This window comes from Staphylococcus sp. EG-SA-15 (assembly GCF_017151895.1).
Taxonomy (GTDB): Bacteria; Bacillota; Bacilli; order Staphylococcales; family Staphylococcaceae; genus Staphylococcus; species Staphylococcus aureus.
This window is the reverse complement of the sequence record NZ_JACVZN010000004.1, coordinates 1-115343: the sequence shown is the minus strand read 5'-3', so window position 1 is coordinate 115343 and position 115343 is coordinate 1. Positions and strand designations below refer to the sequence as shown.

Genomic DNA, 115343 nt, shown 5'->3' with positions numbered 1-115343 from the left:
TGCCGGTCTAACAATTAGCGGGTATCCCACTTGCTCTTTGAATTTAAAGGCTTGCTCTACTGTATTTACAATGTCACTCTCTGGTACAGGAACGTTTAAATCATTCATTAATGTTCTAAACATTTCACGGTCTTCTGCTTGTTGAATTGATGTTAGCTCAGTTCCTAATAATTGGACGTTATTATCTTGAAGCACACCACTTTCGTGTAGTTGAATCGCCATGTTTAAACCTGTTTGACCACCTAAAGTTGGGAGTAAAGCGTCAGGTTGCTCTTTACGTATAATTCGCGCTATAAAATCATGAGTTAACGGTTCGATATATACTTTATCCGCAATTTCCTTATCAGTCATGATTGTCGCTGGATTTGAATTTACAAGAATAACTCGGTATCCCTCTTCTTTTAAAGCTAGACATGCTTGTGTTCCAGCATAATCAAATTCAGCTGCTTGACCTATGATAATTGGCCCAGACCCTATTACTAAAATTGTTTTGATATCATTACGTTTAGGCATTGATATGACGCTCCTTTTCCTTAAAATTAGTCATCATTGCTACAAAATCATCAAATAGATAGTTTGAATCTGACGGTCCTGGATTTGCTTCAGGATGGTATTGAACAGAAAATGCTGGTAATGTTTTATGTTTTAAACCTTCTACAGTACCATCATTTAATGCAAGATGAGTAACTTCTAAATCAGTACTTTTTAACGAATCTATATCTATTGCATATCCATGGTTTTGACTCGTAATATCAACTTTTCCAGTCTCTAAATTTTTAACTGGATGGTTCGCACCACGATGACCAAACTTCATTTTAAATGAGCTTGCTCCTTGAGATAATGCAAAAAGTTGATGTCCTAGACAGATACCAAAGAACGGAATTTTCCCTAAAATTCCTTGAATCATTGGAATCGCACATTCTACAACTTCAGGATTACCTGGTCCGTTTGATAGCATAACGCCATCTGGAGCCATTGCTAAAATTTCTTCGGCAGTAGTTGTATATGGTACAACTGTGACGTTACAACCTCTGACGTTTAATTCTCGAACAATATTTTGCTTCTTACCAAAGTCTACAAGTACAACACTTAGATCCTTACCTGTCGAAACATACGGTGTTTTTGTCGAAACGATTTCTACTTCGTTTTTAGGTAATTCTACTTGTTGTAAATGTTTGACAAGTTGATCAATATCTTCTTTTCGATCAGTAAAACCAGCTTTTAACACACCGTGTTGTCGAATTTTACGCGTAATACTTCTTGTATCAACACCTGCAATCCCTGGAATTTGATGCAATTCTAAAACGTCATGAAGTGTCTTTTGCTGTCTAAAATTACTTGGATGCGCACTCGCTTCTTTCACAACAATACCGTTTAATGTAGGTACTAATGATTCAAAATCGTCTCTATTGATACCATAATTACCGATTAATGGATACGTAAAAGTAATGATCTGACCTGTATATGATGGATCTGAAATAGTTTCTTGATAACCTGTCATCGCTGTATTAAATACAATTTCTCCTACAGTTAAGTTATCAGATCCTAAACGGTAGCCTTCGTAAAAAGAACCGTCTTCTAACACTAGATAACGTTTGCTTTGCATATTATTTATCCCCCTCAAATTTAACTTCGCCTTCAACCATTGTTAAGATCGGATTTCCATAAACTTTATAGCCGATAAATGGTGTATTATCTGCTTTTGATAAGAAATCTTCTCCTTTAATTTCTTGTTCACTATCTAAATCAATGATTGTTAAATCTGCATAACCATTTTCTTTTAATGTGCCGTATTCTAAATTAAATGTCTCACATGGTTTAATTGTTAAGTAATCTACTAATTGTTGTAATGTCCAATCACCATTTTTTACAAAATGCGTATATAATAATGGGAATGCTGTTTCACTACCAACAATTCCGAATGGTGCTTTTTCCATTGGTTGCGCTTTTTCATCACGTGCATGTGGTGCATGGTCTGTTGCGATACAGTCAATTGTACCGTCTAGTAACCCTTCTAACAAAGCCTCTCTATCTTCAGTACTTCTCAATGGTGGATTCATTTTATAAATGGCATTATTACCAGGAATATCATCTTCTGTTAACAATAAATGATGTGGTGTAACTTCAGCTGTAACATGAATGCCTGCGCGTTTAGCATCACGAATGACTCTAACACTTTCTTTAGTAGAAACATGACATACATGATAATGACAACCTGCTGCTTCAGCTAATAGTACATCTCTTGCGATTTGAACAGATTCACAAATGTTTGGAATACCTGGTATACCTAACTCTTTACTGCGTTTCCCTTCATGCATTGCACCACCATAGATTAATGAATTATCTTCACAGTGTGCTACGATGGCTTTGTTTACTTTTGCAGCTTCAATCATACCTTCATACATCATGCTTGCAGTTTGTACTCCTACACCGTCATCTGTAAACGCAAAGGCACCTTCTTTTACTAGTGCTGGGAAATCAACCAATTCTTTACCTAATTGACGTGTTGTAATTGAAGCATAAGGTAATACACGTACTTGAGCATTGTCATCGATTAATTTTTGTAAAGCTTCAAAATGTTCTACAGAATCTGGTACCGGTCTTGTGTTAGGCATTGGACATACAGTTGTAAATCCGCCTCTAGCAGCAGCTTTAGTACCAGTTTCAATTGTCTCTTTATATTCACCACCAGGTTCACGTAAATGAACATGAACATCGACAAATCCAGGTGACACAAAGTGACCTTTCGCATCTATGATGTCAACACCATTGCTTGGTTCAATTGCAGGTGCAATTTGTTTAATTACCTTACCATCAATTAAAATATCTGCTTGTTGTAATTCGCCATTTTGTAATACTTTACCGTTTTTAATTAATTTCATCATTTTCGTCCCCTTACCTATTTTAATAATTCATCAATGACTGCCATTCTTAAGTAAACGCCATTTTCCATTTGCTTAAAAATTCTTGATTTTGAAGCTTCTACTAAATCGCTTTGTATTTCTACTCCTCTATTCACAGGTGCCGGATGCATAACAATAGCATGTTCTTGTAATTTGTTATAGCGCACTTTATTTAAGCCATGCTTTTGATGATAATCATCTGCTGCAAATCTAGTTTCTTCTGCAAGCCCATGTCTTTCATGTTGAATTCTTAATAACATAACTATATCTACTGTTTCTATAACATCATCTATATTTACATAAGGTGCTTCTAAAGAATCATCAATCCAAGCATTTGGGCTATTAAACATTACGTTTGCACCTAATGCTTTTAAACTATGGTAATTACTACGTGCGACACGTGAATTTTTAATGTCTCCACAAATCAATACATTCAAGCCTTCAAAATATCCATATTCTTCATATATCGTCATTAAATCAAGTAAACTTTGTGTTGGATGTTGTCCACTACCATCACCAGCATTCGCAATTGGGATGTTAATATTCGCTAATTTTTCATAGTAGTTATTAAACGGATGTCTAATGACTAATAAATCACAGCCAATACTTTCTAAAGTTTTACATGTGTCATATAAAGATTCACCTTTTGAAACAGATGATGTTGATGTTTCAAAGCTAATCGTTTTTAACCCTAGCTTAAGTTCTGCCATTTCAAAACTACATTTTGTTCGAGTAGAATTTTCAAAGAATAAATTTGCGACATATTTCCCTTCAAAGTTTGGTAGTTGACGTTCACCAGATTTAAATTGACTTGCCTTTTGGATAAGTTTGTATATTTGATCTGTAGATAAATGTTCCATTGATAATAAATGATTCATAAAAGCGCCCTCCTTAATTTGTAAATCTTAATTGTTTTGTTTTTTCTCTTTAGGTAAGATTAAGTTCAAAATAATTCCTGAAAGTGCAGCTAATGCCATCCCCTCAATTTGAAGGTTGATACCAATTTCTTTTAAGTTAAATACTAAATTACCGATACCTACAACTAAAATTACTGAAGCTATAACTAAATTTCGATTGTTCGCAAAATCTACTTTGCTTTCAACTAGCATTCTTAAGCCACTTGCTGCAATAATACCGAAAAGTAATATAGATACTCCTCCCATAACTGGTGTAGGTATAGAAGAAATTAATGCAGTGAACTTACCAATGAATGCTAAAACAATTGCTATAACTGCTGCACCACCAATGACGTAAATACTGTATATTCTGGTAATCGCTAATACACCGATATTTTCACCGTATGTTGTACTTGGTGGTCCACCAATAATACTGGCAAACATTGTAGAAACACCATCACCAATGATTGATTTATCAAGTCCTGGCTTTTCAAAGAAGTTTCTACCTACGATTTTATTCAATACCATTTGGTGCCCAATATGTTCACTTACTGTTACAAACACAATCGGAATCATTACCAGTACAAGTCCTAAGTGAAATGAAGGTACATAATCTTTAAATGGCAGATAAATATGAGGGAAATCTATCCATTTTGCTGACATAATTGCATCAAATTTCACAATCCCCATAAAAATCGCTACCACATAACCTACGATAATACCTACAAGTACTGGAATTAAAGATAGGAATCCTTTAAAAAATCCTTGAACGACTATTGTTACAAGCAAGGTTATCATTGCAACAATTAAGAAACTGATATTGTAACCTTTCATATCTCCAGGATTTTCATACATTGCCATATTGACTGCAGTAGGCGCTAAGCTTAAACCAATTACCATGATGACTGGTCCAACAACAACTGGTGGTAATAATTTCATTAACCATGCTGTCCCACTTAATTTGATTAGAATCCCGATGATGACGTACATAACACCACTCATGAATAATGCTACAAGCATGTCTCCTAAGCTATGCGTACTTAATCCCGTGATAATTGGCGTGATAAATGCAAAGCTAGATCCCAAGTATGCTGGTATTTGCGCCTTCGTTATTAAGATATAAAGTAATGTACCGATTCCCGAAGCTAGTAACGCTGCGGATATTGGTAATCCTGTTAAGAATGGTACTAGTACTGTTGCGCCAAACATCGCAAATAAATGTTGTAAGCTTAAAAATGCCCATTGCGCTGGTTGTGGTTTTTCATTTACATCTAGTACAGGTTTTACTGTTCGTTCAAACATTTCATCATTTTGCATAATATTCATTTCCTCCGATAATAAAAAAATCTCTTTACATCAGTATATGTAAAGAGACAAAAAGTGTGACAAGTTGCTACAAGTCATTTTCGTCCATAGAAATTGACTTATAGTTGTCGAACATGAGGGTATTATTAGATAAACAAGCATATGAAAACTTATTTATCATTCAACTCCCCCACCTTTTTCAGTCTCTCGTACTGAATTAAAAGGGGTATTATTTAATTATAACTGCATTTCTTTGATCCATTTCTTCTAAATAGACACTTACCGTTTCCTCTTTAGAAGTAGGTATATTTTTACCAACAAAATCTGCTCGAATTGGTAACTCACGATGTCCTCGATCAACCAAAGCAGCTAAACCAATTTTAATAGGTCTAGCATTTAGCAAAATAGCATCAAGTGAAGCACGAACCGTTCGACCAGTATACAGCACATCGTCAATAATGATGACTACTTTATCTGTAATATCTGTGTCGATGTCTATTGCGTCTTTTGTCGTAAGTGATGACATGTGCTCTATATCATCTCTAAAGTATGTAATATCAATTGTTCCAGTAGGTATACGTTGTTGCTCAATTTGATGAATTTTATCTTGTATACGATTCGCTAAATATTCACCTCTTGTTTTGATACCTAAAAGAATTAAATTATCAGTACCTTTGTTATACTCCAAAATTTCATGAGCGATTCTCGTCACTGTACGTTGTATTGCGGCATCATCCATTATGATACGTTCAGACATATTCTCACCCTTTCAAAATTTAGAAACAAAAAACCTCATGTCTTTAATATCGACATGAGGTTTAGTATATACAATCAGCCTATTTACATAGAAGAATCGTAGTATTACTACTTATTCTTGCATATGTGAAAGTGTTATGATCATTTTAGTATATATCTATATTTTCATGTCTTTGACGTCTCTCTGGACGCTCAATTAAAGACTCTTTATGTTGTACTTAAACTGTTATAAGGATAATACTAATCAGGCGCTTTGTCAATCTATATTGAAAAATTAACCGATCTCAGTAAAAATGTTAACCTTAATCTATTTTATAATGTGTTTTCATTTTAAAAAAACGAAAACGATAAATACTTATAGTTTACATAATAATGTTATCGTAATTATAGCACGACACAATTATGCATCTCTTTTTCGAATTGTATCTAATAAATCTTCAAAGTCTTGTGGTAATTCAGCATGTCTTTCAATATATTCACCTGTTACTGGATGTTCGAATCCAATAAGTCCAGCATGTAGAGCTTGACCACCAATATCCAATGTCTTTTTCGGTCCATACTTTGGATCACCAACTAATGGGAAGCCAATATATTTCATGTGCACACGGATTTGATGCGTACGTCCTGTTTCAAGTTGACATTCAACAAGCGTATAATCTTTAAAATGTTCTAGTACGTTAAAATGTGTCACTGCTTCCTTACCATCATCAACAACAGCCATAGATTGACGATCATTTTTGTTTCTACCAATTGGCGCATCGATTGTACCGTAATCATGAGGAATATTCCCGTGAACTAAAGCGATATATTTTCTTTTAACAGATTTATCCATTAATTGTTCTACAAGCCCACGATGAGCAATATCATTTTTAGCAACCATTAATAAACCAGAAGTATCCATATCTATACGGTGAACAATACCTGGACGAATTTCTCCATTAATACCTGACAAATTTTTAATTTGATACATTAAACCATTAACTAATGTATTGGTATAATGCCCTGGTGATGGATGAACTACCATGCCTTTCGGTTTATATACAACTGCAACATCGTCATCTTCATAATAAATATCTAAATTTAAATTTTCAGGTAGAATATCAGCTTCAACCACTTCTTTTTCAGTGACAACTATATGATCATTAAGTTTCACTTTATAATTAGATTTAACAACTTTATCGTTTGCAACGACTAAACCTGCTTTAATCCAATCTTGTATCTGGTTACGAGACCAATCACTATTTAATTCAGGCAGCAACTTATCTACACGCATACCTGTTTGTTTTTTATCTGTAATGTTAAATTCATAAGTCTCCATTACTTAACCTCCTTCTCCTTTTTATTGGAAGTATCCTTTAATAAGGCAATAATAATTAATATTACACCAATTGTTAAACTTGAATCTGCGATATTAAATATTGGAAAATCATAACCAAAAATATTTGTATCAATAAAGTCAACAACTTCTCCTGTTAAAATTCTATCAATAAAGTTTCCAAGTGCACCTGCAAAAAGTAAACTAATAGCAACTTGCATAAACAAATTATATTGAGCATCTTTAATAAAGAAATATACTAAGGCTATTAATATAATAATGGTAATAATAAAGAAAAATGTCATTTTTCCACTCAATATTCCCCATGCAGCACCATTATTTCGATGTGATGTTATGTTTAAAAAGTGCGGTATCACTTCAAATGAATCTCCAATTTTCATTGTAGTAGCTATAATATATTTAGTAACTTGGTCAAATATAACGACAAATACTGCTATTAAAATGGAAGTGCCAATAAAATATTTTTTGTGCATTTTCGTTCCTCCAATCAATCGTCCATAAGACAACTCTTTATATTATAGCTTACACCTGCTAATAAAAAAAGTAAGCATATTACATTAAATCTAATGTTACTAACTCAATACTTGATAAACTACTATGTTTTGACATTAAATATGAACTTAATTATTCATTTATCATATTTAAGATGACATTAAAAATTAGGAAAGAGGCTGGGACATTAAGTTCTTAGGCAATTTAAAAAAGCTGTTTTCTATTAATTATTTGATAGAAATCAGCTTTTTTGATATGTATTTTATAATGTACAGCTCGTTGAGCTGCTATTTTCCTTATATTAAGTACCATTAATACAAAACCTAGCTCTCGTTTAACTTTATTTATTCCTCGAACTGACATTCTAGTGAAACCCAAAATAGCCTTCACAAATCCAAAAACAGGCTCTACATCAATTTTTCTTTGACTATTGATTTTTTTCGTTTCTGGTTCAGAAAGCTTTTGATTAATTTGGGCTTTAAAGTATTTCAAAGTAAAATTACATGTTAATACGTAGTATTAATGGCGAGACTCCTGAGGGAGCAGTGCCAGTCGAAGACAGGGGCCCCAACACAGAAGCTGACATATAGTCAGCTTACAACAATGTGCCGGTTGGGGTGGCTGAGACGGCACCCTAGGAAGGGACCCATCATCAAAAATTCTATTTATAGAATTTTACAGTAATGTGCCAGATGGGCATAGCGAAGCCATTCAATACGAAGTATTGTATAAATAGAGAACAGCAGTAAGATATTTTCTAATTGAAAATTATCTTACTGCTGTTTTTTAGGGATTTATGTCCCAGCCTCCTTCATAACTTGTATAAAAAGATCATTAAAAACGATTCATTATATGGTTCGTCCATTCAAAGTATATACTAATCTTCAACTTCGATATGATTAAAGCGATAATAGATACCATCCGGACCTTGTAAATTTAAATGTGTTGTTTCAGGATAATGAAAGTCAACAATTGCTAATCCATACGTATCAAAATTTTCTACACGTTTCGTTGCTGATACCCAATCATTCATGGCCAAATGTTGATAATAGCCATTCGATGCTAAAAATATTGAATAATCATCCATATATGCCGATTGCTCTAATCCAAAATAATCGAGGTAGTACTCTTTTACCTCTGATAAATGAATTGTCTTAATATGCAATGCACCTATAATAGCGTCATCTGGAATACCTAACCATAACAATTTTGTTGCATGACTCACTAATCTCGGTACATTTAATGGTCTAATATCAATTTTTACTAAATCATTTTGCCTCGTCCATTGCGCTTCGTCTTTATCAACATAAAATTTAAAACCGTTTCCTTCTGGGTCTTCAAAAAATAATGATAACGAAGCAGGCTGTATACCTCCGTTAACTGGAATATCATATTCGCTTAAATGAATTAGTAAATTAGCTAAATCACTAATTTGAGGTAGTTTAATTGCGATATGAAACAGTCCCGCTTCGGACATTAAAGGTTCACGTCCATTTTGTAATTCAACAAGTGTAATGACATGATTATTTTGACCTACTTCATATTGTATCGATGTTAATGTCTCATTTATAATATTTAATCCTAATATGTCCTCATAAAATGGCTTTAATTCATTCTTATCTCTCACATTTAAAGTGATACCATTGACAAAGTTTGCGTTACTGTTATGATACATTCAATTAACTCCTATCAAATTCAATATCTGTGCTTACTTTTACTTAAAATTATCGCGAACATAATTGAGAATAGCAACTATAACGCATTTATATGCCTCAGAGAATTTGTACCATTCCTGAATAATTTTTATTTTAGTAAATCGCACATTTTTTACATATATGACCGGTAACTTGGTCATTTTTTTATTCACAAAAAAACTCTCTTCATCATGTCAACAAAAACTACAACATGATTATGAAGAGAGCTTTAATTTATATCATCTGTATGAGTACTTTATACAATTTCAATTATACAAGTGATTTTACAACTTGTTGGCATCGTGGACATAGATGCGTCAATTCATCAACAGCACCAAGATCCTCTGAATAGTTCCAACATCTTTCACATTTTTCACCATCTGCATGTTCGATGACAATATCACCATGTTCATAAGCTGTTGCCTGATCGTCTAACTTATCTACAACTTTAACTTGTGACACGATAAATAATTGATGTAATGCATCAAATGAAGTTAAGAATTCAGATGCATTAAATTTATCGTTACTAGCAATCGTAACTTTAGCTTCTAATGATTTACCAATAACTTTTTCATTACGAGCAGTTTCTAATGCACGGTTCACATCATCACGTAAATTCATAAATGTACGCCATTTATCCAATAAAGCTTGATCTACTTCTACAACTTTAGGCATGTCTGCTAAGTGAACACTTTCTTCTTTAACATGTGGTGTATGAGACCAAACTTCTTCAGCTGTATGCACTAAGATTGGTGCTAACAACTTCGTCATATCAACTAAAATTTGATATAACACTGTTTGCATACTACGACGGATATGAGAATCACGTTGTTCAATATATAAAATATCTTTACCGTAATCCAAATAGAAATTACTTAACTCAACATTGATAAAGTTTTGAACTTCTTGATAAATATTTAAGTAGTCAAAGTTTTCATAGTTGTTAATCGTACTTGCAGTAAATTCACGTAAACGATTTAGCAAGTAACGATCCACTTCTAATAACTCTGATTCAGGAATGCTATCTGTGTCAGGATTGAAATCGTTAATGTTACCTAACATAAATCTTAATGTATTTCTGATTTTACGATAAACATCAGATGTTTGTTTTAAAATTTCATCAGAAATTCTAACATCAGCTAAATAGTCCGTACTACTTACCCAAAGTCTCGCAATATCAGCACCTTTTTGTTTAACCACTTGGTCAGGTACAATCACATTACCTAAAGATTTACTCATTTTCTTACCTTCACCGTCCATAACAAAACCATGAGAAAGTAAGAATTTATAAGGTGATACTCCTCTTGTAGCAACTGAAGTTGTGATAGAAGAGTTGAACCAACCACGATATTGGTCACTACCTTCTAAATACATATCCGCTGGGAAACTTAATTCCGGTCTTGTTTCCAACACGCCACGGTGTGATGAACCAGAATCAAACCAAACGTCCATAATGTCTGTTTCTTTAGTAAATGTACCGTTAGGGCTGCCTGGATGTGTAAATCCTTCTGGTAGTAAGTCTTTCGCTTCTCTTTCAAACCAAATATTTGAACCGTGTTCTGCAAATAAATCAGCAACATGATTCACTGTTTCTTTCGTCATGATAATTTCGCCATTTTCAGCATAAAATACTGGTAACGGTACACCCCACACACGTTGACGAGAAATAACCCATTCGCCACGGTCACGAACCATATTGTAAATACGTGTTTTACCCCAATTTACTTTGAAGTTTGTATTTTCGATTGCATCTAAAATATCTTGTCTTACTTTACTGATTGAGGCAAACCATTGTGGTGTAGCACGGAAGATTACAGGTTTTTTTGTTCTCCAGTCGTGTGGATAGCTATGTGTAATAAAGTCTAATTTTAATAGTGCACCTTTTTCTGTTAATAAATCAGTAACGGCTTTATTAGCTTTATCATAGAACATCCCTTCAAATTGGCCGCCTTCTTCAGTAAATACACCTTTATCATCGATTGGACTAATTACTGGCAATTCATATTTTTGACCAACAATATAGTCATCTTCCCCGTGACCTGGTGCTGTATGTACACAACCTGTACCAGCATCTGTAGTAACATGATCGCCATTAATCACTAACGATTCTCTGTCTAAGAATGGATGTTGTGCTACAACATACTCTAATTCTTTACCTGTGTATTCTTTTTCTAATTTGATTGATGCTTTATCCCAATCCAGTGCTTCTGCTACAGCGTCAGATAAGGCTTCTGCAATAATATATTTTTCGCCACCTACATTGTATTGACCATATTTTAATTCAGGATGAACGGTAATCGCAACATTTGATGGAATTGTCCATGGCGTTGTTGTCCAGATAATAAATTTAGCATCTGCATCTACGACACCTTTGTCATCTTTAACGTCAAATGCAACGTAAATTGATGCTGAACGTTTATCGTGATATTCAATTTCTGCTTCTGCTAATGAAGACTCACTTGAAGGAGACCAATAAACTGGCTTTTTACCTTTATAAATTAAACCTTTATCTGCCATTTCTCCAAAAATACGAATTTGTGCAGCTTCGTATTCAGGTTTTAATGTAATATATGGATCATTAAAGTCACCACGAACACCTAAACGTCTAAAATCTTTTTTCTGTAATTCAATTTGTTCTAAAGCAAATTCTTTACATTTCTCACGGAATTCAGCTGTTGACATTTTCTTTCGGTCAACACCTTTTTTCGTTAATGCTTGTTCAATTGGTAAACCATGTGTATCCCAACCTGGTACGTATGGTGCATAGAACCCTTGCATAGTTTTATAACGTACAATAAAGTCTTTTAAAATTTTGTTCAAGGCATGTCCCATATGTAAGTTACCATTCGCGTATGGTGGGCCATCATGTAAAATGAATGTTTCGTTACCTTTATTTTTTTCTAACGCTTTATGGTATTGATCTTCTGCATCCCATTTTTCTTGAATTTGCGGCTCCTTGTTTGGTAAACCACCTCGCATCGGGAAATCTGTTTTAGGCATTAATAACGTTTCTTTGTAATCCATTTTTTTCACTCCTTAAAAATTTAAAAAACTCTAAGTTAAATTAAAAGGGACGATTGCTCGCGGTACCACCCTTATTAACTCAACTTAGAGTTCTCTCATTACATTATTTAAATATTAAAAAGCCAGTGATATAACATACATGCTTTTACTAGGCTCTCACCATTACCTAATTCGCTGTGAAAAGTTAAATGTATATTACGCGTCTGTCTTTATTTAATTCCTACTTCTTAGTTGTTTCTGAATCATTGGATTGTTGATTATTGTCTGATGTATTTGATGCATTATTTTGTGCATTTGCTGCAACTTCATCTGGCTTTAAATCATTTTCATGCAAATGATGAATATTTTCAAGCGTCACTTGTTCAGCGTCTAAATCATAATTCAACAAGTAATCCCAATCTTCGTTTTTTAATAAGTCTAATTGCGCTTCAACTAACATACGGAAACGCGATCTAAATACTTTTGATTGACGTTTCATATCTTCAGTCTGGAATGCTAAACGGCGTGCTTTTTCTACCGCGTCACCAACCATTTGATTAGCTTGCGCTTCTGCCTTAGCTATAATCGCTTCAGCTTGTTTTTCTGCAGCTTGCTTAGTTTCTTCACCAGCTTTTTGAGCTTGTATCAAAGCATCACTTACAGATTGATGCACGTCTTGATAAGACTTAATATTAGTATCTCTCTCTTCGATTACTTTTTCAAGTTGTTTTTTATCTTCTTTAAGACGTTCAATTTCAGTGCTTAGTTGCTCCAAAAAATTAGCAACTTCAGTAGGTTCTAAACCATTCTTTACACGTGAAAACTCTTTATTCTTAATTTCATTTGGTGTAAAAGGCATTTGTTATCCTCCTTAAATCATTACTATTTGAATAATGTTCTATAGGTAATGTGCGTTTTATCTTTTTTAGTTTTACCACCTAAGTCAGTAATGTGTGCTCTACCAAAACCTTGGATGGATATTAAATCATTTGCTTGTAATTGAAAATCTGCTGAATCAACAATAGTGTGATTCACTTTAACACGTTTTTTTTCGATTAGTTGTTTCGCAATCGTACGTGATTTACGTATCATTTCTTTAATAACAACATCTAACCTTAAAGAACTAACTGTTGCACTTTCATTTTTCCAATTCTCATTAGATTGTATCATATCTGTTACTGGAATAGTATAAAGTTTAACTGATGCGCCTTTAATACGTTGTAATTCTAACATAATAAATGATTCCAATCTACTTGTCAAAACAAATTGAATTCGTTCATTCACAATTATATCTCCAACTTGTTCGCGTTCGATACCTAAAGACATTAATGTCCCTAAAATATGTTGATGTTTTAAAGTGACGAATTTTTCAGGATAATCTATTTCCATTAAAGTTAATTCAAAGTCGCTTTCTTTAGGTTCATAATAGTTCGGCGAAATGATTGCTCTTTTTCTTTCAGCATTAGGTCCACCATAAAAAGATACGTTTAAATCTTCATAACTGCCACAAATCACTTCCAATATATATTGCCCTCTTGGATCTAAAAAATGCGTTAATACTGGTGCATAATGCTGTTCCGCTTGATCACATTTATCCGTTAGCTGATCAATTAATTCGTATTCTTCCTGTCTAAAGTGTTGATAAATATCTATGTTAATCACTACCTTAAAAAAATTATAAAATACCATCTATTGCCCTTATATTCAGAAAAATACATATCAAAAACGAGGCTAAAGTATCATGTACCCTTGCCTCGTTATGTCACTTAATTTATTGTAATTGAATTAAAATCCAATTAAAGATTTGGAGTAACCCTTTTTGGAATAATACTAAAACGAAAATTGCAGCGATTGATGATATGTCGATAATTCCAATAGGTGGAATTACTTTTCTAAATGGTTGTAAGAAAGGTTCATATATTTTCGCTAAAAAATAACCTATCTTAGTTTCTCTAATACTTGGTACCCAAGATGTAAAGAAATATATAATCATGCCGAAATAATAAATTTCAACAACAAAAAGGATAAATTTAAATATTGTAGCTAGCACATTTATATCCATATGTTAACTCCTTAGTCGAATGAATGTTCCATATTTTCAATATGGTCTGTAATGCTTCCAGCTACTTCCACATTATCAGGCGTACATAAGAAAATATCAGTACCTACACGTTGGATATCTCCACCGATTGCATAAACAGTACCGCTTAAAAAATCAATAATTCTTTTCGCTGATACTTTATCAATACGTTGTAAATTGACAAGTGTCGCACGGCGGTTTTTAAGCTCATCAGCAATATCTTGTGTATCTGAAAAAACACGTGGTTCGAATAAACACATTTTTGAACTTTCTTGTGATGCATTGTTTGGTGTAGCATTGTTCATAGTTACAACATTACGTGAATTATTTTTTGAATAATTAGACATACGGTTATTCCTTTCTTCTGACGTTGTTGTATATCTTGATGCAGATTTCTGAGGGACTGATTTGATTGCGTTTTGTTTTGTTGTTTGTTGTGACTGCTCTTTTGCTGGCGCTTCATTTACCTGTTGTTGTTTGTCAGGTACTTCTACTTCCTCTTCATCATCTATTACAAAAAATCCACTAAATAAATCTTTTAAAGCCAAGTGGCTCACTCCTCTTCTCCTACAAGTTTAGTCCCAATTCTAACAAACGTCGCACCTTCTTCAACTGCAATAAGATAGTCATTACTCATTCCCATTGATAATTCATCACAAGGCGCATATTCTAAATTGAGTCGTTGTATTTCTTCTTTTTTCAAACGTAACTGTTTAAATAACGATCTAATATATGCTTCATCATCTGTCAATGGTGCCATCGTCATTAAACCTACAATTTCGATTTTGTCATATTTTTTAAGATCATCTATAAACTGATCAACATCTTCTAAAGCAATACCATGTTTAGAAGCTTCTCCCGAAACGTTCACTTGCAAGAAACATTTAATTTTATGTTCTGCACGTTTGTTAATTTCTTTGGCTAAGCTCAATCGATCTAAAGCATGGAAATAATCTACGTCGTTTATAACGCCCTTAACTTTTCGAGATTGTAATGATCCTATAAAATGGATCACCGCATCTGATGGTAATGCTTCTTTCTTTTGAAAAAAGCCTTCCAATCTATTCTCACCAAAATGTCTTATTCCAGCCTCATACGCTTCTTTAGCTCGCTCTATTGTAACATATTTTGTAACTGCAATCACGTTTGGTTTTGTTGAAAAATTATTTTTTTCACTTTTGTCATTAATTTGTGTTGAGATTTGTTGTAAATTATCTTTCACACGCAAGCATATCTCCTCCTTGTTTACTGTTGACCAATGAATGCTAACATGCGTCCTGTTTGACCTTTTTCTAATCGATAAGAGAAAAATAATTCTAAATGTTCAGATGTAGCATACGCTGTCGTATAAATATTTTCTTTAGGAACACCATAATAATTTAATAATGCAGCATTGGCTTTTTTCAAATCAATACCATGACGATCTCGTCCTCTAGTTTCAATATAGTTTGCACTATCAATTGGCAATGTTTCAAATTTACTTTTAATATCATCATTAATTTCATAACTTGATGATGTAGATGGTCCAATAACGACATGTAAGTCTTTCAAATCAAAGTTCACATGTTTGAGCACTTCTTTTACAATTTCAGTATAGGTACCACGCCAACCTGCATGCGCCAATGCAATAAAATGATGTTTTGTACTATAAAAATATACTGGTACACAGTCTGCATAACACATCGTTAATAAGACATTACTATCATATGTGTACATCGCATCAATACCATGAAGCGCATCAGTTAAAGTGTCTATATTTGTGCCTATATCATCCTTTGTAATACAAGCGACTTTATTTTCATGTGTTTGGATGGGAAACACCCAATTTTTTCTATCAAACGCAATTTCTTCAGCTAATTGCAATTGATGTTGAGTAATATTATATGGGCGATCATCAATATATCTCGCCATATTAAAAGCATTTTTAGGATAGTCACTTAAACCATCGCCTCTAGTTGTAATACCTAGAGTAATACCTTGTTGTAATAATTCTTCATATATTAAATGATGCGGTTGCTTTTTAAAATTATCATTCACTCGATCGTCACCATCATTTCATTTAAATTATCTTCGTCTAACTGTACAAAGTTAATAATTATATAATATAACATTTATGTTTAAAGTTAAAATGTTGCGCAAATAATTTTTGATTTAATTTTGACACGATACTTAAACACTTTTATTAACTTCGAAAAACTTAAATGTCCTTCTACATGTTCTAAAAATTAGTAAAAAAATCATCAGATATGTTATCTGATGATTTGTGTTGAATTATTTGTGTATATATTAACCGATTAACGTCTTGTTCTTCTTGAACGTCTTTCTTCTCTATTTCTAATGAAGCTTGGAATATCATCTTCTTTAGTTGTATGCGTTCTTTCACTTACACTATCAGTTGCTTGTGCATTTGATGAATTTGAAGTGAATGATTCATCTTTAGAAGTTGCATTGCTAGAAGTATTTACGCTTGTTCCGAATCCAGTGCTACCAGATTTACGACCATGCGATGTTGGTTTGTCATCAAAACCAGTTGCAATAACTGTTACAACAATCTCATCTTGTAATTCAGGATTAATAACTGTACCGAAAATCATATTAACGTCTTCATCTGCAGCATCTTGGACAATATCAGCAGCCTCTTGTGCTTCAAATAATGACAATGACTCGCCACCAGTAATATTCATAAGCACACCTTGTGCACCAACGATAGATGTTTCAAGTAATGGAGAAGAGATTGCTTTTTTAGCAGCTTCTACCGCTCTATTTTCACCAGAAGAAACACCAATACCCATTAATGCAGAACCTTGGTTAGACATAATTGTCTTAACGTCTGCAAAGTCTAAGTTTACTTCACCAGAAACAGCGATTAAGTCTGAGATACCTTGTACACCTTGGCGTAACACGTTGTCAGCTTCTTTAAATGCTTCCATCATTGGCGTAGATTTGTCAACGATATCTAATAAACGGTCATTTGGTATAACGATTAATGTATCTACTGCAGCTTTCATAGCTTCTACTCCAGCAGCAGCTTGAGTTTGACGTTTACGTCCTTCAAAACTAAATGGACGAGTTACAACACCAACAGTTAATGCGCCCATTTCTTTTGCAATTTTAGCAACGACTGGTGCTGCACCAGTACCAGTTCCGCCACCCATACCAGAAGTAACAAATACCATGTCTGCACCTTGGATTGCATCTTCAATTTGTTCACGAGATTCCTCTGCAGCTTTTTTACCGATTTCAGGGTTAGCTCCTGCTCCTAAACCACGTGTTAATTTTTCACCGATTTGGATTTTAGATTCAGCTTTAGATAAGTTTAAAGCTTGACCGTCTGTGTTGATAGCGATAAATTCAACATTATTCATTCCGTGGTCAATCATTCGGTTTACGGCGTTGTTACCGCCACCACCTACACCAATGACCTTTAAAGTCGCTAAATGATTAAATCCTTGTTCAAATTCTAACATTTAAATTTCCTCCTAGTTTTATTGGCCAATAATCATTCAAATAGAGATTTCATTAGTTTTTTGAATTTACTTTCTTCTTTATCTTTGTCTTGAACATGTTCATGATTCTGTTTATGTTCCTGATGATTATCTTCTGATTGATAAATTTCTTCATCTGTTGACTCTACTTCATTTTCATGAGTATCTTTTTTGTTTGTTTTACGTTTAAACCAATCAAATCCGCCTAATTTAGATTCGTTATCTTTGTCTTTCACATCAATAACATCTTCTTCAGTTTCTTCATTATCATGATAATTAATTGTAACATAATCTAATAACTCATCAAAAGCGATACTACTAGAAATTGTAGAAATTGCTGAAGAAAATTCAGGTTTTCTAATTCCCATTTGTGATGGCGTGTGAATTCTAACTTTTTCACTTACCATATCTGATAATAATTCTTTTACGCCAAGTAAGTTTGCAGATCCACCAGTTACAATAAACCCACCATTTACTTTTGTTAATCCTAAATCTTGTAAAACATCAAATACTTCGAAGAATATTTCTTCTACACGCGCTTCAATAAAGTCACTCAAATCTTTTTGAGTATACTGTACTGTTTCATCACTATCAACCTGTTCAACAGTGAAGATATCTTGATCTGAAGCAGAATCATAGAATGCATGACCATATTGGTGTTTAACTTTTTCAGCAGTTTCATAAGAAGTGTTTAATCCTTGTGCAATATCGTCTGTAATATCACGCCCTGCCATTTCGATAGAATCAGCATCTACTAATTCACCGCGTTCATAAAAAGCAACTTGCGTAACGTCTTCACCAATATCAATGACACATGCACCTAACTCTTTTTCAGTAGCTGTTAGGATTGAACCATAGTTATATGCATCAGAGTAAACATCTAATACATCAACACCACATGCTTCTACGCATTTAATCATATTAATTAAAATCGATTTTTGAATAGCAATTACGCCTGCTTCAACCTTTAATGAATGTCTGGCAATTAATTCTTTAGGGTCTGAAACCTCATTTTCTTTATCGACTATAAAACGAATCGGGAACACATTAATTACTTCTGTTTCTTGCACATCATTTTTTTCTCTAATACCTTCTAATACTTTTTCGATATGTGAACCGTTGATTTCTGTATCCTCATAAAAGTCGATTTCATTTGATTCATCATAAACTTCCGTTCCAATGATAGGTAATTTCAGGAAAACTTCTTTAATATCAACACCCGAAGCGATTGATGCCTTTTTAATTGTGTCTTTGATTGCTTGTCGCGCAATATCAAAATCATCAATTAAACCATTTTTTATACCGCTCGTGTAGGTTTGTCCTGTACCTATCACATTTATACCATTGTGAAATTTCTCGCCTACTATTGTTTTTACGCTTGATGATCCAATATCAATACTTACGTAGTAATGTTCTTCCATAGATAGGCACCTCCTGACAAATTACTATTAAAAAAATACACTATCCTTAGTTTACAATACGTTGAATGGCTTGTGAACTATAAACATAGACAATATCAAAATTTTTTAATTATTCTTACTTGATTGTTTGTTAATTTTGTTTAAAACGCTTTGTAATTCTTCTTTTGCTTGATTTTCCTCTTGAGATGATTTAGTCACATTTTTATCGCTTTCTGATTGACTAGACGTGTTTCCACGGTATGGGATAAATGAAGCACCGACTGATAAATCAATATAGCCTCGTGTTTTTAGTTTACCCGAACTATCCCTTGATAATGATTGTGACATCTGCGGATAATATTTCATTTTCTTAGATATCGTCGAAATATCACCGATTACTTGAAGTCCATCTGTCGTAAACAATTCAATTCTGCTTTGTTTGTTTTTACTTGGGGCGTATGTCACTTCGGCAATATATCGTCTAACTTCAGGTGTCATTTCAGATAACGCCTTAATCATATCATCTTCTTTTGTACCTTTGAAACCATCCATGACAGGTGCATCATTAATTTTGACATCATTTGAACCTTTAAGCAATTTACCATTTTCTAATAAAGGTAAATATTTACCTTTATATTTCACTAAAGCAATAATTTCATTTTCTGTGATATCTACGTTTAATGTGTTTGGTAATTGCTTGTGTATCTCAACACTTTTGATTAATGGATCCTCTTCGAGATCATTAATAGCATTTTTTTTACTAAACGTATACATCCTTGAATCATTTTTAACACCTAAAACTTTGTTTATCTTTGAAGTACTAACGTGATTATTTCCATTTATATTTACATGCGCAATTTTACTAAGTGGTGAAAACATGTAAATTAATATAACAGCAATCAACAATACCAATATTGTAATAACACTGTATTGGATTCGCTTTTGTCGCTTACGTCTTAACTTCCGCTTTTCTTCAAGTGTTAATGGCTTTAATTGTGTTACTTTACTTTTTCGTTCTTTTTTCGTTACTGTTTCCTCATCAATCGAGTCGCTATTTTGTTCTTTAGGAGCTGATTGAGGTTGTTCGTTGTCGACTGAAATTACATTCGATTCATTTTGGTCGTCAATTTCTTGATTATATCTATAATCCTCATTTTCAATATTAGAGTCTGTAGAATCATCGATATTATTATCATTCGCATGACTAGAAGCAGAATCATTATTTTTATCATTGCTTTCTTCTTTTTTGAAGTCTTTATTTATCAAGTAAATTTCTTCATCAAAATCAGCTTGTTGAGATGTATCATCTTTATTTTGATTAGAAAAATGTGTAGCCTTTGATCTTTTTCTTTGCCGTCTTTTCTTAGATGTATTCCTCGTAAATAATTCTAATTCATCTTTATCTTCATTTGATTCTTGTTGATCGTTCTTCGTTTTATCATCCATCAATACTCACACCCTTTAATAAGATGGTAAATGGGCACGGAATCTTTCAATAAATTTCTCTCCACGCTCTTCAAAAGTACTATATTGATCCCAACTCGCACAAGCAGGTGACAATAATACAACATCATTTGGTTCTATAATATCTTGTACTTTATCAACAGCGTCTTCGACATTGTTCGCTTCAATGACCGATTTCCCTTGACTATTACCTAGTTTAGCAAACTTAGCTTTCGTTTGTCCGAATACAACCATCGCGCGAACATTTTCCATATAAGGAATGAGTTCGTCAAATTCATTCCCTCGATCCAAACCACCACATAACCAAATGATTGGTTGATTAAATGAATTTAAGGCAAACTGTGTTGCTAGCGTGTTTGTTGCTTTGGAATCATTATAATATTTATTAGTTCTATTAGTACCAACATATTGCAATCTATGCTCTATTCCTGAAAATGTAGTTAAACTATCAATAATTGCTTTAATAGGTACACCAGCTAAAATACAAGCAAGCACAGCTGCTAATATATTTTCTAAATTATGTTCACCAGGCAATACTAAATCTTCAGTGTTAATAATACGAACACCTTTATAAACGATAAAACCATCTTTAATATAAATACCATCAACTTCTTGTTGAGTTGAGAAATACAATGTCTTAGCTTTTAATTCTTCCGACTCTATCACTTGTCTTTGATGATAATTACAAATCAAATAATCTTCTTCCGTTTGATTTTTATATATTTGCTTTTTAGCATTTTGATAGTTTTCTAAATTTTCATGGTAATCTAGATGCGCCGAATAAATGTTAGTAATTATAGCAATGTGTGGTTTATACTTTTCGATTCCAAGTAACTGGAATGACGACAACTCTGTAACTAAATAATCTGTAGGCTTTACTTCTTGTGCTACTTTAGATGCAACATAACCAATATTGCCGGATAATCTTCCAGTTAAGCGACTTTTTTTAAACATATCTCCAATTAGAGAAGTAACTGTCGTTTTACCATTTGTACCCGTTACAGCTATGATTGGTGCTTCAGAGATTAGATAACTTAACTCAACTTCTGTTAAAATTTTCAAACCTCGTTTCACTGCTTCATCAATAATAGATACTGTATAAGGTATTCCAGGATTTTTAACAATTATTGGATTATTATCAAGCAACGTTAATGGATGACTTCCACTTACAACAGAAATGCCCATAGATTCTAAATCTTTTGCATGAGCATCTTGTGATAAGTCTTTTCCATCATTGACAGTTACATTCGCACCTAATTTACTTAATAATTTAGCTGCTTCATAACCACTTTTTGCCAATCCGACAACTAATACATTTTTATTTTCTAACCCTGTATAATTAAGCATCTTAATGCACTCCAATCCATAAACCGATTAAACCTGAAATCAGACCAACAGCCCAAAATACTGTAACTACTTTCCATTCGCTCCATCCTATCAATTCAAAATGATGATGAATCGGACTCATTTTAAATATACGCTTTCCAGTCAATTTAAAGCTAGCGACTTGTAACATAACAGATAATGTTTCAATTACGAATACTAAACCTATAAAAATTAATGATAATTCCTGATTAAGCATGATTGAAATGGTAGCAAATATACCACCTAAAGCTAAGCTACCTGTATCTCCCATAAACACTTTAGCAGGGTTAATGTTATATGGTAAAAATCCTAAAAGTGCAAACAACATAATGATACAGAAAATACCAATTGCCGTTTCTCCTAACACAAAGCTCATGATGGCATACATTGTAAATCCGATAATTGACAGTCCAGTTGCTAATCCATCTAAACCATCTGTTAAATTTACCGCATTAGAAAAACCTACTTGCCAAAAAACAATGAAAATAACATATGCAAATGATAGTGGGATTGCTACATTCGTAAATGGAATATGTATGCTCGTAGAAAAATTCACCAAATGAAACACATTACTTAAAACAAAGAATATAATCGCAATACCAATTTGCGCCAAAAACTTCTGTTTACTTGTTAAACCTTGGTTATTCTTTTTAACAACAATAATATAATCATCTATAAAACCAATTAACCCAAAACCAATCGTCACAAATAATAACAGTATGATTGGATTAGCTTGATCTACAAATATAATAGCCACCAAAGACGTTATCACAATACTTAATAGAAATGTTAGTCCACCCATCGTTGGTGTACCAGTCTTCTTCATATGGCTTTGTGGACCTTCTTCTCGAATACTTTGACCAAATTTCATCCTTTTTAATGTAGGTATTAAAACAGGTACCAAAACAAATGTAATCACTAGCGCTAATAACGCATATACAAAAATCATAACTATCTCCTCTTCTTAATCCAGACTTTTTTAACCACTAATATATTATCAATTTTTCAATTAAATAAACAAAGTTGTAATCAAAATTTATAATTTTTCTTTTTTACGGCATAAGAGGCCAGTATAAAAAGTTTGCCTATAACAAACAAGTTAATCTGACCTCGTCTACCTTAAAATTCTCTATCAACACTTATTTATAAAGATTAAATGAAGATGTTGTTTTCTATCACAGCATTACTTTAGTAAAAACAAATAGTGACAATACACCCTTATTTAATGTAGCCATTCTTGTTAGTCCGACTTATCCTTGTCAGTTTTACTGTCAGATTTCTTCTTATCATCTGAATTTGAATCAGAATTATTCGTCGAATTGCTGTCTACATTCTCTGATGAAAATTCTACGTCTATTTTATCTTTTTCAGTAAGTTTTTGTCCCTTACTAATTGATTGGTGGGACACAAAACCGCTACCTTTTAAATTTACTTTAATATTTGTTAGGTTTTCAAAAGCAATGACATCTTCTTTCGTCCATCCTGACATGTCAGGCATAGTTATGTCTCCGTCTGTTAATAACAGTACTTTACTATGAGGTAAGACTTTATTCCCTGCTTTTATAGATTGTGCTTTTATTTGTGTGCCAGAACCGATAGTAACTGGTTCTAATGATTTTGCACTCATATTATCAATAGCTTTTTGTTTGTCTTGACCTTCAACATCTGGCACTTTACTATACTCTGCATTAGATGTGTCATCTTTTGATTTACCTACATTTAAATATTTCAAAGTATTTTCCATTATTGGTTTAAACGCTTTACTAACACCTAATTCATAAGCTTCTTGGTCATTTTTTTGTGCCAAGCTCATACCAGCGTATACAATAACTTTAGGATTTTTTTTCGGCGCGTCACCCATAAAACTTACAAAATATGGGTTTGGACCTTTAACGTATCCACCACCATTAGGTGCAGCGACTTGTGCTGTACCAGTCTTACCTTCGACCTCATAACCATCAATACGATAGTTTGCAGCGTGACTCTTCTTACTATTCACAACTAAATCCAATTGCTTTTCAACTTTTTCAGCAGTATCTTTTGTTATTGGCTTGCCTGCGATTTGTTTTTGCCCTTTATAAAATTGTCTTTTACTAACAGGATTTTCAACGCTATTCACAAACCATGGTTTTAACATATTACCATCATTAAAGAACGCTGATTGCGCCTGTAACATTTGAACAGGTGTTACAGTTGTCGATTGACCAAATGATGACGTTTTTTGTTGTAACTCATTACTCCATCCAATTTGACCAGGTGCTTCTCCATCAAACATACCTTTAGTTGATTTTCCAAATCCAAATCGTTCATACCAAGATTTCATTTTGTCTGCACCAACTAAATCTTGTAAATGCATCATCAATGTATTAGATGAATAAGTAAATCCGAGTGACATTGGGATTTCACCCCAACCGACTCTATTCCAGTCTGAAATACGTGAACCCATAATATCTCTATGTCCAGATTTATATTTCTTATCAGGATCAAAAACACCTTCTTGAATAGCAGCTGCTAACCCATATGATTTAAATGTTGATCCAGGCTCGTATGTGTTTTGATAAAGGTCATTTGCCCACTTTTTACCAAAGTCTTTACCAGTTTCAGGATTAAATGTTGGTCGCTGACTGTATGCTAAAATTTCTCCAGTTTTAGCATCCATGACAACCGCAAATAAATCTTTCGGCTGGTATCTTTCAACCATGCCATCTAAAGCTTCTTCAACAAATACTTGAATATTTGAATCGATTGTTAAATGGACATCATCACCACGTTTAGGCTGCTTCTCTTTTTTAGTATTTGGTGCAATATATCCCCAAATATCATGAATATATCTCAATGATCCTTTAGATCCACTTAAATAACTATCAAAAATCTTTTCAACTCCAAGCGCACCTTTAAGTTCACCAGTATCCGGATTTTTCTGAGCTCTACCAATTAAGTGTGATGCAAAATTGCCATTTGGATAAAAGCGTTCTGTTTCAGGCAATAAAGAAATACCAGGCAAATTCATTTTCTCTATTTTCAATTTATCCTGATACGTTAAATTTGTTCCTTTGCGTCCAAATTCAATTTGGAAAGCTTTCTTTTGACTAAGTCTCTTTTCAATTTCCTCTGGCTTCATATCAATGACTGTAGATAATTTCTTTGCAGTCTCTTTTTTATCAACTACATGCCTAGGCTTTTTAGAATTGGCACTCGCCTTTTTATCTATTACTGCAACAAGTTTATATCTTTCTACATCTTCTGCTAGCACTTTACCATTACGATCATATATCTTTCCTCGTTCTGGTTGTTGTGCATTCTTAACTAAATACTTTTCATTTGCCTTCATGACTAAATCTTGACCATTAGAATGTCCAGTAATCATGATATATGAAATTCTTAAAACCAATATAAAAAAGAGCAGTCCGAATAAACCAACAAGTAGGACTGCCCCTATTTTATTTTTTTTAATTTTAATTTTTTGCTTCGCCATTACTACGCACTACCTTTACATTATCGTTCTCAAGGCTCATCCCCTGTTTCTTAGCCTTTTCGTATATGCGTTCATAAGAAGAATTCTTTTTGATTTCAGATTGTAAAGCACTGTTTTCACTTGATTGTTTATCTATTTTATAATCTAAATCTGCAATCTTTCCTCGCGTATCATACGCATCCATTTTTAAAGATAGCATATAAATACTTAACATAGCAATTACAGTAATCAAAGTTATGTATAAAACTTTTTCAAATTTAGTTAATTGTACAACCACTTTTCTCGAAACAGTCTTCTTTTCGGGCTTAGTTTGTGGTTGTTGCTTCGGTATACTATTATAAACTTGTTCGTCATATGGTTGGTACACTTTTTCTACAGCCATTATAAATTGCTCCTTATTTAAGTATTTCAGCTACACGTAATTTCGCGCTTCGTGCTCTGTTATTGTCATCTAAATCTTCTTCTGTAGCGGTAATCGGTTTACGATTAACACGTTTTAACTTAGGTGTATATGCTTCTGGTATAACTGGTAATCCTCTTGGTACCTCTGGACCTTTTTCATATTCTTGGAACACCTGTTTACATAAACGATCTTCTAAAGAATGGAAAGTGATTACCGAAATCCTGCCGTCTACTTTCACTAATTCAATCGCTTGTTCTATTGAATCTTCAAAAGCTGACAATTCATCGTTTACTGCAATTCGTAGTGCTTGAAATACTCGTTTTGCAGGATGTCCGCCTTTTCTTCTTGCTTTCGCAGGAATACCTTCTTTTATAATGTCAACTAATTCTAATGTTGTTGTTATTGGTTGTTGTTCGCGATGTGCTTCGATTCTTCGAGCTATCTGTTTTGAAAATTTCTCCTCGCCATAGCGATAAAAAATCTTCACTAACGCTTCATATGACCAATTGTTAACAATTTCATATGCTGTTAGTTCTTGTGTTTGGTCCATACGCATGTCTAATGTTGCGTCATGGTGATAACTGAATCCTCGTTCTGGAATGTCGAGTTGTGGGCTTGAAACACCCAAGTCGTAATAAATTCCATCTACTTTTTCAATGTTTAAGTCTTTTAATATTTGAGTTAATTCACGGAAGTTGCTATGAACAAAAGTCACCTTATGCAAATGATCCTTTAATACCTCTTTAGCATTATCAATTGCAGTTTGGTCTTGATCGATTGCTATTAATCTTCCGTCGTCATTTAATTGATTTAGTAAATAAAGGGCATGTCCCGCTCCACCTAGCGTACAGTCAATGTACACACCATTTTCTTTTACATTTAAATAATCAATGGTTTCGTTTAACATAACGCTGATATGATGAAACACTTCAATTCCTCCATTTTAAAAATCAAAATCTATTAAATCTTCAGCAATATCTTCGAAACTTTCTTCAGATTCTTCATAGAAATCATTCCAAGTTTCTCTATCCCAAATCTCAATACGATTTGAAACACCGATTACTGTACATTCTTTAGTTAAATTAGCGTATTTCCTCAAGTTTTGAGGGATGTTAATACGCCCTTGCTTATCAAGTTCTACTTCAACAGCACCAGAGAAGAACATACGCATAAACTTACGTGCGTCTTTTTTTGTCATAGGTAAGGTTTTCATTTTCTCTTCAATCTGTTGCCATTCGTCTAGAGTGTAACCGAATAAACATTTATCAAGGCCTCTTGTGATAATAAAACGCTCATTTAAGTCATAACGAAACTTGGACGGTATAATCATACGTCCTTTTGTATCTAATTGATGATCGTATTCTCCCATGAACATTTTTTATCACCTCACCTTATATATAATTTACCACATCTCCCCACTATCCACCACTATTTATACAAAATTTGTGAAATTTATTTTAAAAAACAAAAAAATGCCCGATTTATCATTAAGATAAATCGGGCTAAACCCTTGGTATATTAAGGTTTTATAATAATATGATCAAAAGTGTAAGAAAGTGGTGGATAGGTGGAGGGCTTGAACACATCTGTCCCAAAATCATTCAAAATTTGAAGTGGATTCCATATTCTTTCTTGTAATCCTCCCATTGGATGGAGTGTTTCTTGAATTTCTCTAAATTGCTTCATACTGATGTCGTTTTCTCTTTCAATGTTTAAAAGATAACGTTTTAACAAATAATCATACTGTTGTATATGAATTTCATTATTTTTATTCACAAGGTTAATATTATTTTGATTCCCCGCCACTTCATCTAATAAGTCTTGGTTTAGACGACGCTGTTGTTCAATCATACCTTCTACCTTTTCAATAAATTGATGTGATGCTTGTTCTCTAATAAACTTACTTCTTTCTCCTTCAACACCATCGACTAACACTTTTTCTAATGGAATATTGTATTTCGAAAGTAATTTTTCAATACGGTCATTTAAATAAGTAATTCTAAGCCTTGGCATCACGATAGGCATTTCAACATCAAATAGTTCAAATACATCTTTTAGTTCAGCCCAGTACTTAATTTCACTCGGTCCTCCAACAAATGCCACCGTGTTAAATAACCATTCTTCCATTAATGGTCTTGTCACTACATTATTAGAAAATAATTCAGGTTGATTTTCCGCAATATTTATAATTTCTTCCTTTATATATGTCTTATCTGTTTTATTTAATTTAAAATGTTTACCATCATACGAAACTAATTGACGCATATTTTCATCATGTAAGAATAAATGAACATTTGTATCTGTTTGTATCATCGCATTCAAGCCTTGATTTTGAGTACGTTGTTGTGTTGCTCTAAAAGCATCATCAAGCAACTGATGTTTTTTCAAAATCTTTTTAAACATAGGCGCTTCCATTTTTCTTAACGGCTCAAACTGCGCATCTATAAATAGAACGCCATATGCTTTAAATGTTTCATGCAGTAGTGCTTTAAACATATCAGTCCACGAGTCATATTGGTCAATAATTCTGTCACAAATCTCCAGTAGACCTTGTGTATGAACAGTTTCTTTCATATGAATGAACATCGTTTTTAAAGTTTGTTTCAATTCAGCCTTATCAGGATAATATCTAGAGACAGTCGTCTCTGGCATCTCCATTGTATGATATTTAACCTTATGCAGCGACCCATGATTTTCGTTATAAACAAATGTATGATTCACTTCATCGAAATCATGATCTTCTCCTGCAATCCAAAAAACTGGTACTACTTGTTGCTTATGTGTATCCGTTAATTCCTTAGATAAAGTAATGATTGAAAATATTTTATGGAATGTATACAATGGTCCCCCGAAAAGCCCTGCTTGTTGTCCACCAATCACAACTTTTGAACCATTAGCTAAATGTTGTATGTTTAATTCTTGTTCACTTGAAAGCTTTAAATCACTCATATATTCACGAATAACATTCGCTAATGCCGCTTCTCTTCCATTATTTTCTTTAGACATCCTTTTTTCAAAACTAGTTTGTTGAGCTGCATCATATTGAAATAATCCTGTTATTACAGGGTCACTGCTCTTTATTTTTGGTATAAACTGATCTTTTTCATTTAAACTAACTACTTTACAGTCCATGTTTTTTCTCCTTAAGTACGCGATTACAAACTATAGTATAAAGTCTATACCGGTGATTGACAATTTTACGGCTTGAAAATCAATTTAATCATGGAAAATTTATAATATTCATTGTTTTACATTTTCAAATCAATGAAAAACACAAGTGGTTTAATGTATAATAATAGTAGTAAACAAATAAGGGGTAGATAAATATGAGTGAAATCAAACGTCTTGAAATTAATTACAAAACTGACGAATTATTCGAAAACTTTAGAGCGTTTGGCAACAAAGACTTATACATGGTCAATGAGTTAAACGGTCAAATGATTGATGCAAGTTCAGATTCACCATTTTATGGCATATTTGTCGGAGATCAATTAGGAGCTAGAATGGCATTACTAAAAAAAGGTGATGTCGAAGAAATCTACTTCCCAGATTTTGAAGATTATATATTATTATGGAAGTTAGAAGTATTACCAAAATATCAAAACAGAGGGTACGCTTCAGAATTGATTGATTTTGCAAAGAGTTTCAACATGCCAATTAAAGCCATTGGCAGAAATGATTCTAAGGATTTCTTTTTACATCATGGATTTACAGATGTGGAAGCTAAAAATATAGAGGGACATGATGTCTTATTGTGGAAACCATAAGACAATAATATTCGACACTACGAGCATGAAAATGCATCTTTTCGTAGTGTCTTTTTTACAATTACTTTCTTAAGCTAATATAAGTAAATCTTTTTCAAATTATTTGTCTTAACGTACAATATCATTTAGTTGTTTCCATGAATTAATTTCATAATCAGGTATAATTCCTGGATTATGATCAAACCCTCTAAAATTAAACCAGCAAGTAGCTATACCCGCATTGATTCCACCTAGAATGTCAGATGTTAAAGAATCTCCAACTATAATCGAGTGCTGTCTTTCATCCTCACCAATATCATTAAAAACATAATTAAAAAATTCCGGATTAGGTTTTTGATATCCTGTTTCCTCAGATATAAATATCTTTTTAATATATTTATGTAACGGCGTCTGATTTAACCTTCTCTTTTGCGTTTCGGTTACACCATTAGTAACAATATATAAATCATGTCTTTTCGATAATTCGACAATTGTTTCTAATGTTTGATCAAAGTATTTAACTTTAGCTTCTGCTAATCCATTTCTAAATAACACATCTGCACGATGCCCATCAACTTCCATTTGATGATGTTTGAAGTAATTCACAAATCGTTCTGATAATACTTCAGACTTCGTTAATTTATTTTGTTGAAAAGCTTCCCAATGTTGGTGATTGATTTTTTTAAATGTTAAAAAATCATCCTTTGTTGCTTTATGATTAAAAACATTCGCCATATAGTAAAACGCCCATTCTTCTGCATCATAAAAATCAACAATTGTATCATCAAAGTCTATCAAAATATTTTTATATCCCAATTTCCCCATCTCCTATATTGTCTATGTATCTAAATCTTAACAGAGGCTCAAATTTCTGCAAATAAAATAAACTGAGTGCATAACATTAAAGTATGCTCACCCAGTTTATTTTAAAGAATATTAGTTATTATATTAGAATCCAAATAATTTACCTAGTAAACCCACACCGTTAGCAACGATGTCTACGATACTTGTGCCTAATTTCACACTATCATGTTGTTGTGCAGCTTGCACAGTATTTGCGATTGCTTCTGCTAGTCCAGTCATTTAAATCTCTCCCTCACCTTTGAAATAATCCTGATTACTTACATAACATATTGATATTAGAATCCGAATAATTTACCTAATAAACCTACGCCATTTTCAACGATGCTCACAATGCTTGTGCCTAATTTTGCGCCATCATTATTAATTGCTGCAGTTACGGTATCTTTAATTGCGTTAAATAAACCTTCCATTGAAAACACTCCTTAAAATTTAAATTTGAAGATAACAAAAACGTGCGTAGCTTTTAAATCACCGAAATGTTATTCGCTTAACGTTTTGTTGTTGTTATTTTAAAATAAATTTGATGCAATTAGTTTGTTTATCCGCACAACATCTTATAATGTACTTAACTGTATTTTAAAGAGAAAAGAAATACAGTTAGGCATTCAAAACTGTATTTAACACAATTAAGTTGCCTGAATTCGTATTTAAGTCTTATTGAACCTTTTTAGATAAATAGCTCTATAATAGTGAAAAATATAAACATTTTTTATTTACAAGGTATTGCTAATTTAAGTTCATTTAGATATAATAATTCTTGTGTTGTTAAACGTGTCCTGGTAGCTCAGCTGGATAGAGCAATGGCCTTCTAAGCCATCGGTCGGGGGTTCGAATCCCTCCCAGGACGTTTATAGGTATTTTTATACGCATTACCAAACAAAAGAGTTCCGTGATTACGGGGCTCTTTTTGTTTTGAATTTCAGTAATATAGTATGATGCGTCACCAAAACGTCCCCCGCATAAGCCCCGAAAATACAGTAATTAAAACAAGCATGCTTATTCGTTATAGAATTTTTTGACACACAATTGACACGCGTCTGACACTTGTTTATACATTTTTAATTAAGTAATTTTGTGCTCAAATTTCATCTATACTGCACCTGAACTACACCAACACTACACCAAGATTTTTAACACTCACCATTTGCATGCGTAGAGATTTTTATTATTATATTATTCCTATAGATTTTGATACTATTCAAAATTTTAGGGACTTTTCAGGGGCCCGAAATCCTATAATTATATACATCTAAAAAAAATAACCACGTCCATCGAGACGTGGTTTTTTAATTATTTAACTCACTAATTATTCTTCTTAATTTTCATTGCTAAATATACTATTGGCAAATTTATAAAGTAGTTCAGCGTTTTTCAATGACATATTGTCTAATGATCTTTCATTTTTTCTCATTCTGTGTATTGTGCTTTGTGGAACTCCTGTTTGTTTCGATATATGTAAACTGCTCAAATCACTGTCTAATAGTTTTTGAATTTGATTTCTCATTTTGTACACCCCCTTGTAAATCTTCAATCATCATTTAAATTAAATAATTACTTTTCCACATATTCCAATATTTAGGTTGCAAAGCATACCTCAAATATCATTAATTTTGAGATTTAAATGTCAATTATGTGTCTATCAATCCAATATACATACTCTAATAACGTAATAGTACACACTCTTCTTATTAATTGGCCATAGCTATCATGATATAATTAGTGAAGAAAATCACATAAGAAAGGTTGTAAATCATGAGACTTCAAAAAGCACCTCTAGTAACGTCAGGACTAGTCTTAGGATTATTAGGCCTGGGTAATCTATTAAAAGACTTATCTCTTACTTTAAACGCTGTTTGCGGAATCTTTGCTTTCTTGATTTGGATTCACCTTTTATGTACTATGATCAAATATTTTAATAATGTGAAAGAACAATTAAACAGTCCTCTAGTTTCATCAGTGTTCACAACATTTTTCATGTCTGGCTTTTTAGGTACTACTTATTTAAATACATTTTTTAGTAACATAACTTTTATCAATAGCTTAATAACGCCTATTTGGATTTTATGCCTTGTGGGAATTATGACGCATATGATTATTTTTTCAATAAAATATTTAAAAGATTTTTCACTTGAAAATGTTTATCCTTCGTGGACTGTACTTTTTATTGGTATTGCTATCGCAGGATTGACGGCACCCGTTAGCGGATATTTTTTCATAGGTCAATTAACAGTAATATATGGCTTTGTAGCTACTTGTATTGTCTTACCTATAGTTTTCAAGCGATTAAAAGCATTTCCTTTGCAGACGTCAATCAAACCGAACACATCGACAATTTGTGCACCATTTTCTTTAGTCGCTGCAGCATATGTTATAGCCTTTCCTAAGGCGAATGCTTTTATCGTAATTATATTTTTAATATTAGCTCAAATATTTTATTTTTATATCATTATACAATTGCCTAAATTACTAAAAGAACCTTTTTCGCCCGTATTTTCAGCTTTCACATTCCCTTTAGTAATCTCAGCAACTGCTTTAAAGAACAGTTTGCCTGTACTTATGTTTCCAGACATTTGGAAAGGTCTTTTGTTTATCGAAGTGTTATTAGCCACTGTAATAGTACTTAGAGTCTTTATAGGATATCTTCACTTCTTTTTAAAAAAGGAAAATCAAGATAAATTTCTTCGTAATGCGTCTCAGTAACACTATTACCAAGAATTAACACGTATATTTAATAACTAAAAAGAGGCAGGTAATCTTGCCTCTTTTTAGTGTATATCAATGCCTCTTTGATTTAATATGATCTTATCAATGATACCTTCTGACTAAAGCTGTAGTAACTATACTAGAACGTCTAGTTCATAAACACGTTTCACTCTAACCTTTATTTAAATAATATATAAGCAGCAAACGCCAAGGCTAATATACCAATAAAATAATTAATAAAGATTTTTATTTTAGTCTTTGTAATAGTTGACAAATTTTATCACCTCTAAATATCGATAAATTAAACACCGTTATTTTTCCTTTGCCTATCTTTTATCATTTCAGAAGGTACTCCGAAAATAAACATCAGAATAAATAATATAATTGGCAAATGTGGTATGTTTTCTAGCAAATACCATCTTAAATTCCAATCAAACACCATATTTGCATACGCCACAAAATATTTACTAAATAATAATACTACGCATATTCCAGTTAGTGTATCTAAAACCTTTGTCAAATGTGTCATTTATAGCCATCCTTTATATATGCTATTTTCACAACCATATGTGTCATGTGTTACAAAAACTGTTTACAGCAAATACATATTTACCACGATAAATATAATATACCATAGATCTAACATTACATTAAAAACAAATTTTAAAAATATCATTATTAAATAGAGCATTGTATCAATTACTTACTAGTGTTATCATTACCGTCATTATTTTCTTAATCAAAAATAATAATGCACCTCGCTTAGTTTAGTATTTCTACAAACCTACGAGATGCATAAAACCCAATTAGTATTTTTATAATATATCATTTCAAATTATGAATAAATTAGTACTTGCGTAATTAGTACTCCGCCACCGAAAATCAATACAAAAGCAACTACCGGCCATACAAATCGGAACCAATGTGAATATCGCATGTTTAACATTTGTAGTGTGGCCATAACAAGTCCAGTCGGCGCTAAGAATAACATCGCATATTGACCAAATTGATATGTCGTAACGATGACGAATCTTGGTATACCTACTGTATCAGCTAGTGGTGCAAAGATAGGCATTGATAATACCGCTAATCCAGAAGATGATGGCACGATAAAACCTAAACAGAAGAAAATAAATAGTAATACGATGATAAATAATGGTCCACTCATATGTTGAACTAAAGATGATGAAAAGTGTAAGATTGTATCTGAAATCATACCTTCATTCAACACTAAATTAATACCTCGAGCTAAGCCAATAATTAAAGATACACCTACTAAACTTGATGCGCCATTGACAAATGCATCTACAGTTCCTTTTTCTCCCAATCCAGATTTACCTGTCCCAGCAATAAACATTATTATAATTGTAAATATTAAAAATGCTGAAGCCATAACTGGGAACCACCAACCTTGCGTCATAACTCCCCATACCATAATTGGAAATGGTAGTACAAATAATGTAAGGATTATCTTCTTACGCAAAGTAAAATGGGCACTATCGTCATCTTTTAATACAGACCATTGCTGTTCAAAAGCATCTTTGTCTTCATAAGAATATGACGCTTTAGGATCGTTTTTAATTTTTTTACAGTACCAATATAAATAACTAATAACAAAAATCGCACCGACAATACAAGCACCTATTCTCCAATACAAGCCATCCGTAAAAGTTGTACCAGCGGCATTAGAGGCAATTACAACCGAGAACGGGTTAATAGTTGAAAATGTACTACCGACAGAGCTGGCAAGGAATATGGCACCAACTGAAACGATAGAATCGTATCCTAACGCTATAAATATAGGGACTAAAATCGGATAGAATGCTACAGCTTCTTCTTCAATACCACATAACGTCCCGCCGATAATCATTAGTATTGATACAAACACAATTAGCATAAATTCATGCCCTTTTGTTTTCTTCGTTAAAGCTAACAATCCCGATTCAAAAGAACCACTGGCTTGAACTACGCCAATAAGTCCCCCTAGTACAAGAATGAATACCATGATATCGACCGCTTCTATCGTACCTTCAACCATGCTACTTGTTATTTGTTCTGGTCCAGCTGGATGTTGCTTTAATCTTTCATAAGTATTCGGAATTGATACTGGCTTATTAATTGCACCTGATTTAAATTGTTCAATCTTAATTTTAACCCCCATTTTGTCTAGTTCCTGTTGCGTACCCGGAACCTTTTTCACTTGGTTATGAGGGTTAACTATCTTTAGTTCTTGGGATGAAGGTTCGTAAGAAAGTTTAGAATATGCACCAGCAGGAATAACCCATGTTGCTATAACTGCAACAACCGTTAAAATGAATAAAATCATAAATGCACCTGGCATTTTTAATTTAAATCGTTTTTTCTTTTCACTTTCATTAATTGTATTTTCCACGGTTTCATCTCCTTCGACATTTAACCTAGCATTTCTACCTTAAAGATTTTATAAATATAAATTAAGAAAGTGCACCCCGCATCAAAATAGAGGCATTATTTTCAGGGGGTGCACATAAATAATAAAAATCATGCATTTGACATATAGTAATTGAAAAGCGTTTCAATTCAATTACTTTTTAATCACAGTACCTACTTTACCCTCTAAGGCAGCATCTAATTCATTTAATGATGTTATAAGCACACTTCCTTTTGGATTGTTTTCAATAAATGATATGGCTGCTTCAATTTTTGGTAACATACTTCCTTTTGCAAATTGATTTTCGTCTATATATCGTTTTAATTCATCAACATTTGTTGTTTTCAAAGGCTGTTGGTTTTCAGTGTTAAAATTAATATATACATAATCAATTGCTGTTAAAATAATCAATTGATCGCATTGAATATTAGCACCCAACAATGCACTTGTTTTATCTTTGTCTATAACTGCATCAATACCTTTAAAACCATCATGTTGCTCTCTAATTACTGGTATACCTCCACCGCCAGCAGCAATAACGAGTGTATCATTTTTAATAAGTGTTTTAATACTCTCTAATTCAATAATAGAGATGGGTTGTGGTGAAGGAACAACACGTCTATATCCTCTTCCAGCATCTTCAACAAATATAAATCCTTTTTCTTTTTGAATTTGTTTAGCTTCTTCTTTGTTGTAAAATAACCCAATTGGTTTTGAAGGATTGTTAAATGCCGGATCATTTTCATCAACTTCAACTTGTGTCACTAGTGTTACCACTTGTTTATCTATTCCAATAGAATGCAATTCATTTTGTAAGCTTTCTTGTAATTGATAGCCGATGTAAGCTTGACTCATTGCGCCACATTCAGCAAATGGAAATGCCGGACCTTGGTTATGTTCTGCAGCATAGTTAAGTCCCAAATTAATGCTTCCAACCTGTGGTCCATTACCATGACTAATAACAATCTCATGTCCTTTTGTTATTAATCCTACTAATGATTTCGCAGTATTTTTAACAAGCTCGAGTTGTTCTTGAGGTGATTTTCCTAAAGCATTACCACCTAATGCTACTACTATTTTCGCCATCATATTCACTTCCTTATATCATTTAAAATTCACCCAATGTAGCAACCATCACTGCTTTGATTGTATGCATTCTGTTCTCAGCTTCTTGGAATACAACTGAAGCTTTACTTTCGAATACTTCATCTGTAACTTCCATTTCTCGAATTCCATATTTTTCAAAAATTTGTTGACCAATTTTCGTATCAGCATTATGGAAAGATGGTAAGCAATGCTCAAAAATAACATTTGGATTACCAGTTTTATCCATCATTTCTTTATTTACTTGATATGGTTTCAATAATTCAAGTCGTTCTTTCCATACTTCATCAGGTTCACCCATTGATACCCAAACATCAGTGTAAATTACATCCGAACCTTTTACACCTTGGTCAATATCATCTGTGATTAATATGTTGCCACCATTTTCAGCGGCAATATTTTTACAGCGATTTAATAATTCATCTGTTGGATTTAATTCTTTTGGACAAACTAAATGGAAGTTCATACCCATAATGGCAGCACCTTGCATTAATGCATTTGCAACGTTATTACGACCATCTCCAACATATGTAAAGTTAATATCTGCATAATCTTTTTTTAAGACTTCTTTTGCTGTTAAGAAATCAGCAAGAACTTGAGTAGGATGATCTTCATCAGTTAAACCATTCCACACCGGTACGCCTGAATATTCAGCTAAAGTTTCTACTGTTCTTTGTGAAAAACCACGGTATTCAATGCCATCATACATTCCACCAAGCACACGTGCAGTATCTTTAGTTGTTTCTTTTTTACCCATTTGTGATCCAGTTGGGCCTAAATAAGTTACATTTGCACCTTGATCATGCGCTGCAACTTCAAATGCACATCGTGTTCTTGTAGAATCTTTTTCAAATAACAGTGCAATATTTTTATTTTTTAACATAGGCTTTTCAGTGCCAATATATTTAGCACGTTTTAAATCCTCGGAGAGTGTTAATAAGAATTCTACCTCTTGTCGTGAAAAGTCTAATAAAGTTAAAAAACTTCTGTTTCGTAAATTTTTCATTAATAACAACTCCTTTTATTTTAGTTACACCTAAATTGTAAGCGCATACAGAATAAACACAACCTACTATTAAAATTTGTAATATTTTATCAATAATTAAATGAACATTTTATTAATATTAAATTTAAGTAGTAGGAAATAATTAAAATAAGTACTACATTTAAAGTATAACTATTTTTCAAGTAGTTAGAAAATTCAATTATCAAACAATTTAATGCAATTGATTAGAGAATAATTCTAACGTGTCGTTTTTAATATATACTCCAGCCTACTTTATTAGGTACTGTTTCTGTCCAAAACTTAAAAATGATAAGTTTTGCTTAAATAACACTACTAACTGTTTAAGTTTATTTAACATAGTTTTAGCTTTTATTTAATTCCGAATCGGTGTAATAGCTTATATACTTTGGGTAATTCACGCAAAGGAGATTTTCATATGAAAAAGAACATCATGAATAAATTAGTTTTATCAACAGCATTGTTACTTTTAGGAACCACATCTACACAACTTCCTAAAACACCAATCAGTTTTTCATCTGAAGCAAAAGCCTATAATATCAGTGAAAAAGAGACTAATATCAATGAGTTAATAAAGTATTATACACAGCCTCATTTATCACTATCAAATAAATGGTTATGGCAAAAGCCCAATGGTAGCATTCATGCAACATTGCAAACGTGGGTTTGGTATAGTCATATTCAAGTGTTTGGATCCGAGAGTTGGGGAAACATTAATCAGTTAAGAAATAAATACGTTGATATATTTGGAACTAAAGATGAGGACACAGTTGAAGGTTACTGGACTTATGATGAAACATTTACTGGTGGTGTTACGCCAGCAGCTACTTCATCTGATAAACCTTATAGACTATTTTTAAAATATAGTGATAAACAACAAACTATCATCGGTGGACATGAATTTTACAAAGGAAATAAACCAGTATTAACTCTAAAAGAATTAGACTTCCGTATTCGTCAAACATTAATAAAGAATAAAAAGTTATATAACGGAGAATTTAATAAAGGTCAAATTAAGATAACTGCTGATGGAAATAATTACACGATTGATTTAAGTAAAAAGTTAAAATTAACTGACACAAACCGTTATGTTAAAAATCCTAAAAATGCACAAATTGAAGTCATACTCGAAAAATCTAACTAACCTATTACCTTTTGTAAATGCGGATAATTTCAATTATCTAATTAACCCCTTTTTATAATTAAACATTCCAACAATACTCAAAGGAGAAATTCGAATGAACAATAACATCACGAAAAAAATTATTTTATCAACAACATTGTTACTATTAGGTACAGCATCTACACAATTTCCTAATACACCTATCAATTCTTCATCTGAAGCGAAAGCTTATTATATAAATCAAAACGAAACTAACGTAAATGAGTTAACTAAATATTACTCGCAAAAATATTTAACCTTCTCAAACAGTACGTTATGGCAAAAAGATAACGGTACGATTCATGCAACGTTGTTACAGTTTTCTTGGTATAGTCATATTCAAGTTTATGGACCTGAAAGTTGGGGCAATATCAACCAATTAAGAAATAAAAGCGTTGATATTTTTGGCATAAAAGACCAAGAAACCATTGATTCTTTTGCATTATCTCAAGAAACGTTTACTGGTGGTGTTACTCCTGCAGCAACATCTAACGATAAACACTATAAACTGAATGTAACATATAAAGATAAAGCAGAAACGTTTACTGGCGGATTTCCAGTTTATGAAGGCAATAAGCCTGTTTTAACTTTAAAAGAATTAGATTTTCGTATTCGTCAAACATTAATTAAAAGTAAAAAATTATATAATAATTCTTATAATAAAGGACAAATTAAAATAACAGGTGCAGACAATAACTACACAATAGATTTAAGTAAAAGGTTGCCATCAACTGATGCAAATAGATATGTTAAAAAACCTCAAAATGCAAAAATTGAAGTTATCCTCGAAAAATCAAACTAACAATAATAATGGAGTTAATAAAAATAATCGCAAATACTATATTGACTTCGCTCACATTTAAATTTCTTATTCCTCGTATCATGATTCCTCTGAAAGGAGATGTTCTAATGAGTAAGAACATCACGAAAAATATAATTTTAACGACAACATTATTACTATTAGGTACTGTATTACCTCAAAATCAAAAACCAGTATTTAGTTTTTACTCTGAAGCTAAAGCTTATAGTATTGGTCAAGATGAAACTAACATCAATGAATTAATTAAATATTACACACAGCCTCATTTTTCATTTTCAAATAAATGGCTATATCAATATGATAATGGAAACATTTATGTTGAACTTAAGAGATATTCATGGTCAGCACATATATCTTTATGGGGCGCTGAAAGTTGGGGAAATATTAATCAGTTAAAAGATCGTTACGTAGATGTGTTTGGACTAAAAGACAAAGATACTGATCAGTTATGGTGGTCTTATAGAGAGACATTTACAGGTGGCGTTACACCAGCCGCAAAACCTTCTGATAAAACTTATAATCTTTTTGTGCAATACAAAGATAAACTACAAACGATTATTGGTGCGCATAAAATATACCAAGGCAATAAACCAGTATTAACATTGAAAGAAATCGATTTCCGTGCACGAGAAGCGTTAATAAAAAATAAAATATTATATAACGAAAATCGTAATAAAGGTAAGCTTAAGATCACCGGTGGCGGTAATAACTACACTATTGATTTAAGCAAAAGATTACATTCAGATCTAGCAAATGTTTATGTTAAAAATCCTAATAAAATAACTGTTGACGTCCTCTTTGATTAGTATATGAAGGTGACTTATACTTCATGCACTTTAATTCCAAATCAGATTATTTAAATGATAATTTTTAAAGTGTATGATGTATATAATAGGTAAAATTTTCTATAAATTTAAATGGAATTGGGAGTAGGAATGTGATAGAAATGGTATTTTATAAAATTTATTTCGTTGTCACTCCCCAACTTGCACATTATTGTAAGCTGACTTTCCGCCAGCTTCTATGTTGGGGCCCCGCCAACTTGCATTGTCTGTAGAATTTCTTTTTGAATTTCTCTGTGTTGGGGCCCATCCCCAACTTGCACATTATTGTAAGCTGACTTTTCGTCAGCTTATGTGTTGGGGCCCCATCCCAACTTGCATTGTCTGTAGAATTTCTTTTTGAATTTCTCTATGTTGGGGCCCCGCCTATAATTGAAAAATGCTTGTTACATGGGCATTTTCATTCGGTCAACTACTACCAATATAATATTGTAGAGCCTAAGACATTGATTTATTATGTCTTAGGCTCTATTCCTTCATTTAATGATTCAATTATTATAGCAATACTTTATTGTCCCATGATTAATGTTCTTTTAATGAGACATAGTAACTATAAAGTTTAATAATCGTTCTAAATCTAGCATCTTCTAGTTTGGTTTTCCCATTTCTTAAATCTTGTACTGTTTGATATGGAACTCCTGAATTTTTCGAAATTTTATAGCCTGATTCAGACTCAAACAAAGATTGAAGAGAGTTTATAATATTATTCAACTCTGTCATTTTTAATCCCCTTTCTTGAATTAACAATATACAATGTTGTTATTAAAACAGTCAGTGTATGGATGATTTCATTTCCTAAAAATATATTCAGCCATATAATAATAAGAAATACGATATAAAATAGTTTCATTTTAATCCCCTATCATATTTTTATTAATCAAATTTCAATAAGATTCATAATTAAAAGCTAACCTATACTCAAAATTTTCTTATAATGCCTCTAACTAAAAACCTACATTTTATTTTACATATAATATTTTACACTATATTAAAAATACATACGATACTTTTTCGTTATCTATTAGATATTTCTATGTAATGGCAAAATTTATTCCCGACGAAATTCCAAACATAATTAATACCCTTTTTCTCTATTTCTATTTATTAATTTACAGTAGTTAATATATAGTTAATTTTTATTTAATAGTTAATTAATTGATTTAATTCTAAGATATTTGTATTTTTATATTGTAATCGATTACATTTTTAAATCAAACAAATAATTAGTTTTAAAGAAATTAATTAATAAAATTAGCTATGTCTTTTCCTTGTTTCATAAAGAATTTATTCAACTTTGACTAACCCTCGAAATTGAAATGCTTCCTTTCAAATTTTAAATAAAAGTTAAAAACATATTCTTAAAATAATCACTCATCATCACTCAGTAATTTATCAGTTGCTATATTAAATATACTAATATAAACGATTATAAATATTTGATATGTCTCAACTGCAATATTCTAAATTGACATATTGATTATTGTTTCCTCAAATCGTTTAAAAAAATAGAAGGATGATGAAAATGAAAACACGTATAGTCAGCTCAGTAACAACAACACTATTGCTAGGTTCCATATTAATGAATCCTGTCGCTAATGCCGCAGATTCTGATATTAATATTAAAACCGGTACTACAGATATTGGAAGCAATACTACAGTAAAAACAGGTGATTTAGTCACTTATGATAAAGAAAATGGCATGCACAAAAAAGTATTTTATAGTTTTATCGATGATAAAAATCACAATAAAAAACTGCTAGTTATTAGAACGAAAGGTACCATTGCTGGTCAATATAGAGTTTATAGCGAAGAAGGTGCTAACAAAAGTGGTTTAGCCTGGCCTTCAGCCTTTAAGGTACAGTTGCAACTACCTGATAATGAAGTAGCTCAAATATCTGATTACTATCCAAGAAATTCGATTGATACAAAAGAGTATATGAGTACTTTAACTTATGGATTCAACGGTAATGTTACTGGTGATGATACAGGAAAAATTGGCGGCCTTATTGGTGCAAATGTTTCGATTGGTCATACACTGAAATATGTTCAACCTGATTTCAAAACAATTTTAGAGAGCCCAACTGATAAAAAAGTAGGCTGGAAAGTGATATTTAACAATATGGTGAATCAAAATTGGGGACCATATGATAGAGATTCTTGGAACCCGGTATATGGCAATCAACTTTTCATGAAAACTAGAAATGGTTCTATGAAAGCAGCAGAGAACTTCCTTGATCCTAACAAAGCAAGTTCTCTATTATCTTCAGGGTTTTCACCAGACTTCGCTACAGTTATTACTATGGATAGAAAAGCATCCAAACAACAAACAAATATAGATGTAATATACGAACGAGTTCGTGATGACTACCAATTGCATTGGACTTCAACAAATTGGAAAGGTACCAATACTAAAGATAAATGGACAGATCGTTCTTCAGAAAGATATAAAATCGATTGGGAAAAAGAAGAAATGACAAATTAATGTAAATTATTTGTTCATGTACAAATAAATATAATTTATAACTTTAGCCGATAACTTCAGAAATGATGTTTTTCGGCTAATTTTTATACTTAATTTAGTTTAATTAACTTATGATATTTTTAATTTAAACTATGTACTTGATTTGCTTTCCTGACTTAAAAATTAGACTAAACATGACACTATATGAGGTGATTTTTAAAATAAGAAATTTGAATTCCATGTTGTCAAACCCTTTATATAAAAGTTTTGAAATTGTTCAAAACTTTTTGAACACATTATGTGTTAATATATTTGCAGAATTATTTTAAAATCGTTTTAAAACTATACTGAAATAAGAAGTTTAAAAGTATAATTAGTACATATAATTGAAAAAGATTTCTAGAAATACAATTAATGTTCATCTAGATATTGTACGAAGTTGTATGAATAAGTTAAACTTAAGTTGAATCAATTTAAATGTTCAAGGAGGCTAACAAATGGTTTTTAATGATTGGGAAATTAACGTTGTATACTCAGGAGAGCATGAGGTTGTAACAAACGAAAAGAGTTTATTTGTCATTGACGAATTTTACGATGTTGCAATCGCAATCTATTATTTAGATGGAAAATTAAAAGTAGCTCATGTCAACTATGGTTCTGATTTTACAATTGACGTAGCTAATAAAGTTTTTGAATTGAATATTCAAAATCCAAATGTTGATGAGCATTAAATATTAAAAAGCATTTAGAATCATAAAGAGCATACTATATATAGCCTTTTACATGTAAAGCAAATGAAAATTAGATAATCTAATTATTTCAACATTAAACAATATATCATTATAAAGAAGTTTTTAAAATAGAAGTATAAGGTGGTGAACAAAAATTAACATTGTGTATAACATTATAGTATATATAGCATGCATGATTAATTTCGGATTAATTATAGTCCCATTATTAACAACAAATGATGCGGATTTTGTATGGACTTCTTCATCATTAATATATATGATTCTTCTTACGTCGATTATCCTAATAGTTTATATTAAAACTAAAGATAGCTTACAGTTAACGATATTTATACTTAATATAGCCTTAATTATTCTATACTGTGCACCATTACTATTCATTTATGTATTCTAGTGCTTCATTAATATTTTAATGCATCAGTTTAAGTAAATTCCATTTGGAAAATAAAAAGCAAATATCATCATCAAATTAACATATTTAACGTTATACTTTCATAAAATTTGAAACAATTGAACATCCTTACTTTAGCTTTATATCTTTATTTCAAGTCATGTTTTCAACTATTTTAATGAATTAAACATATATTATAAGGAGTCAACATCATGAATAAACATATAAATAAAAAAGCGACAAAACTACTTGAAGATTATAAAAAGGTTCAACAAAGAAAATCGGAAGAAACTGATAGAGGTTGTTTGAAAAGTGTCATCATGCTTATCGTCTTATTTTTCTTAATTATTTTTGGTATTGTGGCATGTTCTACAAACGTAAACTTTTTCTTCCAGTAAAAGAGTGAGATAGAAATGATAAAGAACCACTAATGATTTATTATGTAGTGGTTCTTTATCATTAGCTGTAGCTAATGTCTACTTAAAAAATGAATACATGAGTAAAACTCATGCATAAGAAATACTAATTTCTAAAGAAAAAGTATTTTTTTATCGATGTCCTACCCCAACTTGCATTGTCTGTAGAAATTGGGGTTCCAATTTCTCTATGTTGGGGCCCCGCCAACTTGCATTGTTTGTTGGAATTGGTGATCCTATTTCTCTCTGTTGTGGCCCCGCCAACTTGCACATTTTTGTATGCTGACTTTTCGCCAGCTTCTGTGTTGGGCCCCACCCCAACTTGCATTGTCTGTTGAAATTGGTGATCCAATTTCTCTATGTTGGGGCCCCGCCAACTTGCATTGTCTGTTGGAATTGGTGATCCAATTTCTCTCTGTTGTGGCCCCACGAGTATTGAAAAAACTTGTTACAAGCGTATTTTCATTTAGTCAACTACTACCAATATAGCACTAGAACTGGAAATGATAATTTAATATTGTACACTTTTGATTGTTTAAACATGTACATATTTTAAAAAATAGAAGAGCAAAGTAAATAATTGATATAGTTATTTTGAGAGTAATCCTAGGAACTATTGTATTTATATTTGTCTCCCCTACTTTTAAATGTCATTCATTATACATAAGCATTTTGATATAGAATTTATCACATATGCAAATTGAAAACAGGTTAAGACCATTTTTTGTCTCAACCTGTTTTATTTATTATCTATTTATAATTTCATCAATTTCTTTGTATATTTTTTCTAATGCAACTTTAGCATCAGCCATTGATACGAAATCATTTTTCTTAAGTGCCGCTTTAGCTCTATATTCATTCATCATAATCGTACGTTTATAATATGGATTTAAGCTTCCTGCAGCTAATGCATATACATTCGATTTGTTAAGTAAAGTTCTTAATTCTTCTGCTATGCGTTTATCATGAAACTGACTTTCAGTTAAATATTTGTCCAGACTACTTGCATCTGCTTTATTCCCTTCTATAGTTGCTATCCCAGTTGATGATAAAAGTAATGCTAATGTTCCTGTTAATATATATTTTTTAAATTTCATTATAAGCTCTCCTTAAAATTGATACTTACTGAGTATATAGTCAATTTCAGGACAATTACATTAACCTGTCATTAAATAGATTACTTTTTTCATTAACAAAAATTAACATAACATTTAATTAATTATTTCCAGATATCAGCAACGATTGAAGTTTTATTTAACTAATCCTTGTTTTAATACATTATCAATTCGCTCTTGTAAGACCATTTTCTTAACTTTGTATTCAAACGAAACTAAGTTGACTGCCTTTTGTGCTTTTCTGTGTGCACTGACAGTATGTGTTTTTTCAAATTCTCTCACAAGATTTTGAGCTTGAATCAATTTTTGTTCTTTTTTAATATTTGCATCAGTTTTCGCTGCTGGTTTATTAAATTGTGGACGCGCACCATATTCGAATGTACCATCGTTAAATTCTAAAATATTATAGTCATGTTTGAATTTAATATATTTAGGTGTTGAGTTAAATTTTGGTCTAGATTGATATTTAAAAGTACCATCATTGTACTCTACGATATTGTGATTAATACTCACTGGTTTCTTTTCTCTTGGACCGTATCCTTCGCTCGCATCTGCTGTTGACGCAATTGTAGTTGTAGTAATACCTATTGCCGCTAATGTTAATAAAGGTTTTGCTATCAATTTATTTTTCATGTTAATTATCCTCCAAATTATTATCTTACATTTATTAAGTTATCCTATTTATACAACTTTTGAAATTAACTAATTATTAATTAACTATAAACACTTTATAATATAGACAAAATATAGCTATCTATCTTGTGACTCATCAGCACTTATACACTAGTCAAAAAATTCATGCCTCTACTTTTTCGAATTTCAAAAATAAAACCACACAACAAAAAAGACACCATTTGAATGTTGGTGTCTGAAGGTATAATCTCATAGATTTTATTTGTAACTTCTCATTCTATAGTTAAATATTGTGACCCAGCTAATGATTAACGTTGGTAGAATTACTAAATTCAAATTAGACACGTCAAAAAAGACAGATTGAAAATTGTCGATATTAATATCATTAATGTCCATTTTTTCATTTACTGCTTGATAGATCGCAAAGTAAACTAAGAACCATTGAATTAAATGTTCTAAAACGACAACCTCTGTCAAATCGACATTCTTTTTTCTAAAAAGTAATCTAACTATAAATAATTGGAATATACTTGAAATCAAGATTAATATAATACCCATTAAGAAAAAACTACCAAAATCAATTGTGATAAATTGAATAATGCCATAAATAATTACGGCAGATATTGCCAGTGAAATATATCCTATAAAGATAAATACCACACCCATAAAGAGTGTTTTTAAGAACAGAAAAGGCTTCTTTCTATTTGTAACCAAATAGCTCAATATACAAAGTAGTAATAGAATTGTTAAAATTTTAATTATCATCGTTTGACCTCAATATATTTATTTATATCTTTATTATTGACCACGAAAAAATAACAATCACTTAAGTGATTGCCAATAATACTCAATGCCTACTCTATAGTAATCTTGGCACGTGATTTTACACTATTTTATCTATTTAAAAATGTAAGTGTTGAATTATGTTTACTTAGAAAATGCATAATACAACTAAATAGTATAATTTTTAACTTATATATTAATCATAACATATCAACCATAATTAGAATATATCTCTTATTTCTTTATAAGTAAAATTATACATATTAATTACTTCTCTACTATGAATCATTTCTTTGTTTTATAAAAAATATATATCAAAACAGCTATATGTATAACAATTTGGAGTGTTTGTCTATCCATCATAGCAAACAAAATACAAAGAAATATATATCGTTTTAACAATAAAAATTATCCAATCATAGTTGAGTAACGTTTACTACTATTATTATACTATCAACAAATCCAATAATACCTCAAATGAAAATAATAACATCAAATTCATATTTATTCTTTTTCGATTGCATTAAACCTTATTAATTTGCACTTAATTTTAATTAATGAAGTGTTAACTGGTAAATGCATGAAACCGTTTGTAAAATAACAGTGTACTCGCATTAGTAAGTACAAATCTATTTTACAGGGAGAACTTATTATGAAAAAAAATATCACAAAAACTATTATCGCATCTACAGTAATCGCTGCAGGTCTTTCAACTCAAACTAATGATGCTAAAGCTTTCTTTAGTTATGAATGGAAAGGTTTAGAAATCGCAAAAAATTTAGCAGATCAAGCTAAAAAGGACGATGAACGTATTGATAAGTTAATGAAAGAGTCTGATAAAAATCTAACTCCTTACAAAGCTGAAACTGTTAATGATCTGTACCTTATTGTTAAAAAATTAAGCCAAGGTGATGTGAAGAAAGCAGTTGTCAGAATTAAAGATGGTGGTCCTAGAGATTACTATACTTTTGACTTAACTCGTCCTTTAGAAGAGAACAGAAAAAATATTAAAGTTGTTAAAAACGGTGAAATTGACTCGATTTATTGGGATTAATTAACATACTGAATTAAATAGTTGTACGCCAAACGTTAGAAAACAATGCTAACGTTTTGGCGTGCTTTTTTTATTTTAAGTAACTTCTAATTTATTTAGCATCTTTACGACTGTTTAATAAAGCACGTATGATTAACACGGTTGCCACTATATCCGTTACAATTTTTATGATTGTTAATACATTCGATTTCCTTTTCACAATAGCCACCTCGCTTGTTCAAAACATAAACAACTATTGCATTCACTTTTAAGTAATTATTTATATTATTTATTCTAATAATCTCACCATTCAAATGAACACAATATTATAAACTAATTATACCTTTGAATATAGCAAAAAGCCACACTCTATAGCATGGCTTCTATCAATTATTTTAAAGTATTATATTTTAAAACTAGATCGATTTGTCTTTGTAATTTTTTCTTTTCATAGCTGTGTTGGAAATGAATTAAATTAACAGCTCTTTGTGCTTTACGGTGTGTTGCAACAGTTCTTGTACGTTTGAACAAGTTTACAGCTTTTTGTGCGTCCATAACTTTTTTATTTACTTGTTTTTTAAAGTTTGTTTGATACTCGTTATATTTTTCAACCTTAGTTTGTGCATGAGATTCACCGGCAAACGTTGATACCGTTAAACTAATAGCAGCTATGCTTAAAATTGATTTCCCAATAAAATTCTTTTTCATAATTAATAACACCTATCCTCAAATATTTATTTTGTATATATTTATAATAATAGACAGATACAAAAAACTACATTAACTATTTATTAACTAAACATTAATATTTGTGTCACTACATTTCTGAATTCCAAGAATTTTGCTACTCCATATTTTAACCATCAAATTATTGATATAATTTATGACTTTAGAAATCCTTTTAAATATGTATACGAATCATGATTTTAACTAAAATTTCAAATTTCCTGACTTCTTGGAATCTTAATTTTATACTTTTTAATAATACACTTTTAACCAAATAATCAACATGATTCAACCATATAGGGTCATCAACAATCACATTCTCTAAAATTACAATTCTTTTCATAACATAAATGTGTTATTCATTCCAATTATCTTATAAAATTGTCAGAAATACTTTTAAACAAACATTCATGACACGACCTCCTAGTTAAATCAGTCTATAAACTAAAAAAAGCCATAGCTACTTCTATTTAAAAAGTAGTATGACTGATTGTTTCGTGATGTCGATTTTTGAAATTGATGGTGCCATGTAAAGTTTGATCATCAATAATAACTTCAGCATATGTTTCTTCCATTGAACTTCTAGATTGAGATATACTTCCAGGGTTAATAACATGAACACCATTAATATACTCATATTTTGCCACATGTGTATGTCCATAAAATGCAAACATACAACCTAATTCAAGTCCTTTTTCAGCTAATAAATCTCTTGTTCGATTGACTTGATATAAATGTCCATGAGTATAAAATGCTTTCACGTCATTATATTTTGCGACCGCTTCATTTTCAAATTCTGGGTAAAAATCACAATTGCCTTTTACTCTATTAAATAAGCTAAGTTCCGTATCATCATACGCGAATTCTGAATCTCCTAAATGTAAATATACATCTGCATCTGGGTGCATTTCATAAATTTGATATAAAACGCCTGATTCTGTATGGTTATCACTCACAATGATCCATTTAGACATTTTTATCACCTTCAAGAAAAGCTTGAAGTAAATTAATCGCATTTCGTCTATGACTAATTTGCCCTTTTTGTTCTTTTGAAAGTTGAGCCATGGTTTTATCTAATTTCGGTACATAAAATATCGGATCATATCCGAAACCATTTTCGCCATATTTTCCATCTGCAATTTCACCTGAAACAGTACCTTTAAATACTTTTGTTTCCATATCAGGGCCACTCATACTTATGACACAAACAAATTGCGCACGACGATCAGTTGTATTACCAAGCTTATTTAATAATTTTTCAATATTTGCTTCATCGCTTTTATTTTCACCAGCATAACGTGCAGAGTATATACCTGGCTCACCATTTAATGCAAAAACTTCTAGTCCACTGTCATCAGCTATGACCGTTTTATTCAATGCTTTTGCAGCAGCTTCTGATTTTAATATAGCATTTTCTTCAAATGTTGATCCTGTTTCTTCCACATCAAAATCTGGTATTAGTTCTGAAATACCTATTACGTGGTAATCTGGAAATATTACTTTAAAGTCATTTATTTTCCCTTGATTATTCGATGCAATAACAATCTCTTTCATTAAAAATCCTCCTAGTCATTCACTGATATACGTTCCACATTGACAGATAAATTTAACCACTCTTTGATAATGTTAGTAATGTGAATAGGATCACCTGTTGCAAAAAATCGATGATCTGGATTTTCAGTATAACTTGCATGTTCATTACTAAATGTTAGCAATGCACTAACTTCACGAGCCGTTTCTAATCCAGACGAAATCACTGTCTTTTTACCACCAAAATAATCATAGATAGGTTTATAGAGCAATGGATAGTGGGTACATCCTAAAATGACAGTATCAGACTCACTATTACGCCAACGTTTCAGTGTTTGATGAATGACAATGCTTGTAATTGTTGGATCACTATATCTCATTTGTTCTACAAGTGGCACAAAACCTGGACAGGCAACGCCATGTACCTCTACATGTGGATTGATACGTTTAATATGCGTACGATATGCTTCAGATTTAATTGTGCCTTCCGTTCCTAGTACTAATACATTTTGATTTCTAGTAGTCATTATTGCTGTTCTAGCACCTGGTTCAATTACGCCAATCACTGGGATTGATAAGGTCTTTTGTAAATATTCTAAAGCTACAGCAGTTGCTGTATTACAAGCAATCACGAGCATTTTTATATCAAATTCCATTAATTTACGAGCGATTTCAACTGTATATTGTTTTACTTGTTCTCCTGGTCTTGGCCCATATGGGCATCGCCCAATATCACCTAAGTAATAAATCGTCTCATTTGGCAACTGACGCATAATTTCTTTAGCTACTGTCAAACCTCCGACACCAGAGTCTATTACACCTATTGGTTTATTCATATTCGGTCATCCTTACTTTTAATTTAATTTTTAGTTTATCATAACTAAGCATTGGATTTTAGTATTATGCACTGTGTTTACCATTTTTGTCATTATAATATAATATTTATTTTAAATCAGCCCACTATCATATTGTCATGTAATCTGCTTATTAAAAAAATCCCTTCCAAGTTATTGTGTATCTCCATTCAATTTAATTTTGAAAGGAACATAACATTTTAACTCAAAAGGGATTAATTTTTATTCTACTTCATGGTCTGAACCAAAGAATGATTTAAACATGTGGAATGTTGTTTCTCTGTTCATTGCTGCAATGGATGTTGTTAATGGAATACCTTTAGGGCAAGCATTAACACAGTTTTGTGAATTTCCACACTGCTGTAAGCCACCAGTACCCATTAATGCATTTAAACGTTCATCTTTAGTCATAGATCCTGTTGGGTGCAAATTAAACAAACGAACTTGCGAGATTGCTTGCGCACCAACGAATTTATTATTTTCAGTAACATTAGGACAAACCTCTAAACATACACCACATGTCATACATTTAGATAATTCATAAGCTGTTTGACGTTTTTTCTCTGGCATACGTGGTCCCGGACCTAAATCATACGTTCCATCAATTGGGATCCATGCTTTCATACGTTTTAAGTTATCGAACATTCTAGAACGATCAACTTGTAAGTCACGGATAACTGGGAAAGTATTCATTGGCTCTAAACGAATAGGTTGTTCTAATTGATCAACAATCGCAGAACAAGATTGTCTTGCACGACCATTGATAACCATAGAACATGCTCCACATACTTCTTCTAAGCAGTTCATATCCCAGACAACAGGTGTTGTTTTTTCACCTTTAATATTAACTGGGTTACGTCTAATTTCCATTAAACAAGCAATGACGTTTAAATTTTCACGATATGGAATTTCAAATGTTTCTTCATAAGGCTTAGAATCACTTGTATCTTGTCGTTTAATAATTAATTTTACTGTTTTTTGTTTCGGTTTAGATTGTGTTTCATGTTGTGGAGTGTTTTTCACTGATTGTTCAGTCATTATTTTTTACCCCCTTTAGACTTACTTGTGTAATCACGTTTACGAGGTGGTATTAAACTCACATCGACGTCATCATAAGTAAACTGTGGTTTTTCAAATGCGCCTTGGAATGAGGCCATTGTCGTTTTTAACCACTCTTCATCATTACGCTCTGGGAATTCTGGTTTATAATGGGCACCGCGTGATTCGTTACGGTTATATGCACCAATCGTAATAACACGTGCAAGTACTAACATGTTCCATAATTGACGAGTAAAGAATACCGCTTGGTTACTCCAAGTTTGAGTATCTTCCATATCAATATCTTCATAACGTTTCATCAATTCAACAATCTTTTTATCTGTTTCTAACAGTTTTTCATTTTCACGAACAACAGTTACATTTGCTGTCATAATTTCACCAAGTTCACGGTGTAATTTATAGGCATTTTCTGTACCGCGCATAGCTAATAATTTATCAAAACGTTCTTGCTCTTCAGCTTTACGCTTTTCAAAAATACTTTCGTCCATATCAGTATATGATCGATCAATATTTGAAATATAATCAATCGCGTTTGGACCTGCTACTGTACCACCATAAATCGCTGATAACAATGAATTGGCACCTAAGCGGTTACCACCATGTTGAGAGAAGTCACATTCTCCAGCTGCAAATAACCCTTTAATATTTGTCATTTGATCATAATCTACATATAGACCACCCATTGAATAGTGAACAGCTGGGAAAATCTTCATTGGTACTTTGCGTGGGTCATCACCAGTGAATTTTTCATAAATCTCAATGATACCACCTAGTTTTACATCTAACTCATGTGGATCTTTATGTGACAAATCAAGATATACCATGTTTTCGCCATTTATACCTAATTTTTGGTTAATACATACATCGAAAATTTCACGCGTTGCGATATCACGAGGTACTAAGTTACCATAATCAGGATATTTCTCTTCTAAGAAGTACCAAGGCTTACCATCTTTATATGTCCAAATTCGTCCACCTTCACCACGTGCTGATTCACTCATTAGTCGCAGTTTATCATCACCAGGGATTGCAGTAGGATGAATTTGAATGAACTCACCATTAGCATAAATAGCGCCTTGTTGGTAAACAATGGAAGCCGCTGATCCTGTATTAATCATTGAGTTTGTTGTTTTACCGAAAATAATACCAGGGCCACCCGTTGCCATAATAACTGCATCTGAACCAAATGTTTCAATCTCAGCAGTTGTCATATTTTGTGCAACGATACCTCTTGCACTATCATCGTCACCTTTAACTATGCCAAGGAATTCCCATCCTTCATACTTCGTAACTAATCCATCTACTTCATATGCACGAACCTGTTCATCCAATGCATATAATAATTGTTGTCCAGTTGTTGCCCCTGCATATGCTGTTCTGTGGTGTAATGTACCACCGAAACGTCTAAAATCTAATAGACCTTCATTTGTTCTATTGAACATTACGCCCATACGGTCTAATAAATGAATAATTTTAGGTGCTGCCTCTGTCATCGCTTTAACAGGTGGTTGGTTTGCAAGGAAGTCGCCACCATACACTGTATCATCAAAGTGAATCCAAGGAGAATCGCCTTCCCCTTTAGTATTGACCGCACCATTAATGCCACCTTGGGCACAAACAGAGTGCGAACGCTTTACTGGTACAACTGAGAACAAATCTACATGTGCACCTTTTTCTGCCGCTTTAATTGTTGACATTAAGCCCGCTAGGCCACCTCCGACAACAATAAGATGTTTCTCTGCCATAAAAATTTCACTCCCCTAAATTTTCAATCTATATTTGTTAAATGCGATGTATTACATAAAGGCAATAATTGCAGTAACACCAATATACGAAATAACTAAAAATACGATTAATGAAACCCATGTAAATACTCGTTGTGATTTTGGAGATTGAAGTCCACCCCAAGTAACTAAGAATGACCATAAGCCATTTGCAAAGTGGAACACAACAGCAATAATACAAATAATATAAAATATTGCCCATCCAGGATGTTGCAATGTTTCGTGCATTAAATCGTAATTCACTTCTTTGCCGTAAAATGCTTTTTGTAAACGTGTTTGCCATAAATGGATACCAATAAAGATAAATGTTAAGATACCACTCACTCTTTGGAAGAAGAACATCCAGTTTCTAAAAATCGAGTAATGTCCAACATTTTCTTTTGCTGTAAATGCAATGTGTATACCAAACAAACCGTGATATAACAACGGAATGTATATAAATAAAAATTCTACAATAATTAGAAATGGTAATGATTCCATAAAGTTAGATGCCTTATTAAACGCTTCAGCACCTTGTGTTGCTTGGTGATTCACTAATAAATGAACGACCAAAAATGCACCTATTGGGATAATACCTAATAACGAGTGAATACGTCTTAGATAAAATTCATTTTTTGATTGAGCCAAAAGGAGTCCCCCCTGTGAACGAATATTTAATTTATTGAGCTATTTATATTAAACGTACGCTTAACCCCCTAAAGTGATATCGTTTCTAGCGTTGTCATTATCATTAAGCGAAACATTTTAAAGACAAATACACACTGTACGATCACCAAACTGCATGTCGAACAATGTAACATTTGGATTCGATATTTAAAATTGCTTGTGATGATAAACTTTCTCATTTAGAAAACGCTTCCACGTACATTCAAAAAAATAACTTTGTTAACCATATTGTAACATTATTTCATATATTTTGGGGCATGAGAATGATTCTCACGCCCAGTAATTTATTTATGCAATTGTTCATGTAGGTTCTTTGCGACGTTTTCAGGAATACCTATATTTTTAAAATCTTCAAGTGTAGCTTCCTTCATTTTCTTGATTGAACCGAATGAACGCAATAATAATGTTTTACGTTTGTTACCGATACCATCTATATCATCAAGTATTGATTTCAAGCCTGTCTTTTGACGTGTTTGTCTATGAAATGTGATTGCGAATCTGTGAACCTCATCTTGGATACGATGCAACAAATAAAATGCCTGGCTATTTTTCTTCAGTGGTACAATTTCTGCACTAGCGCCATATAATAATTCAGATGTTTGGTGTTTATCATTTTTCTGCAAACCTGCAACAGGGATATCAAGACCTAATTCGTTTTGTAGCACATCAATAACCCCGTTCATATGTCCTTTACCACCATCGACTATTATTAAATCAGGTAATGGTAATCCTTCGTTTAAAACGCGAGAATATCGTCGTCTTACTACTTCTCTCATTGATTTGTAATCATCTGGACCTTTAACCGTTTTGATTTTATACTTTCTATAATTTTTCTTATCTGGTTTACCGTCGACAAATGTAACCATTGCTGACACTGGATCCACACCTTGAATATTAGAATTATCGAATGCTTCAATTCTAATTGGTGTTTGAATTCCCATTTGTGTTCCAAGTTCTTCAATAGCTTTAATCGTTCTTGACTCATCACGTGATATTAATTCAAATTTATTATTTAAGGATACTTTAGCGTTATGTGCAGCTAGGTCAACCATATCTTTTTTGGGACCTCGCGCGGGTTGAACGATTTTAGTGTCCACAACAGATTGAATCATTTCTTTATCCAAATTACGTGGTACATGAACTTCCTTAGGTAAAATATGTTGGTTTAAGCTATAAAATTGTCCAATAAATGTATAAAATTCTTCTTCTTCTGTTTGCTGTAATGGAATCATCGTTGTATCTCGCTTTATCATATTACCTTGTCGTATAAAGAAAACTTGGATACACATCCATCCTTTATCAACACAATAACCAAAGACATCACGAATCGTTTTATCTGATGACATAATTTTTTGTTTGTTTGTCAGATTTTGAATATGTTGAATTAAATCTCTATATTCTTTAGCCCGTTCAAAATCAAGTGATTCACTTGCAGTTAACATTCGCTCTTCTAAACTTTTTAAAATTGTTTTGTCTTCCCCATTCAGAAAATCAGTAATTTCCTTCGTCATTTGTGCGTATTTACTCAAATCAACGTCATATACACATGGTCCTAAACATTGTCCAATATGGTAATAAAGACATAATTTATCTGGCATCTTATCACATTTGCGATATGGATATATTCTGTCTAATAACTTTTTAGTTTCTTGAGCAGAATATGCATTCGGATACGGTCCGAAATATTTGCCAGTACCTTGTTTTACAGTTCTCGTCACTAGTAGTCTAGGATATTTCTCCTTCGTAATTTTAATAAATGGATAACTTTTATCATCCTTTAATAATATATTATATCTTGGTTGATATTGTTTTATCAGATTCAATTCCAGTAAAAGTGACTCTGTTTCACTTGACGTGACAATAAACTCAAAACGACGTATTTCACCAACCAGTCTCGTTGTTTTAGCATCATGAGCACCCGTAAAATATGATCTCAATCGATTTCTTAGCTTTTTAGCTTTGCCAACATATATCACTTGATCATTACGATCTTTCATTAAATAGCAGCCTGGTTCCATAGGTACGACATTTAATTTATTTTTAATTCGTTGCTTATAGTCTTCCAAAAATATCCCCCCTTCTAATTTTAAAATGAATGATGCTACAAAAGTGCTTCAAATTTATCACCACTAATTCTAGTTAATAATCAACATCTTCGAGTATGACTTTTCATGCACATCATGTAATATTGAACATGGTTTTATCAAACCAACTGCTACAAATCTATCAGCATGCTAGATTATCATTTAACGTTCATAGATTTATTAATCCCACCATTCTCAAGTCGTAAACAATATGATGACTTATCATTCAACTTTTTATATTAAAAACACAAACAAAAACTGGAGCAATTCATTAAAGAAATGCCCCAGTCGTCATTGGTTGTAACTTATAAATGTTTATCTAAAACTTCAGCTAAGTTTTCTTTTGGTTGGAAGCCAACAACTTTATCAACTGGTTGACCGTCTTTAAAGACGATTAATGTTGGAATACTCATCACTTCATATTTAGCTGCAGTTGATGGATTTTCATCAACATCTAATTTTAAAATGTCAGCTTTACCTTCATAGTCAGCTGCTAATTCTTCTAATACCGGAGCGATCATTTTACATGGACCACACCATGTTGCCCAAAAATCTACTAGTTGTACACCAGATTCTACTTTTGAATCAAAATCTGCATCTGTTACTTTTACGATTGCCATAAATGCCAATCCTCCTTAATTATTATTATGATGTTCAAATTATATCAGATAACATGCTTCATGTATTTCTATTTGCTCAATTTTTATGCTTATTTCAAATAACATGTTTGAAATGTATTCTTGTTGCTTTACATTATTTTAACTGCAGCTATTTAATTTATCAAATTATAATTTATTTTAGTGTTGCAACGGTAACGCCAAATCCACCTTCGCTTGGCATACCACCTCTAAAGTCACTAACACTTTTATGCTTTTTCAAATGTTGTTGTACACCTTTTTGAAGTGCACCTGTACCTTTACCATGAATGATATAAACTTGTTCGTAATTACTTAAAACGGCTTGATCTAAATATTGATCTAGTTCAATTAAAGCATCCTCATAACGATAGCCTCGTAAGTCAAGTTCAGTTTTAATTGTTTGACGATTTTGACGTGTAACCATTTTCGTTGGCTTAACTTTTTCTTTTTGTTTTTTCTCTAAATCTTCAATAGGTAACTTCATTTTAATAATTCCCATTTGAACAATTGCTTCTTCATCATTGACAATTTCTAAAACTTCACCCTTTTGACCGTAAGATAATACTTTTACTTCATCACCAGCAACAATTTTATCGTATTTTTGCTTTTGTACATTTTGCTTTATAGATTTCGCTTCATAATGATCATCTAATCGTTTCTTCTTATCAATCAATTCATGTTCTTTAACATCTGCACCTTTTTGTTCACGCAATTGTCTTAAGTCTTTAATAATATCGTCAGCTTCTTTTGTTGCAGCCTTAATCTTCTGATTTGCTTTTTCTTTCGCTTCCTCTATTAGAGACTTTTCATAATTTTGGAATTGTTGATACTGCTTAGATAAATCATCATGCACTTGCTCCGCTTCTTTTACAAGACGGTCCAGTTCTAACCTCTGTGTCTCTACACGTTTGTAATTACGCTCTAATGATTCAATCATTTCATTTATTTCTTTTTCATCAGTACCAATCATCGTCTTAGCCTTATTAATAATATTCAAACTAAGACCTAACTTTTTAGAAATGTCAAAAGCATTTGAACGACCCGGCACACCCATTAATAACTTATACGTTGGACTCAAAGTATCTACATCAAATTCTACACTCGCATTCATAACGCCTTCTCGATTATAACTATATGCTTTAAGTTCAGGATAGTGCGTCGTTGCCATTACTAGAGAACCAATTTTTCTAACATGATCTAAAATGCTCATTGCTAATGCAGCACCTTCACTCGGATCTGTACCTGCACCTAATTCATCAAATAAAACTAAACTATGTTTGTCTGCATGCTTTAAAATTTCAACTATATTCGTCATATGAGATGAAAAAGTTGATAATGATTGTTCTATTGATTGTTCATCTCCGATATCGCAATATACATTTTTAAATACACTTAACTGACTACCATCAAGTGTGGGAATCAACAATCCTGATTGAGCCATAACAATAATTAAACCTAATGTTTTTAATGTTACAGTTTTACCACCTGTATTCGGTCCTGTAATAATTACCGTTTCAATATCTTCCATAAATTCGATGGTATTAGCTACAACAGTCTCACGATTTAATAATGGATGGTATGCTTTAGGTAAATATACAGTACGGTCCTCTTTAAATATCGGCTTTGTTCCTTTAATACTTCTACTATATCTCGCTTTTGCGATTAAAAAATCTAACTGACCCATGACTTGTTCTGCCACAAGTAGTGCATCTTTGTCCGCAGCCACATAACCAGTTAGTTGCGTTAAAATGCGTTCTTTTTCAATTGCTTCGTCATGACGTAATCGACTAATTTGATTATTCATTTCAACAACTGATGATGGCTCAATATACAATGTTTGTCCTGAAGCAGATTGATCATGTACAATCCCATTAAAATCTTGTCGATATTCAGCTTTGACAGGTATAACGTTTCTTTCATTCCTAACTGTTACAATAGCATCTGATAATTTTTTCTGATTTGCTTGGCTTTTAACAATACGGTCCAAATTTTGTCTAATACGTTGATTCGTGCTAGAAATTTTACTTCTAATCCCTTGCAATTCATAACTCGCATTATCATATAAATCATACGTATCGCATGTTTCATTTATTTGTTGAAAAAGATCAGTTAACACAGGTAATTGATTCATCTTGTCATCTAATATTGGGTATTTAACACCTTCATCTTCTTCAACCAATTGATTATAAAATGTCTTGAATTGATTTTGTACTTGAATTAATCTTTTTATCAAGTTAAGCTCTGATACATTTAAAACGCCGCCAATATCAGCGCGATGAATGAATGCTGATACTTTAGATAAGCCACTCAAGCTTGGTAAACGATGCTTATTATAGATTTGAGCAATCTCATCCGTTTCTTCCATTTGAAAAACAACCGTTTCAAAATTAGTAGCTGGCATCATTTGATTGACCTTTTCCAAGCCTAAGTCACTAATAGTTTCATTGGCAACGAGTGATTTTATTTTTTCGAATTCTAAGACGTCTAATGTTTTTTGTCTCATAAAATCCCTCTATTTCTTAAGTTTTATATTATTTTCAATAAAGTCTTTAAAAGCTTCACGCGATAATGCGTTAATCACTCTATCTTTTGTTACAAATCCTTTTTGCGCAGTTGCTACGCCATAATTCATAAAATCTAAATGATTTGTATGATGCGCATCAGTGTTAATAGTTAATTTCACATTTGGATATTTACGAACGATATCAGCGTTCAGATCCAGTCGATGTGGATTGGCATTAATTTCTAATACTGTATTCGTTTCTTCAGCTAATGCCATTAATTGTTCAATATTCGGTTTATAACCATCTCTTCTACCTATAATACGCCCTGTTGGATGCGCTATATGTCGCACGTATGGATTGCGACATGCATTAGCTAATCGTTCCATAATTTGTTCTTCTGATTGGTTAAAGCTTTGATGAATAGCTCCAATTACATAATCAAGTTGTGCTAAAATTTCATCATCATAATCCAGCGAGCCATCAGGTAATATATCCATTTCTGTACCTGAATAAATATCAATTTCACTATATTCTTTATCTAAAACCTTAATTTCTTCATTTTGTCTTAAAAGTCTTTCCACTTGTAAGCCATTAGCAACACGTAAACTTTGTGAATGATCAGTAATTACCATGAATTTATAACCTTTTGCGATATTTGCTTCTACCATGTCTCGAATAGAAAACGCACCATCACTATACGTTGTATGCATATGAATATCACCATTAATATCATCTAATGTAATGATATTACTTAGATCTTTATCAAATTCGCTACCATCTTCTCGCATAGCAGGTGGTATAAAATTCACATTAAAATGTTCATATATCTTGGCTTCACTATCATATTGAATTAATGTACCATCAGCTTGTTCAATTCCATATTCACTTACTTTTTCATCACGTGCTTTAGCAAGTTGTCGAATTCTTATATTATGTTCTTTTGACCCAGTAAAATGCTGCAATGTATGATAAAAAGCACTTGGTTCAATTAATCGAAAATCGACACCAATCGTTTCATCATCATACGCTAATTCTAATGAAACTTTTGTGTTCCCCACTGCAACTTCTTTTACTTTATTGGGAATATTTAATAATTGCTGCTGCACTGCTTTTGGGTTATCGGTACTTATTATGAAATCTAAATCTTTGCTCATTTCTTTAAAACGACGGAAGCTTCCTGCAGATGAATATTGATCGATATAATTTAATGTATCTATATAATCAATGATTTCTTGATTAAGTCTTCTCATTTGATCAATTGGATATCTATCTTTCTTAGCACTAAGTTGTTTCACAGCTTCTAATATGTTTTGTTCCGTTTTCTTAGCAAATCCGCTTAATTCACTAACTTTTCCATTTTCACAAGCAACTTGAAGTGACGCTTTATCAACAATATTCAACTCTTTATATAGCTTAGCAATTTTCTTACTTCCAAGTCCTTGAATTTTCAAAAGTGGAATAAGACCTTCCGGAACTTCTTCCTGTAATTGCTGTAAATACTGAGATTCACCGGTCTCACGGTAATCATTGATTACTTCTGCAACACCTTTACCAATGCCTTTTAACTCCGTTACATCAGATATTTCATCTAATGGTCGTTCATCTAATTCAAGACTTTGAGCTGCTTTTCGATACGCTGATATTTTAAAAGTATTTTCCCCTTTTAATTCCATATAAGTAGCAATTTGTTCTAATAGTTTGATAACATCTTTTTTTGTCATAATAACACTCCATAAAAAGAAGACCAGGACGTATCATTAATATATACCTTTGTCCTGACCTCTTATGATAATTTATAAATTAATGGTGAAAGCCGATAAATATGGGATGTGAAAAATCAATGAATGACTCACAATAGATATTTTAAGCTGATGTTGTAATGCTTCGTTAGGATATAATGCCAATAGATATAACGTAAAGTGTAAGACAATTATCGTCATAAACACACCAACTATCATTCCCATTGCACGACTGAAAATATGAATGTTTTGATACGCTATTATTTTATCAAAAGTTACGATAATTAGATATAAAATGAACTTACAAAACAATGTAATCATTAAAAAAGCTACAATCGCTTCAAATCGATTTTGTAGATGATTAAAATGAAACGCAAAAGTTGTATTAAATGCTGTTGTTTTAGGATATGGAATAAATACAATTAATCTTTCTACAATAGATTTGTAAAATTGACTGGCAATCCACAATGATACAATCGTTGCACTCAAATGTATCATAGATAACCAAAAACCTCGTCTGAATCCAACGATGACAAAATACACAAAGAAAATGATTATGATAAAATCAATGACCATTTATTGCTCACGCTGCTGCAATTTGTGAATTTGTTGTTTCAAACGTCGATTTTCTTCTTCTAGTAGTACTTTTTCATGCATAATATTCACAGCAGTTAGTATTGCTTTTCTTGAAGTATCTAAACCTGCTGCTTTATACCCTAATTCTTTTATTTTATCATCAACTAAATGTGCTACATATCGTATGTGCTCTGGGTTATCTTCCCCAACAATTGTAAAAAGCTGATCATTAATTGATACATTTACCTTGTTTTTAAACTGTGCCATTTATAATTTCTCCTGATCCTTTTTTTAAAATCTAAATTCACGTTATAAAATATGACTGGATAGTTTGTCTGAATTTGATACTAATATTGTTATATTGCAATTATGATAAAACAACAACACAATCTCTATAGATGACTTAATGTACTTTTTATAATGAAATGAAATAATGTAAAGAATTTTCTATTCAATACTTTATCATGTTTAAATTGTGTCACTATAACATTTTCATAAACATTATACATGACCACTATGTATTTTGTAAGTATCCGCAATTAATTCTTTACAACATATATAAATGTTTCTGACGTTATTATCATTTATGATATGATTATTTTTGCTAATGATAATGAAATTATATGAAAGGATTTACACAAATGGCGAATATCGTTTTTAAATTGTCGGATAAAGACATAACGACATTAATGTCACGCATTTCTTTTGATACTGAGAATTTACCTCAAGGTATGAAAGCACGTGCAAAGTATCAAAATACAACTGTAAATATTTACCAATCAGGTAAAGTCATGTTTCAGGGTAATCATGCAGAAGCTGTGTCTGAAGAACTTCTACCGCAGCATTCTCAATTGAATACTAATAAAACTAAAAAGAAAAATATGGCTAATTCTTTTCTTGAACAAACTTTAATGTATGATCAATTTAACTGTATTGGTAGTGATGAAGCTGGAAGTGGCGATTACTTTGGTCCGTTGACTGTGTGTGCTGCTTTCGTTACCAAAGAGCATGTCCCTATTTTAAAAACTTTGGGTGTAGATGACTCAAAAAAATTAACCGATACCAAAATTGTAGAACTTGCTGAGCAATTGGTTACTTTCATCCCACATTCACTATTAACACTACACAATGAAAAATATAATATTCAGCAAGCAAAAGGCTGGACTCAAGTAAAAATGAAAGCTGTTCTTCATAATGAAGCCATCAAAAATGTACTTGAAAAAATTGATTCGTCTCAATTAGACTATATCGTCATTGATCAGTTCGCAAAACGCGAAGTGTATAACCATTACGCATTATCCGATATACCACTTCCAAAGAAAACAAAATTTGAAACAAAAGGAGAATCGAAGTCATTAGCCATTGCAGTGGCAAGCATAATTTCTCGATACGCATTTGTTACATATATGGATCAAATATCAAAAAATATTAATATGACGATTCCTAAAGGTGCCGGTGCTAAAGTCGATGTAATCGCCGCCAAAATTATAAAAAAATACGGTCTTTCACGTTTAGATACCATTTCAAAAAAGCATTTTAAAAATCGTGAAAAAGCCCAAAAAATTTTAAAGCCTCTTTGATTTTTAATCATTATAAATTGGATCCTAATAGGAAATCCTATTAGGTAAGTCATACTAATTTGCTTTGCTCATAAGTATGACTTTATATGCAGTTGTGCGAAGCATCATCTGTATTCCGCTGTTCCTCTTTGACTTTTTAAATGAATTGGAACCTAATAGGTGAATCCAAAAATAAAACCCCATGTTAAGGATATCAATCTACTTCAGATATCCTTATACATGGGGTTTAAATCATTATCTAATAACAGCACCTTGTTCAATTAATGCTACTTCAATTTCCGCTTGTACTTTTGAAACGCGCTCATCTGTCAATGTTTCTTCTGTGTCTAAATAATTTAAACGTATTGCAATTGATTTTTTACCTTTTTCTAAATGTTCGCCCTGATATACATCAAAGACAAGTGTATCTTTTAATATATTGCCACCGTGTGCATGAATCGTTGATAATAAATCAGCTGCTGGAATATTTTGATCTACTTCTAATGCAATGTCACGAGACATGCCTGGGAATCTCGGAATTGGCTGGTAATTAATGTAACCTACCGACACAGCCATTAATGCATCAAAATTCAACTCAAAAACATACGTACGTTTTAAATCATTATCAGCTGCTAATGTTGGATGTAATTCACCAATAAAACCAACAACTTTATTCTCTAATAAGATTTCAGCAGTACGACCTGGATGTAATCGATCAATATCAGCACGACGATAACTAAATTCAAGGTTTAACTTTTCAGATACTCGATCCACGACACCTTTTGCTAAATAGAAATCAACCGTTTCTTTCTTACCTTGCCATTGATTGACTACATAATCTCCAGTTAAAATACCACTTAAATATTCAACTTGATCTGGTAGTTCACCTTCTCCATTAGCAAAGAAGACATTGCCGATTTCAAATAATTTTACATCTTTATTTTTGCGTGCCACATTATATGATGCCGCTTCGATTAAATGTGGTAATAAACTTTGACGTAATGACGCATGCGCTTCACTCATTGGCATCAATAAATCAATTGTTTGACGCTGTTGCATCGAAAATGCAGTAGCATCCTCTTTAGAAACTAACGAATACGTAATAGCTTGATCTAATCCAGCACCTTCTAACACTTCTTTAACCATTCTAGTTTTATATTGGCGATCAGTTAGCTGACCACTAGTAACTTTTTCGAAGACAGGTAACGTTGATGGAATATCGTCGTAACCATATATACGTGCAACTTCTTCAATTAAATCTTCTTTAATTGTAATATCTTTACGACGTGATGGTACTTGCACTGTAATATCATCATCATTTATTTCTGTATCAAACCCTAGTTGATTAAAAATAGTAACAATATCATTTTGTGACAAATCAAATCCAATAGTGCGATTAATTTTATCAGCAGTGATGTCGATTGGTGTAATAAATGCACCAAGCTCTCCTGAAGACACTCTATCTTTTAGCACTTTTCCGTTTGCATAAGTTTGTAATAAATAACATGCACGGTCGACTGCTTCATCTACAAATTCAGTAGCTATTCCTTTTTCAAAACGACTAGATGATTCACTGCGTAAATTTAAACGTCTTGATGTATGACGAATTGAAACTGGATCAAAAATAGCACCTTCAATCACTATATTTGATGTTTGTTCTTTAACTTCTGAAAAATCGCCACCCATAACACCAGCTAATGCAATTGGAGTTTGTCCATTAGTAATGACAATATCGCTCGTTAATAATTCACGTTCTGTATCATCTAATGTTGTCATTTTTTCACCTTCATTAGCTTGACGAACAACAATTTGTTGTGAACCAATCGCATCTTGATCAAACATGTGCAATGGTTGACCGTATTCTAATAACACATAATTTGAAATGTCAACAACATTATTAATAGGACGTATACCCGCTTTTATTAAGCGTGCTTGCATCCAAATTGGCGAGGGTTCAATTGTCACGTCGTGAACAACACGTGCACTATAATATGGTACTTTATCTTCATTTTCAATTGTCACAGTCAATTCATCATTTGCAGATAACTCAAGCTCATTTGATGTTGTCTCTGGCTTAGTCATTTTTGTATTATATAATGCTGCAACTTCATAAGCAGTACCTATCATACTTAAAGCATCTGCACGATTCGGCGTTAAATCAAATTCCATTACTTGATCATCTAAATATAAAGCTTGTAAGGCATCTGTTCCTGGAACTTGGGATTCACTATAAACATAAATGCCTGATTCAAAACTTTTCGGTACATAATTACTTGAAATACCAATTTCTTGTAACGAACAAATCATACCTTCTGAACGTTCACCGCGTAATTTGGCACGCTTAATTTTAATACCACCAGGCAATCTGCCACCTACTTTAGCAACAATGACATATTGTCCTGCATCAACGTTCGGTGCACCACAAACGATTTGTACAGGTTCGTCTTCTCCGATATCAACTTGGCAAACATTTAATTTATCAGCATCAGGATGTTTCTCTTTTGACTTAACGAAGCCGACAACTAAATTTTTGATATCTTTTGTGTAGTCAATTAAATCATCCACTTCAATACCTGTGCGCGTAATACGTTCTGCCAAATTACTTACAGAATCATCGATTGTTACATATTCTTTCAACCATTCATTTGATATCAACATTACATGTCACCTCTATCTTCTACCGCTTTAAATTGATCTAAAAATCTCACATCATTAGTATAGAAATGACGAATATCTTCTATACCATATTTCAACATTGCAATACGGTCTGGTCCCATACCAAATGCAAATCCAGAGTACTCTGAAGAATCAAAACCAGCCATTTCTAATACATTAGGATGTACCATTCCAGCACCTAAAATTTCAATCCATCCTGTGTGTTTACACACATTACAACCTTTTCCTTTACATTTAAAACATGACACATCAACTTCTACAGAAGGTTCAGTGAATGGGAAGTAACTTGGACGTAAACGAATTTCACGATCAGCACCAAATAATTTCTTAGCTAACAATTCTAAAGTGCCTTTCAAATCACTCATTTTAACGTTTTTATCAACAACTAATCCTTCGATTTGTGTAAATTGATGACTATGTGTCGCATCATCAGAGTCACGACGATACACTTTACCAGGGCAAATAATTTTAACTGGACCTTGACCATGACGTGATTCCATCGTACGTGCCTGCACTGGTGATGTATGCGTACGTAATAAAATTTCATCCGTAATATAGAAACTATCTTGCATATCACGTGCAGGGTGTGATTTAGGTAAATTCAGCATTTCGAAGTTATAATGATCTTGTTCAACTTCATATCCATTCACAATTTCATAACCTAAACCTAAGAATAAGTCTTCAATTTCTTCTATTGTACGTGTTAATGGATGCTTTGAACCGATTTCAATATGACGACCTGGTAATGATACATCAATTGTTTCTTCAGCCAATTGCTTATTTAATTTTTCTTTAACTAACATCTGTTGTCTTTCATCTAATTCATTTTGAATTGTTTGACGCAATTCATTCACTTTTTGACCAAACGCAGGTTTCTCTTCATTCGGCAAATCCTTCATCAATTTCATTAGTCCGCTAACTGACCCTTTTTTACCTAAGTATTTCACTTTAACTTCTTGCAGTGCACGTTCATCATTTGCTTCATTAATATCTACAAGCGCTTGTTGTTTTAACTCTGACATTGTTTGTTGTTCAGACATATGTCACTGACCTCCCTATTCGAACTATTCATTTTATATTTATCATATTTGTTGTTTAACTAAAAAAAGACTTTCATCCTCTTAAAAAATAAGGGACGAAAGTCATTTCCGTGGTACCACCCAAATTTATGCCTAAGCATACACTTGTTTAATATTGATAACGGATTGTCTTTCCGACTTAAATCTCTTTAAGTAACCAAAAAGGTGAAAAGACTTTAAATAATTGGAATAACTTGCAGTCACGATTATTCTCCCTAAAACAATTATTTATATAAATGTCCATGCCTTTTTATTGGTTTATATTCAATTGTGTATGCAATCACGTAGAAATGTTCTGTTAAACAATTAATTATAATTATATCGGAAAACTTTCAACACGGTCAACCTTTCAAATGATAAAGTAAAATACTACCTGCAATCGCTACATTTAAACTTTCAGCTTTACCATAAATAGGTATGATTAAATTTTGTGTAGTATGTGCTAATAATTCAGGATTAACACCTTCTCCCTCATTACCTAATAGTAATGCAAAAGAATCACTTGAAGTAACTTCTTTGTATGCCACTGCGTTTTCAAGTGCTGTACCATAAACAGGACCATTAAATTGAGTAATAAACGTATCGAGATCTTGTGTCATAACTGGCAAATGGAAAACACTACCTTGACTCGCTCGCAACACTTTATCTTGATAAGGATCTGTCGTACCCTTCTCCATTATTACAGCATCCATTCCAGCTGCATCCGCAGTTCTAATTAATGTGCCTAAATTTCCAGGATCTTGAACACGATCGATGAGCAATACTTGTTGTGCTTTAGAAATATCATAATGCGGCTTCTCAATGATTGCGAAAAACCCTTGTGGTGTCACTGTACCTGATAAAGATTCAGCAACTTTCATGTTTATTTCAAAAACTTCTTGCGCGTATGCGATAATTTGCTGATCTAATCTTACCGGTTCAATTGCAAATAATTGTGTAATTACAATTCCACTTTGATAAGCTTCTTCAATTAAATGCACACCTTCAATTAAAGCTAATCCAGTTTTATCCCTCTCACGTTTCTTTTTTAGCTTGTTCGCTTGTTTAATTCTATTATTTTGTGCAGAAGTAATTTGTTCCATTGATAGCTCCTCGCTTTATTTTTAAAAATAAAAATATTAATCATTAATAAGATGAAAACATTTGATTGTATAGTTAATATTAATTAATCGCTTTTATCACTCATAATATTTCAAATTGCATAAATTTCTTTTATCGATACTACTACTATAAATCATACGCCCCAAAATATCATTATTAATTCTTTTCTTCTTCAAAATAAATCAAAATGATATAATTGATGATTATTTTCAAAGCACATTCAAATCAAACTATGTTTTAGCAATTTGTTGTTAGCATGTTTGTGTTCATTAAAAAAACGACCATCATCGGTATCATGTATGGTCGTTACAAAAGCTAACAATACCAATTGTCATAACAAGTACTGCAACCTCTTTAAATTCAATTATTTCATGTAACTATAGCCTATATCATATGTAATTACTTTGTTATTGATAATCGGGCTACTTTCATCTTCATTTTTACTTCTAACATGTTTATGCGCTGCTTTAAAGACATCAGATTTTAACCAATCCGTAAAAGCTTGCTTTGATTTCCAAACTGTTAAAATTTTCACTTCATCAAAATCTTCTTGTTCTAAAGTTTGTGTAACAAACATGCCATCAAAGCCTTCTAATGTTTCAATCCCATGTCTCGTATAAAATCGTTCTATAATATCTTTTGCTGTTCCTTTTGTTAACGTCAGCCTATTTTCTGCCATAAATTTCATAATTATCCTCTTTTCTGTTTAACTTACCTTAATTATTTTTGCGACAACAACAATTCTTTTCGTTGTTTCACTATATGCATCTTCGCAGGTTGATAAAGTCATTATTTTATCTTTTACCGTTACATTAACATCTGAATTAATTACAGATTTACGTTTTGTCTCATATAAAAATTGTTGATAATCTTGATCATTTTCAAAATCTGTACGTATGTAATTATCTTTAGTAGTAGTTTTATATGCACTAAATACTTGCAATTGATATTTACCATATTTATTGTCAAATTCAATTATCTTGTGTTTTTCATAAAACGATTGCTTTAAATAATCTTCTAACACATCAAACATCGTATTATCACCGACATGGTGCCCGTATAAAATAGTATTATGATTTAAATTCTTCAATTCATTTCTAAAATCCATAAAAATACTACCTTTACGTCGATGTTCTCGCTCAAAATCCAAATTTAAATAATCGTGATTTGTCTTACCTTGTAGTACTGGATAATTTAATGATGTTTCTGATAATTTTATCCATCCAACAATGTCTTTATTTATTTTTTCAAGTGATTCAAATTGTGGTCTCACATGTGCTTGATGTTTGCTCATCAGCATTTGAAATTTTTGTTGTAATTTCTCATAATTTGCGCGTTCTTGCTTGTCTTCAATATATGTTTGAACAATTTTGTAACCAAAAATGATAATAATTACAACCAATAAAATTTGTACAATAGTTAAAAATCGCTTCATTCTCATAAAAATCCTCTTTTATTAACGACGTTTCTTCAGTCATCACTAAACCAGTTGTTGTACCGTTTTAGATTCGATTTCGTTGACTTTGACAAATTAAGTAAATTAGCATTGGACCACCGACAATCATTAAAATAGCATTGGCTGGAATTTCTAAAGGAGGCTGTATCACTCGTCCTAATAAATCAGCCACTAACAATAGCCATGCACCAATAACTGTAGAAAACGGAATAAGTACTCTGTAATTGCCCCCAACTAGCTTTCTAACCACATGTGGCACAATAATACCTAAAAAGGCTAGTTGTCCAACAATCGCAACAGTTGCACTTGCTAAAAATACTGCTAATAAACCTGTTAACCATCTGTAACGATCAATATTAAAACCGATACTTCGCGCTTGTATGTCGTCTAAATTTAGTAAATTCAATTTAGGGGACAATAGTAATGTTAATATTAATCCCAATAATGCTGATACTGCTAATATGTATACGTCGCTCCATATTTTCATTGTTAAGCCTTGAGGAATTTTCATTAAAGGGTTTTGAGTTAAAATTTCTAAAACACCATTTAATAATACGAATAACGCAACACCTACTAATATCATACTTACAGCATTGAATCTAAATTTAGAATGCAACAATATAATTATTAAAAATGGTATTAAACCTCCAATAAAACTTAATAATGGTAAGTAAAAGTACAATTGTGGAATAAACAACATACAAAGTGCTCTCATTATAAGTGCACCTGAAGAAACGCCAATGATATTCGCCTCTGCCAAAGGATTTTGTAGTGCTGCTTGTAATAATGCTCCAGAAACTGCTAACATTGCGCCAACCATTAATGCAATTAATATACGTGGCAATCGCAAATCAATGATTGAATCCACTGCTTCATTGCTACCAGTTGTAAATTTTGTAATTAGGTCATTAAATGACAATTTAATTGTACCGGTTACAAACGAAATATAAGCAGTTGCGATTAAAATGACTAACAAACATAAAAATAGTAGTTTCTTTTTATTTTTTATCATCATATCAGCTCACTATTTTTTATCCTTATAAAATAAATCATATAATTGAGTCATTGCCTTATCAGCATCAACATTTGCTGTAATACCGAATGGCACTTCCTCTAAGTCATAAACATGATTATTTTTCACAGCTTTAAAATGTTTCCAAATATCATTCTGTTTAAATTCTTTTTGAAACATTTTCTTAACTTCTTCAGGCATTCCGTGTGGTAATCTTAAAATAATATCTGGATTGATATTCAACAAATTTTCAGTATTAGACGAAATATATTGACGATCTTTCACTTTAATAACATTTTCTCCACCTGCTATTTTAACTAAATCACCAATATATGATTTATCAGTTGCTACTAAATAGCTACCCGGTACACCCATTAATATTAATACTTTGGGATGTTTCTTTTGTTTAGCTGCTTTATTTTCAATTTTTTGCTTTACAGAATTTAAATGGTCATTTAATTCTTTTGCTTGTGCTTTACGATTAAATTGATCACCTAATTGTGTAATCGACTTTTGCATCCCTTTTAAACTATCAAAATCATAAAAGTAGCCTTTCATATTTAATTGTTTGTAAAATGGTTGCATTTCATCTTTAATCGTTGACACACTCAAAACATGTGTTGGTTTTAACTTTTTAACAGCTTCAACATTCGGCTCCATTGGTTGACCAATTTCCGGTACATCTTTATAACGATTAGGCAATGTCTTATATGACGTGGGTTTGCCGACAATTGGTAAATCCAATTTGTCCAATGTCATTGTCAATGCAACAGTTGTTGGTACGATTCTGAATTCGCCGGATTTAGTTGATTCTTGAGAACTGGAAGATTGACAGCTGGTTAAGATAACGACGCTTATCACTAAAATGGTTAAATACTTTATGATTCTCAAACTTGGTTACCTCTCTTTCTGCTGTATAAATGTGCCGAAATAAGTAAAATAGTTGCTAACACAATGCCAGCTGCAAATAAAATATATTGCTTTTTATGATTTGGTTCATCAAGTTCTTTAATATCACTAGATAATTGACTATTATTCTTGCTATCATCATCTCTATTAAAAGCTGGTAACGCTTTTTCTTTTTCAACTACTTTTTTCTTTTCCTTTTTTGATTTTTCATCTTTATGTTTCGGTTGCTCTTTGTGATTATTTTCAACCTTTTTTACTGTTGGAGGGCTATTTTCAACTTTTAATGTACCTGATGCTTTAGGTCGCTCATTTTCAATCTTTTTATTACTGTCTTGTTGCACTTTATCTTTTTGTACAGGAATATCATTTAATCCTTTTTCAGTTAAAAGGCTAGTACGTCTTTCCTTAATGTCTGATTTTTGACTATCTTTTTTGTCATCAATATCTTTTTTAAGCTGATCTTGATTATTTTCTTGATTTTGATGTTTTGAAGGCACTTCTTTTGCATCATCATGTTGAACTTTTTTCTCTTTAAAATGAATAGAATACACCATTTCTTTGTTATCTAGATCTTTCTTTTCAGCCAATGTTTTAACATGCATATCGATTTTATCCATATGCTGTTCAATTAAAATTCTTACTATTGTGTCATTCTTTTCATCTTTTATAACAAATGGAAATTCTTCATTTTTGTCATTTTGAAAAACAAGTTGTTCTTTATCAATTTGACCTTTTAGCTTTACTTGCAAGTAAATTTTACCAGTCATATCTGAAATCAATTGCGCCTTTTCGTCAACTAGTTGTTGTTCCTCAGTTACATTTTTATTTTCTTGATTAAAAATTAGTAACTCTAACGCTTTATTCTCTTTTATCTTTTCATCAAAAATTGATGTAGTTAATTCTGTTTTATCTTTTGCTTCAGGTTGATTAAATTTGGCTGATGGATATTTTATCTCATCAGCCAACACGCTACCAATCATTGTTGTATAAGTAAGTATACCTATGCTAATAATAGCTATAATAGATTTTGTAGCAATTTGTTTAACATTTCTCATTATTCCACATTGCCTTTAGATTTTTTTCTAACAAACAATGTGATTGCGATTAATAATGCTACGGATGCAACTGGTATTGCATATATATATGCAGGTGTACCAGCATTTGTTTGTGGATTTTCTACTTTGTCTTTATTCGAACTGTTAGATTCACTTTGACCAGTAGTCGTTCCATCAGATCCTTTGTCACTACCTGAAGCAGAATTTTTATCATCTTTACCTGGTGCATTAGCACCTGCTACATCAGTTGGTCCATTAAATTTATATGTAATGTTGTAATGATGGTCATATTTGAATGGCTTACCATTTACTTTTTCATCGATATAAACGTCAATTTTTCCATCTATTTTACCGTTCAACTTACTTACTTCAAATTCAGAAGTGCGTTCATCTTTGGCAGTGTTTTTACTAATAATATTTTCTTTATGTCCTTCGATACTCATTCCAGTAATCCAATGACTGTGGTTGACAGTTATTTGAACATACAATTTACCATTTTTCTTAATGTACTTTGCCGGTTTATTAAAATAGTCATTAGCAATTGACGTGTCATTGGTATTGTATTTGTAAACCTCATAATTCAAAGTACCGCTATCTGCGGCATTTGCAGAATTACTGAATGTCGCGATGATGATAATTAACGCTAAAATCGTTGTATTAAAAACTTTTAAAATATTTTTCAAAACATAATCCTCCTTTTTATGATTGCTTTTAAGTCTTTAGTAAAATCATAAATAATAATGATTATCATTGTCAATATTTATTTTATAATCAATTTATTATTGTTATACGAAAATAGATGTGCTAGTATAATTGATAACCATTATCAATTGCAATGGTTAATCATCTCATATAACAACACATAATTTGTATCCTTAGGAGGAAAACAACATGACAAAACATTATTTAAACAGTAAGTATCAATCAGAACAACGTTCATCAGCTATGAAAAAGATTACAATGGGTACAGCATCTATCATTTTAGGTTCCCTTGTATACATAGGCGCAGACAGCCAACAAGTCAATGCGGCAACAGAAGCTACGAACGCAACTAATAATCAAAGCACACAAGTTTCTCAAGCAACATCACAACCAATTAATTTCCAAGTGCAAAAAGATGGCTCTTCAGAGAAGTCACACATGGATGACTATATGCAACACCCTGGTAAAGTAATTAAACAAAATAATAAATATTATTTCCAAACCGTGTTAAACAATGCATCATTCTGGAAAGAATACAAATTTTACAATGCAAACAATCAAGAATTAGCAACAACTGTTGTTAACGATAATAAAAAAGCGGATACTAGAACAATCAATGTTGCAGTTGAACCTGGATATAAGAGCTTAACTACTAAAGTACATATTGTCGTGCCACAAATTAATTACAATCATAGATATACTACGCATTTGGAATTTGAAAAAGCAATTCCTACATTAGCTGACGCAGCAAAACCAAACAATGTTAAACCGGTTCAACCAAAACCAGCTCAACCTAAAACACCTACTGAGCAAACTAAACCAGTTCAACCTAAAGTTGAAAAAGTTAAACCTACTGTAACTACAACAAGCAAAGTTGAAGACAATCACTCTACTAAAGTTGTAAGTACTGACACAACAAAAGATCAAACTAAAACACAAACTGCTCATACAGTTAAAACAGCACAAACTGCTCAAGAACAAAATAAAGTTCAAACACCTGTTAAAGATGTTGCAACAGCGAAATCTGAAAGCAACAATCAAGCTGTAAGTGATAATAAATCACAACAAACTAACAAAGTTACAAAACATAACGAAACGCCTAAACAAGCATCTAAAGCTAAAGAATTACCAAAAACTGGTTTAACTTCAGTTGATAACTTTATTAGCACAGTTGCCTTCGCAACACTTGCCCTTTTAGGTTCATTATCTTTATTACTTTTCAAAAGAAAAGAATCTAAATAAATCATCGTCACACTCATAACTTAATATATTTTTTATTTTAAATTTTATTTAACCTATGTCATAGATATTTCATAATCTATAACATAGGTTATTTTTTTATAAAATAACGTTGCAATTAACTACCATTTCAATGTACAATACAAGTAATCAATTGATAATGATTATCAGTTGATAATATACAATTAGGAGTTGTTTCTACAACATGAACAAACAGCAAAAAGAATTTAAATCATTTTATTCAATTAGAAAGTCATCACTAGGCGTTGCATCTGTAGCGATTAGTACACTTTTATTATTAATGTCAAATGGCGAAGCACAAGCAGCTGAAGAAACAGGTGGTACAAATACAGAAGCACAACCAAAAACTGAAGCAGTTGCAAGTCCAACAACAACATCTGAAAAAGCTCCAGAAACTAAACCAGTAGCTAATGCTGTCTCAGTATCTAATAAAGAAGTTGAGGCCCCTACTTCTGAAACAAAAGAAGCTAAAGAAGTTAAAGAAGTTAAAGAAGTTAAAGCCCCTAAGGAAACAAAAGAAGTTAAACCAGCAGCAAAAGCCACTAACAATACATATCCTATTTTGAATCAGGAACTTAGAGAAGCGATTAAAAACCCTGCAATAAAAGACAAAGATCATAGCGCACCAAACTCTCGTCCAATTGATTTTGAAATGAAAAAGAAAGATGGAACTCAACAGTTTTATCATTATGCAAGTTCTGTTAAACCTGCTAGAGTTATTTTCACTGATTCAAAACCAGAAATTGAATTAGGATTACAATCAGGTCAATTTTGGAGAAAATTTGAAGTTTATGAAGGTGACAAAAAGTTGCCAATTAAATTAGTATCATACGATACTGTTAAAGATTATGCTTACATTCGCTTCTCTGTATCAAATGGAACAAAAGCTGTTAAAATTGTTAGTTCAACACACTTCAATAACAAAGAAGAAAAATACGATTACACATTAATGGAATTCGCACAACCAATTTATAACAGTGCAGATAAATTCAAAACTGAAGAAGATTATAAAGCTGAAAAATTATTAGCGCCATATAAAAAAGCGAAAACACTAGAAAGACAAGTTTATGAATTAAATAAAATTCAAGATAAACTTCCTGAAAAATTAAAGGCTGAGTACAAGAAGAAATTAGAGGATACAAAGAAAGCTTTAGATGAGCAAGTGAAATCAGCTATTACTGAATTCCAAAATGTACAACCAACAAATGAAAAAATGACTGATTTACAAGATACAAAATATGTTGTTTATGAAAGTGTTGAGAATAACGAATCTATGATGGATACTTTTGTTAAACACCCTATTAAAACAGGTATGCTTAACGGCAAAAAATATATGGTCATGGAAACTACTAATGACGATTACTGGAAAGATTTCATGGTTGAAGGTCAACGTGTTAGAACTATAAGCAAAGATGCTAAAAATAATACTAGAACAATTATTTTCCCATATGTTGAAGGTAAAACTCTATATGATGCTATCGTTAAAGTTCACGTAAAAACGATTGATTATGATGGACAATACCATGTCAGAATCGTTGATAAAGAAGCATTTACAAAAGCCAATACCGATAAATCTAACAAAAAAGAACAACAAGATAACTCAGCTAAGAAGGAAGCTACTCCAGCTACGCCTAGCAAACCAACACCATCACCTGTTGAAAAAGAATCACAAAAACAAGACAGCCAAAAAGATGACAATAAACAATTACCAAGTGTTGAAAAAGAAAATGACGCATCTAGTGAGTCAGGTAAAGACAAAACGCCTGCTACAAAACCAGCTAAAGGTGAAGTAGAATCAAGTAGTACAACTCCAACTAAGGTAGTATCTACGACTCAAAATGTTGTAAAACCAACAACTGCTTCATCAAAAACAACAAAAGATGTTGTTCAAACTTCAGCAGGTTCTAGAGAAGCAAAAGATAGTGCTCCATTACAAAAAGCAAACATTAAAAACACAAATGATGGACACACTCAAAGCCAAAACAATAAAAACACACAAGAAAATAAAGCAAAATCATTACCACAAACTGGTGAAGAATCAAATAAAGATATGACATTACCATTAATGGCATTATTAGCTTTAAGTAGCATCGTTGCATTCGTATTACCTAGAAAACGTAAAAACTAATTAATCGTCTTTATATTTAATTATTAAATTAACAAATTTTAATTGGCGGATGAGGTATCCTGATACCTGATACACACTTCCAATAAAAATTAACCACACTCCTAAATTAATAGGTGGTGTGGTTTTGTTGGTTGTGTGGGTATAAAAAGAGGTGACTATCAGTAACAGTCAATCTCGAGTACATTCCGAAGATATGTACCGCTATTAGTTTATAATCATAAGATAGAGAATAAATTCAATTATTAAGAGTTGATTCCAGTTTATTAAAATATTAATTTTATTGTAAAAAAAACACCCACCAATTGGTGAGTGCCCAATGAGGGTCACGTACAAATACGCTTAGAAACCATTCGACTTACTCATTGCTAAAACAGGCGCTATGCTGTTGAATTTATTATAACACTTTTAATTCTATCTTTCAATATAGAATGGACTTTTAGGACTATGAAAATATGAATCGTCAGGAAGTTTTAAACACGATTCTTCTTTTAAATATTCAGAACAACACTTTTCGTTACCTCTAAATCTTCTATATTTTGTATTAGCGATTAAGTCTGCTACTTGTATTAATCTATCGTGTTTAGAATCTAAATATTTTATAGTGAATCGACTCTGAATCGAAGGTATAAAATCCCAATACATCTGCTGAAACATAAACGTACCCGGTTTAGACCAGAAACTGTTAAGATATTCAATAAAGTTTTGCAAACCTTCTTTACTATTAAATGCTTCATTATCAATTTTTATATTTACTGAGTCTTCCTTATTTATATATTGTTTTTTTAAAATTTTTTCTATAATTCTTCTAATTGCAAATTGTTTGTATCGCTTAACGTTTATCGGATTATGAAAATTCAGTCTCGTAAGTTCTGAATTTTTTACAATTACAAAAAATTGATGAGCGCCATCTATATCAGATAAAATGGTTAATAATTTTTTTCTATCTTTTATTTTTAAGTAATTACCTTTTAGTTCCCCTTTTATATGTCTCGTTTTACAAAAAGCGTTAATTTTATTGTTGATTTCTTCGATAACTTTTTGACTCTCTACAAAGAGACAACCATATAAAAAATACTCATGTCTTCCATTATTACTCAATTGTCCTGAATCATCTATGTATAAAAACTTTTCTCCCATTGTTTCATTACCCTTTTCATTTTTTTAATTAATTTTATAGTACAATTTTAATTTTATCCAGACAGAACATAATGGCGAACAAAAATAACCACCCATGCAATGAGTGGTGTAGCGACTGCAATATTTCTATGTTGTTGAAATATATGTATCGAGTGATGACAAGGAAGATGTCTCCTGTGGGACCAACAGTCAGATATATGGCCTCTGCCGGGCTATATAGTTCACTCCTACTATATACGCACGTAATTATAACATAAAAAAATAGGCAAGTACCGTAGTACCTGCCTGTTATCTACATTTAAATCTTGAGAGAAATGTTAAAAAAGTTCTAGTAAAATAATAGCACATTTTATCTTTAAATGTAAATAGAAAGCAGGTATGTAACGCACCTGCTTAAATAGACATGACTATGTCATTCTAACTGATTTCTCCCCATAAGTCACCTAATATCTGATTAGGTGGGGCAGAACCATTCCATGTTCTAATAGGCAAGTAATAACGTTGCCCCTCCCATGTATATCCTACCCAAACATGACCATCTTGTAACATCACTTCTGTATAATCACAATATCCACCAGGTTGGAACTGATAACCCACTGGACAAGATAAGAATGGCCCCACTTTTCTTACTGTGATTGGTTGATTGCCGTTTGTGAATCTAGCACTTTCTTCCATGTAGTAAGTACCATATTTATTACGTTTCCATGCACTTGCAACTGGTTTAACTGTATTACTTGAAGCGCTTGACTCATTAGAGACAGTGGCAACCGGTATTTTACCATCCATGTACGCCCTAATCTGCTTGATAAAGTAGTCTTTAAGTTGCAACCGCTTGTCTTCTGGCAATAGACCGCGAGTTACTGGGTCAAAACCAGTGTGTAAAACCGAACTTCTATGAGGGCATGATGTTGAAGTAAATTCATTGTGCAATCTGATTGTATTTCTGTTTGCTGGTAATCCCCATTTTTTCAACAATCTAGCGCACTCTTGGAAAGTTGCCTGTTCATTTTTTAAGAACGTAGCATTATCTGCACCCATTGATTGACACACTTCAATACCGTAATAATGTTTATTTCCTAATTGGTTAGCAGTATGCCAACCTACTTGCGATTCATCTAAAGCTTGCCACACTGTGTTACCTGATACATAACTATGCGCAATACCCGCTTCTAATCTTGATAAAGGTGCGTTAACTAATCCGTTTCGATACGCTTCTGCTGTTGCCCCTTTGCTTCCTGCGTCGTTATGAATAATTATACCCTTAGGATTACCACCACGTTTAGGAAGGTCATAACCTTTAACCACATCTTTGATAATTTTAAGTTCTACCGCTTTAGGTTGTGGCTTAGCTGTTTCCTTTTTAGATGCTTGCGTAGGAGATTGTATTGATCGTGGAGCTGTTTCGCTTTTGAAGTTAGGACGGATAAACCACATAGGGAAATCGTAAGCATGTTGTCGTCTTGTAACTTTTTCCCAACCCCAGCCGGGTTGTTCGATTCCGTCAGTCCAGCCACCGCCTAGCCAATTCTGCTCATATACAATGGTATAATCTAAAGTTGCTTCAATTACCCATGCTACGTGTCCGTATCCTGCACCGTAATTACTACCGAACACAACCATGTCGCCGGGTTGTGCCAAAAAGTCCGGTGTATTTTGGTATACAGTAGCTAGTCCATCGAAATTGTTTGCAAATGGTATATCTTTTGCACCTAAACCTTTTAGAAGTAATCCAAACAAAACTTTCCAACCAGCATTGGCATAATCAAAGCATTGAAATCCATACCATAAGTCCACATTGAATTGTTTTCCCTCAGAAGTTTTCAACCACTCTATAAACTCTTTTTTAGTTAATTTTGCTTGCATTGTCGCCACCTCCATGATGATACTCATTCACATCAAAGCCAACATCGTTAGAGGCGTCTGTGAAAGGTTGTGATGTATCATATTCTTTTGGTGCTTTCGTGCTTAATTCCGGCGTTAAACTGCTGTCTTGTGATGATTTCCACGTAACTTGTTGTTCTTCTTTATTGCTATCTCTAGGCGCTTGATATGTCTGTGCTATAGATGAATCTGAGACGCCTTTTGACGTTGGGTCAGTAATAACGCCAATACCTGTAAGTAACGTGAGGATAGCGCCTATAATTGCGCTAGCTTGATTTAATTGAGTAGATAAATCTAATCCGAATAAATCCGTGACTTGCTTGATAAATAGCAACAATGCTCCAACTAAACCAGTTAGTACTGCTTTGTTTTTGAATCTCAATTTCCAGTTAATATCCATTTGTTTGCTCCTTTTATCCAAAATAAAAAAACAACTAAAAATTAGTCGTTTAAAATTATTCAATGGTCAATGTTGGAGATCCTGAATAAACATCACTTATAGTGACATACAATATCCCTGAAGGATTACTAAAGTTGATGTTTTTACTTGCCACTCCGCTATTGACTCCTGATATTCCTAAATCACTTGATCCTAAATTAGTTTGCGAAACCCTCATTATACCGCTGCGTACATTTTCTATTGTCACCTGATAATTTTTGTTAGGTTCAACTCCATTTATTGTCCATTTTGCTGTTGAATCTTCTATGCTATCCGGATATTTATTTTTAGGTAAGGGTTTAATTACAAAAGACGGCGGTTTAGACCAAACTTTTGTATTACCTGCAAATACTTTAGAGTATTCAACCCCTTTGTATACCAATTTCTTTACACCTTTTAAATTAGCTTCCATGTCATCACCCTTTAATTAAATATAACGTATTCGGGTCTTTTTGATATATATAGTTATATTCATTTTCTGTTCCTGTCCAAATTTTAACCGTCGGTTGAGATGCGCCTTTTAGTTGATATAAATTATCCGCTTGTTGTTTAGTAAAAGCTTGAGACGACAAAACATACCTCTCGTCATGATTATGATTTATGTCTGATTTTCTTGATAAAGCATTTTCTAATCCTTCAATCTGTTTGATTGTATGACTATGATTTTTATCTGCATACAAACTGTTTAATGTTTGTTTGAACCTCTCAAAATCTTCTGTACTAACTTTTGAGCCAATCTGTTGCAATACACTTTCTGAAATAGAGTTGTTTTGTATTGCTTCTGCTAATTCTCTTAGTGTATTCATAGATTCAGGCGCGCTATCAACTAGTTCAGCAATTTTTGAATCTGTATACGTTTTAGAGTCTTTGAGAGTTGCCTCTTTGTTTTTTTCAACTTCTTGCAATTTATCTTCTAACCCTTCAACATTTGCGATATTGATTTTGTCCAATAACTCAGGTTCTGCTTTGATATTTGTATCTTTACCATCAATTTGCCACATTTTAGTGTCAGGATTGATTGATACTACAGTACCGTTTTTACCGGGTACGCCTTGTTCTCCTTTTTTACCTGCTTCACCTTTTGCACCAGGTTGTCCCGGTTCGCCTTTATCACCTTTCGCACCTTTAAATCTACTTTCATTCTTTTCGATGTAAGAAATGACATCTTTATCTATTTTCTCTTTAAAGTCTTTGCTCAATAAATCTGTCGCGTTATCTTTTAAGATTCTCGTAATAGCATCATCTACCAATTTAACATCGATTTCTTTTGCTACAGCAGATTCAATACCACTATCAATGATATTGAAAGAAAAGTTCGCGACATGTATTTTTTGTTCTTCTTTCTCTAAAAACAGCTTACAACGTACATAACCAGCGTGTTTGATAACCTTTTTAGGTATCTTGTAGGTAAGGAACCCTTTTACAACATCGTCGATAATAAGGGGCTCATTTTTGAATATAGAGCCATCTTCCATAAACAAATGTAATCTAGGTGTTAAGCCATGTGCTTTTAGATCGATACGACCTTGTTTGTCATTGATACCTATTCTTATAGATGCTGTATTTTCATCTTCAGTGTAAAATCGACAGCCAATGTCACCTAAGTCAACACCATCATTTTTTATTCTCGTTTCAACATCTTTTATTTTGTACATTTATACACCTCTTTATTTATATTTATCTCTTATAAAGTAGATACCTTTTAAGCCGATTTGTTTATATAGCTTAGCGATTGTACTAGCTTGATGTTGGCACCACTCTATAGCAGTAGCGTATTGGTGCGTAGCTGGATTCTTAGGATTCCATCTGATTCTGTACAGTGTATTCTGCCCTTTATTGATGTAATCCTTTCTTACGAAGCTAGCACCGCCCATGATTGCTTTTGCTGGAGATGTCCAACCTTTATTCCTTGCAAACGTCATTGCGTAGTTAGGATTGTTGTCGTAAGCGCCAATGCCGAAGTAGTTGTATACTCCATCTTTTCCGTTAGCGAAGTTACTTGTTCCATATCCACTTTCTAAGAAAGCATGCGCGATTAAATAAATTTCATTAATGTTGTGTTTTTTACAAGCTTCTGCGAACGCTTTACCTTGATTATTCAATGTTCCCTTACCTTTAAGTATCTTATTAAGTGCGCTAACTGAAACACCTTGATACTTGCCTAAATTAAGCATTTGGTAGCACTGTGTGTTACTTTCCCATATTCGTTTAACATTCATTGCCGAGCTCGTTTGTGCTCGTGTAGCGTTAGCCCAACCCCAAGCATTAGATTTTTTCGGGTTACCTCTTGCCATTTGTTTATCCAGTGCTTGTTTGAATGTATAAGGACTCGTTTCTGTTATGATCTGCGGTTGTTTAGATGCCGAGCCATTATTAGCTGTTGGTGATGAGTCTCTTACATTCGCTATATCAGCGTTTTTATTATCTACCATAACTTTTATTCTAGATTTTGTTACTGTTGGTTTAGTTATAGAATTTAATAATTTTTCTCTGTTTTTAAATATATTAAGTAATGCCTTTTCTAATGCTTCGTATTTATCTTTAGGGGGAACACCGTTGTCAATCATATTCCAATTAACATGTTCCAACATTGAACGCCAAATACTATCGTCTACTTTTAAATTCTCAATACTTAGAGGTATCTCATATTTGATCATCATATCTACAGCTACAACCATTGCGTGAATCTCGTTAAAAATAAATTCGTTTTTACTCGCACTATAATCTTCACATACGTCTATAACTATATAATCAGCTTCATTAGGAACTTCAAATACGGCTCTTCTAGGAGCCCAAATATTATGTCTATCAACATAAAAGTGTGGATATTCTACATCTTGCTTATATTTCTTTCTACTGTTATATAAACTTTCTACCGAGCTCATTGTTTGAGCGTTTCTAATCATTATCCCTTTAGGTTTTTCGAGTCGTCGATTACCCTCTACTATAAAGTGATAAATATATTCTGGATAATTAACTTCTTGGCTAGAAATTGTGTACTTTATAGTTGTTACATCTTTCCAAATTGGAACTTTTTTATTATTTTTTTCGTTATCATCACTATCATCTTCCGGTTTAGGTGCTGGTGTAGTTTTGTCTGGATGATATGGAGGTCTAACAAAATATTTAACACCTCCACCTGGTCCATCATGATAAGAGTGTTTGATTTTATACGGCGGACTTCCTGTTGCATTATTTGTATACCAGTTTTGATCCACACCATACCAATAGTCTTTTGTGCATGGCCCTACTACAATGTTCACATGACCTGCCCAACCACCAGTCCAAACACCCCAGTCGCCTGGTTGTGGTACAAAGTCTTTTGTATTTCTAATTATCTTGAAATCTCTACCTCTATAATTAGATTTCTGAGCCATAGCATCAGCATTTCCCCATGTTCTAAATCCCCAATATTTATCGAGTAAATAATTAGGCAAATCCCAGCATTGTGCTCCCATTCCAGAACCAGGTACATCAATAGCTATTTTGTTTTTAGCGATATACAACGCCCACTCTACTACTTCACTAGCTGTAGGTTTTCTGTTTTTTGGATTAGGTAATCCCATGTATGCACCTCATTTCAATCAAAATAAAAAGCCAGTGCCGAAGCACTGACTCTTAACTGTTATTTACATTTACCAAACCAGAAGCACGCCCAGAAGCTATATCCTAAAATCCCTTTGAGCATGGTAATCACCTCCTTTAAATACCAAAAATAGTTCTTAGTATAGCTATGACAATCGTACTAAAGATAGTCCCTATCAAACCGAGAATCCACATCTTGATATCTCTGATGTTTTTAGCATTTTTCTTTTTATTTTTTTCATCTTCAATCTTATCGCGCCTTAATTCTTCGAAATTTCTATCTAACTTGTCATAAATTTTTTCTTGCGTTCTCAGACTGTCTTCTATTCTGTCGAATTTTTCAAACATAGTCTTATCATTTTCTTCTAATCGCGTTAAACGCCAATCTTGTTCGTGTCGTTTGGTAAAGCCAAACATTACGCCACCTACTTTGCGTTAAATTAAAAAGCCACAAGCATTACACCTGTGACTTTTCATCTTTTGTTTCTGGATATTTTTCTCCAGTGATCAATGCATATTCTTCTTTGTCGATTACACCCATGTCTACGTACCACTTAATTTGGTCATTTTTATAGCAACCCCACACATAAAAAGTTTTAATGTCCTTGAAAGTTGGATAAATCATATTAATTTTCTCCATTTAAACGTCCCCCTCTGTATTTGTTTTACCAGCTTTTAGTTCAGTCAACTGTTGTGTTAACATAGCGTTTTGTTGCTTTAATTCCATCGCCAAAATGTTTACTTGCGTCACCTGCATTTGCATACTTGCAACCATTCCGCGAAGTTCTTCATCACTCAAATCTGATTCGCTTTGTTGGCTTGATGCATTCGGTACGTCTTCTTTTTCAAAATTGCTGTTATATTTAATTTCGCCGTTAGTGAAAACAAACTTTCTAGGTTCAAACTCTTCTTTGAATTTGATAGGCACATTGTTATCGTCTACATCTAAACTATTGCGTAAACCGCCAGTATTAACGTATCCGATAACTTCATTTTTATCATTTACTGTGATTTTCATTATTTCCACCCCATAATTTTAGTTATAGTAACTTTGTTGGCATTCGCTCCAGAACCTGATGTTTTACCTAAATCAAAGTACACATCGTTATCTATTCTTAAAGTAGTGCTACTTGTTTTGGATAGTAAACACTCATAAATACCGCCACCGTTGCCGTCTGAGTCAACTACATTGGCTTTACTCAATTGAATCGCGTTAGGTAATGCGGTTAGTCCGAATCCCTCAATAACGCCACCTGGATAAGTTCCACTTACCAACAAAATAGAATAGTTTGTGTACGGTTCGGTTAGATTGATTGTTGTACCTACACCATTTGCTCCACCGTCGAACAATACCGTTGACTTATGTTCATTAGGAACTGTCCACTGTTGCTCAAGTCTTCCGTTTGTGATTGATCGTGTGTAAATCTTTTTAGAGTTATAAGGCGTGAAGTTAAATAGCTTGTTTGTATCATCTTTAACGAATACCGATAAATAACCCTCATAACTTTCAACGCTACCTGGTAAATCCGGCACTCTTGTTGCATAGTAATTACCAGCAGTTAAATATCCCAAATCGCCTTGCGCATTATTTAAGTTAACTTGAATTGATTGACCATTCGCCTCTGTCATCTTATGTTGTTGCCAGCTCGTTGTTCCGAATTTATCATCTACATACTGCTTAGCTTGATTTAAAGCGTTGTTAGACGTTTCTTCAACAAATTGCTTAGTTAAGTCACCGTCATTCTTTTTATAAAACGGGTACCATGTGCCACTAATTTTATATTTTGTATATTCGTCGTTTGAATCATCTGGATACCATGTTGCACGTGCCGTACTATCATCAACAACATAGACAACTAACACGCCTGATTTTCCTAAAGTGTTAGGAGCTACCGGAATATCTGAACCATCGTCAACGCCATCTTCTTTAGGTGTATCGACAGTACCTATATCTTTAAATGAGGGCGCATCTGTCGCGCTAGTGATATGAATAATCCTAGATGTGTTAACTGCGCTTAAAACGCTATCTATGGACTGCTCATACGATTCAATTGCTTTACCGTAATCATCAGTAAGTTTAGACTTTTGCCAATTTGTTGTTGAATTACCTTTAACAAGGTCAGCGCCATTGATTTGTTGTTCAACTTCGTTAACACGTTCAAAAATCGCTTGCTCTTTATCAACAATTTTCTGGAACTCGCTATTTATATATTGAACGGCTTTGTCTTGTGTTGTTGTAATCATCTGTACCGCTTCATTTTGTTTAATTTCTAATCTTTGAATACCTTGATTAATACGACTATCAATTTCAGTAACCAACGATTTTGTATCACTTAAACTTTTCTTTAAGTCCTCAACTTCTTCTTTAACACTTTCTGTTAAGTCCTGAATTGATTTGATATAAACCAACTTTGTTTTGCCGTCGAAGTTACTAATTAAATCATTTTCGATATTGAAGCTAAATTGACGCTCTACAATTACGTTATTGCTACCGTTTTGAGTAAAATATGCTTGCGCATGTACTCGACCAGTGTATTTTAAGAACTCGTTTGGGATAACGTATTGCATTCGTCCATTAATTGCATCAACAATTGTAAGTTCATCACTAATATAAGCGCCGTGTTCATCGTCGAAGTTATCCGTCTTAAGCACAATACTAGTCATCGCATTATGTTTGCTGATTGATAACGGCTTATTATTCTTAGTTACTGCAAAATTTAAAACACCAGTTCCTCTATCTGATTCATAGAAACTGATGTTTGTGTCAATAACCGGATTATATTGTGATGTTGTTTGTAACTCGATTAAGTTATCATCTTTCGAAAAATTATCTACTACCATTATTCAACCACCTTTCCTTCGAATAAACTCCATTTACCAACGCCACCAGTACCAAAGTTTCTAACTAAAAATTGATGTGCAGACGGAAAGTTATTACGTCTTAATACTTGTGTTGTATTACCTGGTGTATTCGATTTTACTTCTAATATCCAACCTGCAATACCTTTAAAGTCTTTAGGAAAATCAGTAAATCGGTTTGATTCTTCAGTAGTGATATAGAAATCTAAACCAACGATTTTTAAATCTGATAATTTTGTAATGCTCTTAGGGATATGTTCCCAATAACCAGCACTTTGTGGGTTGAAATTCCATGAACCGTTGTTTTTCTTGTTAAAGATGTCGATAACACGTTCAAATTTGAGCATATTTCTACCTGTGCTGTTTCTAGTTAGTACTTGTCTTAACGCACCATTATAATGACCAGGCAGTACATCAAAGAACCAACCTGCATCTCTAAACGCTTTCGGTAACGGGAAATCTAACGCATTTTGTGTGTCTTGCGTATAGATATAGTAATGACCAACTTCCGTAATATCACTTAGATATGCTGGGTTCTGTGTTGGTAACGGTTTAACACGTCCGCCTGAATCAGTCATTGATACTTGAGGTGCGATGTTTTTCAAGAATTGGTTTACACCTCTTTGACCGATAGAATAAATTGAATGATGTCTGTTGTTACCAGGTCCAATAGTTACCCCGATTAAAAGTGCTTTACGTCCTGTTTCTAGATCGTAATACATATCTAGACCCTCAGCCTCTTGGAAATCTCCTTTAAAGTTGTTATTCACACCGCCTATATCGATACGACGTTTAAATAACAATTCTTTCGTTTTGATATCGAAACCTTGTAAGTAGTTAGGGTTGGCTGTATTCGAATCACCTGTATACCAATATAAGATACCTGCATCATAAGTGATACCTTGCATAGGTTGTGTATCTGAAGTGTATTCCATAGGTATATCCATTTGATACAATACTTTGTCTATACCTTTATCAATATCGTCAGCACTTCTAACCTCAACAAAGTTCAACGAATTCTTAAGTTGTCTTTCAGTGGGTTTATATTCACGTCTAAAAATCATTAAATTTTCTACCGGATTATAAATCGCTGACGTATATCTGTCGTTAAATATATTCGGCATGACATCTTGCATTTCATTACCATAAGTTATTTCTCCAGTTCTATATTGGAAACGTACAAACTTGTTGTTTTTGTTACTGTCCAATACAGCTGAATAAATCCACAACTCATTGCCGATATATCTATAGGCGTTGTGTGTGCCGTGTCCGCCATTTTTAACTAGCAGTCTATCAATAAATTGTCCGTTAGGCTTCAATCTAGATAACATGTAATGATTGCCTGGACGCGCTTGTGTCATGTAAATAATTTTTGTTCTAGGGTCTACCCAAAATGATTGCATTACTGCGTTAGTATATGGCGATAAATCTGTGATGAATTCCGGTTCTTGCTCTTTTGGTTCGAATCGGTATTCTGTCGCTCGATATTCTTTATAGTGTTCATCTACAGCTTTCTCAACCTTTTTAGTGAAAGCATCTAGTGTTGAATAATCATGATACAAACGATCTTGCAATGTCTTATGATCATAACCAGTATTATCAACACGCGCGTCTTTTACTTCGTTGATACCGTCGCCGTTATGACCTAGTACCATATTGCTGAAACGGCCGTTTAGATACGTTAAAAAATCAGAGACGCTACTTGTGACATTTAAATGCTCATACTTTATTTGCTCTCCATTATGTGCAAATACCTCTTTATTTCTATGGTATTCAAGAGAGAAATTAAAATCCGTCAGCATGTCTGAAATAAGTTTAAAGTTATACTCATTTTCATCTACATATCTGTAGTCAAAGACTCTACTTAAGTCTGTAATTAATTTGTTATCCATGTCTTCCTCCTTTTCTATCCGTAAAACTGGTAATAATTTTTAATAAGTTCGTACATAATAACTTCATGACCCCTCTCGTTCGGATGCAATCCGTCTGGCATACTTGATTTTCTGAACGCTGGATTATATGGCTTAAAATAATCTGTATGATAGGCATCATATACTGGTACATCCAATTCACTACAAGCCAATATCTGAGCGTTGACATAATCCTCTAAAGTTAACCCTAGTTTGTTTTTATCCGTATCTTTACGACGTATCGTTGTACCACTCATAGGGCATTGCCTAGTAGCTGTCATTACAAGTATTTTTGAAGCTGGATTATTTTTCCTGATAACTTCAATTGCAGAACAAAAGGCGCCGTAAAACGTTTTAGTGTCGGTTTTATCAGTGCCTATCGGTACGCCTGCCCAATAACCATGTAACCAATCATCATCTGTACCTTGTAATATGATTAGGTCTCCTCTTATTTGCTCTGCTTGTCTATAAATGCTGTTTTCTACCGCTTCTTTACCTATTGGAACTGTTGCCATTGTTGCGCCACCTCTTGCAAGGTTGGTCGTTTTAGCTTTTAACTTCTTGCCTAACATTTCTGTGAAATTAGTTTTCGCATGTGATCCTCTAGCTACAGAATCGCCAATCGTTCCAATCGTTTTTACATCTTTAATGTTTGATTTATCTATAAAATCGTGAACGATAGTGCCATCTGATGTAGTTACAGTCTTAGAACTCACTTTCTGTTGTTTGTCTTCAATTAGATCAGTTCTACTCATCAAATCGAGTGTTGATTTAGCTATTGACGCTACTTTAGACTTCAAGTTTTCTGCCGCTTTACTAGGATTAGAAAGGTTAACATCATTTAATCCAGAAACATAGTTAGCTGCAGTATTAACTTTTTTCATATATCGTTGTTCTCGATTAAACTCACCAAGCGTTACATCTTGCTTAACAATTACATTGTTTATACCCCTAATCGTTTTAACTTGTACTATACGGACTAAATCATTCAAACCTAGTTTGGTAGATTTTATTTGTACTATGTCTCCGGGTTGTGGGTCTGCTTCTGGATATGATTCTCTTAACACCAAAAAGTCCAAAGACAAAGATTGTTTTAACGACTTTTTCAATCTCGATTGTAATTCTTTATCCATAGTTTCTTGGTCAGTCACTTTACCATCTTTAAATGGTTCTGCGTGGATGTCGCCGTATATTTCAGCTAATGCACTTCTAGCTTCCATTACGAGCCCAGCGTGTTCGAATGTTTCTTCTCCTGAATAATTACCATATCCTCTAATGAAGGTGGCGAAATCACTTGCATCTTCCTCGAGTTTTATAGCGTTGGCGTTGACTTCGTCAGAAATAAAATAAGACGCTTTTTGATTTGCAAAAGGCGTCAATACAAACTTATATCTGTCTTTCTTTTTGTCATATGTGATCTTATATTCTAATCCAAAATGTTCCAAACCTTTTTTTAACATTTCTAACCTTGTGTCGCCTTCACCGCCGTTTTCAAACTTTGAAGATTTAACTTTGCCCTCGACTTCAAAAAGCATTCCAGTACCTTGAAACACAATGTTAAAATATCTTTCTACTGTAAAAGATCCTGTTACATTAACATAAATTCTATCAATCATTAACTTGTCTATGGGAATCTCTCTAGCAGTACATTCAACCAGTTGTCTGTCGCCTTCTGATTTCCTATCAATGACAGTTATTACATATTCTTTCTTGTCGTTTTCACCTTCGACATGACTAACAATCCATCTTTTCCCTATAGCGTTAATAACTTCATAAGTGTATTTGTTTTCGAGAATATCAAAAGTTAATACACCGTCAGCATTAACTTTTTTCACTAAAGTTGTTTCTACTGGTACAGGTGCGCCATTACCTTTAGGTGGTCTTACAATTATTGTCATTCTGACACCTACTTATAATAAAATTTCAAATCAAACTGAACTTTTTGAACTGTTTGATTAAACTCAAATTTATTAGCTCCGTATTTAAATTTTGGTTGGGCTATGTTCGTTTCAGTGCTTATTTCGACACCGTTTTTATAAACTCGAAAGCTATCATAAACAATTTTGTCTCCAGCTTTTAGTTTAATCCCCTCAATTTTCATTATTTCAGCATGCGTTAAATTCCATACAAACGATTCTGTATCTTCGCCTAAAATAATTGTTATCTTTTTATACATGTTGAATTGGTCGTTAGGAGCACTACCATGATAGTAAACTGTACCTTTGCTCAAATTTTCAAATGTATACTTTCTTTTGTCTCCGCCTGCATGCCAATCAATATTAAAATCAAACGACCACAATCCAACCTTTTTGTTTTCTTCTAACTCTAGGCTTGTTCCAATACTTTCACCGTATGGTAATTCTGTAGTTTCGAATTTTAGTTCAAAAGAAACTTTATTACCTTTTTGTTTAGGGGTTATAACTCCGTTAAAAATAACTTTATACTGTTTACCATTTACATAAATTTGTTGATCGTGTCTTGAATATTCGTAATCCGGGAAGTTGTTTTTATCTAATTTCACGTAATCATCAGAAGTTGGTTGAGTAAACCTGTAATTCAACTCTTCTTTTCTTCTGATTTCTCGCAAATACATAGGTTCTATGTCTGTCGTTAACGAATACAACATATCTCGCATATAAGCAATGTCTGAACGATTTTTAACTTTACAAAAACAAGGAACAACTATATCTCTACTGATATAATTGCTCCCCATTAATATACGACCGTTCATATTTTCTTTGTCTTGATACTTTGTGTTGATTTGCATGCTATCAATTACTATATCGTTAACGATAAACCCGTATTCACTTAATTTGATTACAGTACCATCTTTTTTTGTTAATTCTATGTCCATTTGTAACCTCCTTTATAAGTAATACTCAGAATTGCGTTTAGCATTTCTGCCGTTAACAATACTAGTAAGCGCATCGTTATTGACATCGAATTCAACTTTAACAGTTTTCATGTTCGGTGATGTTTCAATAGAATGTGTGTGTTGTACTTGCGCATTTATATTTCCACCTAAATTACTTAAGTTTCCTGTAATACTAGAAATGTCAGGTGCGTTTAATGTAGGTTGAAATGCATCAACTACTTTATCTGCAACATTAGAAACATTACGGATAACTTTACTTGAATGATTATCTATACCTTTAACGAAACCTAGCATTGAATACATACCAACATCCATGAATTCACGTGAAGGTGAGTGAATACCTAGCGCTCTTTTGGCTGCATTTAAAGCACCTTTTGCTACACTAGCTGCTTTTTCAGCTAAGTCTCTAGCCATATTACCAATACCTCTCATCAAACCACGGATCATATCAGCACCTGCTGATACAAAGTCATCCACAAAGCTTTTAACTTTATTTACTGCATTTGTCATACCTTGACTAACTTTGTTTACAACATTAACGAATCCTTGAATAACTCTATTAACAAAGTTAATTAGCGTACTTGTTATAGTAGATACCCATTGCATACCTTTAGTGACAATGAAGTTCCAAGCTTGAGACATTTTGTCTGATATAGTTGATACAACTTGTGTGAATATGCTTACAACTTTATTCCAAATTGTCGTTAATATACTAGATAAGAAACTCCAAATCGTATTCCATATATTAGAAATAAAACTCCATGCCGCTTGTAACGCAGTAGATATAGCTGTAGTGATAGAGTTCCAAACCTTAGTTGCCACAGTAACTATAGTGTTCCACAACGTTTGTAAGAACGTCCAAATAGCGTTCCAAATTGTCATTGCGATAGTCATAATTGTGGTAAATACTGTAGTTATTACAGTGACTAACAAATTCCAAATCGTAGTAGCGATTGTAATTATCGTGTTCCAGATTGTACTTAAGAATGTCCAAATAGCTGTCCATATCGTCATAACTATTGTCATTATCGTCGTGAAAACAGTTGTGATGATTGTAACTAAAAGGTTCCATACCGTTGTTGCAATAGCGATAATTCCATTCCATAACCCTTGCAAATAAGCAACTATTTGATTCCAAATAATCATTATAAAATTGTATACATTTGATACTGCTGTAGTGATAGCTTTTAAAATAGCATTCCATACAACCGAAGCTACAGTTTTCAACACATTCCAAACTGTAACCATAAATGTTTTTATCGCATTCCAAGCATTTATAATAAAGTTTCTGAATCCTTCATTTTTATTCCACAATAAAACGAATATAGCTATTAAAGCAGCGATTACACCAATTACTATTGTTATTGGACCACCTAAAATACCAAACACAGTTACTAGTCCTGTGATAGCATTTCTAATTAATCCAATCTTACCGAATAACAATTGGAATATAACTGATATAATTTTTAATGGTCCTTTTAATAACATGAACGCACCTTTTAAAATTGTTAATCCCGCTCTTAATAAACCGAACTTACTTACTAACGCAATGATTCTACCTATTAATCCGCCACCCATAAAGTTAGATACAGCAAGAATAATCGGTATTAAAAATCTAAATGCACCAACTAAAGTTATAATGACGCCAACTAATTGTGCTGTAGCCGGATGCGCCTCAAACAAGTTAGCTATCCAACCAGTTATTGCTACTGCAACGCGTAATACTGCACTAGCTATAGGAGCCATCGCTGTTGCGAATGCAACTAATCCTCTTGCAATGTTCCCAATTAATTGCATTATTAGTGGTCCATTTGTTTGTATATAACTGACAAAGTCTTTGAACCCTTGAGATTGTCCTACTTGTTCAGACCATTCCCTAAATTTAGCTGTCATCTGTTCGAGAGACTGGAATATACCAGTTGACGATCCACTAAATGCATTCATCAAATTGTTAATTCCAGCGAAAACATTTTTAAAAATATTACCAATGATAGGTAAATTTGTTTTTGTGTATTCAATAAAACGAGTAATCGAATTTTCTCCAGCTGCACTATTAGCCCAGTTAGAGAAAGATTGACCTAATCTATCCAACCAATCAGCCGACCATTGAAACAGTGGTGCTAATTGTGTGAATACATTGACTAAACCGTCACCGAAACCGCCTGCAGCACTTAATAGCTTGTTAAATACCGAAACACCAGTTGTATTCATCATGTTGAAGAACCTTGATGCTACACCGCTATTTTGAGCCCATTTAAGTACACTTTGAGACGCCTCTTCCATTCCTCTTGAAATACCACTAAAAAATGGTTGTAAGCTCTGCATTGCAGTTTTAACAGTATTTAAACCATTTGCAAGAGTTGTGAAGATAGCGGATTGATTTTGCTTTATAATATCAGTCCATGCTGACTTTACGCCATCTAACGCTTTTTTGTATTCGTTTGTTGCTGAGCTAGCTTGTAAAGTGCCATCATTAAGCATCTTTATAGCGCTGATAGCCATTGCGCCAAATGCTACAAAGCCAGCGCCGGCTATTGCTACCGCACCACCTAAAGCAAGTACACCGCCAGTTAACACTTTGATAGCGTTTAATAGCGCAAATACTACAGGTACTACGCTCGCTATTACAGGTATTAAGATACTAAAAGATGATGTAAGTAATCCACCAACCATATTAGAACCTACAGTGCCGAACACACGAAACATATTAGCTAAATTCCCCATCTGTCTTTGGAAATTGTCGTTTGCTTTTATTATGTAGGCATAAGCTTTCTTTAAACCATTAGTATCGACATCTACCTTTGTTGTTTTTTTGTTTGGCAATGCGTCTAATGATTTTTTAAACGCATAAATAGTTGGTATAGAAAGCCCTGTATCTACATCTAGTCGAGATCTAGTTTTGTTCGGAATACTTTTAAGCTCTTCTTTAGTGCGTTTGATTTTAGAATTAGCAACACTGTTGTCTACATCTAAAATAGCTTTGGCTTTAGACCTATTTAACGCTTCAAGACTAGCTTTAGATACTTTTAACACTCGATTAAATTTACTGTTATCAGCATTGACGTCAATATTGACACGTTTCTTTTCCAGTTCGGATAACTTAGCTTCTGTTTCAATGATATCTTTAATTAACTTTTGTTTTTCTAACTTAACTTCTGGTGTAACTTCTTTTGAATCTAATTGATTTAATTCAAAACTTGCTTCTAATACTTTTTGTTTCAGATCTTCTATTTTAGCATCTAATTTAGCTTTTGCTTTTTCATTACCGAACGAATCTAAAGTCTTCTTAGCAACCTTGATAGTTTTTTGTAATTTTTTATCATTAGCACTTAATTCAACATCTTTAGTCTTATCAGCTGTACGCTTGTATTTTTGCACTGCCTTAACCGCACTATCAATTTGCCTTTTGAATTTGGCTACACTAGCTTCAATAGTCGCTTTAATTTTATATTCCGTCACATTAACACCTCTCTTTCTATTGCTTATTAAATTCTGCTATAACTTTAAAGAATTCATTATTTTGTGGTTCGTATTCATCACGTTCGCTACTAAATCTTATATCTTTACCTTCGTTAAGCCGTTGGATATTTTCTTCATAAGGCAATACGTCGTTTGCATTGTTAAAAACATATTCCTCTTTAGGTTTATTTTCTGTCCCAACATTTTTAGTAGCTGCAGCATCACGAATAGCAAACGCAAGTTTGTAACGTTCGAATTCTTGGGTTAGCATTTCATACTCTTTCGCATACATTCGATAGTTATATTCTGTTAATGTCATTTGCTCAATAACGTTCAAATCTGTAATACCAAGTGTTGACATACAAGTTATAACGATTCTGTCGTAAGTTATTAGGCTTCCGCTGGTTTTTCTTCCGTTTCCACTACTTCGACTAGGTTTCGGGTCATAGGTCGCTTTCCCAACTCCGTTAAAATATCCGAACCGAATTCTTCTAGTCCGATATTTTCTGCGATTTCATCTAATGCTTCATCAATGTTGTTAATAGTAATTGCTTGTTTTTTTAAGTGAGATGTAGCTGCGATTAAAACTTCGCCAATCACAACCGGATTTCCACTTTCTAAACCTACAGGCAACATTGATACACCTTGACCGATAGAAGCTTGTTCAACTTTTAAACCTAATCGGTTATCGATTTCTCTTAAAAATTTAAAACCAAAACTTAATTCTAATGACTTTCCGTTAATTTCTACATTCATAACTTAAAATCTCCATTCATAATTAATTTAAACAAAATAAAAAGGGCTTAACGCCCTATTTTTATACCTCTCTTGGTGCAACCGGTGGTGAATCTACTTTAGGTTGTGGAATTGCTGTTAAATCTTCGCCAGTTAATGCATCTGCTTTTGTAGTGTCGTGGAATCTGTATCCAGTCGCCTTAAGTTTCTTTGTTACAGCCTCAGGTAGTGTTGCAAATCCACGTTGGAAACGACCATTCACTCCATATTCATATTCATATTCATCAATACCGTTAGCTTCTGCTTTTAATTCAAATTTATTGTGGAAACCTTGGAAATATTTCGCTTTAAATTTAGCGGAATCCCCATTTTTGCCTGGTATTCTACTTTCAACTTCCCAAGCTTCATACAATACGCGATCTACAACTGCATCTTCAATTTCATCTGCAAAATCGTCACCATAAAACATTTTAGCAGTACCAGACATTGTTGACTCAACAGAACCACCAGTGTTATAAGAACCGTCCATTGTATCCTCTGTATCTGTATCAGCTTCATGTGATAAGCCGTATTCAGTTAAAAAAAGCATTTTAGTAGCATCTACTTTTTCGCCAGCTTTTCTAAATAAAATAATACGATCATTACTATTTTTCATATTTGCCATTCAATATTCCTCCGTTTTTTAAAATGTTTTGTAAGATATCGTTACTGATGTGTGTAGCAATTCTTGATTGGTAGTATCATCAACTAACTGTGTGATGTTAGTATCATCTTCTTCAAAGTCATAATCGTTTGTTTTAACGCTAGGTGTTAAATCATCAATACATCTTTTAACAAGTCCGTCATGATGTCCTAAATCATCACTTACACTCCAAATATCAATAACTAAATTCGTGTCACCAGAATAACTATCAAACGTGTATTTACTTCTGTTTGACTCCGGCATTTTTATTACAAAAAAAGGATACGGAACCTCTTGTTGCATCTCTTTACGAGAAATAACAGGGAATCCATATCCTTGTAGCGTTTCAAACGCATTATTATAAAGTTGTAAGTTTGGTGTCATGCTTTTATCTCCTATTCAAACAACGCTTTCAACTCTTCTACAGTCGATTTTCTTATTACCTCATATACTGGCCACATAAAAGGTTCTGCCTCCATGTATCGAGTACCAAACTCTAAGAAACCACTATAAGCTGCATGCGATGTGATAGTGTATTGCAAATCGCCAGTTTTTTTATATCTGATATTGCGTGATAAATTACCAGTCCAATAACCCTTATTCATTACTTCTCTAGCTTTCAATTTAGCTCGTACTACATATTCTTTGGCGTTTTCCTGTAAAATATCATCAACATCATCATCAATGTTGGTTTTCATATCGTGAAATTGGTTTAACAACGCATCTAACCCATCTATATTCATTAGTTGACCTCTTCGATATAATATGACGTTTCGTGTCTGTATATCCTTGTATCAACTATCTTGTAGCGAATGCCATTAACCAACACGTGGCTAACAGGGTAAGATATTGATTCTTTTATCCTCAGGACACTTACATCGTTTTTTACATCGCCAAATTCAAGTTGCTTTCTTGCTCTAGAAATAGGATTAATATTGCATGGTATCGCATCATAAGTGATTAGCGTGTTTTCTTTTTTGCTAGTTTTAGGATTGTAAGTTGCTACTTGTTCTAATTGAAAAATAGCTCTATCTTCGTATCTCAAAAGAACACAGCCCTTCCTTTTTTAGTTCTCGTTCTAGCATTAAAGTAATTATCAATAATAGCTTCATACTCCTTGAAATCGTTCAATTCATACGCATTGCTACGTCCGTCAACCGCTTCTGATGTCATACCTTCAGCACCAATCCTGTTGTAGCGTTTAACTGCAACTTCTTTAATCATGTAACTAAACCTTTCCGGTATTTGTTCAACTTCAATAGGTAACATTGATAACAACTGGCTTTCACAACTTTTTATAATTTCCTCTAATTGTTCATCTTGCTTTTCATCTTTAAGACCAATACGTTTTTTTACATCAGCTAGCGTAGTCATATAACCACCTACTCTAGCGACTCAAAAGCGTTGATAATTTCAGCTTTTGTTTGTTTTTCATCAACTTGTAAGCCAGCAACACTTGCTATTTCGACAAGTTCTTTTTTGGTTAATTTGTCATTTACAATGTAAATCATTTGTTCGTTGCGTTTATTTTCAACACTAGCTAAAGCTTTGATACGTTCATCTGTAGGATCATAACCTTTGCGAGGGTAGACATGCCCTTTCATATAGACATGTCTGTTATCTTCTAAATCTGTAAAATCTACTTTAACAATTCCAATGATTTCGGGCATGTTACCACTCCTAATTATTTATTAAACTTCTCCTGGATTTGAAGATGGTTTTGCATCAGCAGGAACTAACTTAGCAAACGCTTTATCATCAGCGATATGCAATGCTACATGCATAGTTGCACGTAATGCCACCATGTCTTGTTCAAACAAGTTTACAGGTGTTCCATCTTCATTTTTGACTGTAGATAATTGTGCAGTTTCATCGATTTTGTATTCAATTAATTGAGGGATACCGTAAATCAACTTATCGAAATCACCAGTGATTAATTCACCACGTTTTAAGTTACTTGATTTAAGATTAACCACAGGTAAACCGTCTAATGAATCACTGTTACGGTCATAAATACGTTCTTTCGTTTCAGGATCTACAATTTTACGTAACAAGCTTCTGTTTTGTGTTTTTGAGATAAACGCATTTGCTTCTAATTCGTCATCTTCAAGTAATGCCTCTAAATCAATAATGTTATCTTGTGTGAAGTCACCTTTAATAACCTTATTAGTTTTTTCAATTGATTGTGCAATTGATTTACCGAATGGATTGTTACCTTGATTCAAAATACCCGCTTCATCAAACTTTTTATAGAATGCTTCAGCAATCATAGGCTTCATTTCTTCAAAGAATTGTGAATAAGTGTAATTCAAAAATTCTTTTGTTACAGGTAAGATAACCCCTAATTTAAACGCTCTCATAGTAGCATTAACCCATGTAGCTTTAGATGTTTCGATTTTTTGACCTTCACCTACCCAGTAAGCACCTGGTTTATCAGCCCAAAAAGTAAACTTCTTCTCAGTACCTTCCATTGGTTCGTACTTACCTAATTGCATAATTTTAGAGTTTTCCATAACCTCTTGTAAGATAGGCGTTGTGAATTCATTCATCAACGTGCCATCTTTCTTTTCGTGCATCATTACATTATCAGGGTTAAATACTTGCGGTTTAACATTGTTACTCGCAAAATGTTGCAAATTTAATTTTAATTTTTGTGTTTGTTCCATTTAAATGCCTCCGTTAATTTTTAATAATTCTTTTTTGTCTAGCTATTTCAGCTAAGTTTTGCGGTTTATTTTTAGTCGAGTGATTAAATGAATCTCCACCAGTCAATGGCGATTGTCTAGCGTTAATCTTAACCGCTTCATTAACCGCTTTTTTTACTGCATTAGAAAAAGCTTCAACATTCAATTTAGTTTGTTCAGCAGTATCTGTTACAACTAAATTAACAACCTCATCTGATGAATCAACTTCCGCTTCGCTTAACATTTTCCTTGCTTCTGAACGCATTTCATTTAATTGTTTTTCTGAGCGTAATTGCTCCAGCTCTTTTTCCATTTGTTCGCGTTCATATTCAGCGATTTGATCTTTGTTCATTTTTGCTAATCGTTTAGCTTCATCAACAGCTTCTTGTTTCTCTTTTTCTTTCTGCTTCATACGACGACTTAATTCTTCTTTAAGACGCTTGTTATATTCTTCTTGTAGTCTTTTTTCGATTTCTTCTTCTGAATTAGTCTTTTTGTCTTGTTTGTCTTTGCCTTCATCATCGTTGTTATCTTTTGATTTTCCATTATCTCCATCTGATTCTTCAGCAAAAAACTGTAATTTGAGTTTTAACTTCTCTTGGATATCCATAGTTTTTACACCTCATTTATTTACTCTTGATTAGTTTTAAGCCATACATGGTTCGGGCTATTACACTTGCACCTTTTATTGTCATAAGCATGGTTTGGACATAAAAAATAGCCAACACAATTAAGTGCTAGCTACTGAAGTTTAATTTCCATATTACTACCTGTTAATTCAGTAAAAAGTTTTCCCAAACTTTCTTCTAATTTTTGATTGTTATCTTCAATCATCTCATTCCGCTTTTGTAACTCTTTACGTATACCTTTCAACTCTCTTGCTATGTCTCTAAGGTATTTGTCAGTATTACTCATATTAGTATCCTCCAAACACTCAATTTACTATCATACAAAGCTAACTTACCTTTAAAAATCTTTACTTTTAAATCAATCACCGCTTTTCACTTTCCCTCCGAAGTATTTTGTTTTTCGTTTCTTGCTTGGTTTTTGCGGCCACATAGATTTAGGTAGTAAAGCGCAATCTGAACGACAATTGATATGCATAGGGTAGAAATTAACACCAATTTTAGCGTCTTTAACTTTGAATATTTCTCCATTAAGCCCTTTGCATACTTTAGTTGTTCTATTATCGATTTTTGCAATATACATATAATATCCTTCCGGTGAAATTTCTTTCATGCTGTCAATACTTGATTGTGCGTGAACACGTGCCGATTCCGTATAAAGCAATGATTTAATTGCTGCAGTCTTTTGTCTTGCTGTGCCTTCGAATTTGTTTAGGTGCTTGCGCATATCTTTAACATATTCATTAGGATGTCGACCTCTAATAACCACATTAGCAATTATTTCTTCTACTTCTTGTTTCATCGCTTCAGTATTAGTCCATAATCGCTCTGACCAAACGACACCATGAAATTGTGTATCAACGATTGTATCTATAACTTCTTTAGCTACTTGTACACCTTCACCTAAAATACCCGCTTGATCACTGAACACACGATAAGCTGTTGATTCGAAATATTCCCTCATCGATAATTCTGTTTGAGCTGTTGCATAAGCAATTAAGAATTCTATTTGAATCTTTAACATCTGTTCTCTAGATACATACATCTTAGTGTTATACTTCTTTAATTCTTCATTTGCTCTATCGCTAAAGTCCTTGTTTTCGACCAATCTTTTTGCTTCTTCTTGAAACGCTTTTACATCGAACTCATCAATAATCTTTTGTGCTTCTTGTAATGTAACGCCTGCAAAATCTCCGTACTTAACAATAAACGCATTGATTTCTTTTTCAATGCGCTTAATCATCATATTCAATATACGTTCTATTTCTTCAGCTTTAGTTTTATCACGCTTCAACTCATTCTCGATTGCTTTGCGTCCGCGTTCTTCCCAATATTCTTGAGTGTTTTTGTTAGGCAATTACAATCATTCCTTTTTATCAACAGTATCTTTTGTATCATCATCTTGTTCGTCATCATTGATATCTCTAGGGTCTTTATAAATACCTTTTTGAGCTTTTTTAATAGATTCTTTCTCATCTTCTTCTATTTTCTTGACTTCCAATTCAGGGTCTTGGAAGAACGAGAATAGAGACATTAAAGTTGTTTGACTAATCTTCCCGCCAGAATCAATATAAGCTTTTAATTCTTCGATTAATGATTTAGGTAAGTTTCTGTTGTATACGTATCTAACAGTATTGAAATCTTTGTTAGCGTCAATCGACCGTGTATTTTTAAGTATTGTCTCTAACAACTTAGCACGACGTCTTAACCCTTTAGTAAACAATCCTTCTTTAGTTTTAGTACGTTGTTCTAATCCGAACAATTTATATTTCATTGCCTCGCCCGATTGAGTGCCACTAAAGTTATCATCTTTCATGTTAGGCGTGTTGGTAAACATGTGTATATCACTGTTCAAACGGTCTTTATAAGCTTCGGTACCTTGTACATCGTATTGCTTATAAATATAACCGCCGTCAACTGAACCTTCTGTTTCGATACCTGTATCCCTATTCTCATAAACGGTTGGCTCTAAAAATAACACGTTAGCTTCTTTTTGTTTTTTTACTTCATCTGGATCTAATGATAAGTTACCTTTAATCAATAACATAGCGTCGTTTAAATCACTCATATAGTTAGCAGTATCTGATTCTGCATTATCATACAAATCAATCAAAGTGATTACTTTCTCATAATCTCCTTTTCTTCTTTCGTTGTTGCTAAATTCTGTAATAGGCATACGTTCGAAAGAGTGTGATTCAAAACCGTTTTCACGTGGTGTGAGCTTCAATCCATTTGTTCTACTGGTAAGATATCTATAAACACCGTGAGAAGTAAATAAATCAACTGTAAACACTTCATCTTCGTCAGTCTTGTCTATTGGTTTAGTTCTTAAATATCTAACGCCTGCGATACTATTACGTTCAATTGTATTGTCGTATATGACAAAAGTACTCATTGCATCACTCTTGTATAAACGCGTTTCATCATCTTGGTTTCTAATCATTAACTCATAAGCTTTGCCATAAATTGACAAATCTAATCCTAAAGATCTATTGTGTGACTCAACATCATTTAAATCATTGAACGCCTCAATAGCTTCTAATACATCTTTGTCATCATCTTGATATTGAATTGGATTACCCAAGAAATAGCCGTTGATAAAATCGCTAATATAAGATGCGTAATCATGCGCTACACGGTTATCTGCCATGTACTCTTCTTTGCGTCGTGTTAACTCAACTAAGTTCTTAGTTTTACCTTCGTAATAATCACTTAACACTTTCAATCTAGGTCGTTGGTAATCCATGTGATGTTCAATGTATTTACTTACTTCATTAACGTTTTTTAATAAATCGGATTCCGTCCCGTCATATGTGTAAACAACATTGGCTTCATCATTAAATAAGTAATTTATGTTTCCCCGTAGATCTGTATCTGTTTCAAATTCGTTTACTTTTAACATTTGTTCCCTCCTATAATCCTAGAGATTTTATTGTGTCAACTTTTGAACTGACATTTGTGCGTTTTCTAACCGGTCTGTAGAATCGTTCCACTGAATAACGCAACGAATCGATACAATGATTGTATGTATCTACTGGTTCATTGGTATATTCACCTGTATCTTTGTCCTTTTGCCATGTGTAGTTGTCAAACTCTTCAATAGTCTTGAAACAACGTTCATCAACAATGATTTCAAATTGCATTAAGAATTGTAACCCTTGTACAACCGAGCCCTTCCCTTTTTTGGTTGGTAAAATCCTTTTCAGCCCTAGATTCCTTAATTCAGCTATACTTTTTTGTTCTGCACTATCTGCTGTAATTTCTTCTTTAGCATAACCAAGTTGCTTTATGACATTAGCTATTTCATCATTCAGCATACCTTGTTTAACATACTCTTCAATGATGTATAACTTCTTTTTCTTTACATCTATTTTAGAATGTATAAAAGCACTAGGATCATTAACGTATCCAAAGTCCAATCCAAAATAAGAAGGTAAATGTCTTAACTCATCTTTATTTATTAAACGTTTTTCATACTTAGGGAAAACCAATTTGTCTAGTGTAGCAAATTCACCTAACGCATAAATTTTGTAATATGCTGGATTACGATTTGCTAACAACTCTAAGTTTTGTCGTGTCATTTCATCAAGAAACTTATTATCTCGATAACTAGATTGTCTAATCATGACATTTTCCATTGGTTCACCATGTTCAAAGAAATACTTATAAACCCAATTCAGTTTAGATACTGGGTTAAACATCAAAAATATTTGCTTATTCACGTGTTTACGCTCCCTCAAACGCAACGTTAATTGCGTGTAATCATTTAGTGTGAATTCAGACGCTTCTTCCATGACTATGTCTGATATGCCTTTTATCGACTTTATTTTCTCTGGGTTATCTAATCCTTTAAACAAAAAAACTGCGCCGTTTGGCAATTCAACTTTGTTATCAGTCTTATTCCAAAGGCACATGTCCCAAATACCGAAGTTTATCAAACAATCTTTGACATCTTCGAATAAACTATCTTTAATTGTTGATTGGACTTTTCTAAGCCATAGTATACGCCTAGGATATTTCCAGTCTTGCAATGCTTTAAGTACAACTTTTTGTATAACGCCGTGAGACTTACCGCTCGAACCTCCACCGTAATGTACTTCAGTGAAGTTATCGTAATTGGTTAGTATTTCGAATATGTTTCTGTTGAAAACATTAGATGGTTTGTTAAAGTTTAATTTAACTTTCGTCATCGTACTCACCAATATTAATCTCAATATTCTTCTGAGTAATTTCTTTTTTATCGATATACGCACCATGTACTTTTAGTATGTGATCAATAGATCTCTGACGCTCTTCAAAAGTTGGTGTGATTGTGTAAGTAACCTCTTTTTCCACTTCATCGTTTAAATGGTCATATTTCTTACTGTAAGCCTCTTGAGGTTCTCCTCTAGCAATAGAAGCAGATAACGCTAAAGCTTCTGTAATACTCATTAAACGCTCTTCTTGTATCTGTTCTAATCGTTCTTTAATATATTCCGAAACATTAACATTTCTTAACAATCGACTTGCTAAAGACTCTGCTGTTTTCTTACTATAACCTGCTGAAATTGCTGCTTTTTTACCATTACATCCATTCATTATATATTCATCTGCGAATCTCTTTTGTTTTTCGTTCATTTCATTTACCACCAACTCTCGCGCTATACGCTTTTTAAAATTAAAAAAGGATTGGCTATAATCAGCCAACCCACATAGATCCTTTATTCCTAATTGCGATAAGGGAAACGCAGTAAGATAATCAATATCCTACACTATCATAATATCTCATTTTAGGTATCAAAAACTGCCACTTTACTGCCAATTTCACTCTTCCCCTAACTCTTCCGCCAATCTAGATATGATTTTCCTTTTGATTCTATGAGCAGTTCTATCAGAAATGTGTATGTCATCACAAACTTTCACTAACTCCTTTTTATTAAAATAATACTCTTGAATGAACTCGCGTTCTTTCCTACTTGATGTGTTGATTATACGTTCAATTGCACTCTTAAACTCGAGGATTTTACCTCTTCGTATACTACAAAGATAATTAGTTACTGCCATTTCTGTTTTCGATGTATTAGACGGTACAAATTCCCCGCCTATATTTGTATCTGTTGGAATCCATGGTGTCATTATTTCACTTCTTAAATCTTCGAGTTGCTTATGATAATTAGGATAATCACACAACTCATCTTCTAACTTTCGAACTGTTGATAATTTTAATCCGTATTTCTTTTTAGTCATGAATACCCTCCGTACAAATATGTTTAATCTTCAAAGTGTCTCAATCTACTTCTTAATATCTCTATCTCCCGCTCTTTAACTTTCACATCGCCTTTTAACTGTTCAGCTTGCAACATCACACCAAACAATAAGATGACTAGTAATATAATTGCTATGACTAACCACATCATCTACTCTGTCACCTCCGCCCTCATCAAATCAGACTGATCGCTCAACTTTGCGAAGTCACTCGGCGCCTCTACATCATCATTAGCCGTCATCATAATATATACTTGCTCCGTTACATACTTACCTAGCTCATACATTGCTAGTAAGAATATTAGTCTTAATATTTGTTTAATCATCATTGTCATCTCCTGTATCAATCAAAAAAAGTACCTGTCTCAACATACTCTTTAACTGTTGTTCATTTAGACTGGCTAACATAGGGCTGTAAAATTCACTATCTTCATCTTTAACAGTTTTAATAAAACAGCCTTCAATCTCAGCTTTTTCTTCTGGCGTTCCATTTTTATACGTCTTAAATACCTCGGTGTGCTTTTCTGGTAATTTCATTTTAGGTGTATTAAACATTATTATCTCCCCTCTTTAATGATTTTATTTCTTTTCGAACAAAGAACCTAATACTTCTTCACTAGGTCTTTCGAATAAGGTCACTTTAGAATTATTAGTGTAGTAAACAATAGGTGTATTTTGTGACTCATATTTCTCTTTCGCTTCTTCTTTACTCTCTGCCTCAACAACTGTAAACCTTTGATTGCTTTTAGCTCGAGTTATGTGTGTATGCTTGCGTCCTGTTGAATCTTTGAATGTTGTGACTAAGTATTGCGTCACTTCCCCAAAACCTCCTTGACTCGATCTAAGATGTCTTTACACTCCGCTACTTCCGAAGCCTTTTGCTCCACGTTCTGAAACACTCTCGAATTCCTCCACTTGCTTTAGTTCAGGTGTCCATATAGGCACGATAACCAATTGAGCTAGTTTGTCGCCTTTATATATTTCGTAATAATCATTTATAGTAAAAGGTTTTTTCTTAGCATTATTTACAAAAGAATTTTCCATTTCTCCTTGTATATCAAAACACTGTTCGTTAGTTGTTAAATATACTTGTGCATCATTCTTGATATTAATCCCCAAATTACCATGATATCCCGCGTCTATCTTGCCTGTTTCAATCACTAAATGCGTTTTACTACTTACACCACTACGGCTAGTTAATAGTCCGACATAGCCCTCTGGTATGCTTACAGCTACATCTGTTTTGATCACTGCCTTTTCTTGTGGCTCAAGTACGACAGTTTCAGCTGAGAATATGTCATAACCTGCATCCGTCTTATGATTTCGTTCTGGCATTCTAGCATTTTCTGATAATAGTTTTACTTGTAATGTGTTAGTCACTTTCCTGCTCCTCCTCATATTTATAGACCACTTGCCCCGTCATAATCCCTACTGCTTCATCAAGACCAATATCTTCTTTGAGTGCATCTTGCATAGCATTAGGTAAACCCTCAAGTATTTCATCAAACGCTTGCGCTTTCTTATACACGTCCTCAATCTCTTTTAGCAATCCCTCTGTGTCATTACCGTTATACGCACTAGCACTGATAACTGACTGTTCAATTTGTTCACGATTATTCATCATTTCCATCTCCTCTAAAATAAAGTTAGTTGCTTCTGTTCCTCGTATTCCAAACCATGTTGCTTTATATATGTTTCGAGCTCTTCGGTTGTATCAAATGTCTTTTTAATGCCTTGCCAACCTGGAACAATATGCCCGTGAAAGTAATAAGCGCCATTTACTACATGGATATGTGCCACTCGTTCGTTATCCTGATACAGATATCTCTTAGATCCGAAAAATTGATTTAAGTATTCTTTGCGTGCGTTATCTGTCATAGTCATCACTCCTTTTAACAATTAGGTAGACCAAACGACATGCATTCATCATATAGCTCTTCGTTCCTTATGCTTGTCTTATAGTTTTCAATCACATTGCTAACTTCTTTATGACTCATTGCTTTAACTTGTTCGTCTGTATATTTTTCGCAGTCTTCCAATTCCAATTGCTCCTGTAATGACATTACGTAATCAACTTGTTTTTGCGTTGCCATCGTTACCCCTCCCACAAATCAAATGCTCTATCGACATAAAACTTCGCTTTTGCCATATCCTCATGACCATTCTTTAATGGTGCTCTAGATAGATATTTGATTGCATTACCTATTGCGAATGCTAATTGTGGTGGGTACTGCGCTGTTACTTGTTCGATAAAATCTATAATTTCAATGTCGCCGTATGTGTAATGTGCTGGTTGCTTAACATTGTCTTGCGTTTTGTTCATATCTACTTTTCTGTTACTGATTATGCTCATTATGCTTCACTCCACTTCTTGAACATTTGGTTATAAGTGACATCGAACCAGTACGGATCACGTGAATTTTTTTGAGGCAAATTAAACAAATGTGGCTTCTTTCTTCTTAGCTCGGCCTCTTTGCGTCGTTGCCTAGCCATTGCGCGTTCTTTGCTCTCTCGTTCCATAATTTTGGATAACACGATTTCTTTATACTCAGCTAGGCGCATGCCATAAGGTGCGTTTAAGGCTTCTAACAACGCCCAGCCACCTCGTACTCTTTTCGCAACCATTCCTGGAGTTAAACCGTTCTTTTTTATCAATTCATTTTCATGTTCGGTAAATTTATATGGTTTACCGTTAATCTTTACGATACTCATTTATTCCACCTCTATATATGCATGTCTTATTGTTATGTTGTCATACTTTAGTAATTCATCCGGATTGTCATCTAAGCGCTTTGCTAGCATATCTTTTTCATCATCCACATCATCGAAATGATGATATTCAACTTCTGTAGGTATTCTTATATCAATCGTTGCATTTATATATGCTTGTTGTTGCATTAAATCACTTCATTTCTCTTTTTCTTTTACGTCTGACTTTCACTAAGTCCTCATATACCATCCATTCTTGACCTGTGTATTTAGGCGCTTTACATATCCACGTTAAATTCACATCTCTATACTGATATCTGAATATCTTCGCTTTGATGTTGGCAACTTCAGTCGCCTTACCTTTAACGTCTATAACTTCAACCAGTTTCCCTTCCTTCCACAAAGAGAAATCGGCTATATACGTAATCGGTCTTTGTTTCCCGAATTTAGGTTGTAATTCAAATTTCGGTTGTATTTCGATACGATCATAGTTAGTGCCATTCATATTACTTTCTAAATATTGGTAATATTCGCACTCTACTTTGCTATCAAATACAATCCCCTTATACTCAACTTTCTTAGCGTTGTATTTACTCATCGTCCACCTCTAAATATCAAATATCGTTGCCTGCAAACCTAACTGATGCTCATAAAAAAGCCCGTGAGCGCCTTTAAATCGTTTTAGGTCACTATCAGTCATAATTTTCTTTTCGTCGCTGAAATGGGCTCCTGTGAGCGAATAAACTTCATTTTCGTTGTCTTTATACTTGATGACTTTGATATCTTCCGTGCCATCTTCTCGGTATAAGTAATATTTTTCTTTCGGCATTTTTAACACTCCTTAATATTCGACGATAGCGGGACGTGTATGACGTTCTGCAAGTTTTTGGATAAATAGGTCATATAACTTATTTTCATCGCCCTGTGCCTCGTCTATGAGTTTCTGAGCGTACATATCTGAACACTCAAGTTTAGTTTTTAAAAATTCTTTGGTAATCATAGTTTTAAACCTCTAGTCCTGTAATCTTGACCGTCCATCTTGATTAGTGTTGTATTGCTCATGATTCTGCTGAATATACGTTGCAAGTCTTTGTTTTTTGTCATTTCTTTTTCGTCTAAGTTGGTAGTAAAGATATTGTGTTTGCCTATTCTACTTTCGATAAGCTCAAACATCTTACTAGTAGCGAATTCATTCATGTTGATACCGTAGTCATCGAATACCATTAAATCGACATCACTTATAATTTGAGCCAATTCCTGTTCGGTCATAGCAGTTTGGTTGTTATAAGTATTTTTTATCGTTGATATCAATTGAGGTACGTTCATATATAGCACTGTGTAACCTTTAGCTTTAACTGATTTAACAATGCTCATTGATAGGTGTGATTTACCTGTACCGAATGAGCCTTGAATTAGTAGCGATTGTTTATTGTCTAACGTGAAATTGTTTGCATAACGTTCGCATAAGTTTTTTGCATACTCTAGTTGGTTGTTAGTTGGATTGTAATTATCAAACGTTGCTTTCGTTAGATCTTCGTTCATTATCGATTGTTTGAATATGCGTTCTGCTTTTCTCCGTCTGTTTCTCTTGTGATAGTTTTCGGTTGATTGTTTGGCGTACTTTATCATTTCGCAGTCACAACCATGTTTGAATTCTGAACCGTCATCAAATTTGTAATAGTCATACTTACGTCCGCAGTTCTCACATTTCAAATCAAACGCTTGTTCAATGATTTGTTTTTTTAAAGTTGGTTTCTTTGCTAAGTTCTGGAATGACTCCACTTTCTCACTCCTTTAAAACGGTAAATTTTCTATACTTGATTGCGATGCACGCTGGAATGCATCTACATATTGATTAGATTCGTTATTAATTTTCGCTGTTTGGTTTTTATAATTATCAAAGTTTCCACTAAATAACGTTTTAGGACGCAAATACTCATCCATTTTCGGATTACCTTTCCATTGAGCAGTCATGTTATCAATTACTGTAAAGAAATCTTCTTTTGAATTATCTTCATTAAATCTAGCTTGTATCAGTTTTTGATTAGCTTTAGATTTATGACTAAACTTCTTGCCAGTCTTTTCGTTTAGATAATCAATAATCTCTTTATATGGGATGCGTGTCGGGTTGCCCGACAATATATCTATTCTATTTATATTGTTATTACTTGTATTATTAATACTTGTAATATTCTCTTTGACATTTGCGTCAATAGGGGTATTGACAGAATTATCAATAGGGGTATTGATTTTTGCGTCAATAGGTATTGACGTTTGCGTCAAGGGGTACATCTTCCTTTGTTTAACTTCATTACCTTCTTTGATAATTTCGATTTTTAGATAACCAAAGTTGGTAAGGTTCGAAATTCTACGAGATATAGTTTCCTTAACAACGTTATATAAAGTTGCAAAGTAACCATTACTTGCTGTGCAGTATCCGTATTTGTTACTTAAAGATGTTATTTCTGCAAAAAGTAACTTTTCGCTGTCAGTAAGTCGGTTATCGTATCTGACATTTGCTGTAATTATTGAGTAGTAACTTGGTTGGTCAGTCATGTTGATTCTCCTTTCTGGTATAATTTTGTTATCGCTACTGCGTTAGATTGGGGGTGAATAATTATGGATCCTATTTTAGGTAAAGGTATTGATAAAATTATTCAAGGTACTGCAGATGGACCTATCAAAACATTAAATTCTACTTGGGATTTAATTTTTGGTGGATATCATAACTGGGTTGCTAAAATACAATATAAACGAGAATTAGACTTGACTGACTTTAAAGCTAATATTGAATCTAAGGTAAAAAAGATACCTGATAATAATCTACAAGAACCTGAACTTTCAATAATTGGACCCGCTATTGAAAGTTCTAAATTTTATATTAGCGAAAGAGTAATAAGAGATCTTTTCTCTAATTTAATTGCATCTGCAATGGACAATCGCAAAACAAATGACGTACATCACTCTTTTGTTGAGCTTATTAAACAAATGTCACCTAAAGATGCAATATTGTTTAAATTTCTATGCAATCAAAAAGTTATTCCGGCTGTAAGATACAAATATATACGAGACAATAGTAAGGCAGGCGACTTTTTGTCAGATAGTATTATTTCTAATTCACCAATCGATTTAAATTCAACAGAAATTTCATTAAATAATTTAGAAAGAATTGGTTTATTAAAAATTGACATAGGTCTAAATTCTTATACTAATGAAAATCTTTATGAAAGTTTTGATGATCCCAAAATAATCAATAATTATATTCAAAAATATGAAAAAGAAACTTACAAAAAAGTTCGTGATGTTTTTAATATGATTAATCATTTTGGTATAGAAAATATATCTCGTTACTATAATTTATCTATCAATGAAGTTTATACAATTGTAAAACCTGCCTGTATTGAGTATGACAAGGGGTACATTGAAATTACCTCTTTTGGCAAAGCATTTGCCAAATGTTGTTTTTAATATCTAGAAAATGGTTTTCCTACAGCTTTTTTATAATTTCTAACATTCCTAATCTCTTCCGCCAAGATGACGATTAGGAGTGCTATTTTTATTACTCTTAGTCTATTCATTCATTTTTCTCTCCTTTCAACATTTTGTTTAATCTTCCATCAACTTTTAGCCACGAGTCATGCAAGTGATATTTATCATCAAACGACTTAACGCCCATCGCATGTTGCTGGTTGTGATGTTCGCGACATAACGCTAATACATGTTTGTCATAGTGATTCATCTTGTTTCTGTTCATGCCTCTGCCGACTGCTTCATAATGTGCCAGGTCTGCGTGAGGCTTTCCGCATATTACACAGTTGCGGTTGATTGTAGCCCAATACAATAGTGCTTTATCTTCACTTAACAACTTGCTTGTTTCTATGCTCATAGGTATTTGATGATGAAACATAAACGCTATAATCAGTTCTATTAACTCCCTTGCAACTTTCATAGAACAGTCGCGCAGACTGATTTCTTCATAACCTTTCATAATTTCCAATTCTGTTTGTAATAATTTTCTAATTGATTCCACCGGTTCTCCCCAGTGAAGTTCTATATCTCTACACATTGCGAATATTTTTTTGCGTTGTTCTATAGATAGTTTTTTATTATCCGGAACCTCTACTTCTGCTTTTAGTGGATATCCGTTTTCTAGTAAGTCAATGTGACTTTGTTCAAGTTCAACACCAGTAGCAACGACGGAATAAGTGCCGTCATTGTCTTTCTGGTATCTTGTAATGTATTGCATTTAAACCACACCTTAAAACGCTAAATCTTGGTCGTCATATCCAAATTGGCCACTGCTTTCAAATGGATTGCTTTGTTGAGACATTGATGTTTGTTGTTGTGCCCCGTTATTTTCTTCAGCTTTTTGCTTATCTGTCTTCGGAATAGGTTTGTTAACAACATCATCGCCCTTTTTGTAAGGTTTAATAAATGAAAAATCCGTAAAATACTTACCTTCATCTTCATTGAATTTCCATTTCAATACCAAGTGACAAAACTTACCAATAAGATCATTGGTATCAAAATCTAAGCTAGGAAGATTTAACTTAATACCTAATCGAGTAACTAATTCAATCAATTGTTTTTCTTGGAAATCATATTTATACGGCGGTACAAATTGATTATGTTTATATTGTTTGCCTTCATCATTTTCAAATACGATTGTGAAATATCTATTTTCTCTATCATTGAATTCAATATTTTTAACTTTCACTGTGAATTCTCCAGCTTGAAACCCTGCTGAGCCGTTATAAAACTTTTCTTGATTTGTTTCTTTAGTAAATTGCGCTTGTCCTGTGATTTTCATAATTAAATACCGTCCTTTTTAGTTTTTTTATTAGTTTCCATTTCTGATTGCTTGTACTACGTCGTTAATACTTGGATTAATGAAACGTTTGTTGTTAATTTTAATGTTGCTTGAGTGTCTTATCTTTGTCTCGAATAAGTTTGATGGTTCAGCGTTAAGAACATATTGATAAGCTTTTTCGCCGTCTTGCTCATGTTCTTCTATTGTCATTCTTGCTAACACATCAGATTGACTGATGACCGCTTTTTTTATTTGATCTTGTGCCTCTATCGTGATTGTTGGATTGATAGTGCTACCCTCATCATCTTTGTCTTTGTTAATTCCCTCGTGTCCACTTATAGCAAGATGGAATTGATAATGTTCTTGTAATTTAGAAATATAACGATAAATACTTACAATGCGTGTAGCACACTCGCCCCAATCATTAAATGTTGGTTTCTTTAATTTTCCGTCCATGATGTCGTCCATAGTGATATCACGTAGCTTTTGGATTGTTTCAATCACTACAACATCAATTTGTTTTCCGTTTTCTCTGAGTTGTTCAATAATTTTAGGTAACATCTTAATCACTGCACTAAAATGCTTGTAATTCTTAATCTGCACAACTGCCCCATCTTCTGTTACCGTTGTTCCGTCCTCATTTATATCTAGTACTAAGGCGTTGTTATCTTTTGTTAAAAACGTAGTTTTACCAGTCCCGAACTTGCCGTATATCGCAAATTTATAAAACTTGTTTGCATTTTGTTTGCTGATGTCTTTTACACCTAGTTGCGTTAAGATATCGACATCTTGATTAGTTTTTTCAGTCATGTTCTACCTCCTCGTACTCAATAGTTTCTGTCACTGTTTTCTTGATTGCTTTGTGATAATCCATATTGATACTCGCTTCTTCCATACCGTTAAACTCCCTAGCTCTATTTCTATTTGTGGAGTAACTAACATCTGAATTGTTATCAGTTGGTTTGTTAGTTATATAAATTGGCATATCCCTATGACGGATGATATAAGTTACAGTCTGATTCATAGCGACCTCCTACCATCTCATGACTAAGTTAATTAGTCTGTCCTGTTCGTCTGTGTTCTCTTCAATCCATTCATCTATTGCTTGGTTGAATAATTCTGATGCCATATCTAAGTCATTCTCATCTACGACATAAACATGTTTAATTGGTACGTTGTTCATATCTTTAACTTGTATTGATATGCCCATATGACCTTTTAAAATGAATAGCTTAAAATCGAATCCGTTAACATGAATATTTTTGCGTATGATTTCGCCTATTTCGTAATACATCTTGACTTCCTCCTTTTTTCGTTTTATATTGAACACGAATTAATTTTGTTAATCGTTTGTCACTGTTACTTGTTGGCGCAAGTAGCAGTTTTTTTATTCTCCATAAAAGTATTCCTTATAAAATATGAATGTCGCTATACTTGCGAATCCCGCGATTGACCATGCTGTAGTGAAGTACAGCAATGGCATAAGCACAATTGCTAAGACTGTGAAGCATAGTACTGCTACTAGGTAGCTTTTATAAATGTTACTCATTTTCTTTTTTCTCCTCTTTGGTTGTTTCATCGTTTATCAAACCTTGCATTTCCATTAATTTTTGAGGTATACCAGCTTTTAACTGGATTTCGTATAACATTTGTTGAATGTGTGGTGGCACTTCTACCATTCCTTTCGTGTATAATTTAGTTATCTCCTAGTGAAAGGAGGTGATAAGTATGGAATTTAATGATTTTCAAAATTTCTTTGGTGAACTTAGTAATCAAGCCGAAAAAGAATTCGGTGGTGACAGTGACTTTTTTAGAGATAGAATAAATAAGTTGAAAGAAGATGCTCCTGAAAACGTATCTTACGAAATTATTTATTCAATAGCTTTATACGAAAGCTTAAAAGCTCAACAAGATATGAAAATTTTGAATACAGTTAAATATCTTTTAAATCGTGACTAGCAATATCCAACAATGATTTGCTCTGAGCATTATTAATTTTTGGATAATCAAAATTTCTAAGTTTAAATCTTGTGTTTTTCTCAATCTTCCAAACCTTCCAAGTCGCAACTGCCATTGTGATGAGGAAGGTTGTTTTGTATAGTGTGTTCATTTGTTTATGCTCCTTTCGTGTATAATGTTGTTTAAGAGGTGCATTGCTCGGGTTATAGTACTTTAAATTCAACACCGTCTATTTGAACGAACAGATTATCTAAGTCAGGTATTTTCTTTTTATATAAATCAAACCTTGATTTGATATCTGCTAATAAATAATGTTCCAAATTCCCAATTGATAATAGT

General features: G+C 32.9%; 129 protein-coding genes, 1 tRNA gene and 4 pseudogenes (1 of these 134 running past the window's edge). 17 read left to right on the top strand and 117 right to left on the bottom strand.

The window, feature by feature from the left end; translation table 11 throughout:
• From carB to bshC, 27 genes and pseudogenes are all read right to left on the bottom strand, one after another.
• The coding region annotated (carB, locus tag IDG64_RS04315; protein ID WP_206171286.1) for a carbamoyl-phosphate synthase large subunit crosses the window boundary (this coding region is incomplete at its 3' end): on the bottom strand, window positions 1–513 show 513 of its 3089 nt. Its footprint begins 2576 nt before the window's first position.
• Entirely contained in the window at window positions 506–1606 is a 1101-nt protein-coding gene (locus IDG64_RS04310) for a carbamoyl phosphate synthase small subunit (protein ID WP_001190913.1), read from the bottom strand. The genes IDG64_RS04310 and carB, both read right to left, overlap by 8 nt.
• 1 nt (window position 1607) lies before the next feature.
• Window positions 1608–2882, bottom strand: coding sequence for a dihydroorotase (locus tag IDG64_RS04305; RefSeq protein ID WP_000767028.1), 1275 nt, complete (start codon window positions 2880–2882; stop codon window positions 1608–1610).
• 17 nt (window positions 2883–2899) lie between these two features.
• A complete protein-coding gene (locus IDG64_RS04300) occupies window positions 2900–3781 on the bottom strand; it encodes an aspartate carbamoyltransferase catalytic subunit (RefSeq protein WP_001016168.1) in 882 nt (293 codons plus the stop codon).
• A 27-nt stretch (window positions 3782–3808) separates the two neighbouring features.
• Complete coding sequence (locus IDG64_RS04295) at window positions 3809–5116, bottom strand: uracil-xanthine permease family protein (protein WP_001178619.1); 1308 nt, start codon at window positions 5114–5116, stop codon at window positions 3809–3811.
• A 217-nt stretch (window positions 5117–5333) separates the two neighbouring features.
• Window positions 5334–5861, bottom strand: a complete 528-nt coding sequence (pyrR, locus tag IDG64_RS04290) for a bifunctional pyr operon transcriptional regulator/uracil phosphoribosyltransferase PyrR (RefSeq protein ID WP_000003870.1) — start codon at window positions 5859–5861, stop codon at window positions 5334–5336.
• Between the two features lie 399 nt (window positions 5862–6260).
• Window positions 6261–7178, bottom strand: a complete 918-nt coding sequence (locus IDG64_RS04285; protein ID WP_000451308.1) for an RluA family pseudouridine synthase — start codon at window positions 7176–7178, stop codon at window positions 6261–6263.
• Entirely contained in the window at window positions 7178–7669 is a 492-nt protein-coding gene (lspA, locus tag IDG64_RS04280) for a signal peptidase II (protein WP_000549207.1), read from the bottom strand. The genes IDG64_RS04285 and lspA overlap by 1 nt, the downstream gene beginning before the upstream one ends.
• Before the next feature lie 223 nt (window positions 7670–7892).
• A pseudogene (locus IDG64_RS04275) lies at window positions 7893–8189 on the bottom strand (transposase); the annotation flags it as partial.
• A gap of 376 nt (window positions 8190–8565) precedes the next feature.
• Window positions 8566–9363, bottom strand: coding sequence for a VOC family protein (locus tag IDG64_RS04270; RefSeq protein WP_000274841.1), 798 nt, complete (start codon window positions 9361–9363; stop codon window positions 8566–8568).
• 289 nt (window positions 9364–9652) lie between these two features.
• Complete coding sequence (gene ileS, locus IDG64_RS04265) at window positions 9653–12406, bottom strand: isoleucine--tRNA ligase (protein WP_000384678.1); 2754 nt, start codon at window positions 12404–12406, stop codon at window positions 9653–9655.
• A gap of 220 nt (window positions 12407–12626) precedes the next feature.
• Complete coding sequence (locus IDG64_RS04260; RefSeq protein WP_001117066.1) at window positions 12627–13244, bottom strand: DivIVA domain-containing protein; 618 nt, start codon at window positions 13242–13244, stop codon at window positions 12627–12629.
• 23 nt (window positions 13245–13267) lie between these two features.
• On the bottom strand, window positions 13268–14047 hold the full coding sequence (locus tag IDG64_RS04255; RefSeq protein WP_001805409.1) for a YlmH family RNA-binding protein: 780 nt from the start codon (window positions 14045–14047) through the stop codon (window positions 13268–13270).
• A gap of 109 nt (window positions 14048–14156) precedes the next feature.
• A complete protein-coding gene (locus IDG64_RS04250) occupies window positions 14157–14447 on the bottom strand; it encodes a YggT family protein (protein ID WP_000354110.1) in 291 nt (96 codons plus the stop codon).
• A gap of 11 nt (window positions 14448–14458) precedes the next feature.
• Window positions 14459–15022 (bottom strand): cell division protein SepF, encoded by a 564-nt coding sequence (locus IDG64_RS04245; RefSeq protein WP_000018608.1) that lies wholly within the window; start codon window positions 15020–15022, stop codon window positions 14459–14461.
• Window positions 15019–15687, bottom strand: a complete 669-nt coding sequence (locus tag IDG64_RS04240) for a YggS family pyridoxal phosphate-dependent enzyme (RefSeq protein ID WP_024937023.1) — start codon at window positions 15685–15687, stop codon at window positions 15019–15021. Before IDG64_RS04240 ends, IDG64_RS04245 begins: the two co-directional genes overlap by 4 nt.
• Window positions 15688–15710: 23 nt before the next feature.
• A complete protein-coding gene (pgeF, locus tag IDG64_RS04235) occupies window positions 15711–16502 on the bottom strand; it encodes a peptidoglycan editing factor PgeF (protein ID WP_000999345.1) in 792 nt (263 codons plus the stop codon).
• 257 nt (window positions 16503–16759) lie between these two features.
• Window positions 16760–17932: a cell division protein FtsZ gene (ftsZ, locus tag IDG64_RS04230; RefSeq protein WP_000888997.1), complete on the bottom strand. Its 1173-nt coding sequence runs from the start codon at window positions 17930–17932 to the stop codon at window positions 16760–16762.
• A 32-nt stretch (window positions 17933–17964) separates the two neighbouring features.
• Window positions 17965–19371: a cell division protein FtsA gene (ftsA, locus tag IDG64_RS04225; protein ID WP_000391032.1), complete on the bottom strand. Its 1407-nt coding sequence runs from the start codon at window positions 19369–19371 to the stop codon at window positions 17965–17967.
• A 105-nt stretch (window positions 19372–19476) separates the two neighbouring features.
• Window positions 19477–20796: a cell division protein FtsQ/DivIB gene (locus IDG64_RS04220; protein ID WP_000342184.1), complete on the bottom strand. Its 1320-nt coding sequence runs from the start codon at window positions 20794–20796 to the stop codon at window positions 19477–19479.
• Between the two features lie 15 nt (window positions 20797–20811).
• Window positions 20812–22161, bottom strand: a complete 1350-nt coding sequence (gene murD, locus IDG64_RS04215; protein WP_000935991.1) for a UDP-N-acetylmuramoyl-L-alanine--D-glutamate ligase — start codon at window positions 22159–22161, stop codon at window positions 20812–20814.
• Window position 22162: 1 nt separating this feature from the next.
• Window positions 22163–23128 (bottom strand): phospho-N-acetylmuramoyl-pentapeptide-transferase, encoded by a 966-nt coding sequence (mraY, locus tag IDG64_RS04210; RefSeq protein WP_000578458.1) that lies wholly within the window; start codon window positions 23126–23128, stop codon window positions 22163–22165.
• A gap of 291 nt (window positions 23129–23419) precedes the next feature.
• Entirely contained in the window at window positions 23420–25654 is a 2235-nt protein-coding gene (locus IDG64_RS04205) for a penicillin-binding protein (RefSeq protein WP_001118659.1), read from the bottom strand.
• Complete coding sequence (gene ftsL, locus IDG64_RS04200; protein WP_000257598.1) at window positions 25635–26036, bottom strand: cell division protein FtsL; 402 nt, start codon at window positions 26034–26036, stop codon at window positions 25635–25637. The genes IDG64_RS04205 and ftsL overlap by 20 nt, the downstream gene beginning before the upstream one ends.
• A 13-nt stretch (window positions 26037–26049) precedes the next feature.
• A complete protein-coding gene (gene rsmH, locus IDG64_RS04195; RefSeq protein ID WP_000468384.1) occupies window positions 26050–26985 on the bottom strand; it encodes a 16S rRNA (cytosine(1402)-N(4))-methyltransferase RsmH in 936 nt (311 codons plus the stop codon).
• 15 nt (window positions 26986–27000) lie between these two features.
• Window positions 27001–27432, bottom strand: coding sequence for a division/cell wall cluster transcriptional repressor MraZ (mraZ, locus tag IDG64_RS04190; RefSeq protein ID WP_000480800.1), 432 nt, complete (start codon window positions 27430–27432; stop codon window positions 27001–27003).
• Between the two features lie 143 nt (window positions 27433–27575).
• Window positions 27576–29189, bottom strand: coding sequence for a bacillithiol biosynthesis cysteine-adding enzyme BshC (gene bshC, locus IDG64_RS04185; RefSeq protein ID WP_000340476.1), 1614 nt, complete (start codon window positions 29187–29189; stop codon window positions 27576–27578).
• Window positions 29190–29383: 194 nt separating this feature from the next.
• Between bshC and IDG64_RS04180 the strand changes: the two genes are divergently transcribed.
• Window positions 29384–29824, top strand: coding sequence for an N-acetyltransferase (locus IDG64_RS04180; RefSeq protein ID WP_001289711.1), 441 nt, complete (start codon window positions 29384–29386; stop codon window positions 29822–29824).
• Between the two features lie 108 nt (window positions 29825–29932).
• Here the strand turns inward: IDG64_RS04180 and IDG64_RS04175 are convergent, their stop codons facing one another.
• From IDG64_RS04175 to IDG64_RS04165, 3 genes are all read right to left on the bottom strand, one after another.
• Complete coding sequence (locus IDG64_RS04175) at window positions 29933–30628, bottom strand: YjjG family noncanonical pyrimidine nucleotidase (protein ID WP_016169050.1); 696 nt, start codon at window positions 30626–30628, stop codon at window positions 29933–29935.
• A 123-nt stretch (window positions 30629–30751) separates the two neighbouring features.
• Window positions 30752–30886, bottom strand: a complete 135-nt coding sequence (locus IDG64_RS04170) for a beta-class phenol-soluble modulin (protein ID WP_000147103.1) — start codon at window positions 30884–30886, stop codon at window positions 30752–30754.
• Between the two features lie 56 nt (window positions 30887–30942).
• On the bottom strand, window positions 30943–31077 hold the full coding sequence (locus IDG64_RS04165; RefSeq protein ID WP_000398672.1) for a beta-class phenol-soluble modulin: 135 nt from the start codon (window positions 31075–31077) through the stop codon (window positions 30943–30945).
• Window positions 31078–31440: 363 nt separating this feature from the next.
• Here IDG64_RS04165 and IDG64_RS04160 point away from each other — a divergent pair.
• Window positions 31441–31514: transfer RNA gene (locus tag IDG64_RS04160), tRNA-Arg, on the top strand.
• A gap of 468 nt (window positions 31515–31982) precedes the next feature.
• Here the strand turns inward: IDG64_RS04160 and IDG64_RS04155 are convergent.
• On the bottom strand, window positions 31983–32171 hold the full coding sequence (locus tag IDG64_RS04155) for a hypothetical protein (protein ID WP_001245802.1): 189 nt from the start codon (window positions 32169–32171) through the stop codon (window positions 31983–31985).
• Window positions 32172–32419: 248 nt separating this feature from the next.
• Between IDG64_RS04155 and IDG64_RS04150 the strand changes: the two genes are divergently transcribed.
• Window positions 32420–33367 carry a TDT family transporter gene (locus IDG64_RS04150; protein WP_001239284.1) on the top strand — a complete coding sequence of 316 codons (948 nt, stop codon included), beginning with the start codon at window positions 32420–32422 and terminating at the stop codon, window positions 33365–33367.
• A gap of 304 nt (window positions 33368–33671) precedes the next feature.
• On the opposite strand, the gene elxI1 is transcribed toward IDG64_RS04150, so the two are convergent.
• The 4 genes from elxI1 to argF form a co-directional block, all read right to left on the bottom strand.
• Window positions 33672–33899, bottom strand: coding sequence for an epilancin biosynthesis-related protein ElxI1 (gene elxI1 / locus IDG64_RS04145; protein ID WP_000149423.1), 228 nt, complete (start codon window positions 33897–33899; stop codon window positions 33672–33674).
• 306 nt (window positions 33900–34205) lie between these two features.
• Window positions 34206–35762 carry a YfcC family protein gene (locus IDG64_RS04140; RefSeq protein WP_000432077.1) on the bottom strand — a complete coding sequence of 519 codons (1557 nt, stop codon included), beginning with the start codon at window positions 35760–35762 and terminating at the stop codon, window positions 34206–34208.
• Window positions 35763–35933: 171 nt separating this feature from the next.
• Window positions 35934–36866, bottom strand: coding sequence for a carbamate kinase (arcC, locus tag IDG64_RS04135; RefSeq protein WP_001074339.1), 933 nt, complete (start codon window positions 36864–36866; stop codon window positions 35934–35936).
• A 22-nt stretch (window positions 36867–36888) separates the two neighbouring features.
• Window positions 36889–37890, bottom strand: a complete 1002-nt coding sequence (argF, locus tag IDG64_RS04130) for an ornithine carbamoyltransferase (RefSeq protein WP_000793607.1) — start codon at window positions 37888–37890, stop codon at window positions 36889–36891.
• Window positions 37891–38326: 436 nt separating this feature from the next.
• Between argF and IDG64_RS04125 the strand changes: the two genes are divergently transcribed.
• The 3 genes from IDG64_RS04125 to IDG64_RS04115 all read left to right on the top strand — a co-directional run bounded on the left by IDG64_RS04125 (window position 38327) and on the right by IDG64_RS04115 (window position 40696).
• Window positions 38327–39052, top strand: a complete 726-nt coding sequence (locus IDG64_RS04125; RefSeq protein ID WP_000739526.1) for a superantigen-like protein SSL14 — start codon at window positions 38327–38329, stop codon at window positions 39050–39052.
• A gap of 94 nt (window positions 39053–39146) precedes the next feature.
• Window positions 39147–39872, top strand: coding sequence for a superantigen-like protein SSL13 (locus IDG64_RS04120; RefSeq protein ID WP_001063559.1), 726 nt, complete (start codon window positions 39147–39149; stop codon window positions 39870–39872).
• A gap of 107 nt (window positions 39873–39979) precedes the next feature.
• Window positions 39980–40696: a superantigen-like protein SSL12 gene (locus IDG64_RS04115; protein WP_000041896.1), complete on the top strand. Its 717-nt coding sequence runs from the start codon at window positions 39980–39982 to the stop codon at window positions 40694–40696.
• Between the two features lie 558 nt (window positions 40697–41254).
• Here IDG64_RS04115 and IDG64_RS04110 read toward each other — a convergent pair.
• Together IDG64_RS04110 and IDG64_RS04105 are read right to left on the bottom strand one after the other, a co-directional pair.
• Entirely contained in the window at window positions 41255–41479 is a 225-nt protein-coding gene (locus IDG64_RS04110) for a hypothetical protein (protein ID WP_001802045.1), read from the bottom strand.
• Complete coding sequence (locus IDG64_RS04105; RefSeq protein ID WP_000765708.1) at window positions 41436–41582, bottom strand: hypothetical protein; 147 nt, start codon at window positions 41580–41582, stop codon at window positions 41436–41438. The genes IDG64_RS04110 and IDG64_RS04105 overlap by 44 nt, the downstream gene beginning before the upstream one ends.
• Before the next feature lie 672 nt (window positions 41583–42254).
• On the opposite strand from IDG64_RS04105, the gene hyl reads away from it, so the two are divergent.
• The 3 genes from hyl (at window position 42255) to IDG64_RS04090 (ending at window position 44731) form a co-directional block, all read left to right on the top strand.
• Entirely contained in the window at window positions 42255–43214 is a 960-nt protein-coding gene (gene hyl / locus IDG64_RS04100) for an alpha-hemolysin (RefSeq protein WP_000857488.1), read from the top strand.
• 476 nt (window positions 43215–43690) lie between these two features.
• Window positions 43691–43924, top strand: a complete 234-nt coding sequence (locus tag IDG64_RS04095; RefSeq protein ID WP_000231632.1) for a hypothetical protein — start codon at window positions 43691–43693, stop codon at window positions 43922–43924.
• Window positions 43925–44545: 621 nt separating this feature from the next.
• Complete coding sequence (locus IDG64_RS04090; RefSeq protein WP_001032817.1) at window positions 44546–44731, top strand: hypothetical protein; 186 nt, start codon at window positions 44546–44548, stop codon at window positions 44729–44731.
• 764 nt (window positions 44732–45495) lie between these two features.
• On the opposite strand, the gene scb is transcribed toward IDG64_RS04090, so the two are convergent.
• The 3 genes from scb to IDG64_RS04075 form a co-directional block, all read right to left on the bottom strand.
• Window positions 45496–45846 (bottom strand): complement inhibitor SCIN-B, encoded by a 351-nt coding sequence (gene scb, locus IDG64_RS04085; RefSeq protein WP_000669537.1) that lies wholly within the window; start codon window positions 45844–45846, stop codon window positions 45496–45498.
• 153 nt (window positions 45847–45999) lie between these two features.
• On the bottom strand, window positions 46000–46497 hold the full coding sequence (efb, locus tag IDG64_RS04080; protein ID WP_000791572.1) for a complement convertase inhibitor Efb: 498 nt from the start codon (window positions 46495–46497) through the stop codon (window positions 46000–46002).
• Between the two features lie 258 nt (window positions 46498–46755).
• Window positions 46756–47262 (bottom strand): SA1002 family membrane protein, encoded by a 507-nt coding sequence (locus IDG64_RS04075; protein ID WP_000584398.1) that lies wholly within the window; start codon window positions 47260–47262, stop codon window positions 46756–46758.
• Between the two features lie 670 nt (window positions 47263–47932).
• On the opposite strand from IDG64_RS04075, the gene IDG64_RS04070 reads away from it, so the two are divergent.
• Both IDG64_RS04070 and IDG64_RS04065 read left to right on the top strand, forming a co-directional pair.
• Window positions 47933–48334, top strand: coding sequence for an FPRL1 inhibitory protein FLIPr (locus IDG64_RS04070; RefSeq protein ID WP_000739570.1), 402 nt, complete (start codon window positions 47933–47935; stop codon window positions 48332–48334).
• Window positions 48294–48386, top strand: a pseudogene (locus IDG64_RS04065) (hypothetical protein). Before IDG64_RS04070 ends, IDG64_RS04065 begins: the two are co-directional and overlap by 41 nt.
• Before the next feature lie 317 nt (window positions 48387–48703).
• Here the strand turns inward: IDG64_RS04065 and IDG64_RS04060 are convergent.
• The 9 genes from IDG64_RS04060 to uvrC all read right to left on the bottom strand — a co-directional run bounded on the left by IDG64_RS04060 (window position 48704) and on the right by uvrC (window position 56998).
• The gene (locus IDG64_RS04060) at window positions 48704–49021 is read right to left on the bottom strand and encodes a fibrinogen-binding protein (protein WP_000739211.1); all 318 of its coding nucleotides are present in this window, start codon (window positions 49019–49021) and stop codon (window positions 48704–48706) included.
• Window positions 49022–49214: 193 nt separating this feature from the next.
• A complete protein-coding gene (locus IDG64_RS04055; RefSeq protein WP_001792648.1) occupies window positions 49215–49382 on the bottom strand; it encodes a hypothetical protein in 168 nt (55 codons plus the stop codon).
• Between the two features lie 127 nt (window positions 49383–49509).
• Window positions 49510–50013: a YfcE family phosphodiesterase gene (locus IDG64_RS04050; protein ID WP_000049486.1), complete on the bottom strand. Its 504-nt coding sequence runs from the start codon at window positions 50011–50013 to the stop codon at window positions 49510–49512.
• Window positions 50006–50593 (bottom strand): XTP/dITP diphosphatase, encoded by a 588-nt coding sequence (locus IDG64_RS04045; protein WP_000659317.1) that lies wholly within the window; start codon window positions 50591–50593, stop codon window positions 50006–50008. The genes IDG64_RS04050 and IDG64_RS04045 overlap by 8 nt, the downstream gene beginning before the upstream one ends.
• 11 nt (window positions 50594–50604) lie before the next feature.
• Complete coding sequence (gene racE / locus IDG64_RS04040; protein WP_001039661.1) at window positions 50605–51405, bottom strand: glutamate racemase; 801 nt, start codon at window positions 51403–51405, stop codon at window positions 50605–50607.
• A 240-nt stretch (window positions 51406–51645) separates the two neighbouring features.
• Complete coding sequence (gene sdhB / locus IDG64_RS04035; RefSeq protein ID WP_000139712.1) at window positions 51646–52461, bottom strand: succinate dehydrogenase iron-sulfur subunit; 816 nt, start codon at window positions 52459–52461, stop codon at window positions 51646–51648.
• The gene (sdhA, locus tag IDG64_RS04030) at window positions 52461–54227 is read right to left on the bottom strand and encodes a succinate dehydrogenase flavoprotein subunit (RefSeq protein WP_000818278.1); all 1767 of its coding nucleotides are present in this window, start codon (window positions 54225–54227) and stop codon (window positions 52461–52463) included. The genes sdhB and sdhA overlap by 1 nt, the downstream gene beginning before the upstream one ends.
• A gap of 51 nt (window positions 54228–54278) precedes the next feature.
• On the bottom strand, window positions 54279–54893 hold the full coding sequence (locus tag IDG64_RS04025) for a succinate dehydrogenase cytochrome b558 subunit (protein ID WP_000079317.1): 615 nt from the start codon (window positions 54891–54893) through the stop codon (window positions 54279–54281).
• A 323-nt stretch (window positions 54894–55216) separates the two neighbouring features.
• Window positions 55217–56998: an excinuclease ABC subunit UvrC gene (uvrC, locus tag IDG64_RS04020; RefSeq protein WP_000390524.1), complete on the bottom strand. Its 1782-nt coding sequence runs from the start codon at window positions 56996–56998 to the stop codon at window positions 55217–55219.
• Window positions 56999–57163: 165 nt separating this feature from the next.
• Between uvrC and IDG64_RS04015 the strand changes: the two genes are divergently transcribed.
• Window positions 57164–57259, top strand: coding sequence for a hypothetical protein (locus IDG64_RS04015; RefSeq protein WP_001788625.1), 96 nt, complete (start codon window positions 57164–57166; stop codon window positions 57257–57259).
• A 62-nt stretch (window positions 57260–57321) separates the two neighbouring features.
• Here the strand turns inward: IDG64_RS04015 and trxA are convergent, their stop codons facing one another.
• The 5 genes and pseudogenes from trxA to zapA form a co-directional block, all read right to left on the bottom strand.
• Window positions 57322–57636 carry a thioredoxin gene (gene trxA, locus IDG64_RS04010; protein ID WP_001018928.1) on the bottom strand — a complete coding sequence of 105 codons (315 nt, stop codon included), beginning with the start codon at window positions 57634–57636 and terminating at the stop codon, window positions 57322–57324.
• Between the two features lie 172 nt (window positions 57637–57808).
• Complete coding sequence (locus IDG64_RS04005; RefSeq protein ID WP_001249285.1) at window positions 57809–60157, bottom strand: endonuclease MutS2; 2349 nt, start codon at window positions 60155–60157, stop codon at window positions 57809–57811.
• A gap of 9 nt (window positions 60158–60166) precedes the next feature.
• Entirely contained in the window at window positions 60167–61879 is a 1713-nt protein-coding gene (gene polX, locus IDG64_RS04000; RefSeq protein ID WP_000161950.1) for a DNA polymerase/3'-5' exonuclease PolX, read from the bottom strand.
• A 72-nt stretch (window positions 61880–61951) separates the two neighbouring features.
• Complete coding sequence (locus IDG64_RS03995; protein WP_000234068.1) at window positions 61952–62473, bottom strand: CvpA family protein; 522 nt, start codon at window positions 62471–62473, stop codon at window positions 61952–61954.
• A gap of 7 nt (window positions 62474–62480) precedes the next feature.
• Window positions 62481–62740, bottom strand: a pseudogene (gene zapA, locus IDG64_RS03990) (cell division protein ZapA).
• A gap of 374 nt (window positions 62741–63114) precedes the next feature.
• Here zapA and rnhC point away from each other — a divergent pair.
• Window positions 63115–64053, top strand: a complete 939-nt coding sequence (gene rnhC, locus IDG64_RS03985) for a ribonuclease HIII (RefSeq protein ID WP_001284260.1) — start codon at window positions 63115–63117, stop codon at window positions 64051–64053.
• Between the two features lie 234 nt (window positions 64054–64287).
• Here the strand turns inward: rnhC and pheT are convergent, their stop codons facing one another.
• From pheT to isdC, 10 genes are all read right to left on the bottom strand, one after another.
• Window positions 64288–66690 carry a phenylalanine--tRNA ligase subunit beta gene (gene pheT, locus IDG64_RS03980; RefSeq protein ID WP_000909002.1) on the bottom strand — a complete coding sequence of 801 codons (2403 nt, stop codon included), beginning with the start codon at window positions 66688–66690 and terminating at the stop codon, window positions 64288–64290.
• Window positions 66690–67748 (bottom strand): phenylalanine--tRNA ligase subunit alpha, encoded by a 1059-nt coding sequence (gene pheS, locus IDG64_RS03975; RefSeq protein WP_000003566.1) that lies wholly within the window; start codon window positions 67746–67748, stop codon window positions 66690–66692. Before pheS ends, pheT begins: the two co-directional genes overlap by 1 nt.
• A 380-nt stretch (window positions 67749–68128) precedes the next feature.
• On the bottom strand, window positions 68129–68869 hold the full coding sequence (locus tag IDG64_RS03970; protein ID WP_000435384.1) for a TrmH family RNA methyltransferase: 741 nt from the start codon (window positions 68867–68869) through the stop codon (window positions 68129–68131).
• Between the two features lie 239 nt (window positions 68870–69108).
• Entirely contained in the window at window positions 69109–69216 is a 108-nt protein-coding gene (locus IDG64_RS03965) for a hypothetical protein (RefSeq protein WP_001788617.1), read from the bottom strand.
• A 36-nt stretch (window positions 69217–69252) separates the two neighbouring features.
• Window positions 69253–69576, bottom strand: a complete 324-nt coding sequence (isdG, locus tag IDG64_RS03960) for a staphylobilin-forming heme oxygenase IsdG (protein WP_000670950.1) — start codon at window positions 69574–69576, stop codon at window positions 69253–69255.
• A gap of 18 nt (window positions 69577–69594) precedes the next feature.
• The gene (gene srtB / locus IDG64_RS03955; protein WP_001242411.1) at window positions 69595–70329 is read right to left on the bottom strand and encodes a class B sortase; all 735 of its coding nucleotides are present in this window, start codon (window positions 70327–70329) and stop codon (window positions 69595–69597) included.
• A gap of 61 nt (window positions 70330–70390) precedes the next feature.
• Entirely contained in the window at window positions 70391–71356 is a 966-nt protein-coding gene (gene isdF / locus IDG64_RS03950) for a hemin ABC transporter permease protein IsdF (protein WP_000594541.1), read from the bottom strand.
• Between the two features lie 12 nt (window positions 71357–71368).
• Window positions 71369–72247, bottom strand: a complete 879-nt coding sequence (gene isdE / locus IDG64_RS03945) for a heme ABC transporter substrate-binding protein IsdE (protein WP_001220199.1) — start codon at window positions 72245–72247, stop codon at window positions 71369–71371.
• The gene (isdD, locus tag IDG64_RS03940; protein WP_001246684.1) at window positions 72244–73320 is read right to left on the bottom strand and encodes an iron-regulated surface determinant protein IsdD; all 1077 of its coding nucleotides are present in this window, start codon (window positions 73318–73320) and stop codon (window positions 72244–72246) included. Before isdD ends, isdE begins: the two co-directional genes overlap by 4 nt.
• The gene (gene isdC, locus IDG64_RS03935; protein ID WP_000789822.1) at window positions 73320–74003 is read right to left on the bottom strand and encodes a heme uptake protein IsdC; all 684 of its coding nucleotides are present in this window, start codon (window positions 74001–74003) and stop codon (window positions 73320–73322) included. The genes isdD and isdC overlap by 1 nt, the downstream gene beginning before the upstream one ends.
• Before the next feature lie 208 nt (window positions 74004–74211).
• Here isdC and isdA point away from each other — a divergent pair, with 208 nt between their 5' ends.
• A complete protein-coding gene (gene isdA, locus IDG64_RS03930) occupies window positions 74212–75264 on the top strand; it encodes an LPXTG-anchored heme-scavenging protein IsdA (protein WP_000160859.1) in 1053 nt (350 codons plus the stop codon).
• Between the two features lie 202 nt (window positions 75265–75466).
• The gene (gene isdB / locus IDG64_RS03925; RefSeq protein ID WP_001041601.1) at window positions 75467–77410 is read left to right on the top strand and encodes a heme uptake protein IsdB; all 1944 of its coding nucleotides are present in this window, start codon (window positions 75467–75469) and stop codon (window positions 77408–77410) included.
• Between the two features lie 411 nt (window positions 77411–77821).
• Here the strand turns inward: isdB and IDG64_RS03920 are convergent, their stop codons facing one another.
• The 46 genes and pseudogenes from IDG64_RS03920 to IDG64_RS03695 all read right to left on the bottom strand — a co-directional run bounded on the left by IDG64_RS03920 (window position 77822) and on the right by IDG64_RS03695 (window position 110791).
• Window positions 77822–78547 carry a DUF3800 domain-containing protein gene (locus IDG64_RS03920; RefSeq protein WP_206171285.1) on the bottom strand — a complete coding sequence of 242 codons (726 nt, stop codon included), beginning with the start codon at window positions 78545–78547 and terminating at the stop codon, window positions 77822–77824.
• Between the two features lie 417 nt (window positions 78548–78964).
• Complete coding sequence (locus IDG64_RS03915; RefSeq protein ID WP_206171284.1) at window positions 78965–80410, bottom strand: SH3 domain-containing protein; 1446 nt, start codon at window positions 80408–80410, stop codon at window positions 78965–78967.
• Window positions 80391–80828, bottom strand: coding sequence for a phage holin (locus IDG64_RS03910; protein WP_000354132.1), 438 nt, complete (start codon window positions 80826–80828; stop codon window positions 80391–80393). Before IDG64_RS03910 ends, IDG64_RS03915 begins: the two co-directional genes overlap by 20 nt.
• A gap of 55 nt (window positions 80829–80883) precedes the next feature.
• A complete protein-coding gene (locus IDG64_RS03905; protein ID WP_206171283.1) occupies window positions 80884–81279 on the bottom strand; it encodes a hypothetical protein in 396 nt (131 codons plus the stop codon).
• 4 nt (window positions 81280–81283) lie between these two features.
• Window positions 81284–82522, bottom strand: a complete 1239-nt coding sequence (locus IDG64_RS03900) for a BppU family phage baseplate upper protein (RefSeq protein WP_000276650.1) — start codon at window positions 82520–82522, stop codon at window positions 81284–81286.
• A gap of 12 nt (window positions 82523–82534) precedes the next feature.
• Window positions 82535–84433 (bottom strand): N-acetylglucosaminidase, encoded by a 1899-nt coding sequence (locus IDG64_RS03895; RefSeq protein ID WP_031888310.1) that lies wholly within the window; start codon window positions 84431–84433, stop codon window positions 82535–82537.
• A gap of 136 nt (window positions 84434–84569) precedes the next feature.
• Entirely contained in the window at window positions 84570–84869 is a 300-nt protein-coding gene (locus IDG64_RS03890; protein ID WP_000466785.1) for a DUF2951 family protein, read from the bottom strand.
• 40 nt (window positions 84870–84909) lie between these two features.
• Window positions 84910–85083: an XkdX family protein gene (locus IDG64_RS03885; protein WP_072492067.1), complete on the bottom strand. Its 174-nt coding sequence runs from the start codon at window positions 85081–85083 to the stop codon at window positions 84910–84912.
• Window positions 85084–85092: 9 nt separating this feature from the next.
• On the bottom strand, window positions 85093–85470 hold the full coding sequence (locus tag IDG64_RS03880) for a DUF2977 domain-containing protein (protein ID WP_000705919.1): 378 nt from the start codon (window positions 85468–85470) through the stop codon (window positions 85093–85095).
• Window positions 85470–87293, bottom strand: a complete 1824-nt coding sequence (locus IDG64_RS03875) for a phage baseplate upper protein (RefSeq protein ID WP_031768991.1) — start codon at window positions 87291–87293, stop codon at window positions 85470–85472. The genes IDG64_RS03880 and IDG64_RS03875 overlap by 1 nt, the downstream gene beginning before the upstream one ends.
• Window positions 87293–89203 (bottom strand): phage baseplate protein, encoded by a 1911-nt coding sequence (locus tag IDG64_RS03870; protein WP_206171282.1) that lies wholly within the window; start codon window positions 89201–89203, stop codon window positions 87293–87295. Before IDG64_RS03870 ends, IDG64_RS03875 begins: the two co-directional genes overlap by 1 nt.
• Window positions 89204–89217: 14 nt before the next feature.
• Window positions 89218–91119 carry an SGNH/GDSL hydrolase family protein gene (locus tag IDG64_RS03865; protein WP_001657243.1) on the bottom strand — a complete coding sequence of 634 codons (1902 nt, stop codon included), beginning with the start codon at window positions 91117–91119 and terminating at the stop codon, window positions 89218–89220.
• A gap of 8 nt (window positions 91120–91127) precedes the next feature.
• The gene (locus tag IDG64_RS03860; protein ID WP_000350682.1) at window positions 91128–92075 is read right to left on the bottom strand and encodes a phage tail family protein; all 948 of its coding nucleotides are present in this window, start codon (window positions 92073–92075) and stop codon (window positions 91128–91130) included.
• 12 nt (window positions 92076–92087) lie between these two features.
• Window positions 92088–95555, bottom strand: a complete 3468-nt coding sequence (locus IDG64_RS03855) for a phage tail family protein (protein ID WP_206171281.1) — start codon at window positions 95553–95555, stop codon at window positions 92088–92090.
• A gap of 16 nt (window positions 95556–95571) precedes the next feature.
• Complete coding sequence (locus tag IDG64_RS03850; RefSeq protein ID WP_000105584.1) at window positions 95572–95916, bottom strand: hypothetical protein; 345 nt, start codon at window positions 95914–95916, stop codon at window positions 95572–95574.
• Between the two features lie 29 nt (window positions 95917–95945).
• Entirely contained in the window at window positions 95946–96311 is a 366-nt protein-coding gene (locus tag IDG64_RS03845; RefSeq protein ID WP_001100163.1) for a tail assembly chaperone, read from the bottom strand.
• Between the two features lie 61 nt (window positions 96312–96372).
• Window positions 96373–96954 carry a phage major tail protein, TP901-1 family gene (locus IDG64_RS03840; protein WP_000002583.1) on the bottom strand — a complete coding sequence of 194 codons (582 nt, stop codon included), beginning with the start codon at window positions 96952–96954 and terminating at the stop codon, window positions 96373–96375.
• 18 nt (window positions 96955–96972) lie between these two features.
• Window positions 96973–97356, bottom strand: a complete 384-nt coding sequence (locus IDG64_RS03835) for a hypothetical protein (RefSeq protein ID WP_015990319.1) — start codon at window positions 97354–97356, stop codon at window positions 96973–96975.
• Window positions 97357–97367: 11 nt separating this feature from the next.
• Window positions 97368–97715, bottom strand: a complete 348-nt coding sequence (locus tag IDG64_RS03830) for an HK97-gp10 family putative phage morphogenesis protein (RefSeq protein ID WP_001017815.1) — start codon at window positions 97713–97715, stop codon at window positions 97368–97370.
• A complete protein-coding gene (locus IDG64_RS03825) occupies window positions 97715–98017 on the bottom strand; it encodes a hypothetical protein (protein ID WP_031793847.1) in 303 nt (100 codons plus the stop codon). Before IDG64_RS03825 ends, IDG64_RS03830 begins: the two co-directional genes overlap by 1 nt.
• On the bottom strand, window positions 98014–98346 hold the full coding sequence (locus IDG64_RS03820; protein ID WP_000208960.1) for a phage head-tail connector protein: 333 nt from the start codon (window positions 98344–98346) through the stop codon (window positions 98014–98016). The genes IDG64_RS03825 and IDG64_RS03820 overlap by 4 nt, the downstream gene beginning before the upstream one ends.
• A gap of 8 nt (window positions 98347–98354) precedes the next feature.
• Entirely contained in the window at window positions 98355–98642 is a 288-nt protein-coding gene (locus IDG64_RS03815) for a hypothetical protein (protein WP_001114085.1), read from the bottom strand.
• A 21-nt stretch (window positions 98643–98663) separates the two neighbouring features.
• Window positions 98664–99638: a phage major capsid protein gene (locus tag IDG64_RS03810; protein ID WP_031866019.1), complete on the bottom strand. Its 975-nt coding sequence runs from the start codon at window positions 99636–99638 to the stop codon at window positions 98664–98666.
• Window positions 99639–99651: 13 nt separating this feature from the next.
• Window positions 99652–100266: a DUF4355 domain-containing protein gene (locus IDG64_RS03805; RefSeq protein ID WP_000354305.1), complete on the bottom strand. Its 615-nt coding sequence runs from the start codon at window positions 100264–100266 to the stop codon at window positions 99652–99654.
• A gap of 218 nt (window positions 100267–100484) precedes the next feature.
• Window positions 100485–100571, bottom strand: a pseudogene (locus IDG64_RS15135) (hypothetical protein); the annotation flags it as partial.
• A 72-nt stretch (window positions 100572–100643) separates the two neighbouring features.
• Window positions 100644–101639, bottom strand: a complete 996-nt coding sequence (locus tag IDG64_RS03795; protein WP_048668249.1) for a minor capsid protein — start codon at window positions 101637–101639, stop codon at window positions 100644–100646.
• 6 nt (window positions 101640–101645) lie between these two features.
• The gene (locus tag IDG64_RS03790; protein ID WP_000921875.1) at window positions 101646–103184 is read right to left on the bottom strand and encodes a phage portal protein; all 1539 of its coding nucleotides are present in this window, start codon (window positions 103182–103184) and stop codon (window positions 101646–101648) included.
• A gap of 10 nt (window positions 103185–103194) precedes the next feature.
• Entirely contained in the window at window positions 103195–104472 is a 1278-nt protein-coding gene (locus IDG64_RS03785; protein WP_000169946.1) for a PBSX family phage terminase large subunit, read from the bottom strand.
• Complete coding sequence (locus IDG64_RS03780; RefSeq protein ID WP_001003271.1) at window positions 104459–104899, bottom strand: terminase small subunit; 441 nt, start codon at window positions 104897–104899, stop codon at window positions 104459–104461. The genes IDG64_RS03785 and IDG64_RS03780 overlap by 14 nt, the downstream gene beginning before the upstream one ends.
• A 186-nt stretch (window positions 104900–105085) precedes the next feature.
• Window positions 105086–105508: a RinA family phage transcriptional activator gene (locus IDG64_RS03775; RefSeq protein WP_000162696.1), complete on the bottom strand. Its 423-nt coding sequence runs from the start codon at window positions 105506–105508 to the stop codon at window positions 105086–105088.
• Window positions 105509–105531: 23 nt separating this feature from the next.
• Window positions 105532–105678, bottom strand: coding sequence for a hypothetical protein (locus tag IDG64_RS03770; protein ID WP_000990005.1), 147 nt, complete (start codon window positions 105676–105678; stop codon window positions 105532–105534).
• Complete coding sequence (gene rinB, locus IDG64_RS03765; RefSeq protein WP_029549364.1) at window positions 105679–105852, bottom strand: transcriptional activator RinB; 174 nt, start codon at window positions 105850–105852, stop codon at window positions 105679–105681. It abuts the gene before it with no gap.
• On the bottom strand, window positions 105845–106081 hold the full coding sequence (locus IDG64_RS03760) for a DUF7366 family protein (protein WP_000483477.1): 237 nt from the start codon (window positions 106079–106081) through the stop codon (window positions 105845–105847). Before IDG64_RS03760 ends, rinB begins: the two co-directional genes overlap by 8 nt.
• 24 nt (window positions 106082–106105) lie before the next feature.
• Complete coding sequence (locus tag IDG64_RS03755) at window positions 106106–106342, bottom strand: DUF1381 domain-containing protein (RefSeq protein WP_000195831.1); 237 nt, start codon at window positions 106340–106342, stop codon at window positions 106106–106108.
• A gap of 36 nt (window positions 106343–106378) precedes the next feature.
• Window positions 106379–106906, bottom strand: a complete 528-nt coding sequence (locus IDG64_RS03750) for a dUTP diphosphatase (RefSeq protein WP_000185638.1) — start codon at window positions 106904–106906, stop codon at window positions 106379–106381.
• Window positions 106899–107147 carry a type II toxin-antitoxin system toxin HigB gene (higB, locus tag IDG64_RS03745; RefSeq protein ID WP_001065065.1) on the bottom strand — a complete coding sequence of 83 codons (249 nt, stop codon included), beginning with the start codon at window positions 107145–107147 and terminating at the stop codon, window positions 106899–106901. Before higB ends, IDG64_RS03750 begins: the two co-directional genes overlap by 8 nt.
• 14 nt (window positions 107148–107161) lie before the next feature.
• Complete coding sequence (locus IDG64_RS03740) at window positions 107162–107410, bottom strand: phi PVL orf 51-like protein (RefSeq protein ID WP_111053404.1); 249 nt, start codon at window positions 107408–107410, stop codon at window positions 107162–107164.
• 8 nt (window positions 107411–107418) lie between these two features.
• Window positions 107419–107619 (bottom strand): hypothetical protein, encoded by a 201-nt coding sequence (locus tag IDG64_RS03735; protein ID WP_031837453.1) that lies wholly within the window; start codon window positions 107617–107619, stop codon window positions 107419–107421.
• A gap of 2 nt (window positions 107620–107621) precedes the next feature.
• Entirely contained in the window at window positions 107622–107879 is a 258-nt protein-coding gene (locus tag IDG64_RS03730) for a DUF3310 domain-containing protein (protein WP_001566730.1), read from the bottom strand.
• Window positions 107879–108238 carry an SA1788 family PVL leukocidin-associated protein gene (locus tag IDG64_RS03725; protein ID WP_206171280.1) on the bottom strand — a complete coding sequence of 120 codons (360 nt, stop codon included), beginning with the start codon at window positions 108236–108238 and terminating at the stop codon, window positions 107879–107881. Before IDG64_RS03725 ends, IDG64_RS03730 begins: the two co-directional genes overlap by 1 nt.
• A complete protein-coding gene (locus tag IDG64_RS03720) occupies window positions 108239–108424 on the bottom strand; it encodes a DUF3113 family protein (protein ID WP_001187234.1) in 186 nt (61 codons plus the stop codon).
• A gap of 4 nt (window positions 108425–108428) precedes the next feature.
• Entirely contained in the window at window positions 108429–108833 is a 405-nt protein-coding gene (locus IDG64_RS03715; protein WP_000049798.1) for a DUF1064 domain-containing protein, read from the bottom strand.
• Between the two features lie 9 nt (window positions 108834–108842).
• Complete coding sequence (locus IDG64_RS03710) at window positions 108843–109064, bottom strand: DUF3269 family protein (protein ID WP_054193484.1); 222 nt, start codon at window positions 109062–109064, stop codon at window positions 108843–108845.
• Between the two features lie 12 nt (window positions 109065–109076).
• A complete protein-coding gene (locus IDG64_RS03705; RefSeq protein WP_000628833.1) occupies window positions 109077–109235 on the bottom strand; it encodes a hypothetical protein in 159 nt (52 codons plus the stop codon).
• A complete protein-coding gene (locus IDG64_RS03700; RefSeq protein ID WP_103147028.1) occupies window positions 109232–110017 on the bottom strand; it encodes an ATP-binding protein in 786 nt (261 codons plus the stop codon). The genes IDG64_RS03705 and IDG64_RS03700 overlap by 4 nt, the downstream gene beginning before the upstream one ends.
• Window positions 110018–110029: 12 nt before the next feature.
• On the bottom strand, window positions 110030–110791 hold the full coding sequence (locus tag IDG64_RS03695) for a conserved phage C-terminal domain-containing protein (RefSeq protein ID WP_000132053.1): 762 nt from the start codon (window positions 110789–110791) through the stop codon (window positions 110030–110032).
• 63 nt (window positions 110792–110854) lie between these two features.
• Between IDG64_RS03695 and IDG64_RS03690 the strand changes: the two genes are divergently transcribed.
• A complete protein-coding gene (locus tag IDG64_RS03690) occupies window positions 110855–111703 on the top strand; it encodes a DUF4393 domain-containing protein (protein ID WP_103147027.1) in 849 nt (282 codons plus the stop codon).
• Window positions 111704–111809: 106 nt separating this feature from the next.
• Here IDG64_RS03690 and IDG64_RS03685 read toward each other — a convergent pair whose 3' ends face one another.
• The 7 genes from IDG64_RS03685 to IDG64_RS15480 all read right to left on the bottom strand — a co-directional run bounded on the left by IDG64_RS03685 (window position 111810) and on the right by IDG64_RS15480 (window position 114715).
• The gene (locus IDG64_RS03685; RefSeq protein WP_136817907.1) at window positions 111810–112481 is read right to left on the bottom strand and encodes a putative HNHc nuclease; all 672 of its coding nucleotides are present in this window, start codon (window positions 112479–112481) and stop codon (window positions 111810–111812) included.
• Window positions 112482–112493: 12 nt separating this feature from the next.
• On the bottom strand, window positions 112494–113045 hold the full coding sequence (locus IDG64_RS03680; protein WP_000704705.1) for a single-stranded DNA-binding protein: 552 nt from the start codon (window positions 113043–113045) through the stop codon (window positions 112494–112496).
• A 30-nt stretch (window positions 113046–113075) separates the two neighbouring features.
• Window positions 113076–113855 (bottom strand): ATP-binding protein, encoded by a 780-nt coding sequence (locus IDG64_RS03675; RefSeq protein ID WP_000137070.1) that lies wholly within the window; start codon window positions 113853–113855, stop codon window positions 113076–113078.
• Window positions 113848–114069, bottom strand: a complete 222-nt coding sequence (locus IDG64_RS03670; RefSeq protein ID WP_001077280.1) for a DUF2483 family protein — start codon at window positions 114067–114069, stop codon at window positions 113848–113850. Before IDG64_RS03670 ends, IDG64_RS03675 begins: the two co-directional genes overlap by 8 nt.
• Before the next feature lie 9 nt (window positions 114070–114078).
• Window positions 114079–114339 (bottom strand): DUF1108 family protein, encoded by a 261-nt coding sequence (locus IDG64_RS03665; protein WP_094969595.1) that lies wholly within the window; start codon window positions 114337–114339, stop codon window positions 114079–114081.
• Between the two features lie 93 nt (window positions 114340–114432).
• Entirely contained in the window at window positions 114433–114594 is a 162-nt protein-coding gene (locus tag IDG64_RS03660) for a DUF1270 family protein (protein WP_000066026.1), read from the bottom strand.
• Entirely contained in the window at window positions 114587–114715 is a 129-nt protein-coding gene (locus IDG64_RS15480; RefSeq protein WP_001559112.1) for a hypothetical protein, read from the bottom strand. Before IDG64_RS15480 ends, IDG64_RS03660 begins: the two co-directional genes overlap by 8 nt.
• A 58-nt stretch (window positions 114716–114773) precedes the next feature.
• Between IDG64_RS15480 and IDG64_RS03655 the strand changes: the two genes are divergently transcribed.
• Window positions 114774–115004 (top strand): hypothetical protein, encoded by a 231-nt coding sequence (locus IDG64_RS03655; RefSeq protein ID WP_000395457.1) that lies wholly within the window; start codon window positions 114774–114776, stop codon window positions 115002–115004.
• The last annotated feature ends 339 nt before the right edge of the window (window positions 115005–115343 follow it).

Coding starts and splice junctions, on each gene's coding strand:
- IDG64_RS04310 (WP_001190913.1), bottom strand. CDS start 1,606: ATGCAAAGCAAACGTTATCTAGTGTTAGAAGACGGTTCTTTTTACGAA.
- IDG64_RS04305 (WP_000767028.1), bottom strand. CDS start 2,882: ATGAAATTAATTAAAAACGGTAAAGTATTACAAAATGGCGAATTACAA.
- IDG64_RS04300 (WP_001016168.1), bottom strand. CDS start 3,781: ATGAATCATTTATTATCAATGGAACATTTATCTACAGATCAAATATAC.
- IDG64_RS04295 (WP_001178619.1), bottom strand. CDS start 5,116: ATGCAAAATGATGAAATGTTTGAACGAACAGTAAAACCTGTACTAGAT.
- pyrR (WP_000003870.1), bottom strand. CDS start 5,861: ATGTCTGAACGTATCATAATGGATGATGCCGCAATACAACGTACAGTG.
- IDG64_RS04285 (WP_000451308.1), bottom strand. CDS start 7,178: ATGGAGACTTATGAATTTAACATTACAGATAAAAAACAAACAGGTATG.
- lspA (WP_000549207.1), bottom strand. CDS start 7,669: ATGCACAAAAAATATTTTATTGGCACTTCCATTTTAATAGCAGTATTT.
- IDG64_RS04270 (WP_000274841.1), bottom strand. CDS start 9,363: ATGTATCATAACAGTAACGCAAACTTTGTCAATGGTATCACTTTAAAT.
- ileS (WP_000384678.1), bottom strand. CDS start 12,406: ATGGATTACAAAGAAACGTTATTAATGCCTAAAACAGATTTCCCGATG.
- IDG64_RS04260 (WP_001117066.1), bottom strand. CDS start 13,244: ATGCCTTTTACACCAAATGAAATTAAGAATAAAGAGTTTTCACGTGTA.
- IDG64_RS04250 (WP_000354110.1), bottom strand. CDS start 14,447: ATGGATATAAATGTGCTAGCTACAATATTTAAATTTATCCTTTTTGTT.
- ftsZ (WP_000888997.1), bottom strand. CDS start 17,932: ATGTTAGAATTTGAACAAGGATTTAATCATTTAGCGACTTTAAAGGTC.
- ftsA (WP_000391032.1), bottom strand. CDS start 19,371: ATGGAAGAACATTACTACGTAAGTATTGATATTGGATCATCAAGCGTA.
- IDG64_RS04220 (WP_000342184.1), bottom strand. CDS start 20,796: ATGGATGATAAAACGAAGAACGATCAACAAGAATCAAATGAAGATAAA.
- murD (WP_000935991.1), bottom strand. CDS start 22,161: ATGCTTAATTATACAGGGTTAGAAAATAAAAATGTATTAGTTGTCGGA.
- mraY (WP_000578458.1), bottom strand. CDS start 23,128: ATGATTTTTGTATATGCGTTATTAGCGCTAGTGATTACATTTGTTTTG.
- IDG64_RS04205 (WP_001118659.1), bottom strand. CDS start 25,654: ATGGCGAAGCAAAAAATTAAAATTAAAAAAAATAAAATAGGGGCAGTC.
- ftsL (WP_000257598.1), bottom strand. CDS start 26,036: ATGGCTGTAGAAAAAGTGTACCAACCATATGACGAACAAGTTTATAAT.
- mraZ (WP_000480800.1), bottom strand. CDS start 27,432: ATGTTCATGGGAGAATACGATCATCAATTAGATACAAAAGGACGTATG.
- bshC (WP_000340476.1), bottom strand. CDS start 29,189: ATGGACTGTAAAGTAGTTAGTTTAAATGAAAAAGATCAGTTTATACCA.
- IDG64_RS04180 (WP_001289711.1), top strand. CDS start 29,384: ATGAGTGAAATCAAACGTCTTGAAATTAATTACAAAACTGACGAATTA.
- IDG64_RS04175 (WP_016169050.1), bottom strand. CDS start 30,628: ATGGGGAAATTGGGATATAAAAATATTTTGATAGACTTTGATGATACA.
- IDG64_RS04170 (WP_000147103.1), bottom strand. CDS start 30,886: ATGACTGGACTAGCAGAAGCAATCGCAAATACTGTGCAAGCTGCACAA.
- IDG64_RS04165 (WP_000398672.1), bottom strand. CDS start 31,077: ATGGAAGGTTTATTTAACGCAATTAAAGATACCGTAACTGCAGCAATT.
- IDG64_RS04155 (WP_001245802.1), bottom strand. CDS start 32,171: ATGAGAAATCAAATTCAAAAACTATTAGACAGTGATTTGAGCAGTTTA.
- IDG64_RS04150 (WP_001239284.1), top strand. CDS start 32,420: ATGAGACTTCAAAAAGCACCTCTAGTAACGTCAGGACTAGTCTTAGGA.
- elxI1 (WP_000149423.1), bottom strand. CDS start 33,899: ATGACACATTTGACAAAGGTTTTAGATACACTAACTGGAATATGCGTA.
- arcC (WP_001074339.1), bottom strand. CDS start 36,866: ATGGCGAAAATAGTAGTAGCATTAGGTGGTAATGCTTTAGGAAAATCA.
- argF (WP_000793607.1), bottom strand. CDS start 37,890: ATGAAAAATTTACGAAACAGAAGTTTTTTAACTTTATTAGACTTTTCA.
- IDG64_RS04125 (WP_000739526.1), top strand. CDS start 38,327: ATGAAAAAGAACATCATGAATAAATTAGTTTTATCAACAGCATTGTTA.
- IDG64_RS04120 (WP_001063559.1), top strand. CDS start 39,147: ATGAACAATAACATCACGAAAAAAATTATTTTATCAACAACATTGTTA.
- IDG64_RS04115 (WP_000041896.1), top strand. CDS start 39,980: ATGAGTAAGAACATCACGAAAAATATAATTTTAACGACAACATTATTA.
- IDG64_RS04105 (WP_000765708.1), bottom strand. CDS start 41,582: ATGAAACTATTTTATATCGTATTTCTTATTATTATATGGCTGAATATA.
- hyl (WP_000857488.1), top strand. CDS start 42,255: ATGAAAACACGTATAGTCAGCTCAGTAACAACAACACTATTGCTAGGT.
- IDG64_RS04095 (WP_000231632.1), top strand. CDS start 43,691: ATGGTTTTTAATGATTGGGAAATTAACGTTGTATACTCAGGAGAGCAT.
- IDG64_RS04090 (WP_001032817.1), top strand. CDS start 44,546: ATGAATAAACATATAAATAAAAAAGCGACAAAACTACTTGAAGATTAT.
- scb (WP_000669537.1), bottom strand. CDS start 45,846: ATGAAATTTAAAAAATATATATTAACAGGAACATTAGCATTACTTTTA.
- efb (WP_000791572.1), bottom strand. CDS start 46,497: ATGAAAAATAAATTGATAGCAAAACCTTTATTAACATTAGCGGCAATA.
- IDG64_RS04075 (WP_000584398.1), bottom strand. CDS start 47,262: ATGATAATTAAAATTTTAACAATTCTATTACTACTTTGTATATTGAGC.
- IDG64_RS04070 (WP_000739570.1), top strand. CDS start 47,933: ATGAAAAAAAATATCACAAAAACTATTATCGCATCTACAGTAATCGCT.
- IDG64_RS04060 (WP_000739211.1), bottom strand. CDS start 49,021: ATGAAAAAGAATTTTATTGGGAAATCAATTTTAAGCATAGCTGCTATT.
- IDG64_RS04055 (WP_001792648.1), bottom strand. CDS start 49,382: ATGAAAAGAATTGTAATTTTAGAGAATGTGATTGTTGATGACCCTATA.
- IDG64_RS04050 (WP_000049486.1), bottom strand. CDS start 50,013: ATGTCTAAATGGATCATTGTGAGTGATAACCATACAGAATCAGGCGTT.
- IDG64_RS04045 (WP_000659317.1), bottom strand. CDS start 50,593: ATGAAAGAGATTGTTATTGCATCGAATAATCAAGGGAAAATAAATGAC.
- racE (WP_001039661.1), bottom strand. CDS start 51,405: ATGAATAAACCAATAGGTGTAATAGACTCTGGTGTCGGAGGTTTGACA.
- sdhB (WP_000139712.1), bottom strand. CDS start 52,461: ATGACTGAACAATCAGTGAAAAACACTCCACAACATGAAACACAATCT.
- sdhA (WP_000818278.1), bottom strand. CDS start 54,227: ATGGCAGAGAAACATCTTATTGTTGTCGGAGGTGGCCTAGCGGGCTTA.
- IDG64_RS04015 (WP_001788625.1), top strand. CDS start 57,164: ATGCTAGATTATCATTTAACGTTCATAGATTTATTAATCCCACCATTC.
- trxA (WP_001018928.1), bottom strand. CDS start 57,636: ATGGCAATCGTAAAAGTAACAGATGCAGATTTTGATTCAAAAGTAGAA.
- IDG64_RS04005 (WP_001249285.1), bottom strand. CDS start 60,157: ATGAGACAAAAAACATTAGACGTCTTAGAATTCGAAAAAATAAAATCA.
- polX (WP_000161950.1), bottom strand. CDS start 61,879: ATGACAAAAAAAGATGTTATCAAACTATTAGAACAAATTGCTACTTAT.
- IDG64_RS03995 (WP_000234068.1), bottom strand. CDS start 62,473: ATGGTCATTGATTTTATCATAATCATTTTCTTTGTGTATTTTGTCATC.
- rnhC (WP_001284260.1), top strand. CDS start 63,115: ATGGCGAATATCGTTTTTAAATTGTCGGATAAAGACATAACGACATTA.
- pheT (WP_000909002.1), bottom strand. CDS start 66,690: ATGTTGATATCAAATGAATGGTTGAAAGAATATGTAACAATCGATGAT.
- pheS (WP_000003566.1), bottom strand. CDS start 67,748: ATGTCTGAACAACAAACAATGTCAGAGTTAAAACAACAAGCGCTTGTA.
- IDG64_RS03970 (WP_000435384.1), bottom strand. CDS start 68,869: ATGGAACAAATTACTTCTGCACAAAATAATAGAATTAAACAAGCGAAC.
- isdG (WP_000670950.1), bottom strand. CDS start 69,576: ATGAAATTTATGGCAGAAAATAGGCTGACGTTAACAAAAGGAACAGCA.
- srtB (WP_001242411.1), bottom strand. CDS start 70,329: ATGAGAATGAAGCGATTTTTAACTATTGTACAAATTTTATTGGTTGTA.
- isdF (WP_000594541.1), bottom strand. CDS start 71,356: ATGATAAAAAATAAAAAGAAACTACTATTTTTATGTTTGTTAGTCATT.
- isdD (WP_001246684.1), bottom strand. CDS start 73,320: ATGAGAAATGTTAAACAAATTGCTACAAAATCTATTATAGCTATTATT.
- isdA (WP_000160859.1), top strand. CDS start 74,212: ATGACAAAACATTATTTAAACAGTAAGTATCAATCAGAACAACGTTCA.
- isdB (WP_001041601.1), top strand. CDS start 75,467: ATGAACAAACAGCAAAAAGAATTTAAATCATTTTATTCAATTAGAAAG.
- IDG64_RS03920 (WP_206171285.1), bottom strand. CDS start 78,547: ATGGGAGAAAAGTTTTTATACATAGATGATTCAGGACAATTGAGTAAT.
- IDG64_RS03915 (WP_206171284.1), bottom strand. CDS start 80,410: ATGCAAGCAAAATTAACTAAAAAAGAGTTTATAGAGTGGTTGAAAACT.
- IDG64_RS03910 (WP_000354132.1), bottom strand. CDS start 80,828: ATGGATATTAACTGGAAATTGAGATTCAAAAACAAAGCAGTACTAACT.
- IDG64_RS03905 (WP_206171283.1), bottom strand. CDS start 81,279: ATGGAAGCTAATTTAAAAGGTGTAAAGAAATTGGTATACAAAGGGGTT.
- IDG64_RS03900 (WP_000276650.1), bottom strand. CDS start 82,522: ATGTACAAAATAAAAGATGTTGAAACGAGAATAAAAAATGATGGTGTT.
- IDG64_RS03895 (WP_031888310.1), bottom strand. CDS start 84,433: ATGGGATTACCTAATCCAAAAAACAGAAAACCTACAGCTAGTGAAGTA.
- IDG64_RS03890 (WP_000466785.1), bottom strand. CDS start 84,869: ATGTTTGGCTTTACCAAACGACACGAACAAGATTGGCGTTTAACGCGA.
- IDG64_RS03880 (WP_000705919.1), bottom strand. CDS start 85,470: ATGAAAATCACAGTAAATGATAAAAATGAAGTTATCGGATACGTTAAT.
- IDG64_RS03875 (WP_031768991.1), bottom strand. CDS start 87,293: ATGGTAGTAGATAATTTTTCGAAAGATGATAACTTAATCGAGTTACAA.
- IDG64_RS03870 (WP_206171282.1), bottom strand. CDS start 89,203: ATGGATAACAAATTAATTACAGACTTAAGTAGAGTCTTTGACTACAGA.
- IDG64_RS03865 (WP_001657243.1), bottom strand. CDS start 91,119: ATGACAATAATTGTAAGACCACCTAAAGGTAATGGCGCACCTGTACCA.
- IDG64_RS03860 (WP_000350682.1), bottom strand. CDS start 92,075: ATGGACATAGAATTAACAAAAAAAGATGGTACTGTAATCAAATTAAGT.
- IDG64_RS03850 (WP_000105584.1), bottom strand. CDS start 95,916: ATGTCAACACTTGGTATTACAGATTTGAACGTTATTGAGCAAATGACA.
- IDG64_RS03845 (WP_001100163.1), bottom strand. CDS start 96,311: ATGAATGTAGAAATTAACGGAAAGTCATTAGAATTAAGTTTTGGTTTT.
- IDG64_RS03840 (WP_000002583.1), bottom strand. CDS start 96,954: ATGGCAAATATGAAAAATAGTAATGATCGTATTATTTTATTTAGAAAA.
- IDG64_RS03835 (WP_015990319.1), bottom strand. CDS start 97,356: ATGACACCAAACTTACAACTTTATAATAATGCGTTTGAAACGCTACAA.
- IDG64_RS03830 (WP_001017815.1), bottom strand. CDS start 97,715: ATGAATATAGATGGGTTAGATGCGTTGTTAAACCAATTTCACGATATG.
- IDG64_RS03820 (WP_000208960.1), bottom strand. CDS start 98,346: ATGACTACGCTAGCTGATGTAAAAAAACGTATTGGTCTTAAAGATGAA.
- IDG64_RS03815 (WP_001114085.1), bottom strand. CDS start 98,642: ATGCCCGAAATCATTGGAATTGTTAAAGTAGATTTTACAGATTTAGAA.
- IDG64_RS03810 (WP_031866019.1), bottom strand. CDS start 99,638: ATGGAACAAACACAAAAATTAAAATTAAATTTGCAACATTTTGCGAGT.
- IDG64_RS03805 (WP_000354305.1), bottom strand. CDS start 100,266: ATGGATATCCAAGAGAAGTTAAAACTCAAATTACAGTTTTTTGCTGAA.
- IDG64_RS03790 (WP_000921875.1), bottom strand. CDS start 103,184: ATGTTAAAAGTAAACGAATTTGAAACAGATACAGATCTACGGGGAAAC.
- IDG64_RS03785 (WP_000169946.1), bottom strand. CDS start 104,472: ATGACGAAAGTTAAATTAAACTTTAACAAACCATCTAATGTTTTCAAC.
- IDG64_RS03780 (WP_001003271.1), bottom strand. CDS start 104,899: ATGAACGAAAAACAAAAGAGATTCGCAGATGAATATATAATGAATGGA.
- IDG64_RS03775 (WP_000162696.1), bottom strand. CDS start 105,508: ATGACTAAAAAGAAATACGGATTAAAATTATCAACAGTTCGAAAGTTA.
- IDG64_RS03770 (WP_000990005.1), bottom strand. CDS start 105,678: ATGATGTGGTTAGTCATAGCAATTATATTACTAGTCATCTTATTGTTT.
- rinB (WP_029549364.1), bottom strand. CDS start 105,852: ATGATTAAACAAATATTAAGACTAATATTCTTACTAGCAATGTATGAG.
- IDG64_RS03760 (WP_000483477.1), bottom strand. CDS start 106,081: ATGTTTAATACACCTAAAATGAAATTACCAGAAAAGCACACCGAGGTA.
- higB (WP_001065065.1), bottom strand. CDS start 107,147: ATGAATAATCGTGAACAAATTGAACAGTCAGTTATCAGTGCTAGTGCG.
- IDG64_RS03740 (WP_111053404.1), bottom strand. CDS start 107,410: ATGACTATGACAGATAACGCACGCAAAGAATACTTAAATCAATTTTTC.
- IDG64_RS03735 (WP_031837453.1), bottom strand. CDS start 107,619: ATGGCAACGCAAAAACAAGTTGATTACGTAATGTCATTACAGGAGCAA.
- IDG64_RS03730 (WP_001566730.1), bottom strand. CDS start 107,879: ATGAGCATAATCAGTAACAGAAAAGTAGATATGAACAAAACGCAAGAC.
- IDG64_RS03725 (WP_206171280.1), bottom strand. CDS start 108,238: ATGAGTATCGTAAAGATTAACGGTAAACCATATAAATTTACCGAACAT.
- IDG64_RS03720 (WP_001187234.1), bottom strand. CDS start 108,424: ATGCAACAACAAGCATATATAAATGCAACGATTGATATAAGAATACCT.
- IDG64_RS03715 (WP_000049798.1), bottom strand. CDS start 108,833: ATGAGTAAATACAACGCTAAGAAAGTTGAGTATAAGGGGATTGTATTT.
- IDG64_RS03710 (WP_054193484.1), bottom strand. CDS start 109,064: ATGCCGAAAGAAAAATATTACTTATACCGAGAAGATGGCACGGAAGAT.
- IDG64_RS03705 (WP_000628833.1), bottom strand. CDS start 109,235: ATGATTACCAAAGAATTTTTAAAAACTAAACTTGAGTGTTCAGATATG.
- IDG64_RS03695 (WP_000132053.1), bottom strand. CDS start 110,791: ATGACTGACCAACCAAGTTACTACTCAATAATTACAGCAAATGTCAGA.
- IDG64_RS03690 (WP_103147027.1), top strand. CDS start 110,855: ATGGATCCTATTTTAGGTAAAGGTATTGATAAAATTATTCAAGGTACT.
- IDG64_RS03685 (WP_136817907.1), bottom strand. CDS start 112,481: ATGCAATACATTACAAGATACCAGAAAGACAATGACGGCACTTATTCC.
- IDG64_RS03680 (WP_000704705.1), bottom strand. CDS start 113,045: ATGAAAATCACAGGACAAGCGCAATTTACTAAAGAAACAAATCAAGAA.
- IDG64_RS03675 (WP_000137070.1), bottom strand. CDS start 113,855: ATGACTGAAAAAACTAATCAAGATGTCGATATCTTAACGCAACTAGGT.
- IDG64_RS03670 (WP_001077280.1), bottom strand. CDS start 114,069: ATGAATCAGACTGTAACTTATATCATCCGTCATAGGGATATGCCAATT.
- IDG64_RS03665 (WP_094969595.1), bottom strand. CDS start 114,339: ATGTATTACGAAATAGGCGAAATCATACGCAAAAATATTCATGTTAAC.
- IDG64_RS03660 (WP_000066026.1), bottom strand. CDS start 114,594: ATGAGTAACATTTATAAAAGCTACCTAGTAGCAGTACTATGCTTCACA.
- IDG64_RS03655 (WP_000395457.1), top strand. CDS start 114,774: ATGGAATTTAATGATTTTCAAAATTTCTTTGGTGAACTTAGTAATCAA.